The organism is Bartonella sp. DGB1 (assembly GCF_041345015.1).
In the GTDB taxonomy this organism is placed as follows: Bacteria; Pseudomonadota; Alphaproteobacteria; order Rhizobiales; family Rhizobiaceae; genus DGB1.
Genome location: NZ_CP166769.1, coordinates 115,344 through 230,686, shown reverse-complemented (window position 1 = coordinate 230,686; position 115,343 = coordinate 115,344). Strand labels below are relative to the sequence as shown.

General features: G+C 31.1%; 101 protein-coding genes, 4 tRNA genes, 3 rRNA genes and 2 pseudogenes (1 of these 110 only partly in view). 54 read left to right on the top strand and 56 right to left on the bottom strand.

Annotated elements, in window-relative coordinates; all coding sequences use genetic code 11:
- Positions 1-29: 29 nt before the first annotated feature.
- Entirely contained in the window at positions 30-401 is a 372-nt protein-coding gene (gene rpoZ, locus AB6T46_RS01090) for a DNA-directed RNA polymerase subunit omega (RefSeq protein ID WP_370931608.1), read from the top strand.
- Between the two features lie 47 nt (positions 402-448).
- Here the strand turns inward: rpoZ and smpB are convergent, their stop codons facing one another.
- The 3 genes from smpB to AB6T46_RS01075 form a co-directional block, all read right to left on the bottom strand.
- The gene (gene smpB / locus AB6T46_RS01085; protein ID WP_370931607.1) at positions 449-919 is read right to left on the bottom strand and encodes an SsrA-binding protein SmpB; all 471 of its coding nucleotides are present in this window, start codon (positions 917-919) and stop codon (positions 449-451) included.
- A gap of 11 nt (positions 920-930) precedes the next feature.
- On the bottom strand, positions 931-1,809 hold the full coding sequence (dapA, locus tag AB6T46_RS01080) for a 4-hydroxy-tetrahydrodipicolinate synthase (RefSeq protein ID WP_370931606.1): 879 nt from the start codon (positions 1,807-1,809) through the stop codon (positions 931-933).
- A gap of 484 nt (positions 1,810-2,293) precedes the next feature.
- A complete protein-coding gene (locus AB6T46_RS01075; RefSeq protein ID WP_370931605.1) occupies positions 2,294-2,689 on the bottom strand; it encodes a MauE/DoxX family redox-associated membrane protein in 396 nt (131 codons plus the stop codon).
- Positions 2,690-3,340: 651 nt separating this feature from the next.
- Here AB6T46_RS01075 and AB6T46_RS01070 point away from each other — a divergent pair.
- Together AB6T46_RS01070 and AB6T46_RS01065 are read left to right on the top strand one after the other, a co-directional pair.
- Positions 3,341-4,255: an MFS transporter gene (locus AB6T46_RS01070; protein ID WP_370932031.1), complete on the top strand. Its 915-nt coding sequence runs from the start codon at positions 3,341-3,343 to the stop codon at positions 4,253-4,255.
- A gap of 47 nt (positions 4,256-4,302) precedes the next feature.
- Positions 4,303-4,521, top strand: coding sequence for a hypothetical protein (locus AB6T46_RS01065; protein WP_370931604.1), 219 nt, complete (start codon positions 4,303-4,305; stop codon positions 4,519-4,521).
- 86 nt (positions 4,522-4,607) lie between these two features.
- Here AB6T46_RS01065 and AB6T46_RS01060 read toward each other — a convergent pair.
- The 4 genes and pseudogenes from AB6T46_RS01060 to AB6T46_RS01045 all read right to left on the bottom strand — a co-directional run.
- Positions 4,608-5,777, bottom strand: a pseudogene (locus AB6T46_RS01060) (MFS transporter); the annotation flags it as partial.
- Positions 5,778-6,614: 837 nt separating this feature from the next.
- The gene (locus AB6T46_RS01055) at positions 6,615-6,749 is read right to left on the bottom strand and encodes a hypothetical protein (protein ID WP_370931603.1); all 135 of its coding nucleotides are present in this window, start codon (positions 6,747-6,749) and stop codon (positions 6,615-6,617) included.
- 339 nt (positions 6,750-7,088) lie between these two features.
- Positions 7,089-7,304, bottom strand: coding sequence for an AlkA N-terminal domain-containing protein (locus AB6T46_RS01050; RefSeq protein ID WP_370932030.1), 216 nt, complete (start codon positions 7,302-7,304; stop codon positions 7,089-7,091).
- On the bottom strand, positions 7,297-7,449 hold the full coding sequence (locus tag AB6T46_RS01045) for a hypothetical protein (protein WP_370931602.1): 153 nt from the start codon (positions 7,447-7,449) through the stop codon (positions 7,297-7,299). Before AB6T46_RS01045 ends, AB6T46_RS01050 begins: the two co-directional genes overlap by 8 nt.
- A 537-nt stretch (positions 7,450-7,986) precedes the next feature.
- Between AB6T46_RS01045 and AB6T46_RS01040 the strand changes: the two genes are divergently transcribed.
- Positions 7,987-8,151 (top strand): hypothetical protein, encoded by a 165-nt coding sequence (locus tag AB6T46_RS01040; RefSeq protein ID WP_370931601.1) that lies wholly within the window; start codon positions 7,987-7,989, stop codon positions 8,149-8,151.
- 981 nt (positions 8,152-9,132) lie between these two features.
- Here the strand turns inward: AB6T46_RS01040 and AB6T46_RS01035 are convergent.
- Complete coding sequence (locus AB6T46_RS01035; protein WP_370931600.1) at positions 9,133-9,384, bottom strand: hypothetical protein; 252 nt, start codon at positions 9,382-9,384, stop codon at positions 9,133-9,135.
- A gap of 269 nt (positions 9,385-9,653) precedes the next feature.
- Here AB6T46_RS01035 and AB6T46_RS01030 point away from each other — a divergent pair, with 269 nt between their 5' ends.
- Both AB6T46_RS01030 and AB6T46_RS01025 read left to right on the top strand, forming a co-directional pair.
- Positions 9,654-9,758, top strand: coding sequence for a type II toxin-antitoxin system HicA family toxin (locus tag AB6T46_RS01030; RefSeq protein ID WP_370932029.1), 105 nt, complete (start codon positions 9,654-9,656; stop codon positions 9,756-9,758).
- Between the two features lie 104 nt (positions 9,759-9,862).
- A complete protein-coding gene (locus tag AB6T46_RS01025) occupies positions 9,863-10,087 on the top strand; it encodes a type II toxin-antitoxin system HicB family antitoxin (RefSeq protein ID WP_370931599.1) in 225 nt (74 codons plus the stop codon).
- Between the two features lie 181 nt (positions 10,088-10,268).
- Here the strand turns inward: AB6T46_RS01025 and AB6T46_RS01020 are convergent.
- From AB6T46_RS01020 to AB6T46_RS00980, 9 genes are all read right to left on the bottom strand, one after another.
- Positions 10,269-10,345: transfer RNA gene (locus AB6T46_RS01020), tRNA-Met, on the bottom strand.
- Between the two features lie 184 nt (positions 10,346-10,529).
- Entirely contained in the window at positions 10,530-10,793 is a 264-nt protein-coding gene (locus AB6T46_RS01015) for an outer membrane protein (RefSeq protein ID WP_370931598.1), read from the bottom strand.
- Positions 10,777-11,322 (bottom strand): hypothetical protein, encoded by a 546-nt coding sequence (locus AB6T46_RS01010; protein WP_370931597.1) that lies wholly within the window; start codon positions 11,320-11,322, stop codon positions 10,777-10,779. The genes AB6T46_RS01015 and AB6T46_RS01010 overlap by 17 nt, the downstream gene beginning before the upstream one ends.
- Positions 11,323-12,410: 1,088 nt before the next feature.
- A 5S ribosomal RNA gene (gene rrf, locus AB6T46_RS01005) occupies positions 12,411-12,525 on the bottom strand.
- A 52-nt stretch (positions 12,526-12,577) separates the two neighbouring features.
- Positions 12,578-15,383 (bottom strand): 23S ribosomal RNA (locus tag AB6T46_RS01000).
- Positions 15,384-15,708: 325 nt separating this feature from the next.
- Positions 15,709-15,784 (bottom strand) — tRNA-Ala (locus AB6T46_RS00995).
- 210 nt (positions 15,785-15,994) lie between these two features.
- Positions 15,995-16,071, bottom strand: a tRNA-Ile gene (locus AB6T46_RS00990).
- A 156-nt stretch (positions 16,072-16,227) separates the two neighbouring features.
- A 16S ribosomal RNA gene (locus AB6T46_RS00985) occupies positions 16,228-17,710 on the bottom strand.
- Together the 16S, 23S and 5S rRNA genes with 2 tRNA genes alongside form the textbook arrangement of a ribosomal RNA operon.
- Positions 17,711-18,118: 408 nt before the next feature.
- Positions 18,119-19,531, bottom strand: a complete 1,413-nt coding sequence (locus AB6T46_RS00980; RefSeq protein ID WP_370931596.1) for a metal ABC transporter solute-binding protein, Zn/Mn family — start codon at positions 19,529-19,531, stop codon at positions 18,119-18,121.
- A gap of 125 nt (positions 19,532-19,656) precedes the next feature.
- Here AB6T46_RS00980 and AB6T46_RS00975 point away from each other — a divergent pair, with 125 nt between their 5' ends.
- Both AB6T46_RS00975 and AB6T46_RS00970 read left to right on the top strand, forming a co-directional pair.
- Positions 19,657-20,361, top strand: coding sequence for a metal ABC transporter ATP-binding protein (locus AB6T46_RS00975; RefSeq protein WP_370931595.1), 705 nt, complete (start codon positions 19,657-19,659; stop codon positions 20,359-20,361).
- Between the two features lie 5 nt (positions 20,362-20,366).
- Positions 20,367-21,167, top strand: a complete 801-nt coding sequence (locus AB6T46_RS00970) for a metal ABC transporter permease (RefSeq protein ID WP_370931594.1) — start codon at positions 20,367-20,369, stop codon at positions 21,165-21,167.
- Here the strand turns inward: AB6T46_RS00970 and AB6T46_RS00965 are convergent.
- The 4 genes from AB6T46_RS00965 to AB6T46_RS00950 all read right to left on the bottom strand — a co-directional run bounded on the left by AB6T46_RS00965 (position 21,160) and on the right by AB6T46_RS00950 (position 24,699).
- A complete protein-coding gene (locus tag AB6T46_RS00965) occupies positions 21,160-21,699 on the bottom strand; it encodes a GNAT family N-acetyltransferase (RefSeq protein WP_370931593.1) in 540 nt (179 codons plus the stop codon). The genes AB6T46_RS00970 and AB6T46_RS00965 overlap by 8 nt on opposite strands.
- Positions 21,699-22,856 carry a type III PLP-dependent enzyme gene (locus AB6T46_RS00960; protein ID WP_370931592.1) on the bottom strand — a complete coding sequence of 386 codons (1,158 nt, stop codon included), beginning with the start codon at positions 22,854-22,856 and terminating at the stop codon, positions 21,699-21,701. The genes AB6T46_RS00965 and AB6T46_RS00960 overlap by 1 nt, the downstream gene beginning before the upstream one ends.
- Positions 22,857-22,907: 51 nt before the next feature.
- Positions 22,908-23,825 carry a rhodanese-related sulfurtransferase gene (locus tag AB6T46_RS00955; protein WP_370931591.1) on the bottom strand — a complete coding sequence of 306 codons (918 nt, stop codon included), beginning with the start codon at positions 23,823-23,825 and terminating at the stop codon, positions 22,908-22,910.
- Positions 23,826-23,913: 88 nt separating this feature from the next.
- Positions 23,914-24,699, bottom strand: a complete 786-nt coding sequence (locus tag AB6T46_RS00950) for a ferredoxin--NADP reductase (protein WP_370931590.1) — start codon at positions 24,697-24,699, stop codon at positions 23,914-23,916.
- Positions 24,700-24,828: 129 nt separating this feature from the next.
- Between AB6T46_RS00950 and AB6T46_RS00945 the strand changes: the two genes are divergently transcribed.
- From AB6T46_RS00945 to AB6T46_RS00935, 3 genes are all read left to right on the top strand, one after another.
- Positions 24,829-25,977 (top strand): L-lactate dehydrogenase, encoded by a 1,149-nt coding sequence (locus AB6T46_RS00945; RefSeq protein WP_370931589.1) that lies wholly within the window; start codon positions 24,829-24,831, stop codon positions 25,975-25,977.
- Between the two features lie 85 nt (positions 25,978-26,062).
- Positions 26,063-27,175 carry an alanine racemase gene (gene alr, locus AB6T46_RS00940; protein ID WP_370931588.1) on the top strand — a complete coding sequence of 371 codons (1,113 nt, stop codon included), beginning with the start codon at positions 26,063-26,065 and terminating at the stop codon, positions 27,173-27,175.
- A 642-nt stretch (positions 27,176-27,817) separates the two neighbouring features.
- The gene (locus tag AB6T46_RS00935; protein ID WP_370931587.1) at positions 27,818-28,354 is read left to right on the top strand and encodes a DUF4167 domain-containing protein; all 537 of its coding nucleotides are present in this window, start codon (positions 27,818-27,820) and stop codon (positions 28,352-28,354) included.
- Between the two features lie 29 nt (positions 28,355-28,383).
- Here the strand turns inward: AB6T46_RS00935 and AB6T46_RS00930 are convergent, their stop codons facing one another.
- Positions 28,384-28,764 (bottom strand): hypothetical protein, encoded by a 381-nt coding sequence (locus AB6T46_RS00930; protein WP_370931586.1) that lies wholly within the window; start codon positions 28,762-28,764, stop codon positions 28,384-28,386.
- A 35-nt stretch (positions 28,765-28,799) separates the two neighbouring features.
- Here AB6T46_RS00930 and AB6T46_RS00925 point away from each other — a divergent pair, with 35 nt between their 5' ends.
- Together AB6T46_RS00925 and murA are read left to right on the top strand one after the other, a co-directional pair.
- Complete coding sequence (locus AB6T46_RS00925) at positions 28,800-29,795, top strand: RluA family pseudouridine synthase (protein ID WP_370931585.1); 996 nt, start codon at positions 28,800-28,802, stop codon at positions 29,793-29,795.
- Positions 29,796-29,953: 158 nt separating this feature from the next.
- Positions 29,954-31,240, top strand: a complete 1,287-nt coding sequence (murA, locus tag AB6T46_RS00920) for a UDP-N-acetylglucosamine 1-carboxyvinyltransferase (RefSeq protein WP_370931584.1) — start codon at positions 29,954-29,956, stop codon at positions 31,238-31,240.
- A 1-nt stretch (position 31,241) separates the two neighbouring features.
- Here murA and AB6T46_RS00915 read toward each other — a convergent pair whose 3' ends face one another.
- The 3 genes from AB6T46_RS00915 to AB6T46_RS00905 are packed head-to-tail and all read right to left on the bottom strand — an operon-like array spanning position 31,242 to position 34,185.
- Entirely contained in the window at positions 31,242-32,234 is a 993-nt protein-coding gene (locus AB6T46_RS00915; RefSeq protein ID WP_370931583.1) for an iron chelate uptake ABC transporter family permease subunit, read from the bottom strand.
- Position 32,235: 1 nt separating this feature from the next.
- Positions 32,236-33,216: an ABC transporter permease gene (locus tag AB6T46_RS00910; protein WP_370931582.1), complete on the bottom strand. Its 981-nt coding sequence runs from the start codon at positions 33,214-33,216 to the stop codon at positions 32,236-32,238.
- A gap of 39 nt (positions 33,217-33,255) precedes the next feature.
- Positions 33,256-34,185: a siderophore ABC transporter substrate-binding protein gene (locus tag AB6T46_RS00905; protein WP_370931581.1), complete on the bottom strand. Its 930-nt coding sequence runs from the start codon at positions 34,183-34,185 to the stop codon at positions 33,256-33,258.
- Between the two features lie 193 nt (positions 34,186-34,378).
- Between AB6T46_RS00905 and gcvT the strand changes: the two genes are divergently transcribed.
- From gcvT to gcvP, 3 genes are read left to right on the top strand one after another with little or no spacing between them, the layout of a single operon-like run.
- Positions 34,379-35,482, top strand: a complete 1,104-nt coding sequence (gene gcvT / locus AB6T46_RS00900; RefSeq protein WP_370931580.1) for a glycine cleavage system aminomethyltransferase GcvT — start codon at positions 34,379-34,381, stop codon at positions 35,480-35,482.
- 9 nt (positions 35,483-35,491) lie between these two features.
- A complete protein-coding gene (gcvH, locus tag AB6T46_RS00895) occupies positions 35,492-35,857 on the top strand; it encodes a glycine cleavage system protein GcvH (protein WP_370931579.1) in 366 nt (121 codons plus the stop codon).
- Between the two features lie 18 nt (positions 35,858-35,875).
- Positions 35,876-38,710 carry an aminomethyl-transferring glycine dehydrogenase gene (gene gcvP / locus AB6T46_RS00890; RefSeq protein WP_370931578.1) on the top strand — a complete coding sequence of 945 codons (2,835 nt, stop codon included), beginning with the start codon at positions 35,876-35,878 and terminating at the stop codon, positions 38,708-38,710.
- A 1,039-nt stretch (positions 38,711-39,749) separates the two neighbouring features.
- Here the strand turns inward: gcvP and AB6T46_RS00885 are convergent.
- A complete protein-coding gene (locus AB6T46_RS00885) occupies positions 39,750-41,015 on the bottom strand; it encodes an MFS transporter (RefSeq protein WP_370931577.1) in 1,266 nt (421 codons plus the stop codon).
- Between the two features lie 1,232 nt (positions 41,016-42,247).
- On the opposite strand from AB6T46_RS00885, the gene AB6T46_RS00880 reads away from it, so the two are divergent.
- Complete coding sequence (locus AB6T46_RS00880) at positions 42,248-43,135, top strand: outer membrane protein (RefSeq protein WP_370931576.1); 888 nt, start codon at positions 42,248-42,250, stop codon at positions 43,133-43,135.
- A 589-nt stretch (positions 43,136-43,724) separates the two neighbouring features.
- Here AB6T46_RS00880 and AB6T46_RS00875 read toward each other — a convergent pair.
- Positions 43,725-43,809: transfer RNA gene (locus tag AB6T46_RS00875), tRNA-Leu, on the bottom strand.
- Positions 43,810-43,933: 124 nt separating this feature from the next.
- Between AB6T46_RS00875 and AB6T46_RS00870 the strand changes: the two genes are divergently transcribed.
- From AB6T46_RS00870 to AB6T46_RS00845, 6 genes are all read left to right on the top strand, one after another.
- On the top strand, positions 43,934-44,533 hold the full coding sequence (locus tag AB6T46_RS00870; RefSeq protein ID WP_370931575.1) for a YqaA family protein: 600 nt from the start codon (positions 43,934-43,936) through the stop codon (positions 44,531-44,533).
- 3 nt (positions 44,534-44,536) lie between these two features.
- Complete coding sequence (locus AB6T46_RS00865) at positions 44,537-45,046, top strand: disulfide bond formation protein B (protein ID WP_370931574.1); 510 nt, start codon at positions 44,537-44,539, stop codon at positions 45,044-45,046.
- 30 nt (positions 45,047-45,076) lie between these two features.
- Positions 45,077-46,063, top strand: coding sequence for a ferritin family protein (locus tag AB6T46_RS00860; protein WP_370931573.1), 987 nt, complete (start codon positions 45,077-45,079; stop codon positions 46,061-46,063).
- A gap of 30 nt (positions 46,064-46,093) precedes the next feature.
- The gene (gene dut / locus AB6T46_RS00855; RefSeq protein WP_370931572.1) at positions 46,094-46,564 is read left to right on the top strand and encodes a dUTP diphosphatase; all 471 of its coding nucleotides are present in this window, start codon (positions 46,094-46,096) and stop codon (positions 46,562-46,564) included.
- A gap of 97 nt (positions 46,565-46,661) precedes the next feature.
- Complete coding sequence (locus AB6T46_RS00850) at positions 46,662-47,069, top strand: hypothetical protein (protein ID WP_370931571.1); 408 nt, start codon at positions 46,662-46,664, stop codon at positions 47,067-47,069.
- A 39-nt stretch (positions 47,070-47,108) separates the two neighbouring features.
- Entirely contained in the window at positions 47,109-47,318 is a 210-nt protein-coding gene (locus tag AB6T46_RS00845) for a hypothetical protein (RefSeq protein ID WP_370931570.1), read from the top strand.
- A gap of 167 nt (positions 47,319-47,485) precedes the next feature.
- On the opposite strand, the gene AB6T46_RS00840 is transcribed toward AB6T46_RS00845, so the two are convergent.
- The 3 genes from AB6T46_RS00840 to AB6T46_RS00830 form a co-directional block, all read right to left on the bottom strand.
- The gene (locus tag AB6T46_RS00840; RefSeq protein ID WP_370931569.1) at positions 47,486-48,493 is read right to left on the bottom strand and encodes a sensor histidine kinase; all 1,008 of its coding nucleotides are present in this window, start codon (positions 48,491-48,493) and stop codon (positions 47,486-47,488) included.
- Positions 48,494-48,638: 145 nt separating this feature from the next.
- Positions 48,639-49,184, bottom strand: coding sequence for a sigma-70 family RNA polymerase sigma factor (locus AB6T46_RS00835; protein WP_370931568.1), 546 nt, complete (start codon positions 49,182-49,184; stop codon positions 48,639-48,641).
- Entirely contained in the window at positions 49,174-49,410 is a 237-nt protein-coding gene (locus AB6T46_RS00830) for a NepR family anti-sigma factor (RefSeq protein WP_370931567.1), read from the bottom strand. Before AB6T46_RS00830 ends, AB6T46_RS00835 begins: the two co-directional genes overlap by 11 nt.
- Positions 49,411-49,595: 185 nt before the next feature.
- Here AB6T46_RS00830 and AB6T46_RS00825 point away from each other — a divergent pair, with 185 nt between their 5' ends.
- Positions 49,596-50,390 carry a response regulator gene (locus tag AB6T46_RS00825; protein WP_370931566.1) on the top strand — a complete coding sequence of 265 codons (795 nt, stop codon included), beginning with the start codon at positions 49,596-49,598 and terminating at the stop codon, positions 50,388-50,390.
- A gap of 14 nt (positions 50,391-50,404) precedes the next feature.
- Complete coding sequence (locus tag AB6T46_RS00820; RefSeq protein ID WP_370931565.1) at positions 50,405-51,448, top strand: sensor histidine kinase; 1,044 nt, start codon at positions 50,405-50,407, stop codon at positions 51,446-51,448.
- A gap of 20 nt (positions 51,449-51,468) precedes the next feature.
- On the opposite strand, the gene secA is transcribed toward AB6T46_RS00820, so the two are convergent.
- On the bottom strand, positions 51,469-54,132 hold the full coding sequence (gene secA / locus AB6T46_RS00815) for a preprotein translocase subunit SecA (protein ID WP_370931564.1): 2,664 nt from the start codon (positions 54,130-54,132) through the stop codon (positions 51,469-51,471).
- A 308-nt stretch (positions 54,133-54,440) separates the two neighbouring features.
- Between secA and AB6T46_RS00810 the strand changes: the two genes are divergently transcribed.
- The 3 genes from AB6T46_RS00810 to mutT all read left to right on the top strand — a co-directional run bounded on the left by AB6T46_RS00810 (position 54,441) and on the right by mutT (position 57,147).
- Entirely contained in the window at positions 54,441-55,340 is a 900-nt protein-coding gene (locus tag AB6T46_RS00810; RefSeq protein WP_370931563.1) for a peptidylprolyl isomerase, read from the top strand.
- Positions 55,341-55,515: 175 nt separating this feature from the next.
- Positions 55,516-56,733, top strand: a complete 1,218-nt coding sequence (gene argJ, locus AB6T46_RS00805) for a bifunctional glutamate N-acetyltransferase/amino-acid acetyltransferase ArgJ (protein ID WP_370931562.1) — start codon at positions 55,516-55,518, stop codon at positions 56,731-56,733.
- Positions 56,734-56,736: 3 nt separating this feature from the next.
- Positions 56,737-57,147, top strand: coding sequence for an 8-oxo-dGTP diphosphatase MutT (mutT, locus tag AB6T46_RS00800; protein ID WP_370931561.1), 411 nt, complete (start codon positions 56,737-56,739; stop codon positions 57,145-57,147).
- Here the strand turns inward: mutT and AB6T46_RS00795 are convergent.
- Positions 57,142-58,008, bottom strand: a complete 867-nt coding sequence (locus AB6T46_RS00795; protein ID WP_370931560.1) for a methyltransferase — start codon at positions 58,006-58,008, stop codon at positions 57,142-57,144. The two genes, mutT and AB6T46_RS00795, sit on opposite strands and share 6 nt — an antisense overlap.
- Before the next feature lie 28 nt (positions 58,009-58,036).
- On the opposite strand from AB6T46_RS00795, the gene AB6T46_RS00790 reads away from it, so the two are divergent.
- On the top strand, positions 58,037-58,825 hold the full coding sequence (locus AB6T46_RS00790) for a ComF family protein (RefSeq protein ID WP_370931559.1): 789 nt from the start codon (positions 58,037-58,039) through the stop codon (positions 58,823-58,825).
- 59 nt (positions 58,826-58,884) lie between these two features.
- The gene (grxC, locus tag AB6T46_RS00785) at positions 58,885-59,142 is read left to right on the top strand and encodes a glutaredoxin 3 (protein WP_370931558.1); all 258 of its coding nucleotides are present in this window, start codon (positions 58,885-58,887) and stop codon (positions 59,140-59,142) included.
- Between the two features lie 30 nt (positions 59,143-59,172).
- On the opposite strand, the gene AB6T46_RS00780 is transcribed toward grxC, so the two are convergent.
- The 4 genes from AB6T46_RS00780 to AB6T46_RS00765 all read right to left on the bottom strand — a co-directional run bounded on the left by AB6T46_RS00780 (position 59,173) and on the right by AB6T46_RS00765 (position 61,085).
- Complete coding sequence (locus AB6T46_RS00780) at positions 59,173-59,445, bottom strand: HPr family phosphocarrier protein (protein WP_370931557.1); 273 nt, start codon at positions 59,443-59,445, stop codon at positions 59,173-59,175.
- A gap of 4 nt (positions 59,446-59,449) precedes the next feature.
- Positions 59,450-59,845 (bottom strand): PTS sugar transporter subunit IIA, encoded by a 396-nt coding sequence (locus tag AB6T46_RS00775; RefSeq protein ID WP_370931556.1) that lies wholly within the window; start codon positions 59,843-59,845, stop codon positions 59,450-59,452.
- Between the two features lie 75 nt (positions 59,846-59,920).
- Positions 59,921-60,355 (bottom strand): HPr kinase/phosphorylase, encoded by a 435-nt coding sequence (locus AB6T46_RS00770; protein ID WP_370931555.1) that lies wholly within the window; start codon positions 60,353-60,355, stop codon positions 59,921-59,923.
- 7 nt (positions 60,356-60,362) lie between these two features.
- Positions 60,363-61,085 carry a winged helix-turn-helix domain-containing protein gene (locus tag AB6T46_RS00765; protein WP_370931554.1) on the bottom strand — a complete coding sequence of 241 codons (723 nt, stop codon included), beginning with the start codon at positions 61,083-61,085 and terminating at the stop codon, positions 60,363-60,365.
- A 205-nt stretch (positions 61,086-61,290) separates the two neighbouring features.
- Here AB6T46_RS00765 and AB6T46_RS00760 point away from each other — a divergent pair, with 205 nt between their 5' ends.
- Together AB6T46_RS00760 and dapE are read left to right on the top strand one after the other, a co-directional pair.
- A complete protein-coding gene (locus AB6T46_RS00760; protein ID WP_370931553.1) occupies positions 61,291-61,689 on the top strand; it encodes a DUF930 domain-containing protein in 399 nt (132 codons plus the stop codon).
- A gap of 3 nt (positions 61,690-61,692) precedes the next feature.
- Positions 61,693-62,877: a succinyl-diaminopimelate desuccinylase gene (dapE, locus tag AB6T46_RS00755; RefSeq protein WP_370931552.1), complete on the top strand. Its 1,185-nt coding sequence runs from the start codon at positions 61,693-61,695 to the stop codon at positions 62,875-62,877.
- Positions 62,878-63,012: 135 nt separating this feature from the next.
- On the opposite strand, the gene dnaJ is transcribed toward dapE, so the two are convergent.
- The 3 genes from dnaJ to AB6T46_RS00740 form a co-directional block, all read right to left on the bottom strand.
- Entirely contained in the window at positions 63,013-64,137 is a 1,125-nt protein-coding gene (gene dnaJ / locus AB6T46_RS00750) for a molecular chaperone DnaJ (protein ID WP_370931551.1), read from the bottom strand.
- An 84-nt stretch (positions 64,138-64,221) separates the two neighbouring features.
- Positions 64,222-66,129, bottom strand: a complete 1,908-nt coding sequence (dnaK, locus tag AB6T46_RS00745; protein WP_370931550.1) for a molecular chaperone DnaK — start codon at positions 66,127-66,129, stop codon at positions 64,222-64,224.
- A gap of 144 nt (positions 66,130-66,273) precedes the next feature.
- Entirely contained in the window at positions 66,274-67,809 is a 1,536-nt protein-coding gene (locus tag AB6T46_RS00740; protein ID WP_370931549.1) for a YifB family Mg chelatase-like AAA ATPase, read from the bottom strand.
- Between the two features lie 284 nt (positions 67,810-68,093).
- Here AB6T46_RS00740 and AB6T46_RS00735 point away from each other — a divergent pair, with 284 nt between their 5' ends.
- The gene (locus AB6T46_RS00735) at positions 68,094-70,061 is read left to right on the top strand and encodes an autotransporter assembly complex family protein (protein WP_370931548.1); all 1,968 of its coding nucleotides are present in this window, start codon (positions 68,094-68,096) and stop codon (positions 70,059-70,061) included.
- 1 nt (position 70,062) lies between these two features.
- Positions 70,063-74,670, top strand: coding sequence for a translocation/assembly module TamB domain-containing protein (locus AB6T46_RS00730; protein ID WP_370931547.1), 4,608 nt, complete (start codon positions 70,063-70,065; stop codon positions 74,668-74,670).
- Positions 74,671-74,719: 49 nt separating this feature from the next.
- On the opposite strand, the gene dapD is transcribed toward AB6T46_RS00730, so the two are convergent.
- From dapD to rph, 5 genes are all read right to left on the bottom strand, one after another.
- Positions 74,720-75,562 (bottom strand): 2,3,4,5-tetrahydropyridine-2,6-dicarboxylate N-succinyltransferase, encoded by an 843-nt coding sequence (gene dapD, locus AB6T46_RS00725; RefSeq protein WP_370931546.1) that lies wholly within the window; start codon positions 75,560-75,562, stop codon positions 74,720-74,722.
- A gap of 334 nt (positions 75,563-75,896) precedes the next feature.
- Entirely contained in the window at positions 75,897-76,802 is a 906-nt protein-coding gene (gene argB, locus AB6T46_RS00720; RefSeq protein ID WP_370931545.1) for an acetylglutamate kinase, read from the bottom strand.
- A gap of 65 nt (positions 76,803-76,867) precedes the next feature.
- Positions 76,868-78,016 (bottom strand): radical SAM family heme chaperone HemW, encoded by a 1,149-nt coding sequence (gene hemW / locus AB6T46_RS00715; protein WP_370931544.1) that lies wholly within the window; start codon positions 78,014-78,016, stop codon positions 76,868-76,870.
- Between the two features lie 11 nt (positions 78,017-78,027).
- The gene (gene rdgB / locus AB6T46_RS00710; RefSeq protein WP_370931543.1) at positions 78,028-78,669 is read right to left on the bottom strand and encodes an RdgB/HAM1 family non-canonical purine NTP pyrophosphatase; all 642 of its coding nucleotides are present in this window, start codon (positions 78,667-78,669) and stop codon (positions 78,028-78,030) included.
- Between the two features lie 8 nt (positions 78,670-78,677).
- The gene (gene rph, locus AB6T46_RS00705) at positions 78,678-79,400 is read right to left on the bottom strand and encodes a ribonuclease PH (RefSeq protein WP_370931542.1); all 723 of its coding nucleotides are present in this window, start codon (positions 79,398-79,400) and stop codon (positions 78,678-78,680) included.
- Positions 79,401-79,593: 193 nt separating this feature from the next.
- Here rph and grpE point away from each other — a divergent pair, with 193 nt between their 5' ends.
- Positions 79,594-80,148 (top strand): nucleotide exchange factor GrpE, encoded by a 555-nt coding sequence (grpE, locus tag AB6T46_RS00700; protein ID WP_370931541.1) that lies wholly within the window; start codon positions 79,594-79,596, stop codon positions 80,146-80,148.
- A gap of 676 nt (positions 80,149-80,824) precedes the next feature.
- On the opposite strand, the gene AB6T46_RS00695 is transcribed toward grpE, so the two are convergent.
- The 6 genes from AB6T46_RS00695 to def form a co-directional block, all read right to left on the bottom strand.
- On the bottom strand, positions 80,825-82,408 hold the full coding sequence (locus tag AB6T46_RS00695; RefSeq protein WP_370931540.1) for a peptide chain release factor 3: 1,584 nt from the start codon (positions 82,406-82,408) through the stop codon (positions 80,825-80,827).
- A 161-nt stretch (positions 82,409-82,569) separates the two neighbouring features.
- Positions 82,570-84,216: a lysine--tRNA ligase gene (locus tag AB6T46_RS00690; protein ID WP_370931539.1), complete on the bottom strand. Its 1,647-nt coding sequence runs from the start codon at positions 84,214-84,216 to the stop codon at positions 82,570-82,572.
- A gap of 72 nt (positions 84,217-84,288) precedes the next feature.
- On the bottom strand, positions 84,289-85,137 hold the full coding sequence (locus tag AB6T46_RS00685; RefSeq protein ID WP_370931538.1) for a transporter substrate-binding domain-containing protein: 849 nt from the start codon (positions 85,135-85,137) through the stop codon (positions 84,289-84,291).
- Between the two features lie 109 nt (positions 85,138-85,246).
- Positions 85,247-85,987, bottom strand: coding sequence for a tRNA pseudouridine(38-40) synthase TruA (truA, locus tag AB6T46_RS00680; protein ID WP_370931537.1), 741 nt, complete (start codon positions 85,985-85,987; stop codon positions 85,247-85,249).
- A 1-nt stretch (position 85,988) separates the two neighbouring features.
- Entirely contained in the window at positions 85,989-86,936 is a 948-nt protein-coding gene (gene fmt / locus AB6T46_RS00675) for a methionyl-tRNA formyltransferase (protein WP_370931536.1), read from the bottom strand.
- Positions 86,937-86,938: 2 nt separating this feature from the next.
- Positions 86,939-87,457, bottom strand: coding sequence for a peptide deformylase (def, locus tag AB6T46_RS00670; protein ID WP_370931535.1), 519 nt, complete (start codon positions 87,455-87,457; stop codon positions 86,939-86,941).
- 93 nt (positions 87,458-87,550) lie between these two features.
- On the opposite strand from def, the gene AB6T46_RS00665 reads away from it, so the two are divergent.
- From AB6T46_RS00665 to AB6T46_RS00610, 12 genes are all read left to right on the top strand, one after another.
- Positions 87,551-88,798 (top strand): aromatic amino acid transport family protein, encoded by a 1,248-nt coding sequence (locus AB6T46_RS00665; RefSeq protein ID WP_370931534.1) that lies wholly within the window; start codon positions 87,551-87,553, stop codon positions 88,796-88,798.
- An 84-nt stretch (positions 88,799-88,882) separates the two neighbouring features.
- Complete coding sequence (locus tag AB6T46_RS00660) at positions 88,883-90,160, top strand: amino acid permease (protein ID WP_370931533.1); 1,278 nt, start codon at positions 88,883-88,885, stop codon at positions 90,158-90,160.
- Between the two features lie 296 nt (positions 90,161-90,456).
- Positions 90,457-91,734: an amino acid permease gene (locus AB6T46_RS00655; RefSeq protein WP_370931532.1), complete on the top strand. Its 1,278-nt coding sequence runs from the start codon at positions 90,457-90,459 to the stop codon at positions 91,732-91,734.
- Positions 91,735-92,028: 294 nt separating this feature from the next.
- Positions 92,029-93,306, top strand: coding sequence for an amino acid permease (locus AB6T46_RS00650; RefSeq protein WP_370931531.1), 1,278 nt, complete (start codon positions 92,029-92,031; stop codon positions 93,304-93,306).
- A 319-nt stretch (positions 93,307-93,625) separates the two neighbouring features.
- Positions 93,626-94,903 (top strand): aromatic amino acid transport family protein, encoded by a 1,278-nt coding sequence (locus tag AB6T46_RS00645; protein ID WP_370931530.1) that lies wholly within the window; start codon positions 93,626-93,628, stop codon positions 94,901-94,903.
- 321 nt (positions 94,904-95,224) lie between these two features.
- Complete coding sequence (locus AB6T46_RS00640) at positions 95,225-96,502, top strand: amino acid permease (RefSeq protein WP_370931529.1); 1,278 nt, start codon at positions 95,225-95,227, stop codon at positions 96,500-96,502.
- Positions 96,503-96,819: 317 nt separating this feature from the next.
- Entirely contained in the window at positions 96,820-98,097 is a 1,278-nt protein-coding gene (locus tag AB6T46_RS00635) for an amino acid permease (protein WP_370931528.1), read from the top strand.
- 241 nt (positions 98,098-98,338) lie between these two features.
- Positions 98,339-99,616, top strand: a complete 1,278-nt coding sequence (locus AB6T46_RS00630; protein WP_370931527.1) for an amino acid permease — start codon at positions 98,339-98,341, stop codon at positions 99,614-99,616.
- Positions 99,617-99,667: 51 nt separating this feature from the next.
- Positions 99,668-101,032: an L-serine ammonia-lyase gene (locus tag AB6T46_RS00625; protein WP_370931526.1), complete on the top strand. Its 1,365-nt coding sequence runs from the start codon at positions 99,668-99,670 to the stop codon at positions 101,030-101,032.
- A 13-nt stretch (positions 101,033-101,045) separates the two neighbouring features.
- Entirely contained in the window at positions 101,046-102,167 is a 1,122-nt protein-coding gene (locus AB6T46_RS00620; RefSeq protein ID WP_370931525.1) for a DNA recombination protein RmuC, read from the top strand.
- Between the two features lie 52 nt (positions 102,168-102,219).
- Entirely contained in the window at positions 102,220-102,816 is a 597-nt protein-coding gene (locus AB6T46_RS00615) for a hypothetical protein (protein WP_370931524.1), read from the top strand.
- Between the two features lie 6 nt (positions 102,817-102,822).
- A complete protein-coding gene (locus AB6T46_RS00610; RefSeq protein WP_370931523.1) occupies positions 102,823-103,731 on the top strand; it encodes a DMT family transporter in 909 nt (302 codons plus the stop codon).
- On the opposite strand, the pseudogene rlmN reads toward AB6T46_RS00610, so the two are convergent.
- Positions 103,726-104,871: pseudogene (gene rlmN, locus AB6T46_RS00605) on the bottom strand (23S rRNA (adenine(2503)-C(2))-methyltransferase RlmN); the annotation flags it as partial. The gene AB6T46_RS00610 and the pseudogene rlmN overlap by 6 nt on opposite strands.
- Positions 104,872-105,082: 211 nt before the next feature.
- Here rlmN and AB6T46_RS00600 point away from each other — a divergent pair.
- Both AB6T46_RS00600 and AB6T46_RS00595 read left to right on the top strand, forming a co-directional pair.
- Positions 105,083-105,856, top strand: coding sequence for an electron transfer flavoprotein subunit beta/FixA family protein (locus AB6T46_RS00600; protein WP_370931522.1), 774 nt, complete (start codon positions 105,083-105,085; stop codon positions 105,854-105,856).
- A gap of 9 nt (positions 105,857-105,865) precedes the next feature.
- Positions 105,866-106,810 (top strand): electron transfer flavoprotein subunit alpha/FixB family protein, encoded by a 945-nt coding sequence (locus tag AB6T46_RS00595; protein ID WP_370931521.1) that lies wholly within the window; start codon positions 105,866-105,868, stop codon positions 106,808-106,810.
- Between the two features lie 49 nt (positions 106,811-106,859).
- Here the strand turns inward: AB6T46_RS00595 and AB6T46_RS00590 are convergent, their stop codons facing one another.
- The gene (locus AB6T46_RS00590; RefSeq protein ID WP_370931520.1) at positions 106,860-107,420 is read right to left on the bottom strand and encodes an acetate uptake transporter; all 561 of its coding nucleotides are present in this window, start codon (positions 107,418-107,420) and stop codon (positions 106,860-106,862) included.
- A 182-nt stretch (positions 107,421-107,602) separates the two neighbouring features.
- On the opposite strand from AB6T46_RS00590, the gene AB6T46_RS00585 reads away from it, so the two are divergent.
- Positions 107,603-108,313 (top strand): methyltransferase domain-containing protein, encoded by a 711-nt coding sequence (locus tag AB6T46_RS00585; RefSeq protein WP_370931519.1) that lies wholly within the window; start codon positions 107,603-107,605, stop codon positions 108,311-108,313.
- A gap of 23 nt (positions 108,314-108,336) precedes the next feature.
- Here AB6T46_RS00585 and AB6T46_RS00580 read toward each other — a convergent pair whose 3' ends face one another.
- From AB6T46_RS00580 to tsaD, 4 genes are read right to left on the bottom strand one after another with little or no spacing between them, the layout of a single operon-like run.
- The gene (locus AB6T46_RS00580; protein WP_370931518.1) at positions 108,337-108,765 is read right to left on the bottom strand and encodes an EVE domain-containing protein; all 429 of its coding nucleotides are present in this window, start codon (positions 108,763-108,765) and stop codon (positions 108,337-108,339) included.
- A 1-nt stretch (position 108,766) separates the two neighbouring features.
- Positions 108,767-109,051 carry a YciI family protein gene (locus tag AB6T46_RS00575; protein WP_370931517.1) on the bottom strand — a complete coding sequence of 95 codons (285 nt, stop codon included), beginning with the start codon at positions 109,049-109,051 and terminating at the stop codon, positions 108,767-108,769.
- Positions 109,051-110,031: an NAD(P)H-dependent glycerol-3-phosphate dehydrogenase gene (locus tag AB6T46_RS00570; protein ID WP_370932067.1), complete on the bottom strand. Its 981-nt coding sequence runs from the start codon at positions 110,029-110,031 to the stop codon at positions 109,051-109,053. The genes AB6T46_RS00575 and AB6T46_RS00570 overlap by 1 nt, the downstream gene beginning before the upstream one ends.
- Before the next feature lie 2 nt (positions 110,032-110,033).
- Positions 110,034-111,113 carry a tRNA (adenosine(37)-N6)-threonylcarbamoyltransferase complex transferase subunit TsaD gene (gene tsaD, locus AB6T46_RS00565; protein WP_370931516.1) on the bottom strand — a complete coding sequence of 360 codons (1,080 nt, stop codon included), beginning with the start codon at positions 111,111-111,113 and terminating at the stop codon, positions 110,034-110,036.
- Between the two features lie 104 nt (positions 111,114-111,217).
- Between tsaD and hemC the strand changes: the two genes are divergently transcribed.
- The 4 genes in view from hemC to AB6T46_RS00545 are tightly spaced (at most 52 nt apart) and all read left to right on the top strand, a layout consistent with a single transcriptional unit that may run on beyond the window.
- Entirely contained in the window at positions 111,218-112,153 is a 936-nt protein-coding gene (hemC, locus tag AB6T46_RS00560) for a hydroxymethylbilane synthase (protein WP_370931515.1), read from the top strand.
- Positions 112,131-112,823 (top strand): uroporphyrinogen-III synthase, encoded by a 693-nt coding sequence (locus tag AB6T46_RS00555; protein WP_370931514.1) that lies wholly within the window; start codon positions 112,131-112,133, stop codon positions 112,821-112,823. The genes hemC and AB6T46_RS00555 overlap by 23 nt, the downstream gene beginning before the upstream one ends.
- A 52-nt stretch (positions 112,824-112,875) precedes the next feature.
- The gene (locus AB6T46_RS00550) at positions 112,876-113,961 is read left to right on the top strand and encodes a hypothetical protein (RefSeq protein ID WP_370931513.1); all 1,086 of its coding nucleotides are present in this window, start codon (positions 112,876-112,878) and stop codon (positions 113,959-113,961) included.
- Positions 113,962-113,977: 16 nt separating this feature from the next.
- Positions 113,978-115,343: the 5' portion of a heme biosynthesis protein HemY gene (locus tag AB6T46_RS00545; protein WP_370931512.1), read on the top strand. The gene runs 104 nt beyond the window's last position; the window shows 1,366 of its 1,470 coding nt (coding positions 1-1,366); its start codon is at positions 113,978-113,980; its stop codon lies beyond the right edge, outside the window.

Below are 115,343 nucleotides of genomic sequence, written 5' to 3'. Positions count from 1 at the left end.
GTAAATAAATTTTTTTGGAGATCACTAATATGGCTCGTGTAACGGTTGAAGATTGTATTGATAAAGTAGCTAACCGATTCGAACTTGTATTGTTAGCTGCTCACAGAGCAAGACAAATATCGCAAGGGAATGCTATCACTGTTGAACGTGATAATGATAAAAATACTGTTGTAGCATTAAGAGAAATGGCAGAACACACTCTATCACCAGAGGATTTAAAAGAAGATCTTATCCACTCTATGCAGCGACATGTAGAAATTGATGAACCTGATTGCGCTGAAACTTATAATATGTTTGCTGAAACTGATAAGAATAACAAAGACTTTGATCAGTTAAGTGAAGAAGAATTGTTAAAACAACTGGAACAGTTAGAACAACCTATACAGAATGACAATTTCTAAAACGAAATACTCACTAATATAAATATTACAGGTAAATATTATTTATATTAGTGAGTATGACGCAATAATCTAGCTTTCTCTCTATCCCAATCTCTTTTTCTATCAGTCTCCCGTTTATCGTATATTTTCTTACCTTTAGCAGTAGCTAATTCTAATTTTACTCTACCCTTACTATTAAAATATAACTTTAGTGGTATTATAGTCATACCATCACGAGATACGGCATGAAAAAGCCTAAATGCCTCTTTTTTAGTTACTAATAATTTTCTCAATCGCCTTGGTTCATGATTAAATCTGTTTGCTTCTGTATATTCAGCAATATAAGAATTTATTAACCAAAATTCACCATTTTCAAAGCTAGCATAACTCTCTGCTATATTAGATTGTCCTACGCGCAAAGATTTTACTTCAGTTCCAGTCAAAACAAGACCAGCCTCAAATACATCTAAAATCTCAAAATTAAAACGCGCTTTTCTATTTTCGGCTAATAACTTCCTTACTTCTTTTAATTTTTTCATATAACCCCCCCTTAAAGCAACCCTGCTTTAATTAATGCTGCATCGATTGTAACTTTCAGGGCGTCTTCTATTTCATATAAAGGTGATCTAACAAAGGGTTTAATTCTACCTAATTTGGATAAAGCATATTTTACCCCGGTAGGATTAGGTTCGATGAATAAAATTCTATCTAATTCTGCTAACTTATCATGTATTTCACGTGCTTTATGATAATCACCATCAAGACATGCTTGTTGTAAAGTAGCGCATAATTTTGGAGCAATATTTGAAGTTACAGATATACAACCACAGCCTCCATGCGCATTAAATCCTAAAGAAGTAGAATCATCCCCTGAAAACTGTAAAAAATCTTTACCACACATCTCTCTGTGTCTTGTTACCCTAGCAACCTCGCAAGTAGCATCTTTAACTCCTATAATATTATTACATTCATTTCGCAGTGCGGCGATAGTCTCAGGAACAACATCTATTACTGATCTACCTGGAATATTATAAATAATTAAGGGAACTTGTACAGATTTTGCTATTTTTTTATAATGTTCAAATAGTCCTTTTTGACTAGGTTTATTATAATAAGGACTAACTACTAATATAGCATCAGCGCCGGCTTTTTGTGCATGTTCTGCTAATTCTATCGCTTCACAAGTACTATTTGATCCAGCACCAGCTATGACGGGCACTCTTCCTTTTGTTTGTTTTACGCATAGTTCTATCACCCTTTTATGCTCGTCATGAGACAAAGTTGGTGACTCTCCAGTAGTACCGCAGGGAACCAGCCCATGTATCGACTCACTAATTTGCCATTCTACTAAATTTCTAAAAGCCTCTTCATCTATTTTATTATCACTGGTGAAAGGCGTTACTAAAGCCGTTATTGCACCTTTAAACATTATAAACTCCATAATAGTAGTAAGAAAATAATTATTACATTACTTCATATAGTTTAACAAGAGATCTTATAAAGGTGTAATTAAACTGTTAATATTTTATTCTATTCACATTTTAACTAAATACGTTGAATATAGATCACCCTGATACCGCATAACAGCAACTACATAAATAAAATTAATTATAAGTTATCCTCTAATATTAATAACTTATAAGCTCAAATATAACAACAACCCCCACTTAATATATTAATCAATTACACGACAAACATTAATGAACACTAATGTATAGATAAATGGACTATTTACTAAAATATAACGAAATACTAACCAATTGTTATATCTATCAGTGCAAGTTAATTATAATATAAAACCAACTTGCACTGATAGCTATCTTAAACGAAAAACAACATAAATACCGACATTATAATCATAGTAACATTTTCAAAAACAGTAATTTTAGACATAGGTAGATTAAACGTTAACCCTAAACAAACAAGGTTAATTTTTCTCCTTTAACAAGCGCCTTAATAACACCAACACATCCTATAGACATAATTACAAGCACTAGAAAAAGTGCAACAGTTATTAAAAAACGATATAAAAATGCTAATCCTAAAATCAACTCAATAAAAGGATAAAAATAACCATACAATGGATATTTTTCAGCTACAATATCATATTTAGAAAAAGCGTTTTGAAAGGCATTCAAATCAAAAAGTTTAAAAGTAGCAAAAATAATAAAAAAACCAGCCATAAAATTTAGCATATAACCATGTATATCATCAGCCCCTCTAAACGAAACTAGACATAAAATCATACCTATTACAGCTAAGGGTTTATAAACACCTAAATCCGGTAATTTAAACTTGATATTATACATAATAACCTCTTAATCTGATGTTAACAATACAAATTGTAACATATTCAAGTTATAAATAATATATTATAACGCTAACGATAATAAAGTGAATAATTAAACATAACTAATTTTCAAAATCAAGAAAGAATTGGATAATAAAAGTTAAATAACTAGAACACAAAATAATAAGAAAATAATAGACCTTGCTTTAATTTTTAAAAAATCTTTAGCTAATTCTGCTATCATCCCTTTTTACTTATAACTAAACAGCAATAAACTTTACCGCCTTTACTTTAAATGTTATTAGTGATTTCTGTCGTAATATTTTACTATACTCGTAATAATAGCATTTCTTGTTATAGCCTCTTCCAATAGCTTATCGGGTTGATCTAGCAAAGGAGATAAACTTTATATTTAGTACATATCTTCCAAAAGACCGTAACTTACAATAAAATTCTAATTACTATATTTATAATAACTATCTTTACATTAATACATAAACTATTCTTAGTTATATAATTAAAACATACAAAAAACTGACACTTTACATAATTAAAATTATTTGTTAATGTCTCTTGATAGTGAATAACTTGTCTTAATTATAGTTTGAAATATAAAGAACAAGTAAAAAAAAAGGGATTAGTTAATATGTTTTCAATATTATGAAAGTCTATATATAAATATTCTTGGTTAAGAACTCTTATATTAGCATTTATTTTCAGCTCCATAGGCGCCGGTCTAACCTCTGTTATGGTTTTTGGCGAACTTATTAAGTTAAATGCAAACCCCTCCTCTTTTACTTTAGCATTTATGCTATCAATAACACCTGGTTTCATTGGAAGCATACTTGGCAAACATATGCTATCTTACATGGAAGTAAAATATTGTTTGATTATTGCTGAAGTAATTGGCGCGATTGGCTTATTAATTCCCTGGTATGGTATATTTTATAGCTCAGCAACTATTCTGCAATTTTCTGGCATTACAGCATCATTTGCTGCTGGTATATTAATACCTAGCATTAATCATTACACAAAAGCTCTACTTGAAGAAGAAGATATTGGTGCAGCTGTAGTTATAGATACCATAATATTTGCTTGTCATATTGTATTTGGTATGAGTATTGGCGTGTTTCTATATGATATTATATCTAATACTAGTTACTTAATAGCAAATCTTATCGGTTATAGTTTATCTATTATATTTATATTATTCCTTCCACGCTTAGCTACTCTTACCAAGAAGGAGATATATGCAAAAAATTTAGATAAAAATTTATCTTCTAAACAAATAGCTAGCCTTTATTTAATGTCTGCATTAACTATAGTTGGCACTCCAGCTATATCGCTTTTACCTACATTAGTACAAAGCACTAAAAAAGATATTATACTTTATTTATTATTAGCACGAAGTTTAGGACAACTACTTGGACCCTTCGTAGTTAAAGAAGAACGTTATAAAAATCAAACCTCGTTATTTATTATAACGTGTATGGCAGCTTTTATTATATGTTATTTATTTATTCCACTAACCACTTCTTTAATAATATTATTATTATTATTTTTTTTTTGCTCATATTTTTTCTAACATCATTGCTAGCATGAGTTGTTACAGTTTGTTAACAAATTTCTCTAATGATCAAGTCAGTAGCAGAGGCTTTTGCTAAAAGTTACAGAAAACAAATTGTAATTGGGGCAATAGTCCCTATTTTAGCAGGAATTCTAGCTGATAAAATAGGAACACCATTGGCATTTTTAATATGTTCAATTGTAGGATTTTTATTAGCTTCTTTACTAATTTTATATTTAAAGCGTCCAAACTTTACTAATAGTAAGAAATCAAGTGCTATGTAAAATCTATATTAAACCCGCTTATAGATCTTACATAGCATTATAATTCTTCTTCTCAATAAAGTTATCATTTAATATCTTTTGCTATCTTAAACCGCATTTAATGTATTTTGTCTCTTTCTCTCCCAAATAATTATACCTAAAGTAATTATTGCACTCATAAACATAAACATACTAGATAAACCAATTACATAAGCCATAGAGAAATAAGTATTTAAAACACCATAGAAAAGATAGAAAAAACTAACCACAACAGCTGAAAAACAACTTTCGACACCTAATAAAGTTACCCTAATGGCGGGCTCTAACCTATCATGAGTATAAGTAGCAGTATGCACACTAATAAGATCTGGCGCTGTAAAAGCAATAAAGAAAAGAATAAAAGACAACCAGGGTATAACTAATAAATTAAGCGATGTTATAATTCCTGTGACCAACATTGTAAAAAAAGCATAACGCAAAAAATTATCTTGTATTTTAAATTTTCCAGAAATAAAAAACATAACACAGCTTAATATTTCCAAAACCGAATACATTAGCCCAATTTGCGTCCCCCTAAAGTTCAAATCAGCAAACATTTGTTGCGCATAAATATAATAAGGTGTTAAACTGGCAATAAATATACTATCCCCCATAAGAAATATTATAAACGGACGTAGTTCTTTATTTGTTAAAAACTGATATACTGAAACTTTCTCAACAGCTGGCTCAGAAGCATTAACAACACTATCCTCCTGTATTTTACTTGGAAGATGTTCTTTTATAAAATATAAAAAAGGCAAGCTTATGATTAAACAAATAGCATAAACTCCATAAACATACCAACCAGATAATTCATATAAATAACCGCCTACTAAAAATGACATACTCAATGAAAAAGTTGATGACATCCTAATACAAGATAGATAATATTCAAACAAATGATTACATTTTTCTGTCTTTAAATAATCATAAAGCAAAGATGCGCTTGACCCAGATTCAAAACAAATTGCTAACCCATAAATACAAAAAAGAATAAAAAGTAAAAAGAAATTTTGCGTTACTATCATACCAACCGTATTGATAAGTAACAATATTATAAAAATAAAAATACTTTTTTTTTTGCGGCCAAATTTATCAGCAAACATTCCCACGGGGATTTGAAAGAAAAAAGCCATTAAAAACAATGCTACTTGTAAAATGGAGATTTCACCACTAGATAAACCTGCATCTAACAAATATAAAATAAAAATACCTTTCCAAACAGTAAAAGACGTAAAAACAGAGGTTGCAGCTAATAAAAAAACATTTCATTTTTACTGAATAATTTGGAGATATCAAAGACATTGGAATTCCACCTCTCGACAATTATTAGATATAGCAACAAAAGAGGATTTATAGCGCAGTTCCTTAAACACATAGAAGGGCAAAAAAATAAGGGAATTTTATTCCACTCTTTTCCTCTGATCAATAATCTATATCTATTTTTTTTACTTTCTTTTATCTACGTTAGAATCCTACAACATAACATCGCTTTTTCAACAACGACTTCGCCAAAGCTAAATTAGCACATGATTGTAGGAGCTTAAAGTATAGTTCTAGCGTCAAGCTTCTTCGTTAAGAGGCGTGGTGCTAACTATCTGAATATGTGCGAGAGCGGTATTAACTACAGATCTTTTATAAACAACATATTCTAACAATCTATATACCCCCTAAGAACATCTATAATCTAATAGCCCTAGCAACTACTGATTAACAATTCTTATAAACCAACCTTAACTTAACCTTTCATGAAGAAACTTACATTCCATATCTATACCTTTCGCAATACCTTAACCAGATAAGCTAATATAGAATTATACAAATTACAAGTATTTAATAACTATATTATTTGACAATATTAATAATATTATAAATTCAAGCGCCTATTCTCTAGTATTAACCATAATTTACTATTATAATATTCTTACTAATAAATATACTTCTTTTAACGACTTGATCATTAGTTTAGTAAGACAAACAAAGAAATATAGATAACCTATTTATAAATATTTAAAGTGCTAGAAAAATACCCCCTTAAAGGCTGTTCTGATTTTCACTAAGTCAATCTTGATATATTATAAATTATTCCATAAATGGAGGGTTAAATAACTCCTCCAAGGAGAGGCAGCGTTAATATCTAAAGATCCATGTTTTTTTATAAGATTTTTTATTGCTAAATCTGTTCCCATCCATATATCTGGATCATTCATTGCTCTTAATTTAATATAATCAAGCGTCCATTTTCCAATACCTTTTACTTAATCAGAGATCATTAATATGTAAATTTATATCATTTAAAATACACCACTGAGAAAATAAAAATAATGTGTTTTTCTTCGACTGCATCGTTTTCATCTGATCCAATCCTTGTATGGTTACATCATGTGGTTCAGGGAAAAACCGATTACCATTTTCATCCGTTGTAGAAAATAATAAAACGAATTGATTTAATAATTTATTTGCTGCGGAAATAGAAATTTGTTGTTCACATATTGCTCGAACACCGGCTTCATAGGCAGAAAATACTCCTGGTATATGTATTCCAGATTTTACTTGTATGAATGGATATAAATTTTTTTTAGTTGCTTTTCAATATAACTAGTGTCATCCATCAAACCAAATATTAAAGAAATTTTTTTTAATACAATAGTCAATATAGGTAAAAATGATTTTGATAAATTTATATTAAACATATTTTCGCTTGGCTGAATCTCAAAAACACCTTTGATATTATCTATTTTAATTGTGCGTTTATAGCTAGCTATTACCTTTTATATTTTCTATCTCATCAATCAATCTTTTCTCTTGAAAATTTAAAAAATAGTCCCAGTCATAATGACCTACGTAAGGTATTTTTACAGAAATAGTTTCAATATTATCTTCAAAGTTTGGAATAATTAATTCTCTCATTTTACTATACACCTGTTATTACAGACTATATCCAGATTAATTGTCCTTGCAAAATTTATAACTAATAATAACTTAGTAAATCTTTATTACTAAACTCATTAATTATGATTCTCAGCTAGTCTATCTCAAACAATTGTTTTGCTCAGCAAAATTATAACCATAGATCAAAACATTAACTTAGCAAGATACAATTTTATATTTAAAAGGCTAATTATTTATATAGCAAGATATTTCTATATGGCTCTCATACCAAATGTATTTTTTAATCAATATTTTAAAATATCCAATAATTAAATATCTTAAAATGCATATAAACATATATAATATAAAAACTTTTAAAATTAGATACGTACAAAAAGCAACTAAACGGTAGCTTACTTAAGAAACAATATAATTATAAGGGTTTACCATAAAGTTTAAATATCTTTATTATACGATCCTTTGTTCAGTTTTCTCAATAGGTCAAACATTTGCAGCTAACTTGTTACCTTTATCCCATACACCTAATAATAAAATTTTAAATCTATAGAATTACCTTTGAATCACTATTTAGATAGAATTTTACGGACTCAATTGAGATGGAATTTAGGAAATTTTCTACCTTATCTTGCAGGTGGAATAAATATAATATATAATCTACTTATAAATGATAAAAAATATGCTAATCTTTTCGCCATAAATGAAAAAATTCTAGATAATTAGCTAAAAGTAAAAATTGATGATAATAAATTATATCTTGGCTAGCTATTAAAAGCAGGTGTTGAATATAAAACGAAATCTATTCGTGCGAGCAGACTATCGCTATAGCAAAATATCTCTATAATAGTATAACTTCTAATCAAAAGAAAAAATCGTCCATACTTGAATTTAATAGAGAACTATCTTCATCAATAAGCACAATTTATAATTAAAGAGCATTAATCAACATAGCACTCGTCTTAGCATAGGTTATTATTTCTAATATTTTTTGGAAACCTATAAACTTATAGTTTTTTTCGTTATCTTTTTTATGGCTAGATTTTTTATTAATCCAAGATTGTAAAATTCTATGCTTTGTTAATTACAAAGTTATATATCTATCTATTTATTAAAAAAATTTTAAAAGAACTTAACAAAATTATAAACATAAAAATAACTTAAAAATAGATATTCTAATGGATAAAATTCATATAATTAGATTCTTAAAATCCTAGGAAGCTGCTTAATAAACTAAGCAGCCAACCGTCTAGAGAAAAGTTTTCATCTAAATAAGGCTTTATGACATATTTAAATAAAATACCAGCTATATTATAACTAATATAAATTACTATACCATATAATCCATTCTCCAATTTTAACGCAGACTTCCAACTAAGCATTAACCAAACTTCTCTTAAAAAAACTAAATTAAATAGAATAAAAATTTAATTAGTAATGTTACTATCAAAACCAAAGTGAATAGCATGAATGTTTTTACTAATATTTTTAAACCTTGCATTTTTCAAACCTTACACGCTAACCAACCACATTTTAAGTTAAATTTTCTTTACCTCATATATAAATATATTTAACTTACGTCCCTATCTATTAATTATACTACTACAGCATCAGTCTTTGCTAAATTTTCTTTATATTGTAATCTTACCGGCCCATTAATACCCAGCAAAAACCCATAATTTAAGTTTTATTTTTTGTATATAGATATTATTGTTTTCTTTCATGATAATCTCCTAACTCTACTATAGTTTCATTTGGACCATTAGTAACAATGATTTTTTTACCATCTGGATATTCCATTACAAATTGATTTTTAGGTAGATCATCTACAGAATAAATAATACGATGTCCTCTTTCTAATAAATCTTCAGCTATTATTTCAGGATTATTATCTATAAGCTCAAAGACTTCTTCTTCGGTTTTACATTCATCTAATAATTTATCAAGTTTAGTCCTCATAATATAAAAGCCTTAACATATTAACCTAAATTAACTATAACAAAAATACTTAATTAAATAAATTATTTTTAGTGAAAATCTTTTCTTTAGTGTATATAATTATTAAAATTTAAACAGCCTTTTTACATATTTTCAGTAAACTTTTATCTAAAAAAATATTTTAATATTATTTACTAATAAAATACCGCAACCTATTTTTTTTTAAATATAAAAATATGCATAGCATATGTATAAAATTTTTAGAAAAGTCTGGGTGAAGATTAAAAAAAATTGTTAGAAGTCATCATCAATTTAAACACACAAATTTTAGTAAGGTTGTTACTGTTCCACATCCTAAAAAAGATATTGCTAAAGGTACTTTAAATAAAATTTAAAAAGATGCTAGTTTAAAATAAGGGTTAGGAGTAATTATATTATATTTTGCCTATATACATAAATCAAATAGTGGATATAGTGGTTTTTTTTTTGCCGTAGAAGGATGTTATTTTGCAGGGAGAGTACTTTTGAAGATACCGTAGTAGAAGCTTATAGTGCTTTAAAAGCACATTTTCAACTATTAGTAGATGAGAATTTAGATATTCCTTTACATAAATCTATATCAAATTACTTAAATGATAAAGATTGCAATGGTGGAATTTGGGCGTCTGTTAATATTGATGTAAGTAAATTTGATAAACACGCAAAGAGAATTCCAATAACATGACCAGCTAAATTATAAAAAGAGCTTGATATAGTTGTAAATTATTTGGCTTATATATAATATTCAGATAATCTTCTATTTGCTTTGGTCAGGATACTTTTATATTAAACCTAGCTACGGAATATAACAAAATATATAAGATGGAAGATGGAAGATGGAAGATGGAAGATGGAAGATGGAAGATTGGTTGCGGGGGCAGGATTTGAACCTGCGGCCTTCAGGTTATGAGCCTGACGAGCTACCGGGCTGCTCCACCCCGCGACAATTTACTATGCGAATTATAGAGTAATTTTAATATCATGTCAAATAATTACTTACTTATCTGACTATATCCCCAACTTTAAGTCTCCTAAAAAGTTATCTGATAACTTTTGTGGTTAATGTGGTTAAGAAGATTTATTGATTAGTTAAATATATTTTTCAATCAAATGCTCAAAAATACCTGCTAAAATTTATAAATTAAAGATAATTTAATATTATTAGAAGATATGCTATCAAAGATAATATTATCTGTTGTGACCATATTATCTTTCCTAAAATTCACAAATGGCGAAAAAGAATAATTTTTAATATATAGCGGAAAATTAAATAAATATTCTAATCTTAAAAAGATATGTTCAGAAAAACCATATTCAACACCTAAACTTACTAAACCTGAAATAGTAAAATTATCAATTTTACTGCCATCTTTATTATAAGATAACATCAAAAAAATTACCTCCTATCATAATAAAATTATTAAATTTTTTATAATGATAACTTAACCCACCTAATAAATTACCTGATATAATTTGATTAAAATATCCTAAACAAGCAAGATTAGATTGTTCCTCAGCTTTATCAGCAGATTTTTCTGTAAAAATTACCTTATAATCTATGTTATAAATATTAGGGACAAGCATATAATTTAATGAAACTTCTTTTTTAAATAAAATATTTTCCTTTAACGATAAATTACGGCCATATAAAAAATTTATATTGAAATTATTTTGTGATGCTCGTGGAAAAAAGTAACTACTTTCATAAGAACTATAATTATCTGTACGAGCAGATTGCAATATATGCAAACCTTTAAATGATATATTAGAAAAATTAAACCCAACCGCTATATATTTGCCACTCCAGTCAAAATTAGGCTTTTTATTAACTGCTACAACAAAATTAGCACTGAACAAAAAAAGATTAATTATAATTAAAAAAAAAAGGAATTTAATATTAACTGATAATAATTTTATCAAAAAACTACCTTTATTAAATCTATAAGCTATATATGCTATATTAGCTAAATAAAGAAATATATAAATATCAGGATCTATTAATCTATATTAAGCATAACTATATCAATATATATTAGCAAACCGTAAGGTTAGTATTTACCATAAAATTAACAGATAATAGAAGAACAACAAGGAGATACAACCCGTTGGTATAATTATATTCAATATGCTATTAACCCAACGTAACAAATTTAAATAATAATTGCGATGAAAAAACTCAGCACGAATATCATAAAATACGGCAATTAATATTTTAAAACTCTCATTGTTATTCTTATAAGTTGAAGTTCACTATTAAGATTCTAACTTAGAATGTTAATCTTTTTATAAATCTATAATACTAAGGTTTTTGTTTAGTCAATTCATAAATATCTTTAGCTATTTCTACTGCTACAGATATAGCCTCAACTTTGCTATTTTTTTCAACAACTTTACCCCTACCAGAACACAGCTAATTGTATGTTATTAAATATTCTCTGCTAGCACGCCATCTTAAGTTACAGAATAAATACTTATAAAAAGTATAGGTATAATTAATAAAGCAAATAACTTTACTTAACTTATTAACTAACTTTTATCTAATTAAAATCAATTTTATATATTACCAATAATAGCTAACAGTTAATATAATAATGCTGTAGCAACAACCTCCTAGAAAGGATTATCTCTTAGAGGTTGTCATAAATAACCATCTATAACTTATATATCCGCGGTAGTTATCGTAACAACATTAGCTTATTGCAGATAAAATAATAATCATTCATCAGTTTTTATTACTATCTCGATGCAGAATATATTTAATTATTAAGTGATAATGATATCAAAATAATATTAATTTTAGGTAGTTTTTGTTAAAAAATTTAATCTTAAAACAGCTTAATAAGCTAACTTAAAATTTAATATTAAGTTGCTTATCTCCAAGCTAAATAAATTTTAAACCGTCTAAAGCAAATATTTTAGATAACAAAAAAGCTATTAAAGTTAACTTTAATAGCTTAATCTGTAACTAATTATCTAAATATCTATAAAAATTGATATGATATTATTAGACCTGGCAGCGACCTACTCTCCCGTGCCTTAAGACAAAGTACCATTGGCGCTGAAGCGTTTCACGACCGAGTTCGGAAAGGGATCGGGTGCAGTCACTTCGCAATAACCACCAAGTCTAAAAATATCATATAGAAGCTGATCTTAATAAAAAGATATAAGAAATGAGATGATCAAGCCTATCGAACAATTAGTACTAGTAAGCTTCATGTGTTACCACACTTCCACACCTAGCCTATCAACGTGGTAGTCTTCCACGGTTCTCAAGGGAATACTAGTTTTTAGGTGGGTTTCCCGCTTAGATGCCTTCAGCGGTTATCCCTTCCGTATATAGCTACCCTGCTATGCGGCTGGCGCCACAACAGGTCCACCAGAGATATACGTCCATCCCGGTCCTCTCGTACTAGGGACAGATCCTATCAATATTCCTACACCCACGGCAGATAGGGACCGAACTGTCTCACGACGTTCTGAACCCAACTCACGTACCGCTTTAAATGGCGAACAGCCATACCCTTGGGACCTGCTCCAGCCCCAGGATGCGATGAGTCGACATCGAGGTGCCAAACAACCCCGTCGATATGGACTCTTGGGGGTCATCAGCCTGTTATCCCCGGCGTACCTTTTATCCGTTGAGCGATGGCCCTTCCACTCGGGACCACCGGATCACTATGACCGACTTTCGTCTCTGTTCGACTTGTATGTCTCACAGTCAGGCAGGCTTATGCCATTGCACTCGACGAACGATTTCCGACCGTTCTGAGCCCACCATCGCACGCCTCCGTTACTCTTTAGGAGGCGACCGCCCCAGTCAAACTACCCACCATACACTGTCCTGGTTCCGGATAACGGAACGCAGTTAGATACACATGTTAACAAGGGTGGTATTTCAAGGATGGCTCCACCTAAGCTGGCGCTTAGGTTTCAAAGCCTACCACCTATCCTACACATGCCAACACGTATACCAGTGTAAAGCTATAGTAAAGGTGCACGGGGTCTTTCCGTCTAACCGCAGGAACCCCGCATCTTCACGGGGAATTCAATTTCACTGAGTCTACGTTGGAGACAGCGGGGAAGTCGTTACGCCATTCGTGCAGGTCGGAACTTACCCGACAAGGAATTTCGCTACCTTAGGACCGTTATAGTTACGGCCGCCGTTTACTGGGGCTTCAATTCAAGGCTTGCACCTCTCCTTTTAACCTTCCAGCACCGGGCAGGCGTCAGACCCTATACGTCGTCTTGCGACTTCGCAGAGCCCTGTGTTTTTGGTAAACAGTCGCTACCCCCTGGTCTGTGCCACCTCCTTATGGTTGCCCATAAAAAGGTCACGCTTCTTCCGAAGTTACGCGTGCAATTTGCCGAGTTCCTTCAACGTAGTTCTCTCCAAGCGCCTTAGTATACTCTACTTGTCCACCTGTGGCGGTTTAGGGTACGGTCAATAATGTGGGAGCTATTTCCTGGGACATCTTCACTGCAAAATCAATCCAATAAGATTTTACAATTTACGATATCCGTCACTACCCACTGGCCCACGAATATTAACGTGGTTCCCATCGACTACGCCTTTCGGCCTTGCCTTAGGGACCGGCTAACCCTGCTCAGATTAACTTTAAGCAGGAACCCTTGGACTTTCGGCGAGGGAGTCTCTCACTCCCTTTATCGTTACTCATGTCAGCATTCTCACTTCTGATACCTCCAGAACGTCTCACGACTATTCCTTCGCAGGCTTACAGAACGCTCCGCTACCATATGCTATGCATATCCACATCTTCGGTGTATGGCTTTAGCCCCGTTACATTTTCGGCGCAAAGACCCTTATTTAGACCAGTGAGCTGTTACGCTTTCTTTAAATGATGGCTGCTTCTAAGCCAACATCCTGGTTGTTTTGGGATCTTCACATCCTTTCCCACTTAGCCATAACTTGGGGACCTTAGATGGTGGTCAGGGTTGTTTCCCTCTCCACGATGGACGTTAGCACCCACCGTGTGTCTGCTAATCAGTACTTCCAGGTATTCGGAGTTTGGTTAGGTTTGGTAATCCGGTGAGGACCCCTAGCCCATCCAGTGCTCTACCCCCTGGAGTATTCAATTAACGCTCTACCTAAATAGATTTCGCGGAGAACCAGCTATTTCCGAGTTTGATTGGCCTTTCACCCCTAGCCACAAGTCATCCCAATCTATTGCAACAGATACGGGTTCGGCCCTCCAGTAAGTGTTACCTTACCTTCAGCCTGCTCATGGCTAGATCACTCGGTTTCGGGTCTAATCTAACGAACTGAACGCCCTATTCAGACTCGCTTTCGCTACGCCTACACCTATCGGCTTAAGCTTGCTCGCTAGACTAAGTCGCTGACCCATTATACAAAAGGTACGCCGTCACCCAGAACGAATCTTGGGCTCCGACTGTTTGTAGGCATCCGGTTTCAGGTACTATTTCACTCCCCTTGTCGGGGTACTTTTCACCTTTCCCTCACGGTACTATGCGCTATCGATCATGCACGAGTACTTAGGCTTGGATCGTGGTCGACCCATGTTCAGACAGGATTTCACGTGTCCCGCCCTACTCTAGGAACATATAAATTATTACGCGTACGAGACTATCACTCTCTTTGGTTAAACTTTCCAGATTATTCCACTTTAATTTATATATCCACTGGCCTGATCCGCGTTCGCTCGCCACTACTAACGGAGTCTCTATTGATGTCCTTTCCTACAGGTACTTAGATGTTTCAGTTCCCTGCGTTCGCTTCTTACACCCTATATATTCAGGTGTAGATACCTTATACTAACTGCTAAAAATCTAAATAGGAGAAATCCCCTACTTAGATCTTTTAGCAATTAAAGGTGGGTTGCCCCATTCGGAAATCTACGGATCAAAGGTTATTCGCACCTACCCGTAGCTTATCGCAGCGTATCACGTCCTTCTTCGCCTGTGCATGTCTAGGCATCCACCAAATGCCCTTTTGACACTTGATCATTCTCATTTCTAATATCTTAATATTAACAAAAAGACCAGCTTCTTGAGATATATTCGGTTCTGACAGTTATACAGAAATCATGGTGCATTCCTTGAGCTCGGAATGCGACATTACTTAATTATTAAGTAATCCAAATATATCTTCTATTCAATTTTCATAGAGCTTCTACTCATAGATATGAAGTAGCCAATAATCAAATAATAACTATAGTAATCTAATTATTATTTAATAATATAACAAAACTTAAAGAATCGGTATATAACATAAATAACATATTCAAAGAAAAACTACAATAGTTATACCTAGATAATAATTTATAATTATGGTGGAGCCGGACGGGATCGAACCGACGACCCCCTGCTTGCAAAGCAGGTGCTCTCCCAGCTGAGCTACGGCCCCCCTAATCTTTATTTTATAATTTTCATTATAAAATTAATAAACTAAATAGCTTTAGAATAAGTAACAATATCTAATAAATAGATAAAGCTAGCTAAAATGCAACTAATATAAAATAATCAGGAAAGATAATAATTATATAAAGCATAAAGCTAGCTTACTAAATACAAGAATATTTTAAATTAGTGAGCACTATTGTTAGAACTACACTTATGGTGGGCCTGGAAGGACTTGAACCTTCGACCTCACGCTTATCAAGCGCGCGCTCTAACCAACTGAGCTACAAGCCCAAAAGCAATAAAATACAAGGCATAACATTCTTTTGATTACAGGATACTTCATCGGAAAGAGAAACGAAGACGGCATAACAGCTTTATTTGTCAGATCTTACGATCTTTGTCTAAATTAAGAAAATAATATCTAATGAAAATTATTTTCTTCCTTAGAAAGGAGGTGATCCAGCCGCAGGTTCTCCTACGGCTACCTTGTTACGACTTAACCCCAGTCCTGACCCTACCGTGGTTGCCTGCCTCCTTGCGGTTAGCTCAGCACCTTCAGGTAAAACCAACTCCCATGGTTTGACGGGCGGTGTGTACAAGGCCCGGGAACGTATTCACCGTGGCATGCTGATCCACGATTACTAGCGATTCCAACTTCATGCACTCGAGTTGCAGAGTGCAATCCGAACTGAGATGGTTTTTGGAGATTAGCTTAGCCTCGCGACTTCGCTGCCCATTGTCACCACCATTGTAGCACGTGTGTAGCCCAGCCCGTAAGGGCCATGAGGACTTGACGTCATCCCCACCTTCCTCCGGCTTATCACCGACAGTCCCCTTAGAGTGCCCAACTTAATGATGGCAACTAAGGGCGAGGGTTGCGCTCGTTGCGGGACTTAACCCAACATCTCACGACACGAGCTGACGACAGCCATGCAGCACCTGTCTCCGACCCAGCCTAGCTGAAGAAATTCATCTCTGAAAATCATAGTCGGGATGTCAAGGGCTGGAAGGTTCTGCGCGTTGCTTCGAATTAAACCACATGCTCCACCGCTTGTGCGGGCCCCCGTCAATTCCTTTAAGTTTTAATCTTGCGACCGTACTCCCCAGGCGGGAAGCTTAATGCGTTAGCTGCACCACCGAAAGTTAAACTTCCAACGGCTAGCTTCCATCGTTTACGGCGTGGACTACCAGGGTATCTAATCCTGTTTGCTCCCCACGCTTTCGCGCCTCAGCGTCAGTGACAGACCAGTGAGCCGCCTTCGCCACTGGTGTTCCTCCGAATATCTACGAATTCCACCTCTACACTCGGAATTCCACTCACCTCTTCTGTACTCTAGACACCCAGTATCAAAGGCAGTTCCGAGGTTGAGCCTCGGGATTTCACCCCTGACTTAAGTGTCCGCCTACGCGCCCTTTACGCCCAGTAAATCCGAACAACGCTAGCCCCCTTCGTATTACCGCGGCTGCTGGCACGAAGTTAGCCGGGGCTTCTTCTCCGGTTACCGTCATTATCTTCACCGGTGAAAGAGCTTTACAACCCTAAGGCCTTCTTCACTCACGCGGCATGGCTGGATCAGGCTTGCGCCCATTGTCCAATATTCCCCACTGCTGCCTCCCGTAGGAGTCTGGGCCGTGTCTCAGTCCCAGTGTGGCTGATCATCCTCTCAGACCAGCTATGGATCGTCGCCTTGGTAGGCCTTTACCCTACCAACTAGCTAATCCAACGCGGGCTCATCCAAATCCGATAAATCTTTCCCCCGAAGGGCACATACGGTATTAGCATAAATTTCTCTATGTTATTCCGTAGATTTGGGTAGATTCCCACGCGTTACTCACCCGTCTGCCGCTCACAGTAAACTGTGCGCTCGACTTGCATGTGTTAAGCCTGCCGCCAGCGTTCGTTCTGAGCCAGGATCAAACTCTCATGTTTAAAAGTTTAATTTGGCTATAATCTGGTCACGCTTATTAAATTGACGAGAACATTATTTACACCATATATATATATCAATAACTTAATCAATGATAAATCAATGATCAAATATCAACAAATATACGTCAATACTCTCTTAAACGTGGCAGACATAAATGTCTTTGCTCTAAAAATAGAGCAGCTGCTTATGCCGCCTACGTTTCTCTTTCCATATTCACTTTTCATAGAGCAATCCACCTAAATAACATTCGGTGGAAAAAAAGCCGAGCAATAAAGCTCGGTAATTCCAATCAGTCATTAAACAAATTATAAATTAATCAATCAACGACATACACACTTATAGCTAATTCAATAACAATTTGTCAATAAAATTATATAACTTTTTTATAAGTTTTCCACACAAGATGTTTAATTAATATTTAAACACTCCAACAAAGAACCACTTAAACCAAACAATAAAGACGAATATAAAGACGAATTTAAAGGTAAATTGGCTCCTAATGGATCTAAGATAGCTACCTTAATACCTAAATCTTTAGCTATAGAATCAATCATTTTAGGAGAAAACTGCGGTTCAGCAAAAATACATTTTGCGTCTAACCTCTTAATTTTTCTACGTATTTCATCTAAATGTTTAGCTCCAACACCGTGAGAAGGATCAAGCATAACTGCTCCTACTATATTTAAATTAAAACGATTACTAAAATACTGGTAAGCATCATGTTCTACCACAAATGGCTTATCTTTTATTGACGATAATTTTTCTGCAATATTTTTTTCTAAAGTTTCCAACTTTTTTATGTAGATGCCAGCATTCTTCTTGTATGTAGCCGCATTCTTGGGATCCTGAGCACTTAAAACCTTAGCTATATGCAATACAGAAATCCTTGCATTCACAGGATCTAACCAAAAATGTGAATCTATAGAGCTATGTTTGTGTCCATGACCATCTTCTTCCTCACAAAGACATTCATGCTCTTCAGATTCGCCATGTTTGTGTTTGTGTCCATGTCCATCTTCCTCATCACAAAGACATTCATGCTCTTCAGATTCGCCATGTTTATGTTTGTGTCCATGTCCATCTTCCTCATCACAAAGACATTCATGCTCTTCAGATTCGCCATGTTTATGTTTGTGTCCATGACCATCTTCTTCCTCACAAAGACATTCATGCTCTTCAGATTCGCCATGTTTGTGTTTGTGTCCATGTCCATCTTCCTCATCACAAAGACATTCATGCTCTTCAGATTCGCCATATTTATGCTTGTGTCCATGACCGTCTTCCTCATCACAAAGACATTCATGCTCTTCAGATTCGCCATGTTTGTGTTTGTGTCCATGACCGTCTTCTTCATCACAAGTGCATTCATGCTCTTCTGAGTTTCCATGTTTATGCCCATGCTCATGATGATGGTGATGTTCAAAATCTCCTGTAGATCTAGGGCTCAATAATAATAAATTAGGTGTATTTATTAAGGATACAACCTTAGTAGATTTCCCTAAATTTGCTAAAGGCTTTATAAGAAAATGCTCTAACTCTTCGCCTACCCAAAATATAACATCTGCTTTTGATAATAAGTTCATATCAGAAGGACGCAAATTATATCCATGAGGTGAATTATTTCCTGTAACTAATAATTTAGGAGTTCCAAGATCACCCATTACAGCGGAGACCCACGAATATAATGGTGCAATGGATACTACAACATTAGGTACTTTATTAGTTGATTTAATGTTATTATGTGCATTTACAGCTGTTAAAGACACCCATAAACCAAATAATAATATTATCATTTTTATAATTAAAGAATTTTGTTTCATTTATTTCCTCAAAAATTAAGATATGAACTATTGTATAAAATAAAAAATAACCTTAATATAAGTAAACTTAATATTAGAAATTACCCTCAAGATAAACCATACCCCTAAGCGAATCAATAACAATTATGATTATCAATACAAAAGATCATTATCTAGTAAACTTTGAACATATATACTTTGGGCAAAAAAAGAATCAAATTTTATCTAATATTAATTTCAGAATAAACACAAACGAATTTATTACACTGATCGGTCACAATGGAGCGGGCAAAAGCACTATTGCAAAACTTTTGTTAGGTTTACGTGAACCATCAGCTGGAAAAATATCTTTTTCTAACCAACTTAACATTTCTTACCTTCCTCAATATTTACAATTCGATGAAATTTTACCACTAACCGTGAATGATTTTCTGAATCTACCATTCGCTCTAGATAAGGAATTACTTTCTAGTTTATCAGAAAAGACTAAAATTACATCATTAAAAAATCAACAAATGCATACTTTATCCGGCGGAGAAAAACAGAGGGTTCTTCTGACACGTGCAATTGCTAGACGCCCAGATTTATTGATTCTAGATGAACCAATTCAAAATATTGATAGTGAAGGTCAAACTGAACTTTATCAATTACTTTCTTGGGTAAAAAATAATATAAAAATTTCTATCTTTTTAATTTCTCACGATTTAATGATAATATCAAATATCAGTGATAAAATTATTCACTTAAAAGAAGGTAAAATTATATTCAATGGCGATTCTAAAGAATTCTCTCAACAATTTTTACTTTGCCCGGCTCCTTCTATGCATAAAATTCGTGATTCGCAGGTATAATTTTAATGTATGAAACTTTTTTTATTTATTCCCTTTTATCTGCTAGTGGACTAGCTTTGATTGCCGGACCTTTTGGCTGTTTATTAATTTGGCGTAGAATGGCTTATTTAGGTGATACTATGGCTCATTCTGCTATTCTTGGTATTGTCTTTGCTTTTTTATTAAAAATAAATCTAAATCTAGCTATTTTTATTATAGCTATTATAAGCGCTTTATTGCTACTATTTTTTCAACGATTACATAATTTTAGCAATGATACTATCTTAAGTATAATTTCACATTTTACTCTAGCGCTAGGTTTAGTGATTTTCAGCTTTATGACGTGGGTAAGAATTGACATAATGTCTTATTTATTTGGTGATATACTAGCCACCTCTATAGAAGATATAATTCTTGTTTGGGGAGGGGGGGTATTATTATTATTATGGCTAGCAAAAATTTGGAGAATCTTAATATTAGAAACCATCTCACCATCATTAGCGCAAGCTGAAAAAATATCATCTTCTATGCTACGGATAACATTTACTTTTATGTTAGCTATTTTAATTGCTATAGCTATGAAAATTATCGGAATATTATTATTTACCGCCTTATTAATAATACCCGCATCCACAGCAAGATATTTTTCTACTAGCCCTACGCAAATGGCTATTTTATCATCTATCTTTGCTATTTTATCATCTATTATCGGATTATTTGTGTCATTATATTGGGATCCTCCAGCTGCCCCAACGATAGTAGTAGCAGCTAGTTGCCTATTCTTTATTACAACTTTCTATCATATTATAAAGAAGAAATTTAATTAGAAAAAATTGTTATTTTAGCTGGCAATAAACAACCAGAAATATTTTTTAGATAATCTTGCTTAAGTTCCATTGCAAGGAATCTATTAGGATCATAACTGCCAAACGTCTGCGGTATATAAAAATTTTTAGTTAATTGATGAGAAAAACCAAATTTTTCATAATAAGCACGATCCCCTATTAAAAATAAAGCACCAATATTTTCTGCTTTAGCTTGTTCAATAACTAAGTTAGTCAAATATTTTCCAAGTCCTAATCCACGAAATTTTGGATCTACAACCAACGGTCCCATTAAAGCGGCCGGCACATCTCCCGCCGTTATCGACCAAATTTGAATGTTAGCAATTATTTCATCTTTGTCAGAAAAAACCAAATAAGATAAAGATAAAATTTGCGAAGATTCTAATCTAATAGCATGACATGGACCGCTGCGCCTTGAAAAAAAACACTCATCTAAAAAAGCATCTTTTTTCTCAACAAGCGACGCATTTTCTGTCTTAAGGTAAAAACCTTCCGGTAAATTATCTATCTTCATTATGAAATAACATAAGTTTTTATTGGTTCAAAACCATTAAAAGCTACAGAAGCGTAACTACTCGTGTAAGCCCCTGCTCCTAATACTACTAATTTATCACCTATTTGCAAATTATCTGGTAATGGATAAGGATTTTTTTCATATAAAATATCTGCAGAATCACAAGTTGGCCCAGCAATTATAGCAGCTTCTCCTTTATCATTAGGCTTATCCTGTAAGAAATTATCTAATAATCTAATATCATATCTGATTGATTCATCTAACGTTTCTATTAAGCCATTAAATTTGCCACTATCTAAAAAGATCCATCTTTTTTCTTGATTACTCAAATTTTTGCGCGATATTAAAACTACCTCGGTTAACAATACCCCAACGTCTCCTACCATTCCTCTACCTGGTTCAATTATAATATCAATGTTTTTATCAGCAAAATATTTATTAAAGGATTCCATAATTGCCGTGCCATAACATGATATTTCTGGAACATCTGTTAAATAAGATATAGGGAATCCTCCGCCCATATTAATAAGGTTTAAATTAATATTTTTCTTCTCCATAACATCAAAAATATATTTGACTTTTTTAAGAGCTTTATCCCAAGCATCTAAACAAACCTGTTGAGAACCAACGTGAAAAGACACACCTACGGGTGATAAACCTAACGTTACAGCTTTTTGTAAAATATGTATAGCATAGTCAGATTCACAACCAAATTTACGAGTTAAAGGCCATTGAGCGCCTTCTCCTTCTACTAATATTCTACAAAATATTTTACTATTTGGTGCAACTCTTGCAATTTTCTCTAACTCTTCGAGAGAATCAACAGCGAATAATCTTATACCTAATTGATAAGCTTTTAATATATCGCTTTCTTTTTTAATCGTATTTCCAAATGAAATATTTTCTGCTTTTGCACCCAGCTTTACTACCATCTCAATCTCAGGAATTGAAGCTGCATCAAAACAACTACCCATAGAATGTAATAATTGCAACACCTCTAACTCTGGGTTAGCTTTTATAGCATAAAAAATTTTTGCCTTTGGTATTGAATTCCTAAAAGCATTAAAATTTTTCTCAACCTGACTTAAATCCAACAATATGCAAGGTGTGTTAGGTTGGTTATTTTCTAAATATTTTGCAATCTTATCAAGATACATCTGCAATTCCTTATGGTGGAACATATGTTTAATACAACAAAATCGAGGTTATTATGCTTGCCCTAAATGAGCACCATTTCCTCGAATTTTTGCTAATTCAATCTGTCTTTGTCTTTCTTTAAACCTACTTCTATCACTTTCTGTCCTAACAGAGTAACAATCAGCACAAGATACACCTTCTTCAAAATGTTCATGTAATTTATCGCTAGGTGATAAAGGTCTCTGACAAGCTCTGCACAAGCTATAATCCCCCTCTTTTAATCCATGTCCTACTGATACTCTATCGTCAAATACAAAACATTGACCTTCCCATAAACTATCTTGTGGAGGAATAGTTTCTAAATATTTGAGGATACCCCCCTTTAAATGATATACATTATTGTAGCCTATAGTTTTCAGATAAGAAGTCGCCTTTTCACAACGAATACCCCCGGTACAAAACATAGCAATTTTTTTACCTTCTAACTTAGCCTTATTTAACTCTACCCAAGCTGGAAATTCTTTAAAAGTATTCGTAGCAGGATCAATAGCACCTTTAAAAGTGCCAATATCATATTCATAACCATTTCTTGTATCAATGATTACTGTATCTTCCTTAGCTAACAAATCATTCCACTCTTGTGGCTCTAAATAAGTTCCTACCGCAGCTAAAGGATTTACTCCTTCTACGCCCAAAGTAACTATTTCTTTTTTTATTTTTACTTTCATACGTAAGAAAGGCATCTTATCACTATAAGAAAATTTAAGTTCCATATTATCAAATATTTTATATGACTTAATAAATTCTATTAGTTGATCTATAGCCGTATGCTTACCTGCCACAGTTCCATTAATACCTTCTTTTGCTATTAATAAAGTTCCTTTTAGGTTGTTATTTTTACAGAAATCCAATAAAGCTGATCTAGCTTTTTCAAAATCCTTCCAATCAGCGAAACAATATAATGCTGCAATTTTATATTTTTTTTCCATTTTAAGTTCCACACATATGTCAAATAACCAACGATCATAGATAATTAACATATTTTTCGGTTTAATTACAAGTGCGATAAAGAATAGCTTATTCTACGAAAGCTTTTTCTACTACAAAGCTCGCAGGTGAATTATTTGCTCCTTCTTTAAATCCTAGTTCAGTAACTATTTCTTTTAACTCTTTTAGCATATTTACCGATCCACAAATCATTATCCTATCTTCTTCTGGATTAAGAGGAGGTAATCCTGTCCAACTACATAACGTACCCGCCTTAATATGACTAGTTATTCTGCCCATATATTCTGACTGCTGTCTAGTTGTCATTGGATAAAATTTAATTTTATCCACCCATTCTGCAATAATTGGATGTTGATTTAATGCTTCAACCACTTGTTTAGCATAATTTAATTCATTTACCTCTCTAGTAGTTTGTATAACTACAATCTGCTCAAATTTTTCATATATCTCAACATCTCTTAATAAACTAGCAAAAGGAGCAAAACCCGTACCTGTTGATAATAGATATAACCTTTTTCCAGGTAATAATGCATCTACGACTAAGGTGCCGGTAGATTTTTTACGCATTATAATTTCATCATCTATGGTTATTTTTTGTAACTGTTCTGTTAACGGTCCATCTGGCACTTTAATAGAAAAAAACTCTAACGTTTCGTCCCAAGCAGAGCTAGCTATTGAATAAGCCCTGAAAATTAATTTTTCTAATTTTGGTAATGAGATCATTACAAATTCACCAGAACGAAAACGAAAGTCAGCCGGTCTTTCGGTAACAAATCTAAATAGCCTATCTGTGTAATGTTCCACTTCTAGAACCTTAAGCTTATAACAATTAGCTGGTATTTTATCTTCGCTCATCCATTTATCCTTATTTATAATAATTTTATATTTTATAGGAAAATCAATTGTTTATAAATATTATTCGTATTATATACAAAAGATATTCTAATTCGTACAGAGATGGATTAAAAAATAATTGAGGAATAAATGTCTTTAAAACAACTTTTAACTATAGCAGATCTTAAAAAACAAGCAAAAGATAAAGTCCCTAGAATGTTTTTTGACTATGTTGATTCTGGGTCGTGGAGTGAATCCACTTATAATAACAATGAAGAAGCTTATAAAAATATTCTCTTTTCACAAAAAGTTTTAACCGATATAAGTCAGCGCTCTACCGCGACCACTATGATAGGTCAAAAAGTTACTATGCCTGTTGCTTTAGCTCCTTCAGGTTTTGCAGGCATGCAATATGCTGATGGGGAGATGCTAGCAGTCCAAGCAGCTAATGAATTTGGCGTACCTTTTTGCTTATCTACTATGAGCATTTGTTCATTAGAAGATGTAGCGTCAGTAACTAATTCACCTTTTTGGTTTCAACTTTATATGATGAAAGATCGAAATTTTATGCAAAATTTGATCGAGAGAGCTAAACAGGTTAAATGTAGTGCATTAATTTTAACAGTAGATTTACAAGTTTTAGGTCAACGTCATAAAGATATAAAGAATGGCCTTTCTGCGCCCCCTAAAATTAATTTTGACAGTTTTTTACAATTTGCGACTAGACCAAGATGGTGTTGGCAAATGCTCAAAACACGCAGACATTCATTTGGAAATATCGTAGGATACGCAAAAGATGTTAGCGACTTAAGCTCTCTTTCTTCCTGGATAGGAGAACAATTTGATCCAGCTCTTAGTTGGAATGATGTTGAATGGGTAAAAAAATTATGGAACGGCCCACTAATAATAAAAGGTATCATGCGTAAAGATGATGCTATAGCAGCTGTAAATTCTGGTGCTGATGCTCTAACAGTGTCCAACCATGGAGGACGACAATTAGACGGCGCTCCTGCTTCTATTGATTTATTACCAGAGATTGTGGAAACAGTTGGTAATGATATAGAAGTTCATATAGATGGTGGTATTAGATCAGGGCAAGATGTATTAAGAGCCTTAGCACTAGGCGCCAAAGGAACTTATATAGGACGTCCTTGGTTATATGGTCTCGGAGCAGCAGGAAAAGCAGGTGTTACACGCGCCTTAGAAATTATCCATACAGAACTTGATATTACTATGGGTTTAACTGGTAAAACAAATATTAAGGAAATAAATTCAGATATAATATATTTCAAAAAGTAAAATTATATTGTTATATTAAAGAGTAGACTCATATTATTATATGAATTATTGTATAAACAATGATAATTATTTATAGGAGTTTCTCTTGAGTACAACAACTTTTAATAATTACAAACCTAGAATTATTGTTTCACATAAAAATTTATCTCACAATTATCATGTGCTTAAACAACAAGCACATGATGTTCCCATAGCCGCCGTTATCAAAGCTAATGGTTATGGTCTAGGTGATATTGAAATAGCAAAAACTCTTTATCAACAAGGTTGTCGAGAATATTTTGTTGCCCATTTTACTGAAGCTCTTAAAATAAATACTATATTACCGCCGGATAGATCCATTTATGTACTTAACGGCCCAGAAAATGGTAATATAGAATGTTATTTAAAATATAATATAACACCAATTATCAACAATCTTGAACAATTAAATGAATGGTATAATTTTGCTAAAAATAATCATATAAAACCCACTATTTTACTACAAATAGATACAGGAATGGCACGATTAGGATTAGATATAGACTGTTTAACTTCTATGGTCAATATTACAGAAATAATAAAAATGCTGGATATAAAATATATCATTAGTCATTTATCTCAATCAGAAATTCCTTTAGCTTCCAGTAATGAAAAGCAGTTAAACTTATTCACACAAACAGTTAATAATTTTTTCCCTAAAATTAAATCATCTTTATCTAATTCACACGGGATGTTTTTAGAAAAAAAATTTCATAAAGACCTTATTCGTTGCGGAATAAGTATTTACGGTTTAACTAATAACTCAACTATACAAGAAAAATTAAAACCAATAGCACAAGTACAAGCATGTGTTATACAAATAAGAAACGTAAAAGCTGGAACCGCTATAGGATATAATGAAACATATATAACCACTGAAGATACTCAAATTGCAACTTTAGCTATAGGTTATGGTAATGGATTATCTAGACAATTAAGCAATAAAGGTTGTTTCTATTATAAAAATAAAGAGCTTCCAATAGTAGGAACTATATCTATGGATGTAACAACCGTAGATATAAGCGCATTAAAGGAACAAGACCTCCAGTTATATAGTTGGGTAGATCTAATAAGTTCACAACAAACTTGGTCTGACTTAGCCAATAAAGCCAATAGTATTCCATATGAATGTTTAACAAATTTAGGTAAGGGCTGTGAAAAAATACATCAATTAATTTAATTAAAAAATTATTAGATTCCAAAAAAGCAAGCTAACAACCAAACATAAATCACAACAAGATTAATTTTCTTTCGTAAGATATAGGAATATTGACTAACCTAAGTATAATTAGCTAAAATATATAAGTTAATTTACAATTTAAAGAAAATATTACCTATTATAGCAAATAGAGAATAATACTGGAGGCTGTTATGTTATTTTTAGTTAGCTTGATCATATTCTTAGCGCTTATATATTCTGGTAGTTATCTATCTTTATTTGCAATTATAACAGCATTTACTATCCTAACAGGAGGGATAATTTTCTTTAGTTTAATATTTTTCTTATTTGTATTTTCACCAATAATTATATATCTAGTTAGCTTTTTGCTACTAATAGCCGTAATTATGAAGAAATTTACCAAAAAATCCGATATTTATATAAAATTTAATAAAAATTAATTATACTCTTGTAATTAATCATAAAAAAGGCTAGTATAATGTGGCAAAGGCAATTTAAAACCTTGAATATTTATAAGCTATCTATAAATTAATTAGATAATTATATCTAATATGTAATATATCACATAGACCTTGAATAAACCAATACTTACTACATAAAGTAACGTATAATATATATTTGATAACAAAAGTGCTGAGTATAATGAGAACTGGACAACAAAATAAATATAATCACCGTGTGCGTAATAATAACCAAAATCGTAAAGGACAAAATCCTCTTTCTCGCACCTATGAAAGTAATGGTCCAGATGTTAAAGTCCGTGGCAACGCTCAACAAGTAGCGGAAAAATATATAGCTCTTGCTAGGGATGCTCTTTCATCTGGAGATAGGATCATGGCAGAAAATTATCTGCAACACGCTGAGCATTATAACCGCCTTATTTTTGCTGCACAACAAGCTAATCTGGTAGCAAATAATAATGCTGAAGCTAATCAACCAGCCCCTACTCCAGTTGCGACAGAAATCACCACTGAAACTACTGAGGAAAATTGCGAAGAAAAGCAAGTTAAAGTAGAAGAAGATGTAGAGTCAACTAAAAAACCAATTAAAAAAGTAAAAAGATTAAGAAGAACTACTACAAAAACAGCTAAAAAAAATGTAGAAGAAACTGAAAATGTTGAAAATAGTTCTAATGATTCTTTAGATGACAATCCTCCTGCGGCTAGTGAAGCATGTTAATTTATTAATATAACTAATGGATTATTTTATTAATCTATGTTGTTAAACAAAAGATTAACATTTAATATTGGCTTTTTAGTGATGATATCCAAAATAGCAAAATGTGTTTTGCCTGTATTATCTTTAAACTCCATTAATAAATGATTGTTATTTAATTGTGTTGAGATTAATTGCGTATTTTTAGGTAAAGTTAAATTAAATTGGCTCATATTATTTAACTGTAATTCAGTAATACTATTGTTATTTTTAGAGTTCATTTTCATTATGATAGCAATTATAACTGCTCCTATACTAACAACCATAATAGTTACAGAAATAAACATTAAGCGCATTAATTTTCGTTTTACTTTTTCAAAAGATGGATCTATTCTGTTATTTTCATCTTGTTGGTTTAATTGTTCTTCGTTCATCTAAAAAATTCCTTTAAATTTAAGTGAGGCTTTTCTTGAGTAATATATTTATCTATACAGATGCTAAAACACAAAGATTAGATAGTTATTTATCAAATATTTTCTCCAATCAATTATCACGCAATCGTTTACAATTACTTATTAAAGATGGTTGTGTCTGTGTCAATAATAAAGTTATTTTTGAAAAAAAATTTTTACTAAAAACGAATGATACTATTAGTGTAAAGATACCTGACGCTGTGGATGATACCCCTACAGCAGAAAATATTACTCTGAATATTTTATTTGAAGATAACGATATTTTAATTATTGATAAACCAGCTGGTTTAGTTGTCCATCCTGCACATGGTAATTGGAGTGGCACATTAGTTAATGCTCTATTATATCACTGCTCAGATAGCCTATCGGGCATAGGGGGCATAAAACGTCCTGGAATTGTTCATAGGCTTGATAAAAATACTTCTGGTATTATGGTAGTCGCTAAAAATGATTTAGCACACCAACAATTAAGTATTCTATTTGCTGATCACGGTAAGAATCTTTTCTTAGTGAGAAAATATTATGCTTTAGTATGGGGCGATATTGAGAAACAACAAGGAACTATCTCTAGTTATATCTGTAAAGATGAAAAAGATAGAAAAAAACAAAAAGCTATAACAAACTCAAGACCTAATGCGCGCTGGGCCGTTACTCATTATGAACTCTGTAAAAAATTTATTAATTCAGATGGCAATATAATAGCTAGTTTAATTTGTTGTAGCTTAGAAACCGGCAGAACTCATCAAATAAGAGTCCATATGCAACATATAGGGCATCCGGTAGTAGGAGATCCCGAATATAGTAAATCTTTTAAATCTAAAATAAATTTATTAACTACAGAAGCTGCAGAATATTTAACTAAATTCAATCGGCAAGCTTTACATGCTTATAGCTTAGGTTTTAACCATCCCCGCACTAAAGAAAAATTAATTTTTAATAGTCCTCTACCAAATGACTTTAAATTATTAATAAATTTTTTTGAAAATTTATAATAGATGGTTATAATCTATAATAAAATATTGCTAATAACTATTTCTTAAGATAAGAACTAAGCTATATTAATTATTATTTTTAGTAGGAACTAATCACTTATCCACAAATGAGATGACTATAGTTACTTTTGTAATTAAACTTAGAGATTGGTTATAATATGGATGTTATAAAAATTATTGGCGGCAACCAACTGAATGGTTATTTACCTATTTCAGGAGCAAAAAACGCTGCGCTTCCCTTAATGATTTCCTCATTATTAACTGAGGAAACTCTTTCATTAAAAAATATTCCATATTTAGCTGATGTTGAACAATTAATCAAAATTTTAATTAATCACGGGGTTCATATCTCCATTGAAGATCATGAAAATGAATACCAAAACTATTCTAGAACTATCCATTTTACTGCAAATAAAATTACTAATACAACTGCACCCTACGAATTAGTTTCTAAAATGCGTGCAAGTTTTTGGGTTATAGCCCCATTATTAGCTCGCACTGGAGAAGCTTGCGTTTCTTTACCCGGAGGTTGCTCTATAGGAGCTCGCCCATTAGACTTTATCTTTAAAGGTCTAGAAGCTTTAGGCGTAGAAATTGAAATAAAAAATGGTTATGCAATGGCAAAAGCTTCGAATGGTTTAACCGGTGCCGCTTATAAATTTCCTAAAGTTACCGTTGGCGGTACACATATTATGATAATGGCTGCTAGTTTAGCTAATGGAGAAACCATTTTACACAATGCAGCCAAAGAACCCGAGATCGTAAATTTAGCACAATGTATAAATGCTATGGGCGGTAATATAAAAGGCGCAGGAACTGATACAGTTACCATTCAAGGTGTCACTAAATTACATAAAGCAAATATTAAAGTCATAAGTGACCGTATTGAAGCTGGTACCTATGCTATGGCTGTTGCTATGACAGGCGGTGATGTAATGCTAGTAAATGGTGAGGAAAAATTACTACCTACAGTTATAGATGTCCTACGTAAAACTGGTGCAGAAATTACTCAATATGATGAAGGTTTAAGAGTAAAACGTACCGGAAATATAATTTACCCCGTAGATATAATTACCGGCGTTTATCCTGAATTTCCTACAGACTTACAAGCACAATTTATGGGTTTAATGACCAAATCATGTGGTACTTCACGGATAAAAGAAACTGTATTTGAAAATCGCTTCATGCATGTACCAGAACTAAGAAGATTAGGAGCTAACATTACTTTAGATGAACAAGAAGCAACAGTAACAGGAGTTAAGTCTTTAACCGGTGCCGATGTAAAAGCTACTGATCTACGAGCCTCTGCTTCTTTAGTTATTGCAGCACTAGCCGCTGATGGTGAAACCATTATAAAAAACATTCATCATTTAGATAGAGGTTTTGAATTTTTAGAAAAAAAATTATCTCGCTGTGGGGCTAATATCTGCCGGATCACTAAATAATTTAATGTTTAATTTTAGACTCTTTAAATAATAAAAATAAAAATAATAGACCCCCAATAAATTCTACAATTATAGATAAAGCAGTATTAAAATTAAAAATTCTTTCTAAGATTATTTGTCCAATTACCAACGTCATAATAGCAATTAAACAAGCAGCTGGAAGTAAATATTTATGTTTAGAAGTCTTAATAATAATTCTAGCTAAATGTACTACTATAAGACCAAAAAATGTAACAGGTCCTACTAATGCGGTAGAAAAAACTACTAAAATATTAACTATAATTAAAAATTGAAACATAGTTAATGAATAATCCATCCCTAAATTTATAGCATTATTTCTCCCTAATGAAAGCACATCTAATTCGGGTAATTTATACCATAATAAAATCGCCATAAGTATTACTGCTAAGGCAGCTAAATATACTAAAGACATTTTATAGTTATTAAAATTTGCAAAACTATTATCTTGTAACACAGCAAATAAGTCAGGCTCCAAAATACGCTGCATAAAAACATTCAAACTTGAAAAAAAACTACCTAAAATAATTCCAACTAATAACACAACATGCAAGCTACGTTTTTGTGATAAAAATAACCAGTGAAACAATAAGCTACTTAAAGTTGTCATCACTATAACATTTATAAAAAAAACCCAATTAGAATTAGCTAAACTTATATAAGATTTACTAAAGAAAAAAGCTATTAATGTTTGTATTAAAATATATAATTTATCAAAACCAATAATAGATGGTGTTAAAATATTATTATGAGTTAAACTTTGAAAAACCACGGTAGACATTGCAATAGCACATGATACTACAGTTAGCACTAATAATTTACCAGCTCTGAATGGAATAATAAAACTCCAATCACCTACTACCCCTATAGTCATAAATAAAACCATAGAAATTATAGTTATTATAGCTAATCTAAATATAATAGTTAACGCTTTTACATGTTCTTGCTGATGTTGTTTATCAGTGTTTCTTAACATATTAACCCACATGTTTCTTTTGTGATAAAATTATTATTAAAAATAACCCACTGCCTATTACACCCATCATCGTGCCAATTGGTATTTCATATGGATAATCGATTATTCTTCCTAAAATATCGCAAATTAATAATAAAATTGCTCCTGACAAAGCGACAATAGGCAAAGACTTTTTTAAATTATCTCCTAATAACAATGAAACAAAATTAGGAATTACTAAACCTACAAAGGGAATAGAGCCAACAATAGTCATAGTTAAAGCCGAAATAATAGAAACCATAATAATACCTAAGGTTACCGTTACACGATAATTAACCCCTAAACCTTCAGTTATATTTCTTCCTAAACCAGCAATAGTAAATTTGTGAGCGAATAAATAAGCAAATATACAAACTATAGCCGTTAACCAAATTAATTCATATCTGCCCGCTAATATTAATGCAAAATCACCTGTTTTCCATGCTAATAATGATTGCAACAAATTAAATTTATAACCGATAAAAGTAGCTATAGAATTTAAAATAGAAGTAAAAATTATACCTACCAAAGGTACAACTAATGCATTTTTTAACGGTAAATTTTGCAAAATGATTAAAAAAGAAAAAGCACCAATTAAAGCACATATAGTGGTAACTAATATTCGGCCTAAAATAGTTATATCAGGAAAAAATATCAAAGTAATCAGTAAACCCAAAGCAGCAGCAGCTGTGGTACCTGATGTATTTGGTTCAACAAATTTATTTTGTGTTAAACTCTGAAAAATAACCCCTGCAATTGCAAGAGAACTACCTGATAATATTAATGCTACGGTGCGTGGTATTCTAGTAGCCAATAAAATATCCCAAGCAAATCCATCCAATAGTAACAAATCTATCAAAGTTATGGAAGAAATACCGATAAATAAACTGGCAAAAAACAAAGAAATGAATAAACTAAATACTAAAATTATCCACCAAATAGAATTATTTTTAATGTTTATCATAATATTTAGCTTATTCTGATTATTCTGATTATTCTATAGTTATTTTTTAGCTTGCTGTTGATAAGCTTCTAAGATTATATCTATATTAGTCTGCAGGGACTGAAAACCACCAGTAGCTAAATAAAATCCATGTGGATCTAAATAAACTATTTGCTTTTTATTCCAAGCTTTAGTTTTACGAATAATAGAATTATCTAACAATTTTGTTGCTGGTGTTCCACCATTGTTAATTGCTTTATCACGATCTAATACAAACAACCAATCAGGATTTTCATTTAAAATAAATTCATATGATATTGTTTGTCCATGTGCAGAATCAGTGCCTAATTTTTTATGAGCATTTTCTATACCAAAATTAGAAAACAACAGACCAAATCTAGATTGAGGACTAAGTAGATTTATTTTACCACCAGTAGTTATTAAAGCTAAAGCATCACCTCTTTTGTTAGTTACACTTTTCACATAACTAATGTCTCTTTCCAGAGCTTTAATAGCTCTTTCAGCATTTTTTGTTTTGTTAAATATTTTTCCTAACAAACGCATATTAGCAATAGAATCTTCTACTGTATGTTCATTACGTAAACTCAAATCAATAGTTGGAAACATTTTAGATAATTGTTCATAATTTCTAGAAGAACGCCCTGCAATAATAATTAAATCAGGCTTTAAAGCTGCAATTTTTTCATAATCTGGACTAAATAAAGACCCAGCTTTTTCTATATTTTCTAGATCTTTCAAATATTTAGGAAATTCAATTTCAGGCAAAGCAACAATATTATCAGTTGCATTAATTAAATCCATATTATCTAATATACCTAAATCATATACTATAACCCGTTTAGGATTAACAGTTACATTTGTCACACCTTGCGCATGTTTCACCTGTATTTGTTCAGCGAAACAAAAAGAAGACGTCAGTAAGCCAACTGCCATGCAAACTGCAACGCTAATTTTTTTAAAAATTTTCATAATATGCCTCTATTATAATTAATTATGAGTTTAATAGTCATATTTAATTTATAGTTTAATTTTCTAGATGTCAATTAACTTTATTCAAAAATCACTAATGTTTTTAATGTGAATGAGTAAAAATATAAGATGACTTAAACATAAATATAAGTTAAATAATACTATATTATTGTAATTATTAGGGTGGATATCAGTGACTAATCAACCTTTAAAAAAACTTCCTCTTGAATCTTTTCATCAACAAGCTGAGGCAAAATTTTGTTCTTTTGCAGGTTGGTCAATGCCAATATCATATCCCTTAGGAATATTGAAAGAACATTTACATGTTCGTCAACATGCTGGATTATTTGATATCTCTCACATGAAATTAATCCTAGTAGAAGGTAATAATGTAACTAATTTTTTAGATTATTCTCTACCACTCAATTCCGAACAATTATCTATTAATCATTCACAATATAATTTCTTATTGAATGAGCAAGCCGGCATAATAGATGATCTGATTATTACTAGATTAGCCGAACAAAAATATATAATAGCTGTTAATGCTGGTAATGCTTATAAAGATCTGGAAATATTAAAACTACGTAATAGCAATTATAATTGTAATATTACTATGTTAGATTATGTATTTTTAGCCCTACAAGGGCCTGAATCTGCAGCTGTCTGTAATGATTTAGGTTTAACTTTTGTTAATGATCTATTATTCATGCAAGCATGTGAAACCAACAATGGGTGGTTCGTATCAAGATCTGGTTATACTGGTGAAGATGGGTTTGAATTTGCCCTCCCCTTAACAGAAGCAGAAAAATTAGTAAATGATTTATTAAAAGATACGAGAGTACAATGGATTGGTCTAGGAGCTAGAGATAGTCTAAGATTAGAAGCCGGACTTTGCTTACATGGTAATGATATAACTGAAAATATTACACCTCTAGAAGCTAATCTAATGTGGGCTATTCCACCAATCGTTAGAGAAAAAGCGGCTTTTATTGGAGCATCTGCTTTAAATGAACAACTAAAAACCGGTTCAGAATATAAAAGAGTAGGATTAAAAGTCTTAGGCAAACAACCCTTAAGATCAGGTGTAAAATTATTCAGTACAGATGGTAATGAAGTAGGATATATCACTTCTGGTAGTTTTGGTCCCTCAGTAAATTATCCTATTGCTATGGGTTACGTAAAAAATGAATATAAAACCATAGATACTGAATTAACTGCATCTGTACGAGGAAAAAATTATAATTTAATTATAAAAAAACTACCTTTTTCACCCCAACGTTATCACAAAGGCTAAGGAGAAATAATGACAAAAACTTATTATACAGAAGATCATGAATGGGTAACTATTGATGGTGATATAGCAACTGTTGGCATTACAGATTATGCTCAAAATCAGTTAGGCGATTTAGTCTTCGTTGAATTACCTGAAGTGGCACAAAAAATAAAAAAAGGAGAAACAACAGTAGTTGTAGAATCAGTAAAAGCAGCGTCTGATGTATATAGTCCTTTAAGTGGTGAAATAATTCAAATAAACGACAATCTTGAAAATGATGCTTCTTTGGTTAATCAATCGGCAGAAAATGAAGGATGGTTGTGGAAAATGCGTTTTTCTTCAAAAGATGAGTTAGATAATTTACTAAGTTTAGAAGATTACAAAAAACTTATATAGCTTAGGAAAGGGCAAAAAATGACATTAGATAATGAGGTAACCTTTACTAGTAGGCATATAGGTGCATCTGAATCAGATATAAAGGAAATGCTCACCACGGTTAATGCAACTTCTCTTGAAGATCTATCGGATCAAGCAGTTCCTTCCTCTATTAGATTTAAAGCAGATCTCAATTTACCGCCAGCGGCTAGCGAATCAGAAGCTTTACAAGAATTACAAAATATTTTTAATAAAAATATTTTGTTGAAAAGCTTTTACGGTCAAGGCTATCATGGTACTTTTGTCCCTCCTGTTATACAACGTAATTTTTTTGAAAATCCAGCGTGGTACACCTCCTATACTCCTTATCAAGCAGAAATCAGTCAAGGTCGTTTAGAAATGTCGTTTCATTTTCAAACGTTAGTTACTGAACTTACTGGCTTACCAATTGCCCCTGCATCATTATTAGATGAAGCTACTGCAGCTGCTGAAGCAGTATTTGTAGCTATCAGACATCATAAAAATAAACGCAATAAAATATTGATTTTAAATGATCTCCACCCGCAAACATTAGATGTTATTTTAACTAGATGTGAAGGTCAGAATATAGTCACTGAAAAGATTTTAGATGAAACTAAATTAACTGATTCATTAACAGATGATATAGCTGCTGTTGTAATTGCTTATCCAGATACTTTAGGACACTATAAAAATTTTAAAGAGATTGTAAAAACTATAAAAAATTCTGGTGCTTTAGTTATCAGTATATGTGATCCGTTAGCTCTTACTTTATTGGAATCTCCTGCTGCTTGGGGCTGTGATATAGCAGTTGGTTCAATGCAGCGTTTTGGTGTTCCAATGGGCTTTGGTGGACCACATGCAGGATTTATGGCCGCTACTGAAAATTTAACCCGTTTGTTACCAGGTAGAATTGTTGGTAAATCCTATGATACTAAAAATCGTCCTGCTTATCGTTTAGCATTACAAACCAGAGAGCAACATATTCGACGTGATAAAGCAACATCAAATATTTGCACAGCTCAAGCCTTGCTAGCGAATATAGCAGCTGCTTTTGCTATTTGGCATGGACCAGATGGTTTAAAAGCAATAGCGCAAAAAATTTATAATTTTGCTGCAAATTTTGCATTAGAATTACAAAAAAATAACATTGAACTATTAACTGGTAGTTTTTTTGATAACGTTAGTATAAATACCCGCTCACAAGCTAAAGCAATAGCACAAAAAGCTGCCGAGCTAGGATATTTAATCAGAATAGTGAATAAAGATATTATCTGTGTTAATTTTGACGAAATGACAACAGAAGAAGATGTAAGTAACTTATTATCTATTTTAATCTCATCCAATATAGATGATACCAATAGTAAAAAACATGAAATAAAATTACCTCTTCCTCGTCAAGATAAAATTTTACAACAAGAAATTTTTAATTCAATTAAAAGTGAAACGCAAATGATGCGTTTTTTACGCAAATTAAGTGATAAAGATCTTAGTTTAGATCGCGCCATGATTCCATTAGGCTCTTGCACAATGAAACTAAATGCGGCTGCAGAAATGATGCCTCTCAGTTGGGCTAATGTCAGTATGGTTCACCCCTTTACACCAGAGAAATATGTTACTGGTTATCATAAAATGTTAAATGATCTTGCTGAATGGTTACAAGAAATTACTGGTTTTAGCGCAGTAAGTTTACAACCTAACTCTGGAGCGCAAGGTGAATATGCTGGACTCTTAGCAATCAAAAGATATCATAATTCACAAGGAGAAGGCGAACGCCACATTTGTTTAATTCCTAGCTCTGCACATGGTACTAATCCAGCTTCTGCACATATGGTTGGTATGGATGTAATAGTAGTAAAATGTTTAGAAAATGGTAACATAGATGTAAATGACCTAAAAGATAAATGTGACAAATATAATAATAAAATATCTGCTTTAATGATTACTTATCCTTCAACTTTCGGTGTTTTTGAAGAAACAGTTAAAGAAATCTGTCAGATCGTCCATAATGTTGGAGGGCAAGTATATTTTGACGGCGCTAATTTAAATGCTTTAGTTGGTTTAGCTCGTCCAGCTGATATTGGTGCTGATGTTTGTCATATGAATTTACATAAAACTTTTGCTATCCCTCACGGCGGTGGTGGTCCAGGAATGGGCCCCATTGGAGTAGCGAAACATTTAGAACCGTTTCTACCAGGTCATTGTATAAACTCTTCTAATTATGCTGTTTCTGCAGCCCCGTTTGGCAGCGCATCAATTTTGGTGATTAGCTGGATGTATATTCGTATGATGGGCGCTAAGGGCTTAAAAAAAGCTACTCAGGTAGCGATTTTAAATGCTAATTATATAGCTAAAAAATTACAAGCCGCTTATCCTATTTTATTTACCGGTAAAAATGGCTGGGTAGCACATGAATGTATTATTGATACTAGACCATTAAAAGAAAAATTTAATATATCAGTCGATGATGTAGCAAAAAGACTTATTGATTATGGTTTTCATGCGCCAACTATGTCTTTTCCTGTTGCCGGTACATTAATGATAGAACCTACAGAATCTGAACCTAAAGCAGAAATAGATAGGCTATGTAATGCGTTATTAAATATAGCCAAAGAGACCAAAAAAATAGAAGACGGTTCTTGGAGTGCTACTGATAATCCACTGATTAATGCACCTCATACTTTGGAAGAAATAATGAGCAGTAACTGGCAGCATAGTTATAGCCGCGAAGAAGCCGCTATGCCGCAAGAACAAGATTATAGTACAAAATATTGGTCACCTGTATCTCGCATAGACAATGTTAATGGAGATAGAAATTTAATCTGCAGCTGTCCGCCTCCGGTATCTGATTTATGATAAATATCTCACTATAATAAACCATATTATAATGATAAAATTTATAATATGGTTTATTAATTAGTTACCTTTAGCCTATTATTGATAACAAACATATCAGATCTTATTAAAACTATTATTAATAAGATCTTAATTAATAATATTTTAACCCCGCCCTAAAAGACGAAAATTCCTACTGTGGTCAAAGAGCCATAGCTTAACTCATTTCGACAGATTCCTGGGCTTCATTGAGCTCCTATTGGTAGTCTCTTAACAGGCTAACACGCATACCCGGCCGCTAAATTTAATGTATGAAATATTAAAAAATTATTAGGCAAAAAACGCCGACTAATAATACTAGCAAAACAAACACCTTATATCCACCCCCTAAAGCACGGGGTTTTACGGCGAGGTGAATAAAAACTGATAAATAGTCTGAATTAGCTTACAATTATATGAGATTCTAAAATCTCATGTATGATATATTAAAAAAAACTAAAACTAACGCCCATATATTTACCAATTCAGTCAAAATTAGTCTTTCTACTAGTCACAGCAACGAAATTAAAACTAAATAAAGAGGACTAACTATAAATAAAATAAATAATTTAATATTAGCTAATAATATTTTATCGAAAAATTACCTTTTTTAACTTATAGCTACAATATTATACTAACTAAATAAAATAAAATAAAATAAAATTGCTAAATAGTGTAAATAGCAGACCACTACCATATATTTATACACCTTATATCCAATATATACATATATTAGCAATCAACAAGATTAGTGTAATTATTCTTAAACATTTGATATAGTAATTATTATATAAGTTGCTACACATCTTAATGATATAATATCCATTTATTGAATTACTAAATTATAATCAGTATCAAAATAATATTACTTGTAAAACCTACTGTTAGACATTTATTAACTAAAAATCAAATAATTAATAATTTGATCTAAATTGCTACCTTTTAATAAACTACTTAAATAATTTACTAAATAACAGCTAACAAAAGCTATTATTAAAATTTTTCTAACAAGCCAATTAATTTAAACTTTAATCTCGTTAGTCTTATTAATAATAGATACTTTATTTTTACGCCAGGCCAACATTGTAACAAGCAACATTACAATCAAAATTGAGTAAAGCGCATAAGCACCGATAGCATCAAATGCCCATCCAGCTAATAAAATTCCAATAAGACCTACAAAGCGAAGAATAAAATCTATAGCACCATACCAGCTGCCTATCACTTCTTTAGGGATAGTTGTTTGTAATACACTTTCTGTTGTACGAAAATATAATGTTCCACCAAGCCGAAAGAGGAACATACCAATAGCAACACTATATAAATTACCACGTACAAAAAGAGCTAAACAAATACCTATTGCCATAATAACATGAGCTAACCGTAAAATAGTCACTAGTCCACCACCTTGACCATAACGTAATAATAGAAATCCGCCTAATATGCCTCCAATAGTTGCTATAGTAGCAAGATAACCAGTCATCTCTAATGAAAAACCATGGAAACCACGTATTAGAGGGATCCACAATAAAGTAAGAATACCTATAACTAAAACACAACTTGAATAAGAAAGCAAAAAAGTACGCCAATGTTGATCTTTAACCAACTTATAAGCAGCTTTAGAGGCTCCTAAAATACTTTTTTGAACAAGATCCTTAAAGCTTGCTTTCGTTGCATTAGCTATATTAAATTTCTCATTTTTTAACGGAACCATAACCGCTAATGAAATTGTAAGAATGAGAGCTATAATCATAAAAACAACTGAAACTAACAATGACGTACTCAAGCCTAGATAAATAATAGCCATTGTTCCAAGTGTTGGCCCTATCACTGCAGCCATACCATGAAACATTGCTTTTGAGCCATTAATAGCAGGAATTTGCTCTCTAGTAAAAAGAAATGGCATTAACGAAAAGACTACAAGATCAGCATAATGATGAATTAAATCAACCCAAAAAGCAAAGAACCAAACAGCATAAATTGATACATTATCACCGCTAAGAAATATCATAGCGATAGAAAAAACCACAATATTAACTGCCTGTGTTACAATGAATAATCGCCATTTATTGAATTGATCTATAAAACCAGCGCCCAGCACAGTCACAAGAATCTCTGCACCATAACCAATAGCATAGGTTGTTGTAATAGAAGTTGTTTTACCAGTAATATTATAAGCAATATTGGCGAATACTAAATCATAAATAGCTGAAGATAAAATAAAGAAAACTCCGAGTGAAATAAAAATCGGAGTTTTTCTCTGGATATATAGAACTAAGGTCTGCATTATAATCTCTATAATCTCTCTAACATTAAACTGCTAGCTTCTACATCATCTCGCAATTCAGCCTTTAATTGTTGTAAGTTTTGAAAATTACTTCTAACTAATGTAAAGACAATTTACATTAAAGTCTTATAATTACTAATATTCACAAGCAGCTTTTGCAAAAGTTTAGATAAAAATAAGTCCTTTGTAAAAAATAGATAAATATTTACTTTCACCATAAAAAATAAATTTAGCTCTGCTTTTCATCCCGTAACACAATCTCATTATCAACACACCAAGCTAGCTTATTAAAGTCATAATATAAGACAGATTCAGCGTGAGTTATAATATACCCATTATCAAACTTATGCATTATTCTTATTAAACTTATGCATTACTCCTCCTAAGAAGAATAAAACGACAATATATACTAAAACTCCAGTATGATGATGTAAACTAGGATTATCCTCTCTACCATCACTAAAATGCTCGTGTATGTATTTTATACTATCACAAGTAAAAACCAATCAATTAGCTTGATCAATATGAATCATAGATTACATAACTAAAATAAAATTCACGCGTCACAAGATCCACTATAAACATAGCTTTTCATAAGATAAGCCGCTGATTAAACCATCCATATAAGGTTCTATATCAGGAACAAACTTAGCCTAAAACTGTAAACTACCTATTTTAAACTTATGTTCATGTACAGAACCAAGCAAAACGAGCTTTTTTAGCTCCTCCCAAAACACCTCATATATAGTTATATTAATTACATATAAGATAAGACAAATATAGCTTCTCAAAATATTTATCTTTAATATCAAGCTATCAAGCTTATATTCATTTCGCAACAATATTATTTAATAATTAACTATAATTTTTAAAAATATATTAGTTAAATGAATGGTTATAGTTAATATAATTTAAGATCAATCTGCAAGGTTGGCATAATACAAGTTCAATATGATGGTTAAAGCACGGAATAATATATTATAGCCGAAATTCCAGTGTTATCAATTAATAAGGTGATTTATTAATTAATATATTCATACAACCAATAAAATAACAACTTTATAATAATAGAACGCAATTTACTCCTGCTATAACAAAGTAACAGAATCTGTAAAATGTATTTTTAAATAAAATACTGTTTACAACTATAGTATCTAAATTTATTCTTATATAAAAAGATATGTTACAATGATAATAAAGTTACATGTAGTTTAATTGTTTATGAGTTTATTATGAAAATTAAATATTTATTTTATCTTTTACTTGGCTCTATTTTCTCAATTGGTCAAACATCTGCTGATAACACAAGTAAAACAACGGACATACAAAAAACATCTAATAGCAAAATTTTAAATAACCATTGGTCTGGTACTTATATGGGTTTGCAATATTCTTTCGGTATAGATAGATATGATAATCCTTCGCTGAAATCAACACCATCTAAAAAACATAGTTTAAATTACCAGACCACAAATAATGGAGATGAAACAAATGAATCCGTTAAGAATTTTCCTAGTTCAGTCGGGTTATTATTAGGTTATAATCAAGCAATTACCCAATGGGTACTTTTCGGCGCAGAATTAGATGTATCTTTTAAGTTAAATGCTAATGAGCTTTATTATACAGAAACCATCGTGCCAAAACATGGATTTCCTATAAGGGTTAACCGTCTAGAATTACCTTTTACTAGCTATTTAGATAGCACTTTACGTGCTCGCGTTGGACTAAATTTAAGTGATTTTTCACCTTATCTTGCTGGTGGGATTAATGTAGCATACGATTTATCAAGCCCAAATATGGAACAATACGCAAAAAATATGTTACAGGATATGTTAACAGAGAGTAAATTTAAAAAAGAAGAACTAGATAATATAATAACAAAGATTGAAGGTAGTAATGACCTGTATATTGGCTGGTCATTAGGAACAGGTTTTGAATATAAAATAAATCGAAATCTAACTCTTCGAACAGAATATCGTTATAGTAATAGTTTTTCTAATCACAATAAGAAAATAACTTATACCAACACAAAAGCCGAAAAAGAAAATACTACTTTAACTTATTGTTTAGACAATCTTAGTAGACACGATGTACGTCTTGGTGTAAGCTATTATTTCTAAGACAATTTATATAGTATCTAAACCCTATAATTTTTATAGGGTTTTTTTATTGTTTTTACTCAATTCCAATATATTACAATTTATGCTCTCTTTGCGTAAGTTGGTGCGCAGTAATGACGCGACCAGCTAATTGTATTTTCTTTACTCCTATTTAAAATATAAAAATTTGAATGTATTAGCCCACAGTTTAGCTAGACAATTATTAAAACATAACGAAACTGACGCTAAAGTTTGTAAGTGATGATAGGGTTATAAAAGAATAAATAAAAAGAAAGAACACGATTAACAACACAAGAAAAACAGACGCTAAGAGAATTAGCTACTGATTACGCTAGATTTAAAACTTTGTCACGTTAGTTAAAATGACTTATCTTCGCAATCTTTGTTATGCTTACAGAAGATCAGAGATTTTTAACAGCTATAAATAACATCTTTGAATAGCTAAAAAAATTATTTAGCAAAGAATAAGATTTACAAATTCTTTCGTATGCTTTCAAGTACACTGAGCTTAAAATGGTATGTAAAAGGGTAAGATTACAATATTAAATCTTCTGTAAATCGTTGATTGTTCTAGGTTTTATGGAAAATATGGTGCGGGTGGTCGGACTCGAACCGACACTCCGTGAGGAACCGGATTTTGAGTCCGGCGCGTCTACCAATTCCACCACACCCGCATTTTATTTCTTTTTACATATTTTTATAAAACCGTCAACTAGATAAATTAATTAAAATAAATTTCTTGTTTAATATTAAACTAAATATCATTATAAACGTTACAATAAACAGTGAGGAGAATCAATGCTGAAAAAGTCAATAAAAAACATAAAAGATTGGTTTATTAGAACTATAGATAAAAAAAGTGCTGAATATTGGGTTATCTTTCTAGCTATAGTGGAAACTTCAGTGTTTTTTATACCATCTGATGCATTAGTCATTCCTATGACCTTAAGAAACCCAAGTAAAGCTTGGCGATATGCTACCATCTCACTAATAGCATCTATTATCGGTGCAATAATAGGATGGTTTCTTGGATATTATTCGTTTGAAGTAATTGTAAAGCCTATATTAGAATTTTATGGAAAATTCGATAGCTTTTTATATTTTAAAGATACTCTACCTTTTAGTTTATTACTATTATTTATCTTCACCTCTGGCTTAATGCATTTACCCCCTATGAAGGTTATGACTTTATTAGCTGGTGTCATACATTTAAATTTATTTTTATTTATTATTTTATCAATAGTAAGTAGAGGGTTAAGATCATATATCACGGCGTGGATAATCTTGAAATATGGAGAAAAAATGCTAAATTTCATATTAACAAGACTAAAATTACTAACTTATGTTACTTTCATTGCTATGATAATAGCTCTCTTATATTTTAACTTTATCAAGTAAAAAATGAAAAAAAAGAATCTTTTACACAAACATAATTTAACTCTATTATTAGGATTGCTATTATTATTTATAATAGCAGTAGCTCTTATAATAGAATATATTGGTTATAAACCATGTAACTTATGTGAAAAAGAAAGAATCGCTTATTATATTGCTATTCCACTAGCACTAATAAGTAGTATATTATATTATAAATATCCGCAGCATCATAAAAAAATAGATATTTTAATAATTATAATTGCTATTACTCTTTTTATTAATTTATTACTAAGTATTTATCATTTAGCGATAGAATTTCACTGGATAGATTTACCTAATTCATGTGTCAATAAAGTTAATAATATAAATTTAAATAATAACTCATTATTAGTTGCACTATATAATTCGTCTCCACCAGCATCTTGTGATACAGTAAACTTATATATTTTAGGTCTTTCCCTCGTAAGTTGGAATGCTATAATAACTATAGGAGCACTTATTGGTAGTATTTTTATTATAAATTTAAAAAAATAATTACTATATTCCATAATTAAAGGGGTTATTATGTGGTATAAATTATCATTCTTTAGAAAAAAACCTTTTTCTGCTTTAACAGAAAAAGAAATTTTATCATTAGCTATCACTATAGAAGCAAAAAATAAAAAAAAATTTTTATTTTATGCAGCTATCTTTCAAAATGATTATCCCCAAACTAGCATATTTTTTGAACAATTAGCCTCTATAAAACAGCAACACGCTTCTAAATTATTAGAATTATATAAACAGCGTTTCGGTGATAATATAATTTGCATAAAAAAAGAAGATATATATAATTTTCCTATATCTCACTCTTACGTAATAGACGATACTACGACGCCTATGACAGCCAGACAAGACGCATTAACTATCACTAAGCAACTTAGTAGTTTTTATCAACAAGCTACTCAACTTGTTAATGATATTGAAATTAAAGAATTTTTAAATCAGTTATTTTTCGAAGAGTATGTAAATAACAACAGCCTAATTAAAGAGGCCGATGTTGATGATATTCAATCTGAATATGCCTATGATATTATCAATCAAGAAGAAAAACAAACCTTATTAACTTGGATACAACCAGGTTTAGCCGGATTAATGGATGGTTCTATTTCTACTTTAGCTCCAATTTTTGCAGCTGCTTTTGCTACTCAAAACAGTTACCAAACCTTATTAGTAGGTTTATCTGCTTCGATTGGCGCAGGCATATCTATGGGCTTTACTGAAGCTATCCACGATGATGGAAAGCTTTCTGGACGTGGATCACCCTTGAAAAGAGGTATAGCAAATGGTACAATGACTACTGTGGGCGGATTAGGTCATACTTTACCTTATTTATTATCTAATTTTATTTTAGCTACTATATTAGCTGTTATTATAGTAATAATTGAATTATTTACTATTGCTTGGATCCAAAAAAGATATATGAAAATATCTTTTTCAAAAGCTTCACTCCAAGTTATTCTAGGTGGCTTTTTAGTCTTGGCAACAGGAATATTAATTGGTAACTTATAAATATCAACGAATCAATAAATCGGAGATCTCATGTCAAATTTAACCACAACCCCAGTAGTAAAAATGATGTTTTTGTCACATGGAGAGGATATGGATCCACCATCATACGAAACAGCTGGAGCATCTGGTATGGATTTACGCGCAGCTATAGATGAAAAAACTCCATTAATTCTACATCCAATGCAGAGGGTACTAATCCCTACAGGCATAGTAATTGAACTACCTAACAATTATGAAGCACAAATAAGACCTAGGTCTGGTTTAGCATTAAATCATGGTATAACTTGTTTAAACACCCCTGGCACGATAGATTCAGATTACCGCGGTGAAATACAAGTTATATTAATTAACCTAGGTCAAGAAGCTTTTGAAATTACTAGACACATGCGTATCGCACAATTAGTTATTGCTCCAGTAAAACAAGCTTACGTTGAACGTCAAGAATTTACAGTAGACACAATCAGAGGTAGAGGTGGTTTTGGGTCTACAGGATTGACGTAATATTTAATGACGCAGTTGGGAACTATTAAATTATTAAGACGTTATTAGCACATAATAAATAACTATTTTTCGTCTTAATAATTTATAGGAGACTTTTATGAGCGTCAAACATAAATCAGGTGAAGATAAAAAATCTTCTACTAAAAATAAAACTTCTACTCGCCGCAAAAAGGAAACAAACGATAGCTCAATAGCAGCTACTTCTAAAAAAGTTGCGAGAAAAACTAAAAATGTAGCTAAAAAAGCAGTACGTAAAACTGCAAACACAGCTAAAAAAGCTGCTAATAGCGTAAGCCGTACCAGCAAAAAAATTGCCGCACAAGCTACTAGCAGTCCTAGTAAGAAATCTAAGAAAAATAACAATTCTTTAGACTGGCAAAAACTTAATAAACAAGTCAAAGAAACCTATAACGATACTTTGAAAAACACTAGTATGCATCCAGCCGTAGGACTTGCCGTAGCAGCTCTAGTAGGTTTCATCATTGGTTTATTATTAGGCTTGTAATATAATTGCTAGAAAACCATAAAAATCAAGAGGAATAAAATGTCAGATCTTCATCAAGAATGTAAGGATATATTACAAAATAATAAATTATCAAAACAACAAAAAATTGAAAAATTAAAAAATTTAGCCTACACTGCAGAAAGTCATCAAAGAGCAGCATCAGAAAGTAATATGGAACCAAGTGATGGTTGGCAAGCAAACTTACGTCTGATAGAATTAGCTATTGAGGAATTAGAAGGAAAAATTTAACTCTCAGCAGGCTGTAAACTATAGATATATTTAATGCTGAACACACCGCTATAATCGTAAAAATAAATCTCTATTACCAAGTGATGGTTGGTAAGCAGGCTTGCTTAAATATAATAAATCAGCCATCTAAATATTAAGAGAAAATTTAATATTCAGCATTTTATAGACTATAAACACATATTAGAGGCTAATGTATTTTTTGCGGCTATTTTTGATAAAGAGACACACACTCTTGTACCATAGGGTTCATGAGATTGTAAATTAGAAAAATTAACTGGGTCACCTAATTGTAAACATAGTGGCTCAATTATCATTTTTCCTAATCCGTCTTTATTTTTACTATTCATCATCTCGCCCCTACCTTTACCATTATCCTCTACAATTAACTGTAATTTTCCTTGTTGGTAACCAAATATTACTCTAACATAACCACAAGTAGGCGGAGGAAAAGCATGTTTAAAGGAATTGGTTACCAACTCCCCCAAAATAATAGCTATAGTAGTAACATCTTTTCCAGGTAATTCTAATGGCTGTATATCAAATTGTAAGGTTATACGCTTAGCTATGAAATCTGGTAGGGTTTTATAAGCATCTTTAACAACTGAACATAGAATATCATAAACAGGAGCTTTGTCATAAGTTTCAGCTAATCTAAGTCTTCTATGTGCAATAGAAATAGTTTGTATTCTATCTCTTGCTGACATCAAAGCATTTTTTACTTCTTCATTAACATTATTTTTTATTTGTAAAGTAAGTAAAGCTGAAACATTCGCTAATGCATTGCCTACCCTATGACTAGTATCTTGGAGTAGAGATTCTGCTCGTTGTTTCTCCTCTTCGACCGTGATTATTTTTAACTCTACTTGCTTTTTTTCTACCTCTAAAAATTCTGTCCGCTTTTTTTCTAATATTTTACTCTCTAAAAAACATAAATTTTGATAATTATGCATTTTTTTAATAGAATTATACAGTCCAATAACAGTAAAATAAGAAAATAATAAAGAAAATAATAAAAAAATAAACACTACTCTTATTAAAAAAACATCCAGCGTTTCAGGTATAATTAAATAATAATAGATACCAATCATTAAACAAATAATAGATGATATCAAAGTTATTCCACCCTTACGAATAGCTTTTATTTTTTTATCTATTGTAAAATCTAGCGAATACATATCCCATCTTTATCTAGTTTTAACATAAATTATATTAAATGTTTATCTTGGTTTTATTTACTCTATACAACCTAGGATTGCATGAAAAGTTTTTTTAAATAATGTTAACATTATGTATGTTTACTAAATAATAATATAATTATGTTCACTTTTTCACCAACGGAGCGATAGTATCATCTGGTCCATAATCAATTTCACCATTCACTTGTAGTAAATCTTGCAATCTCACTCTTGCTCTGCTAACTCTACTTTTAATAGTTCCTACTGCACAATCGCATATTTTTGCTGTTTCTTCATAAGAAAATCCTGATGCCCCTACTAAAATTATTGCCTCCCGCTGGTCAAATGGTAATTTATTAAGTGCCTGCTGAAAATCATGTAAATCTAACACGCCGTATTGACTAGGCAAAACAGCAAAATTAGTGGTTATATATCCATCTTCATCTGAAACTTCTCGCCCATCTTTACGCTTTTGGCTATAAAATTCATTACGTAAAATAGTGAATAACCAAGCTTTCATATTAGTACCCATGGAATAGCTTTCCTGCTTAGCCCAAGCTTTCATTATAGTATCTTGCACTAAATCATCTGCTTTATCATATTTCCCGGTTAAGGAAATAGCAAAAGCACGCAACGCAGGGATTAATGTTAATAATTCATCCTTAAAGCTTGTTGGCTGACTATTGCTCATTATTTTCACTCTCTTTTACTGGGCTGACATCTTGATCTTGTTTATTTTTTCCTTCCTTTAATTCAGCTTGCTCTAATCTTTCTAATAGGTGCAAAAATTTTTCTGGAACTTCCTCTTTCTGTAGGTCGTCATAATAGTTACGTAATTTCGCAATTATATTTCCATAATACTCTAGAGGATCTTGTGTATTTTCTACATTCTCCTCTTGTTTTTGATTTTGAGTCATTTTTGCTATTCCTGATGTGTTTTTATTTGGTCTATTTTTACAATTCATCCGTTATCTCCATTAATTTCGTGTTTTATCAAAATTATAACATAAGCAACAAATAAATCTTGTCCTTTAAAGATAACGCACTAATTCATTTAATAGCTTTATATATAGTGTAATATAAAAAATAAGGAACTTTTGTTATGACATTATCTCGTCGCATATCGCCATATTTGCCTTATCTTCGTCGTTTTGCTCGAGCTGTAACTGGCTCACAAACATCTGGCGATGCTTATATAGCTTTTATGCTAGAAGCATTAATTATGGATTTATCAGTTTTTCCTGAAACTTCTAGCGACAAAATCGGTTTATATCGTTTATTCAATCACTTATATCAACAAACTAGTATAAAAGTTCCCTCTCCAACAGTTGAATATGCATGGGAGCAACAAGCCTCAGCTAATTTAGCTTGTTTAACTCCACAAGCAAGACAGGCTTTTTTACTTATTTCTGTTGAGGATTTTACTACTGAGGAAGCTGCAGAAATTTTAAATGTATCTAAAGAAGAATTCCAAAATTTATTAATGGAAGCCACAGCAGAAATATCCGCACAAGTTTCTACGAGAATTTTAATTATTGAAGATGAACCTTTAATAGCAATGGATATAGAACAATTAGTAGAAACTTTAGGACATAGAGTAGTAGGTATAGCTAGAACTCATACTGAAGCATTAAAATTATATAAAGAGACCAACCCAGGCATGATATTAGCTGATATTCAGTTAGCAGATGATAGTTCTGGTATTGATGCAGTGAATGATATTTTAAAAGAAACTTCTGTTCCCGTAATTTTCATTACCGCTTTTCCAGAAAGATTATTAACAGGTCAAAAACCAGAGCCAACTTTTTTAGTAACTAAACCATTCAAGCCAGACATGGTTAAAGCACTTATTAGCCAAGCTTTATTTTTTAAAGAAAATGCTAAAGTTAACATTTAAATTATTCTAATAACATGTCAGAATCTTTTACGTTATTAACTGAAACTAATCCAAATATTGCATTAGAACATCCTGATGTATTATTACAAGCTTTAGTAAATTCTGGTATTTGTTTATTGTATCAAACTCCTGATCTTATATATCAGTGGGCAGAAAATCTGCCTGCTATATTACAAGAAAAATATTGTCATAATTACAGAGATTCCAATATTTTCCCTACTGAGATTAGTGAAAGATTAGAAACAATAAAATTAGATATTTTATCTACTGGTAAAAGTGAATCAATAGAATTAAATTTTAACGATATTTTTAATAACAAAAAAACACCTAAAAATATTATAACTGAAGAAATATGGTATAAATTAACCATAGCTTGCCATAAAGATGATCAACAAAGAATATTAGGTCTTATCACTACTATTATAAATATATCTCATCTAAAACACCGAGAAAAAATTTTAAAAATTTTGCTCAGAGAAGTTAGTCATAGATCTAAGAATTTACTAGCTATAGTAGAAAGTTTAGCAAGACAAACAGCTCGTTATAGCTCCTCCCCTAATCAATTTATGCAAGAATTTGAAGGAAGAATACAAAGTTTATCATTAACGCAAGATCTAGTAACAGATGCTAATTGGCTAGGAGTAAAATTTAAGCAATTAGTTAACATACAATTACAAGATAAATTATGTCATAAAGCAGAATTGATAGAAATAAGTGGAGACAATCCTAACTTATTTCCTAACTCTACCTTATATATTGGTTTAGCGTTACACGAACTTGCTAGAAATAGCAAAAAAAATGGTGCTATCAAAAAAGGGCAAGGAAAATTAAAAATATCTTGTCAAAGACAATTAAACGAAAATAAAGAGCCTGTAATAAAGATTAGATGGCAAGAATTTTATCCAGCCATTCAAATGAACAATATCCAAACAACATCTTTTTCTAATATAATATTAACCAAAATAGTACCAACCGCGGTAAATGGATATATATGTTATGAGTTTGGTAAAGAAAATTTAACTTATGAATTATCTATTCCACATACACAATTTGAATAATTGCTAATTATTCAAATTAGTTAAAATTTACCATGACAATGTTTATATTTTTTACCTGAACCACAACTACACTTACTATTTCTAGCCGTTTCCTCTGTAAGCTTCTCATCTACCATCTCAATAGAAGGTGCGAGAACGGATTCAGGTAAAGCAACTGATCGACTAGTAAAAGGTGTCTGTATAGAATTTATCTTGTTAGGGGTAGCCATCTGCAAATTAGATAATTTTGTCATAGCATTTTTACGTAACTGAGAAAACATAGAATTAAATAATTCAAATGCTTCCATTTTATATTCTATTAATGGATCCCTTTGACCGTATCCTCTAAATCCTATAACTGAACGTAAATGATCTAAATCAGTTAAATGTGCACGCCACACTTCATCTATTGCCTCTAATAATATTGCTCGTTGAATATATAAAGACATTTTTTCACCTAATTGTTCGCGTTGGATATTCTGATTAGCTAAAACAATGGTTTCTATTCTATTGGTTATTTCCTCTTCTGTTAAACCTTCTTCCTCATTCCATTTTTCAATTGGTAAAACAACTTTGAAGATTTTTAAAGCTTCATCTTTTAATTGTTCTAGGTTCCATTTTTCTTTATATGAACCTGCTGGTATAGCTTTAGCAACTATGTCATCAATTACCTCTAAACTTAACTCTTCTATATGCTCATTTAAATTATTAGCATTCATTACCTCAAGTCTTTGTTCAAAGATCACTTTTCGTTGATCATTAGAGACATCGTCATATTTTAAAAGATTTTTACGAGCATCAAAATAATGTGCTTCAACTTTAGTTTGTGCTTTTTCTAAGGCTTTACTGATCCAAGGATGAATAATCGCTTCTCCCTCTTTAAGCCCTAATTTATTCAATATAGCTTGCATACGGTTAGAACCAAAGATCCTCATTAAATCATCTTCTAATGATAAATAAAATTTTGATCTCCCTGGATCACCTTGTCTGCCTGAACGCCCTCTTAATTGGTTATCAATACGACGACTTTCATGTCGCTCTGTTCCTATGACATATAAGCCACCTGCCTGCAATGCTTCTTTTTTTAATTGCTCTACCTCTTGTTTAATATGTTCTATTTTTAGATTTTTTGCTGGTCCATCTTGCATATTAGCAGTTTCTTTGCTAATGCGCATACTTAAATTACCACCCAACTGTATGTCGGTTCCTCGTCCGGCCATATTTGTAGCAATAGTTATCGATCCTGGTACACCAGCTTGCGCAATGATTTCTGCTTCTTGCTCATGATATCTAGCATTTAATACTTGGAATTTTTTTATTCCAATATTTTTCAACATTTTTGCCATTCTTTCAGATTTTTCAATTGAATTCGTTCCTATCAGAATGGGTTGTTTTTTAGCATGTGCTGATTGTATTTCTTTCACTATAGCATTATATTTTTCTACTTCTGTACGATATATTTCATCTTCATCATCTATTCTACAAATTGGTAAATTAGTAGGAATTTCCACTACTTCTAAATCATAAATATTAGCAAATTCTTCTGCTTCAGTTAATGCAGTTCCCGTCATACCCGCTAATTTTTTATACATACGGAAATAATTTTGAAAGGTAATTTGTGATAAAGTATGAGTTTCAGGCTGAATGGTTACATGTTCTTTAGCTTCAATAGCTTGATGTAGTCCATCGCCATACCTACGACCGGTCATCATCCTTCCGGTAAATTCATCAATAATTATCACTTTATTATCACGAACGATATAATCTTTATCACGTTGAAAAAGATTGTGAGCTTTTAAACTATTATTAAGATGATGTACAATAGAAACATTCTCGATATCATAAAGATTTTCAGATTTTAAATGACCTTCCTGGGCTAATAATTTTTCTATTTTTTCTACACCAACCTCAGTAAAGACTACATTTTTATTTTTTTCATCTATCTCATAATCTTCAGCAGATAATTTTAAAACAAATTTATCTATTAAATCATAAAATTCCGTTTTATCTTCTAAAGGTCCTGAAATAATTAAAGGAGTTCTTGCTTCATCAATTAAGATAGAATCCACTTCATCAATGATGGCATAATTATGTTCTCTTTGCACCATTTGTTCACGATCAAAGGCCATATTATCGCGTAGAAAGTCAAAGCCTAACTCATTGTTAGTAGCATAAGTTATATCGCAATTATAGGCTCTCTTTCTCTCTTCCTGATTCATATCATTTAAGATGACTCCTGTTGTCATACCTAAAAAATCAAACAAAGGTCTTAAAGTTTCCGAATCTCTTTGTGCTAAATAATCATTAACAGTTACTATATGTACCCCTTTACCCTCTAAAGCATTTAAATAGATAGGCAGAGTTGCCATTAAAGTTTTACCTTCACCGGTACGCATTTCCGCTATACCACGACGATGTAAAACTAAACCACCAAGCAATTGCACATCAAAATGTCGTAACCCAAGCACCCGTTTAGATGTCTCTCTTACGCAAGCAAATACTTCTGGTATTAAACTATCTAATTTCTCGCCCTTAGAGAGCCTATCTTTAAATTCTCTAGTTTTATCTTGTAATTCTTTATCTGATAAAGCAACAAATTCAGGCTCTAAAGCATTAATTTTATCTACTATAGGATACAAAACATTTAATTTACGTTTATTATTAGATCCAAATATTTTTCTAATAAAATTTAACACTTTCACCATTAGAGCAATTTCCTTATTTTAATTATCTTTACTAATATAATTTCTGCTCTGCATAATTACAACATTTTTAAAAAAATACTTGTATATAATAAAAAACATTATTAATATACGGACAGTATTTTTATATATTAAATATATAAACAAAAAGGTCTGTATATTCTTTAAAGCTATAATATTATTTTCTTAATATTTTCTACATACATCTGTTTATATTTAAAAAAAATACTATCTTTTGTTTATAAACAATGTGAACATTCATGAACCATAAACGTTATATAATGTCTAAACTATTTATTTGGAGTAAAAAAATGAATAAAATTTCTATAACCGCATTAATTACTGCTGGACTATTAGCAACAGCTAATCCAAGCATAACTTTTGCAGAAGAAAAAAATAAAACAACACAACAACAAAAAAATGCCCTAAGCGATTTGCGTGCTAACGATGTAGTAGCAACTGTCGGTAAGCAACGTATAACCGTAGCTGATTTAGATGCATTTATTAATAAAAATGCTCCAAATTTGAATTCTCTTGAACAAGGGCTACGTCGTGCAGTAGCATTACGCTCTTTAATTACTACACGTTCATTACTACTAGAAGCTGAGAAATCACCATATGCTAGATCAAATGAATATAAAAATGATCTAAAAGATGTTGTTAATGATTTTCTAGTACGTGAATATGTGGCTAAAGAAGTGAATAAATTAGTTACACCAGCACGTCTACAAGAACTATATAAAACACAAGTTGTGAACTCACCTGAAGTTGTATTATATCGCGCTCATCATATTCTAGCTAAAAATGAAGAAGATGCAAAAAAAGCTTTAGAACAACTTAAAGCTGGTAAAAAATTTGAAGAGGTAGCAGAAATCTATTCAATTGAAAAAGATAACGTAAAAGGTGGTGACTTAGGCCTTTTCTCTAAAGATAAATTACTTGCTGACCTTCATAAGACTCTAGATGAGCTAAGTCCTGGTAAATATAATACTACTCCTATAAAAACTAGCCACGGTTGGCATATCATTCGTTTAGACGAAACTCGCAAACCAACTTTTGAAGAAGTAAAACCACAATTAGAATCACTTATTCTACGTGAGGAATATCCAAAAGTTCTAGAAAATTTAGTTAAAAAAGCTGAATCAGCTATTTCAGTAAAATACACTAACAACCAAGTTGAAAAAGCTGTTAAAGATTTAAATAATTTATAATTTTTTAACCTTTAATGCTTATAATTAAAGCCGTTCATACTAAAGGCTGTGTGTTCCTACGCACAGCCTTTTTTACACAATAATTATAAAAAATTCTGTTTAAAGGAAATAGAAAATTATAAGGAATAGCATAAGATTTACAACTATTCCTAATGTTAGTGGGAGTAATATAATCATGGACAATAAGCCAAACTTTCCAGATATGCCCTATATTAATGGACTTAAAATAGCTACAGCTAAGGCCAATATTAAATATTCTAATCGAACAGATCTTTTATGTATTTTTTTTACCAGCCCTACCCAAGTATCCGGCGTTTTTACTCAATCGTTATGTCCATCTGCTCCCGTAGACCATTGTCGTCTCTCATTACCACAAGGTAAAGCAAAAGCGCTGATAGTAAATTCCGGTAACGCTAATGCTTTTACAGGAAAAAAAGGATATGAAAGCTGTCAAAAAATAGCAGAAACAACAGCCAATTTATTAAATTGTAAAAAAGAAGAAATATTCCTAGCCTCTACCGGAGTAATAGGAGAGCCCTTAGATCATAATAAAATAACCTCTCAACTAGCATCTTTATATCAACAGAGTTGTGAACAAACTAGTGATTGGCATGATGCCGCTAAAGCAATAATGACGACGGACCTTTTTGCAAAAGGTGTTAGCAAAATAATTAAAACTCCGCAAGGTAATATTATTATTAATGCAATTGCTAAAGGAGCTGGAATGATAGCTCCTAATATGGCAACTATGTTATGTTTTATTTTCACTGATGCAGTAATTCCTAATAACATCTCACAGAAACTATTAAAAGAATTATGTGATGTAACTTTCAACGCCATTACAGTGGACAGTGATACTTCTACCTCTGATAGTGTATTATTTTTCTCAGTTGGAGAAAATGGAGTAAAAATTACTAATGAAAATGATGATATTTACAGTGAATTTTCTCTAGCCCTGAAAGAAGTTATGCTAGATTTAGCTTTAAAAATAGTACAAGATGGAGAAGGAGCTGAAAAGCTAATTAAAATTGAAGTAAATGGAGCTAAAACCACAGAAGAAGCTAAAAAAGTAGCTTTTTCAATAGCTAACTCACCCTTAGTAAAAACAGCAATAGCTGGAGAAGATGCTAATTGGGGTAGAGTAGTAATGGCAGTAGGTAAATCTGGACAAACAGCTGACAGAGACAAATTAGCAATATATTTTGGTGATCATTGTGTTGCAGAAAATGGTGAAAGATCTATAAATTATTGCGAAAACACTTTATCAAGCTATATGAAAAACAAAGAAATAACGATAAAAGTTAATTTAAATATAGGAAACAGTGATTTTACTGTATGGACTTGTGATTTAACAGAAGAATATATTAAAATTAACGCGGATTATCGTAGCTAAAATATGAAGAAAATAATTTTAGTCAGTAGCTGTGCTTTAATTAATCCTCAGCGACAAATATTATTAACAAAACGCCCTGAAGGAAAGCCGATGGCGGGCTACTGGGAGTTTCCTGGCGGGAAGTTAGAAGCACAAGAAATGCCCGAACAAGCCATTATAAGAGAAATAAAAGAAGAAATAAATATTAATATTACTGCTGATAATCTAATTCCTCTAACATTCGCCAGTCATGCTTATAAAGAATTTAATTTAATATTATTTCTATATTTATGTCATAATTATACCGGTACTTTAAAGAATAACGAAGGACAAGAAATAGCATGGGTTACTATGGATAATTTATCTAATTATCCTATGCCCGCAGCAGATATTAACATATTACCTATATTAAAAAATTATCTAGAAAAATTATAATTTTTTTGTAATATCTCTTAATGCTTGCTGTAGAGAAATATTTGCGCTACCTTTTTTAGGTAATTCAGGTGGATTATCCGGCACTCTCCATCCTGATAAGAAAATTAGCGAAAAAGTTGCAATTATTTTTCCTTGCTCATTACTAAAATTTTTAGCATAAATTTCATTAGCTAACTTAAATAACTTAGGATGTGATATTTTTTTTAATTTATTAGTTAGTATATTTTGCATACCCATGGCTTTAAGATCACTCATTAAAGCGAAAATATCACTATAAGATAATGTTACTGTTTCCAAATCTACCACCGGCAAATAAAAACCCACTTGAGATAAAATTGAGCCCATATTCACTAAAGAAGGAAATGTTGCAACACGTGGTGTAGCTCCATTAGTTAATTGCATTTCTGCTTGTAATAAAGAATGTTTCAATTCATATAAGCTACCCTCACCTAGAGCAACGGACAAAAATAAACCATCTTTTTTTAATGCATTATATATTTTACTTAAAAAACCAACTATATCCTCGCGAGGGTATAACATAAAAGGTGCTAGAATAAGATCATACTTATCATTTTCAAGCTTAGCTGCTAACCAAAATTCAGTAAAATTTTTTAAATTTAAATATATATTTTTATTATAAGCGCAGGTTAAATTAGCTATTTTTGCTTGTTGTAATAACAAATTTTTATTATTATCCTCTAGCGGAGGATAATATAATGTTTGCTCAAATGTTCTATCAACAAACAACAATCTTTCAGTTAATTCTCTAGTAACCCAATTAAGTAAAAATAACTCTCTGTCCGTATTTTTACCGTATAAACGTTGTTGAAAATTATAAAAATTGTTAAGATCAAAAATCATATTATCACATTATTTGAGGGGGAATTATATGCGAAAATTAACTAAACATAAAGCAACACATCTATCTTTAGCTAATTCCTTATCTAATAGTTGGTACAAAACACTGAATTTAATATTTCCTATTTCTTGTAGATTTTGCAATAAAATAATAACTGACAATAACTACATTTGCAAGGAATGTTATAAAAATATTTCTTTTTTACCAAATGCGTTAAATGTTTATTTTTCAAAATATAATAACAACCTCCCAGAGCTTAACTATCATATTCATGATAGTTATTTTTTATTACCGGAAAATCCTTCTATTATCTACATAAAAATATATTCAGCCGTCTTATATGATGAAATTACCAGGAAAATAGTCACACAATTTAAATATAATGGTCATATTTTTTTATCAAAGTTAATAGAATCTCTTATTTCTAAAGTACACTCTAATTTATTCAAAAAATATGATTTATTAATAGCTGTTCCACTACATCCATTAAAATTTTTAAACAGAGGTTTTAATCAATCAGCAGAAATAGCAAGATTATTAAGCAAACAACATGAGATAAATTTTAGAGCAGATCTAATAAAGCGAATAAAATACACCAAACCAGCAACCGAATTATCTAGGTCGGATAGATTTATTAATCTATCTCAAGCATTTGAAGTAGTAGCAAAATATAGATCCTTTATACAAAATAAGAAAATTTTATTATTTGATGATGTCTATACTACTGGAGCCACAACTAAATCAATCGTTTTAGAGCTTTTAAAATATCACCCTAATGTGGTAGATGTTTTAACTTTTGCTCGAACACCCTTGACATAATCTATATTGTGTTAATATATTATATTGTCATGTAACCTAACCATAAGAAAGTTATACTTATGAACGAAATTATCATTTATATTAAAGCCTCATGCCCTTATTGCCAAACCGCCAAACAATTATTAACCAGTAAAAATTTAGTTTTAGAAGAAATTGACATAACTGATAACGATACTTTAAAACAAGAAATGATACAAAAAGCCAATGGTAGACACACAGTGCCGCAAATTTTCATTAACGGCCAGCATATTGGTGGTTGTGATGATCTTCAAGCATTAGAAAAAGCAAATAAATTAGATGACTTATTAAAAAAATAATTTTGCTTGAATTGATTTATTCATAATAATTTATTCTGGTTCGCCAAATTTATTAGTTATTAACTCAGTTAAACTATTTAAAACTTCTGCTGCATCGTCTCCAGTAGCGGATATATTTATTTGGGAACCACGACCTGCAGCTAACATCATTAATCCTAATAATGACCGTCCTACTACTATTTGACCATCCTTCTCTACGGTAACTTCAGCAGAGAATTTTTCGCATACACGCACGAATTTTGCAGAAGCTCTAGCATGTAAACCTAATTTATTAGTAATAGTTAAAATTTTTGTTTGTCGCATATTATTATATTACTATCCTACTAGGTATGGTAGTATATTTTTTAGCTGCTTCCAAAGACAGAGTTAAACATTCATCTAACGAATGTGTTTGACGAACATTAGCTAATTTTATTAACATGGGCAAATTAACACCTACAATTATCTCAGTTTTACTATCATCTATAGCAGAAATAGCTATATTAGATGGAGTTCCACCGAACATATCTGTTAGTATAATCACTCCTTTACCATCTTGTACTTGTTCTATTGCGTTTAAAACTTCTAACCTTTTTTCCTCTATATTATCTTTTGGTGCAATACATACAGCTACACAAGCTTTCTGTGGTCCCGTCACATGTTCCAATGCTAGGCGAAATTCTTCAGCCAATTGTCCATGTGTTACTAACACAATACCAATCATTATAATTCCTCCTATTAATCATTATCCTATGATTTTACGATTTTTCACCATCAAGTCAATAGTTTAGCGACCATATTACCACACCGGATTAAATAAAGTAAATTCAATTGCATAACATAAGTTAACTATTGAAGTTTTAGAAATCTCTGGCAAATTAAGTTGCCTAATTTTATTATTTTCTAATAAAAAATTATAATTTGCTTTATCACAATCACCTAAGAACACACAGAGTTGTATCTTGCCTTCATTCATATATGGTATAGAAAATATACCTACGCCTCTTAATTCTACTGCGCCTGCTATATTTTCAGGTACTTTTGCCCAATAGCTATCATTAATTTTTACTATTTTAGTATAATCATCGGCTATTATAGAGGCATATCTAGCTTGTAATTTTGCTCTTTCTATTAAAGATAAAGTTAAAGTTGTTTTACCACTTGCTGGTTTACCAACAATCAATATTGCTGCATCTTCTAAAATCAATGAATTGGCATGTAATATTTTTTCCATAATGCCTCTAATTTTTTTGCTCTTTAAATAGATAACCAACACCGTATAAAGTTTCAATAGCGTTAAAATCAGGATCTATACTTTTAAACTTTTTCCTCAGCCTTTTTAAATGACCATCTATAGTTCTATCATCTACATATACCTGATCTCCATAAGCTTCATCCATTAAAGTATCACGACTTTTAACTACTCCAGGTCGTTGTGCTAATGATTGCAAAATTAAAAATTCTGTTACAGTCAATCTTATATTTACACCTTTCCAACTACAAATATGACGCTCCTTATTAAGTATCAAACTACCTCTTTCCATAATTTGCTCATCTTGATTATAGCTTTTATTATTTTTTAGATTTAACTTATCCATCCTTCTTAATAAGGCTTTAACTTTTTCTACAAATAATCGTGCTGACATAGGTTTATAAAAATAATCATCGGCCCCTAGTTTTAAAGCAAGTATTTCATCAAATTCATCATTTTTATCACTCAAACAAATAATAGGTACCATTGTTTTTTGACGCAATTGTCGTACAAGTTCTAAATTATCTAAGGGTGGTTGTTGTGCATCTAAAATAACTAAATGAGGAGTATTTTTAATTATATAATCTATTGTGGTATCACTTTTATCACATATATTTACTATATATCCTTCATTACTTAACAAAGTAGCTAAAGTAGACACCAAAGTTTTATCTTCAAAAACAAATATAATATTACTCTCTGGATTACTCATAAATAATCACTTTCAAACATCTATTAAACAAAAGACAACCTAAATTTTTCCCTTTTATAAAAACTTTATAAAATACTTTACAGTAAATTAGTAATATAACCAAAACTTTTTAGCATCAAAATTGTTCAACTATTTAAATTTATTTTGCAAAAAAAAGATAAATACCATAATAATATGTTAGTATTCATTATTATGTGTGGTTAATATGCGTCATTTTTTATATATATGTATATTTGCTGTGATATTTAGTTCTAATAGTTTAGCCTTAAGTAGCAGAGAAATATCGCAACTAAAATCCTTAGACCCGCAAACAAGAATCGAGCAAGCTTGTAATATAGCAGCTATGGAAAAAATTAAACAAAGCCTTAATGTATCACCAGAAAAAATGATCGCCTATGCTTTTGGAGATACTTTCTTATCTAATCATAACTTTAAAGCACCACATGCAGCTATAAGAATTAATCATAAATGGTATTATTTATCTTATGATTGTACTGCCAAATCCGACCATATCCATATAGAACAAATTAAAGTAGAGCTAGGAACATTAGTTCCTAGAAATTTGTGGGATCCACATTACTTAGTACCAGCTGCTGGAGTATAATTAATGTTTACAGCAACAGATATAAAAAATCCTATTTTCCTTACACAAGAATTATTAAAAATTAATTCTGTTACTCCTAATTCTAATAGTGTAATTGAGTTATTTTCTTGCTTATGTAAAAACATTGGTATTAACGGAGAAACGGTTATTTTTAGCGATAATGCTAGTTACGATGTAGCTAATTTTTACGGCTCTATTGGTAGCGGCGGCCCACATTTAATGTATAGTGGTCATTTAGATGTCGTTCCTCCAGGCAATATTAATGAATGGAAATATGATCCTTTCGGCGCCATAATTGACGATAATTTATTATATGGCAGAGGAGCTGTAGATATGAAAGGAGGTCTAGCATCTATGCTAGCAAGTGTTGCAAGATTCTTGCATAACTATCCTAACTTCCCTGGCAAGATATCATTTTTAGTAACTGGAGATGAAGAATCACTAGCAATCAACGGTACAAAAAAATTGTTAGCTTGGGCAGCTGAGAAAAATGAAAAATGGGATGCCGCAATTAATGGTGAACCAACTTCCGTAAATAAGCTTGGTGATACAATAAAGATTGGACGTCGTGGATCTCTCTCCGCTATTTTAAAAATAAAAGGCAAACAAGGTCATGTAGCATATCCACAGTTAGCTAATAATCCACTACCTACATTACTAGATATATTACAAATTTTTATCGCTCAAAAATTAGATAATGGAAATGAGAATTTCGACCCAAGTAATTTAGAATTAACTTCTATAGACACAGGTAATGATGCTACTAATGTTATACCAATGCAAGCTAGTGCTTCATTTAATATCCGTTTTAATGATAATTGGACATCAGTCCAATTAATAGAAAAGATTGAAACTATATTAGCAGAATATTTTACTGATAAAGATTTCAAATATAAAATAAACTGGATAAAAAATCCCTCTGAAAGCTTCATAGCTAACTCGCCTAAACTTGTAAATAATTTATCTCAAGCGATTGAAGAAATTACTAATATAAAAACAAGAAAATCCACTAGCGGCGGTACTTCAGATGCAAGATTCATAAAAAACTACTGCCCAGTAATAGATTTTGGTTTAACAAATAAAACTATGCATGCAGTGAATGAAGCTGTAGACATAACAGACTTAGAAGAATTAACAAAAATCTATTATAGATTTTTAGAAATCTTTTTCCAGGTAAATAATAAATAAAATGCAACATACTCCAATAAGCTAATATTCACTAATTGGAAGAATAAATATAACTCATTAATAATATTCTTATAGCTAAAACTTACCAATATATTGCAAGCAATAATCAACCCCTTAATGGGGTTAGATTATTCTTTATGAGCTAAAAAAATCATGCATTTTAGCTAAAAAACCACTAGTTTTTGGACTAGTTTCACCAGAGGAAATATCATTAAATTCTTGCAAAAGCTCTTTTTGCCTTTTAGTTAAATTTTGTGGTGTCTCTACAATTATTTGTATATATAAATCACCATTACCACTAGACTGCAATCTGGGCATACCTTTACCCTTCAAACGAAATTGCGTAGAAGTTTGTGTACCAGCAGGTATTTTGACCTTAGCTTTTATACCACTAATTGTAGTTATTTCAAATTCTCCACCTAAGGTGGCCGTTACTATAGAAATAGGTACAGCAGCATGTAAATCTAACCCGTCTCTTTGAAAGAAATCATGATTCTTAACGGATAAAAAGATATATAAATCTCCAGTAGCTCCGCCTCTTAGTCCAACATTTCCCTCACCTGTTAACTTAATACGTAACCCGTCATCAACTCCAGCAGGAATATTAACTTCTAAATTTCTTGGTTTATTTACCCTTGCTTTTCCGTGACATTTTTTACAAGGATTTTCAATGATCTGCCCGGTGCCGTGACAATTAGAACAACTTCTCTCTACCGAAAAAAAGCCTTGTACACTACGGATCTTACCATTACCATTACAAGCAGGACATGTTATTGGTTTACTATCTTTTTCTGCTCCAGAACCATTACATTCATCACAAATTACTAAAGATTCAATATTTATATTAGCCTTTTTACCTGAAAAAGCTTCCTCTAGAGTCAGTTCAAGCTGGTAACTAATGTCTTCCCCTCTTGCACTACCATCCCACCGGCGTTGCTGTGAAGCTCCAAAACCACCAAAAAAATCTTCAAAAATATCAGCAAAAGCATCAACTCCAGAAAAACCACTAAAACCAGATGCGTTACCTCCCATACCGGAAGCAAAAGCACTATGACCATATCTATCATATGCGGCTCTTTTTTGAGGATCTTTTAACACGTCATAAGCTTCAGCCAATTCTTTAAATTTTTGCTCAGACTTAGGATCATCAGGATTTTTATCTGGATGATATTTCATGGCTAATTTACGAAAAGCAGCTTTAAGACCTTTTTCATCTACGCTACGATCCACACCTAAAAGTTCGTAATAATCAGCTTTCATTTTATACTCTATTTAACCTTTAGTTTTAACAACAAAATAGGTCGCTTGCTTATTTGAAAGCGACCTATACATATTATCTAATAATTATTTTTTCTTTTTCTCTTCATCGTCAACTTCTTCAAAATCAACATCAACAACGTCTTTATCTTCAGTATTATCTGGCTGATCAGAATTTTCTTCTGTATTAGCTTGCGCTTCATACATAGCCTGACCTAATTTCATTGAAGCCTGAGCTAATACCTCTGTTTTACCTTTAATTACATCAGCATCAGTATCTTCTAATGAGCTCCGTAAATCTTGTAAAGCGGCTTCTATTTCTTTCTTATCAGCTTCAGATAATTTATCACCGTAATCAGCCAATGATTTTTCTGTAGTATGTACTAATGCTTCAGCTTGATTTTTGACTTCCACCATATTACGACGCTTTTTATCTTCTTCCGCATTAGCTTCAGCATCTTTTACCATTTTTTCAATTTCTTCATCTGATAAACCACCAGAAGCTTGAATACGAATTTGATGCTCTTTACCAGTACCTTTGTCTTTAGCAGATACATTGACTATACCATTCGCATCAATATCAAAGGTAACTTCTATTTGTGGCATCCCACGAGGAGCTGGTGGAATACCAACTAGATCAAATTGCCCTAATAGTTTATTATCGGCGACCATTTCACGTTCACCTTGCGCCACACGAATAGTAACAGCACTTTGATTATCATCTGCAGTTGAGAAGATTTGTGACTTTTTTGTAGGAATAGTAGTGTTACGCTCAATAAGTCTTGTAAAGACCCCTCCTAAGGTTTCTATCCCTAAAGAAAGAGGTGTAACATCTAATAACAATACATCTTTAACATCACCTTGTAACACACCTGCCTGAATAGCAGCACCCATAGCTACAACCTCATCAGGATTCACACCTTTATGTGGTTCTTTACCAAAGAAATTTTTCACGATTTCTTGAATTTTAGGCATACGAGTCATACCACCAACTAGCACAACTTCATCTACTTCACCCGCTTTTAAACCAGCATCTTTTAAAGCTGCTTTACAAGGTTCAATCGTACGTTTAACAAGATCATCTACTAAAGATTCAAACTTTGCTCTAGTTAACTTCATAGTTAAATGTTTTGGACCAGAGGCATCTGCAGTAATGAACGGTAAGTTAATTTCTGTTTGTTGTGCAGAAGATAATTCTACCTTTGCTTTTTCAGCTGCTTCTTTTAAACGTTGTAAAGCTAATTTATCATTACGTAAATCTATACCATTTTCTGCTTTAAATTCATCAGCAAAATAACTTACTAGACGCATATCAAAATCTTCACCACCAAGGAAAGTATCACCATTAGTAGATTTAACTTCAAATACCCCGTCACCAATTTCTAAGATAGAAACGTCAAAAGTACCGCCACCTAAGTCATATACAGCGATAGTCTTACCATCTTTTTTATCTAATCCATAAGCTAGCGCGGCAGCTGTTGGTTCATTAATAATACGTAATACATCTAATCCTGCTATTTTACCTGCATCTTTAGTAGCTTGACGTTGTGCATCATTAAAATAAGCTGGAACAGTTATAACTGCTTGCTCAATTTTTTCTCCTAAATTAGCTTCTGCAGTTTCTTTCATTTTTTGTAATATCATAGCAGAAATTTGTGATGGAGAATATTTTTTACCATCTACTTCTACCCATGCATCACCATTATCACCTTTTACAATTTTATAAGGCACCAATTTACTATCTTTTTCTACAGTAGGATCATCAAAACGTCTACCTATAAGACGTTTCACAGCAAATATAGTACCATCTGGATTAGTAACAGCTTGACGCTTAGCTGGTTGTCCTACTAAACGCTCTCCATCAGACAACAAGGCAACTATAGATGGCGTTGTACGTGCACCCTCTGCATTCTCGATAACACGAGCATTTTTGCCATCCATCACAGAAACACAGGAATTAGTTGTTCCTAGATCAATACCAATAACTTTAGCCATTTATAATTCTCCTTAGGCAAATTTAATTTTATTATTCATTATTAAAATTTCAATTATTAAATATATAAGAATCCTTTATTGATCCTACAAGATATTTTAATATTATCTAACGTATTTTTTTACGCATTGTTTCATTTTTTTTAATTATTCACTAACGTTAAGCATTTCCATACGATATCCTGCTGATTCGGCAATATGTTTAGCATCACATTTCTCCTCAGCACTTAGATCTGCAATTGTGCGGGCTACTCTCATTATACGATGAAAAGATCTAGCAGATATTTTTAATTTATTACTTAATAAATTAATCATTTTATTACCATCAGGAGTTAGATTTAATATCTGCTCTAAATATTTACTTGGACAATATGCGTTGCAATTTATTGGCAAAGCTAATTTTTTATATCGTTGTTGCTGAATATTTCTAGCTTGTTGTACTCTCGCTGCAATCTCTACACTAGTTTCACATTCTTCTTTTATTAATAATTCTTTAATAGTAACACTAGGAAGCTCAACTTTTAAATCTATTCTATCAAGCAATGGAGCTGATAAACGCGATTGATATTCTAAACGGCATTTTTCACCTCTAACACAATGATAACCTTCTTCTCCTGCCCTACCACAACGACAAGGATTCATAGCCGCAATTAATTGTATTCGTGCAGGATAAGATAAATGATAATTTGCTCTAGCTATAGAAACTTCTCCTGTTTCTAATAATTGCCGTAAAGAATCTAATACTTTTGGTGCAAATTCAGGTAATTCATCTAAAAATAATACCCCGTTATGCGCTAAAGATACCTCTCCTGGACGAATTTTGAGTCCGCCCCCTACCATTGCGGCCATTGAAGCAGAATGATGCGGCGCCCGAAATGGACGCTGTCCGCTATAAATATTATCAAGGTCTACAGATCCAGCTAATGAAGAAATAACTAAAGTTTCTAATAATTCTTTGCGGGTTAGAGGTGGTAAAATAGAGGGTAATCTAGAAGCTAACATTGATTTACCTGCTCCTGGAGGTCCAATAAATAATAAATTATGGCTCCCAGCCGCAGCTATTTCTAAAGCTCTTTTAGCTTGTCTCTGCCCTTTGACATCAGCTATATCTAAACCAGCATTATTTATATTTATTTTTTCATCTTTTCTTAATATTAACTCAGGTAATTTCTGATTACCTGATAAATGCTCTATTAACAACAATAAATTAGGAGCTGCAATTATATCCATTGGCGCATTCAACCACGTTAACTCATTTTTACATAATTCTGGACAAATTAAACCACATTTTTCTGCATTCGCTTTAGATGCAGCTAATAAAGCACCATTAATCTTTTTTATAGAAGCATCTAAAGCTAATTCTCCTAATATATAATATTTATCTAAAGGAAAATTAGCTAATTTTTCCATAGCTCGTAAAATACCTAAAGCTATAGGTAAATCATAATGAGATCCTTCCTTAGGTAAATCTGCTGGAGATAAATTTACTATAATTTTTTTAGCTGGTAATTTAATACCAATAGAAAAGAAAGCCGCCGTTATCCTTTCTTTACTCTCAGCAACAACCTTATCTGGTAAACCCACTACAGATATACCCATTTTACCGTTAGCTATTAGCGTTTGTACCTCTATAGGAATAGCCTCCACCCCTCTAAAAGCAAATGTTTTTATATAAGACATCATTGCTATAACTCTGTAATATACCTAATAGATATTCTAGCTCTATTATTTATTAGTTCTCAATAGGACATAGTCTGATATTAATAACATGAGCTTTATAATTCTGTAAATTATTATTACAAAAGCTTTTGATTTTTTTAATAAAAGTTATATAAATAATATATTTTTGCTCTTATAAATTATAATAAAATAACTATTTTTAAAATAAGTTATCAATTATTAATTTTTATAATATAATATAAAGATTAACTTACAGCATCATTACCAAATTTAGGATACCATATTACATGCTACGGCGGTTAAATATTTTTCTTGCTAAAGCCGAAAATAGGAAAATTATATATAGTGTAATAATTTTATTTTATACTATAATTTATCCTAACTATGCGCATGCTTCTATTTTTTCTTGGTTTGCATCAAAAGAAAAAGAAAAAACTACAGATATAGTTAAGCATATTTATACCGTTTCTTTTACTATAAACGGGGATAAGGAATATGAAGATTTTATTAAATCTTATTCAACCTTACTCAATAATACTGAAAAAAACACTGATAGCAGTGTTAATTTAATCTTAGCGGCAAGGTCAGATTATAAAAATCTATTAACTGCGCTTTATAACAAAGCATATTATGGTGGTTATATTAGCATAAAGCTCAATGACACAGAGGTCAGCGATTTAGATATTACTACCGAGTTACCTTATAATAATCATATTAAAATATATGTTGACCCCCATAAGCAATTTACTTTTGAACAAACTAAAATATCTCCTCTTCCTTCTCCAATGAAAAAAAATGACCCATATAATTTTAATAAAATTGGATATATAGACGGAAATATTGCTCTATCTCCTATCATTATAAATGCAGGGCAACATATTGTAGAATTATGGAAAAAACGTGGATATCCAACAGCCCATATTAAAGAAACTAATATAGTAGCTTATCATCCAAATAACACGATATCTTCTGCTATCGTAATTGAACCTGGCGATGTCGGATATTATGGAGATATAAATCTTAATTGGCTTAAAGGAGATGCAAATATAGACAACGACTATCTTCTTTGGATGTTAAATTTACCTAAAGGAAAAATTTACAATCCAGATGAAATAAGACAAGCTCAAGAAAGATTATCTAGACTAGAATATATACAAGGGGTGAAAATTGTACCTGCTGATAAAATATCACCTAACGGCTATCTACCATTAGAGGTATATTTACAGAATCATAGCAAATATAATCTAACATTAGGTGCCATATATTCCAATATAGACGGCGCTAACCTAGAAGTTAATTTACTTAACAGAAATCTTATGGGCAGATCTGAAAGTCTAAAATTATCTGCTAGAATAGGAGGATTAATAGCGACGACAGCTGTTATTGATCTACCTCCAAATATGAAACATACCTTCAACCATAGTTTTTCTGCAAGCTTTTTGCGCCCTGGTACGATAACACCTAATAGCGATTTCGGAATATTTTTAACTAAAAATAGATCTGTCCTTAATAATTATTTACAAAATATTTGGATGCTAAAACTATTTTTCAGTCATCAATTCTCAAAAAAATTATCAGCTACAGTAACTTCATATAATACCAAAGCTAAAACATATGATAATTATTTTCGTGAAAGAAATTTTCTCTGGACCGGAATTCAAACTCAACTAACTTTCGATAATAGAGACATACCCACAGATGCTAGTCATGGCTTTTATTTAGCAGCTAATATATTTCCTTTCTATAATATCTCTAATTCAAGCTTAGCGATTAAAGCAACTCTAGAAACACGTGGATATTTATCTTTAAATAAAACTAATAGTATTATAATAGCTGGAAAAGCTATGTTAGGATCCATATTGAATGCTAAAGTGAAAGACATCCCACCAGATATGATCTTTTATACAGGAGGAGGAGATACCATCCGCGGCTACGCTTACCGTTCCATAGGTATTGATGTAAAAGACCGCGAAGGCAAGCCTGTCACTATTGGAGGACGTTCATTAATTTTAGGCTCATTGGAATTAAGAGCTAATTTTAATTCATCATTTGGCGGAGTTATATTTAGCGATATAGGCTATGTAGGTGAAAATGCGTGGTTTGCCTCTGGAGAAAAATTTAAAATGTCTTTAGGATTAGGCTTAAGATATAATACCGCAGTAGGTCCATTGCGTTTAGATATAGCGACACCTTTACGTAGAACTAAAAACGATCCATATTTTGGGGTATATATTGGTATAGGACAGGCATTCTAAAATGAAATTAATAAAAGAAATCTCTTGGTGGATAATAATTTGCTTTTCCCTTCTTTTTATAACATTTACTTATAATTTTTTTCAAAAAAAACCTATCAATCAACATTTAGGTGATTTTGTTAGTTATCTAGCTTCCTCAAAAGAACAAAGAATAGAAATACCAGAAATCAACAATATTTTCTCCAAAGAAACAAATATACCTGAAATTAGAATTAAAGATAAAAGGGGCACCTGGTTAGAACTAAATGATGTAACTATTGACTATAATTTTCTACCGTTATTTATATCTAAATTAGATATAAATAATCTTAACATAGGACACGCAAAATTTATCCGCACACCACAAGCCACGTCACAAAAAAGCAACAACGATCAAATAAAATTACCTCTAAATATAAATTTCAAAAATATAGATATTGAAGAATTAACTATCTGTAAAGAGATATTAACCAAGGAAGCTAATTTACAAATTAATTCTAGTATGAAATTGGATAAAAAAAATTACCTCTTAAAGCTTAAGGGGCATAATTTAAAAAATAAAAAAGAAAAAATAAATTTATCTTTAAATTATGATTTACTCCAACAAACTGTAGAGCTAAACACTAAATTAAATTCCCCTAGCACAGGAATATTTGCACATTGGTTAAACCCCTCTTCACCTCAAGAATTTAACTTAAATATTAACGGAAAAGGATATTTAAATAATTTAATATTAAATGTTAATGGCACTAGTAAACATAAAAAAATACTTGATGCTAACTTAACAGCTAACTTATTAAATAAAGACTATCTAATTAATTTTACTGTTAATAATTACGACCCTTTATTTTTACCAACTAATTATAAAAATATTATTTCTAGCCCGAGTCATATTAAAGGACAGGTCATTTATGATAAAAAGAAGAATATCCATTTAAATAATTTTTCTCTTAAATCTAATAATGCAGACATAGAAGCATCTGCCCTTTTATTAGCTGATGGATTTCTGCGTAACTTGAAACTTAATTTACTTATTGAAGCAAACAATTCCTCAATTATTTTGCCGCTAATTAAAGAAACTTTTACTGCAAAAAAAATAAAAATGCTAATTGATTATGGCAATAATACAAATTGGAAAGCAAATCTTGATATTGAAGATCTTGATAATAAGCTAAATCAAAAAGTTAATTTGAACGCTAAATTATGGGGCGAAAGTCACAATTTAGACGATAATGAACACAGAGAAATAACATTACAGGGTAATGTTGACGCTAATCTTAATAAAGATAATAAATTATTACCATTACATGCAAATTTTCAAGGTAAAATCTCTCCTCAATATGGATATAATATAAATAACTTAACTATAAATAGTGTAAATAATAAAATAATAACTAAAATTGCTTTAAATAAAGATAACTTAATAAAAGCAGAAACAAAAATTAAAGCAGACGATTTAAATTGGCTAAGTTTTTTTACCAAAAAACACATAACTGGTAATTTACAATTATATGGAAATTTAACTGGTAAGTTATACGATAATTTTGATATTATTATACAAGGTAAGTTGAATGATCTAAATACGCCTTATACAATTATAAATGAGTTATTAGCAAATCAAGTAACCCTAGATACTAATATTTCATATAAAGATAATCTCTTAAAAATTAATAATTTTGCTTTTAATAATAAGAAAAATTCATTAAATATAAGTGGCACTTACTCACCTAACAATGTTAATTTAAACTATTATGGTAACTTCAATAATATAAAGTTATTTTTACCACATATTTCTGCACCAATTAATTTTGCAGGTAAAGCTACAGGTAATCCAAAAACAATAAATATTAATACAAATCTTAATACTAAAGAAGGTACTATTTCTGATCGTGCTTTAGCAGAAACTCAGATTAAGTTATCTCATGAAATAGATAGGGAAAAATCTACTTTATTTACACCTTATATACAAAATAAAATTAATTTAAATAGTAAACTAGGTAATGATGAATTAAAATTAAATGCAACGGTTAATCTTTTAGGTGACTGGCGCCCGCAAGAAATTCATGACTTAGATTTTAAATTAGGTGCATCTATTATCTCTGCTAATATTGATACTGACTATAAAAAATCTACTATCGGTCGTATACATATTAACTCACCTGATATTAAAGAAATAGGTAAATTATTTAATATATCAGCTTCTGGCAAGCTACAAGCTGATGTGTTATTTTCAAAAGATCGCTCACAGCAAAATGTAAAAATTAAGAGTAAGATAGATAATCTAGTATGGAATAAAAATAAAATAGAACATGCAGATACTAATGCAATAATTAACAATATCTTTAATTTTCCAACTATTGAAGGTTACGCCAAACTAACCAATCTAACTTATAATAATTTTAATTTAGATAATGCTAATCTAACCGCAACTACAAAAAACAAACTGACAAACTTTCAACTAACAGCGTCTTTAAATAAAGCCGAAAATCTAATTGCTACAGGTAGTTTTAAGCATATTAATAACAATGACTGGTCTTTAGATCTAAGTAAATTATATTCTAGTTTAAATATTTTACCTTTAAATTTAAGACAAGAAACTAAGATAACTTTTTCAAATAATGAAGTAACCATTAATAATTTACTTTTAGATATCATGAATGGCTCTATAAAAGCTAATGGTTCACTTGGTAAGCAACTAAATCTTGCTGTAAACATAAATAAATTTAATATCTCAATAATCAATTATTTAGACTCATATATCAATCACCCGTGGTTGCATAACTTACAACTAGAAGGCCTATTAAGCGGACAGTTATTATTATCTGGTAGTCCTAAAGCACCGGTAATAACTTTAAATAGCGATATCAAAAATTTTACTAATAGAATTCTAAAAAAAGCAAAGATAATGCCAATTGATATCTATGTAGAAAGTAAAAATAACGACGATAATATTGATGTTAATGCGAAAATAAAAAATAAAAATCTATTACTTACCGTTAATGGTTCAGTAGATAGTAATTATCAAAATCTTTCTTTAAAAGTCACTAGTAAAAATATTCCTATTGATATTATTAATCAATTTACAACACAAAATATACCGCCTGTAAGAGGTTTATTGACTGGAGACGCTATAGTAACAGGCAAGTTAACTAATCCAAAAGTGGATTTTAAAATACAAAGCAATAACTTAGAAGTAAAATTAACTGATAATTTATCTATTAATTCTACTCAACTAACTAGTATAGGTAAATATTTTGATAATTCACTTATTCTACATGAGTTAAAAGTTAAAAACCAACAAGGTGTTGATTTTACTACCAATGGTGAAATAGATATTCATAATCTTAATTTAAATTTAAACACTAAAGGAAGTTTACCTCTTAATTTACTACACTTATTATTATCTACAGAATCGCAAGTTACCGGTTTAGCTATTGTAGATAGTAAAATTCAAGGTAACTTATTAGATCCTAATATGACAGGTGTATTTACTATTGATAATGGTACAATATTTATTCCTGAAATTAGTTTATCTCTTAAAAATATTAATGGTTTTGGAAAATTAGATAAAAATAAAATTATCTTTGAACAATTAATTGGCACCCCTCCACAACAAAAAGGTACAGTAAAAGGCAAAGGAGAAATTATTTTAGATTTCGCTAATAATATACCACTGGATGTTTTATTTCATTTTGATGACGCATATTACCATTATAGTGATAATTTCCAAACTAACATAACCGGCATTTTACAGATACAAGGAAACTTAGAATGTGAACCATTTTTTTCTGGTGAAATTATTTTAAATAAAGCTGTTATTACCTTACCAGACACTTTTGATACAGCTCCCTTTTTAGATGTAGAACATATTAAAGCACCTTATTATGTAATAAAAACATTAAAAAGAGCCGGGGTTTTAAAAGATGACACACAGATAAGTAATGATTATAACATGAAATTTGACCTTTTAATTAAGTCTCCTACTAAAATCTTAGTTAAGGGACAAAATCTAACAGTAGAACTTAACGGGCAAATACATTTATTAACAGATGCTACTGTAGGTAATTTTAAAATGATACAAGGACGTTACGAGCTATTAGGTAAATCTATTATATTTACAGAAGGAAAAATATTCTTATTAGGCGATTTAACACCACAATTATACTTTGTTTCTCAAACCCCTAAAGAAGATTATCTATTAACTTTAACTGTATCTGGAACACCTTCGAATATTTCTATTATTTTTTCTTCTTCTCCAGAATTACCACAAGAAGAAATTATTGCACGTCTTGTATTTAATAAATCTATTAATGAATTAAATATCTTTCAAATAGGGTTAATTATGTTACAAATATCGAAAAATCAAAATAATATGTTTCTAGCGATAGAAACTTTACGTAACTTTTTGAAACTTGATCGTTTAGATATAATAACAAATGAAAAAGATTATCCTGGCATAAGTTTAGGTAGATCTATCAGAGAAAATATCTATTTGGAAGTAGAAACCAGTGCTGAAGGATACGCAAAAGGGGCGTTAAGTATAGATCTAAATAACGATATAAAAACTAAAGCTATACTAGGAACCAATGGAAAATCAAGTCTAGGTATTTTCTATAATACAGACTTTTAAAATTGTATAAAACTGTTTTTATACATAACAGTTTTATACATAATCGCTATTAACAGCGAAGTAAATCATTAACGGATGTCTTTGAGCGTGTTTTTTCATCAACTTGTTTAACAATTACAGCACAATATAAATGAGGATCGCCTTCATTAGCATTTTTACTTGGCATACTTCCAGCAACCACTACTGAATAGGGTGGTATCTCACCATAAGTAACTTGTCCTGTCATGCGATTAAATATTCTAGTAGATTGTCCTAAATATACCCCCATCCCTAAAACACTTCCTTCCCTTACAATACAGCCCTCAACTACCTCAGACCTAGCTCCGATAAAACAATTATCTTCTATTATTGTAGGTCTAGCTTGCAAAGGTTCCAACACACCCCCTATACCTACTCCACCCGACAAATGTACATTTTTACCAATCTGAGCACAAGAACCAACAGTAGCCCAAGTATCTACCATTGTACCCTCACCTACACTAGCACCCAAATTTACAAAACAAGGCATTAATATAGCTTTAGGAGCTATGTAAGCAGAAAGACGCACAATTGCACCTGGTACCGCTCTAAAAGCTGCTTGTTTAAAAGAATTTTCATCCCAGCCTTCAAATTTTGAAGGCACTTTATCCCACCAAAAACTATTTTCTACACCACCATTCATAAGCTTCATATCATTCAAACGCATAAATAATAAAACCGCTTTTTTTAACCAATCATTTACTATCCAATTACCTTGATCATCTCTCTGTGCTACTGCTACTTTACCAATATCTAATAAATTTATACTTGTGGTAACAGCATCTTTTATTATTTTATTCTCAGTAATTTCAATATTATTAAGTTCATCAAAAGCATTTTCAATTATGCTACGCACTTCTTCTAATTCTGACATTTTAAACCTTCTATAATTATGGAACAAAAATCTTAAACCTTATTTAATAAATAATGCTAATTAAATAAACTTGCAATATATCTATCTATAACCAAGAACCTGAAACACTAACAAAAAAATAAGAATATTTTAGTGAGAGATAATCATTATAATCCTCACATTTTACACATGTTAATATTATAAGATACAAAATCTCAAGCCTTACTCAATAAGTCACTCTAATTCAAATAAACTTGCAATATATCTATAACCAGTCACCGCGATACTGCTGGAATAAAATATTTTCATTTATGAGAGCAGAGCCTATAGCTAGCACATTATAAATATTCTATGCTTATGGTACAATAAGTGTCCCCGCGCCTTGCTCACTAAATAATTCTAACAAAATAACATGCGGTGAACGTCCATCTAAAATTACCACTCCTTCCGCACCTCTTTTAATAGCAGCAATACAAGTCTCTATTTTAGGGATCATACCGCCAGTTATAGTTCCATCTGCCATTAATGCTTCAGCCTCAGATACAGTCAAAGCTGGTATTAACTTTCCTTGCTTATCTAATACACCAGGAACATTGGTTAAGAATAATAATCTTTTAGCAAACATTGCACCTGCGATCGCACCTGCAAAAATATCAGCGTTAATATTATATGTAAAGCCATCACGACTTGGAGCTACAGGAGCAATAACTGGAATAACAGCAGAGTTAGCTAAAATATCTAATAATTGCCGATCAACATCTACTGGTTCTCCTACGAAGCCCCAGTTAATTTGTTTTTCCTCACCGGTTTCCGGATCAACAACAGTTTTTACTAACTGTTCCGCAAAAACCATCTGCCCATCTTTACCTGAAAGACCTATTGCCCACTCACCTTCATTATTAATAAGAGAAACTATTTGCTTATTAATAGGTCCAGATAAAACCATCTCAACTACTTCAATAGCTTTTTCATCTGTAACTCTTAACCCTCTTTCAAAATAGCTCTCAATAGACATTTTTTTCAAAATAGCATCTATCTGCGGTCCTCCGCCATGTACAACGACTGGATTAATGCCTGATTGCTTCAATAACGCAATATCTCGCGCAAAAGCTTTATCCAGTTCTTTGTGCCCCATGGCATTACCGCCATATTTTATCACTATAGTCTGCTTTTCATACTTTTGCATATATGGTAAAGCCGAGGATAAAAAACGCGCTTTTTCTTCCATAGATATATGATTAAAATTCTTAGTATTAGGCATAATAATCTCCAGCCATTAGTTAACTCAGCTTTATAAATACAATCATCATTTTTAGCTATATTTTACTAATACACAAGACATTTTAAAATATAATCAACAAGCAAACGACCCTTTGGAGTTACTTGCAGCCAGTTTTTATTGTATAAGTTAACTAATCCTTGTTTTTGTAAAGAATTAGTTAACTTATCTAGCTTTTTACCAGTAAGTTTTTCATAAATAGATAAATCAACTCCCTGACGCAAACGCAACCCCATTAACAATAATTCATCACCCTGTTGCTGAGGCGTTAATGTTTCTTCTTCTACTATGCCATGTCCATTTGCTAAGACTAAATTTAACCATCTTTCTGGTAATTTTTCTGTTATAGTCACATATTTATTAGGAGTATCCTTGATAAATCGGCCATGTGCTCCTGCTCCAACTCCAATATAATCACCATATTGCCAATAAAGTAGATTATGTATCGATTCGGCTCCTGGCTTAGCATAATTAGATATTTCATATCCTATTAAACCTCTAGCCTGGGTTATTTTTTGTGTTTCTTCATATAGGGTTGCAAATTCTTCTTCGTTTAACATTTTTAATTTATCAGCTTTATAGAGATAATAAAAATGTGTGTTGGGTTCAATTGTTAATTGATATAAAGACAAATGGTCAGCTGCTAAATCTATAGCATAATTTAATTCTTCCTGCCATTGTTCAAGAGTTTGCTCAGGACGAGCATATATTAAATCAAACGATAATCTATTAAATATATCTCTAGCAGTTTCGATAGCATATAATGCTTGCTTGACACTATGCTTCCTACCTAATTTAATTAAGTCGTTATCATTTAATGCCTGCACTCCTAAAGATAATCTATTGACCCCTAATTTATTAAATTGATAAAATTTATTTGCTTCTACTGAAGTAGGATTCGCTTCTAAAGTAATTTCAACTTTATCACTCACTGACCAATATTTATATATATTATCTAATATTATTTCTAAAGTCGCAGGCTCCATCAATGAGGGAGTACCACCTCCTATAAAAATACTGGTTACTTTCCTGCTTCCAGTATGCATAGCCATAAATTGTAACTCTTTAGCATAAGCTTGAGCATATATTTTTTGATCTATCTCTCGTCTGCGCACATGACTATTAAAATCACAATAAGGACACTTAAAAGCACAAAAAGGCCAATGAATATATATACCAAAAGATTTATCTAACATTGATAATTCTGCTAACTAAAAAATAATTTTTCAGTGAATTGCTTAAAAGCCTTAGCTCTATGAGATAAAGCACTAACTGCTCCCGGTCTCCAGGAATGTTTTTCAATAGAACTCATTTCACCGAAAGTTCTTTTTTCTCCTTCAGGTAAAAATATAGGATCTAACCCAAAGCCTAATTCACCTCGTGGTGGCCAAATAATTTCCCCCTTTACTTCTCCTTTAAAAAATAATTTTTTTCCGTCAGGCCAAGCTAAACATAGCACAGATATAAAAGAAGCCTGTCTATCTTTAGGTGATATTGCAGAAACTTCTCTTAACTTATGCTCAATTTTTTCCATAGCCATCGTAAAATCTCTTTGACCAGATTCACTTTCTGCCCAATTAGAAGTATAAATACCAGGAGCACCATTTAAAGCTTCGATACATAATCCGGAATCATCTGATAAAGCTACTTTACCTGTTTTTTCTGCTACATATAATGCTTTAATAGCAGCATTTTCTTCAAAGCTCATTCCAGTTTCCTCTGGTTCTTCTAAATAATATTCTGCCGCAGATGAAATTTCTAAATCAGTAAAAGATAATAATTGTTTAAATTCACTAATTTTACCTTCATTGTGAGTGGCAAGTATTAACTTGTTATTTATAAAAGTCATATCATCTCCTAAATTTGTTGCACCGCTAAATTTTGCAACTTAATCAATTTATTAATTGCATCTTTTGCTAAATTAGATAATTTATTAAATTGATCTTCTGTGAATGGTTCTTTTTCCGCTGTTCCTTGGATTTCTACAATACCACCATTACCCGTCATAACAAAATTTATATCAGCCTGAGCGTTACAATCCTCAGTATAATCCAAATCTACCAATAATTCTCCGTTATATATACCACAAGAAACAGCCGCAATATTGTCTGTTATTATTTTGTTATTATTAACTAATTTATTTTCTTTTAGCCAATTAACTGCGTCATATAAAGCTACCCAAGCACCTGTAATAGCAGCAGTTCTAGTACCACCATCTGCTTGTATAACATCACAATCTATAATAATTTGTATTTCACCTAAAGCATTTAAATCCATAATAGCTCTTAATGATCTTCCTATTAATCTTTGTATTTCTAAAGTTCTACCTGACTGCTTTCCTGTTACTGCCTCACGTTTTACTCTACTATTAGTTGCTCGTGGTAACATATTATATTCTGCTGTAACCCACCCCTTACCGGATTTTTTTAAAAAATGTGGTACATTTTTTTCAACAGTAGCCGTACATATTACCTGAGTATCGCCAAATTTTACTAAGCAAGATCCTTCAGCATATTTTATTATATTTCTTTCAAATGAGATATTTCTCATTTCACTGCAAGCACGATTTAACAAACGCATAAAAACCTCAAAATAAATTAGTAAAATTATAAAAAATATGGTATTTTATTATATATCAATTTTAAAGCAAAAACCCTATAAATAAATAAACTTATGCTAAGCTAATGAAAACAGTCAATTAATGTCTTTTATATCTTGATTTTTATAAAAAAATTCTCAATATCATTTTATAATTTAATGTAACAGGTAAAATATGTCTAACGAAGAAAATATTCCGCAACAAAAAGATACAGAAACAGAAAATATAATTAATAACGAAGCTGAGCTTACAGAAGACAACGAGAAATCTGCTGATAAAATAGCTTTAGAAGAATTACAAGATAAATATATAAGACTCGCCGCTGAAATGGAAAATTTGCGTCGACGTACACAAAAAGAGGTACAAGATGCTCATAGTTACAGCATAAGTAAATTTGCTAGAGATATATTATCCGTGGCAGATAATCTAAATCGCACCCTAAAAGCATTACCAAAAGAAGACGAAATAAAAGAAAATAATATTTTCCAAACTTTCGTACAAGGCGTGGAAATGACTGAAAGAGAAATGTTAACCACCCTAGAAAAACATGGGGTTAAAAGCATTAATCCTCAAGGGGAAAAATTCGACCCTAATTTCCATCAAGCTATTTGTGAATCACCTAATGATCAATTACCAGATAATACTGTCCAAGAAGTTATTCAGACAGGCTTTATAATTGGTGATCGTATTTTACGACCAGCATTAGTAATGGTAGTAAAAAATAAATAAGATTAACTTAAGAATATATTTAGTTAATCACAGATACAATAAACAGAATTTCCTTTAAGAATAAAATCTACCCTCCTATTTATTAAAATGTTTTTTAAAGGAAATTCTGTTAAAAATACCCCGATAAAAATCACCTAAATATATCACTAAATCAAAAAATATTATCAATGGATATAATAACCCATATCTATAGATTATTACATCGAACTCACATCTAATTAACTTTTAAAATACCAGGTTAAAGAGCCAATAAAGATATTTCTAAGTAAATAAAAAATTCAAAAAACAAAAATCTTTATAATTAAATAACTCCAGTAAACAAATGTTATTCTTTGGTTTTATTAACACAGCTTCTAACCTAAAAAAATAAAAACACAAAAAGATAACTTTATAAGCAATTTAATATTAAGCAGTTAAAGTTAATTTATTAGTGTTTATTTAACCTACAATACAATTCTAGGCTAAATAAAAATTTTACTCATCAATTAACTTAATAAGATTATTATTAAAATAACTTTTATTAAACAGCTAAATTTTAATTGTAATTTACCGCTTTGATAAAAGTTAAATATTTAATATCTAAATAAGCCATTATAGTATAATGGCTTATTGATCAGACTGCATAAGATAATATAACCATGATTAACTAAATCTATGCTTGAGTTAAGCTAAATTATTAAGCTATCACAACCTGATAATCTTTAACATCAGTTACCTGAATATTTTCCCACCGCTCTAATTCATAATTTAAAGAAAATAAATTTGCAGCTAAAAACACTGGATCTCCATCTAGATCATAAGCTATATCCATCCTATGACTATCAATAAAATCAGCTAAAACTTTATCCGTAGAAGCCTTTATCCATCTACATATTTGATAACGAGACATTTCAACATTAGCACATATATTATATTCTAACTCTAATCTTTGTAATAAAACATCTAACTGCAAGGCGCCAATGACTCCAACTATTGGAGCACTACCATCATCAGGCACAAAAATCTGCACAACACCTTCCTGTGCTAGTTGATGTAAAGCCTCTTTTAATTTTTTAGCTTTCATTTTATCACTTAAATTAATACGTCTTAATATTTCAGGAGCGAAATTAGGAACACCCTTAAATAACAATTTTTCACCTTCGGTTAAAGTATCACCAATCCGCAATGTACCATGATTAGGTATACCAACAATATCTCCAGCTACAGCTACATCTAAAGTTTGCCTAGTTCTAGCAAAGAAAAATTGCGGCGCAGATAAAGTGATAGGTTTGGAGGTTCTAACTAAATTAACCTTCATTCCTCTTTTTAACTCTCCTGAACATACCCGCATAAAAGCTATACGATCTCGATGCTGCGGATCCATATTAGCTTGTATTTTGAAAATAAAACCTGACATTTTATCTTCTACTGGGTCAACTGTACGAATATTAGTAGATTGTGACCTAGGTGACTCACCATACTCGCTTATAGCTTCTATAAGATCTAATACCCCTAAATTTTTTAAAGCAGATCCAAAATAAACTGGTGTTAAATGACCTTCTTTAAAAGATTTTAAACAAAAAGCATCACAAGCCTCTTTAACAAAAGAAACGGATTCAACCCATGTATCCCTTTGTGATTCAGGTAATAAATTTAATAAGCGTATATCACTTACATTATCAATATTTATTTCCTCATTCGCATCCTTATTTAACCGTAGTTTATTTTCATGTAAATGATAAGTAGCAACTAACTCCTTACCAATACCAACAGGCCATGTCATAGGAACGGTAGTTAAAGCTAATTTATTTTCTATTTCATCTAATAAGATAAATGGATCTTGCGCTTCTCTATCCATTTTATTAATAAAAGTGATAATAGGTATATTACGTAAACGACATACTTCAAATAATTTTAAGGTTCGCGGCTCTATTCCTTTAGCTCCATCTAAAACCATTATCGCACCATCAACCGCCGTTAAAGTGCGATAGGTATCATCTGCGAAATCCTCATGTCCGGGGGTATCAAGTAAATTAAAAATAATATCATTATATTCAAAAGTCATAACTGAAGTAACAACTGAAATACCGCGCTCACGTTCAATTTTCATCCAATCTGAACGTGATTGAATACGATTTTTTTTTGCCTTTACTTCGCCCGCTAAATGAATAGCTCCTCCGAACAATAATAACTTTTCAGTTAAGGTAGTTTTACCTGCATCTGGGTGTGCAATTATAGCAAAACTTCTTCTTCTTTTAACTTCTTTAGCTCTATTAAACATATTTTACACTCTATTTAATTAATCTTATCTCTCTAAAGTCTTTTGGAATTAATTTTACATTTTCCTCAATGACATAAAGAGCTATAAAAAAACTAAATCAAAGCTTCCTCTTTTAACGTCTTGAACCTTATTAAACATAGTATATTCTACCTAATGGAATATTATCTCTCTAAAGTATTTTGAATTAATTTGACTGTTTCCTCGATACCATAAAGAGCTATGAAAGAACCAAATCTTGGCCCTTTTTCTTGACCTAATAAAGTTTGGTAGAGCATTTGAAAAAAATTTCCGGCTACAGCTACCCCTCCATCGGGGCTTTTTTTAACTGGATCATGATAACGCTCAAATCGACGGGCTACCATTAATAAATTATTTTGTATAACATTGCTATCACTGTTCACCGGCAAAGTCTGCAGAACATCTATAATCTGTTGTAAAACTTCAATTTCTTCGTTATCTGGCTTACGATATTTTTTCTGCGGTAAAATAAAATCATTAAAATAACGTAAAGCATAATTCACTAATTTATCTAATTCTGGAGCAGTAGCTGGAGTCACTCCCTCAGCATAACTAGAAATAAAGCCCCATAACACATTAGCATTTTCTGCATTAGATGCACTTACTAAGTTTAATAATAAAGCAAATGATACGGGCATTTCCACTTCAGGAGGACAACCGTTATGAATATGAAACAAAGGATTTTCTATTATTTGTACTGGAGTTTGCTTTTTCCATGCGGCCAAATAACTATAATATTCATCCACGGCTTTAGGTATCACATCAAAATATAATCTTTTAGCCGTTTTAGGTTTTTGATACATATACAACGATAAACTTTCAGTTGGTGCATATCTTAACCATTCTTCAATAGATAGACCATTTCCTTTAGATTTAGAAATTTTACCACCTTTTTCATCAAGAAAAAGTTCATAACTAAATCCTTCTGGTGGATTACCGCCTAATAATTTACAAATTTTTGTTGCTAATTGCACAGATGGAATAAGATCTTTACCAGACATTTCATAATCAATTTTTAATGCATACCAGCGCAATGCCCAATCTGCTTTCCATTGACATTTTACATTACCACCAGTGATTACTGTTTCTATAGTTTGATTATTATCTGGATCTATATAAGAAATTATTCCTTTTTCTACATCAATAATATTAATAGGAACTTGCAAAACTTTACCGGTGTTAGGGCTAACAGGTAAAAAAGGAGAATAACTAGCTTGTCTCTCTTCTCCTAAAGTAGGTAACATAACCTGCATAACTTTATCATATACAGCAATTAACTGTAATAAAGCTTGGTCAAATCTACCATCTAAATAATAATCTGTAGCGCTAGCAAATTCATATTCAAAGCCAAATTGATCTAAAAAAGCACGTAAACGCGCATTATTAGCATGACCGAAAGAAGTATATTCAGAGTCGAAAGGATCAGGTACCATTGTTAATGGTTTACCTAGAGATTCTGCTAACTTATCCCTATTAGGTACATTTTCTGGCACCTTACGTAGTGCATCACGGTCATCAGAAAAGCAAATCAATTTAGTTTTAACTGTATCATTAGTTAAAACTCTAAAAGCAAATCTGACCATGTTAGTCCGTGCAACTTCTCCAAAAGTTCCAATATGGGGTAAACCAGAAGGACCATATCCTGTTTCAAATAATACTACTTCTGGGAATCCAGTTTTTTCATATCTTTTAATTATTTTTTTTGCTTCTTCAAATGGCCAAGCTTTAGAATTGCTTGCGGCTTCTAACATTTCGTTAGATAAGGCTAAATTATTGCTAGATATAGTCATTTATAATCTCTTTAAATATAATTTAATGTCTGACTATAACTTGCTTTTGCTTTTTTTACAAGCAACTACTTATTATTCAATAAAAGCAATAGGAAAATATTGTAAATATAATTCCTCTAATTTTCCTTTTTGTTCTAAAGAAAATAACGCGAAATTAATAGCATATAACAATTTTTTATCACCTTTTTTGATTCCTATTGATAATCCAGGATTTAAAATTTGCGGAGCCCAATAATTGCCGCCAATGAACTTACAACATTTGTTAATATGCGTTAATTTTAACCACTGAGAAAATTTAAATCCATCTCCTAAAGCTAAAGATATTCTACCAGCATATAAAGCAGCCAGCAAAGAATTATCATTTGGATATAAGTTAATATCACTAGTAGCAAAATAACTTTTTGCTAACTTAGCCTGTTTACTATTTGCTACCACTCCTATAGTTAGCTGCTGTAAACTTTCATTAGTTACCCTAAAATTGCTATCTATCATTTCTTTATTCGCTAAAAATCTAGCCGGAAATCTTAAATATTCTTCACTAAAATCTATAATTTTACGAGTCTCGCCATTATTAACTACACCAGCTACAACAGCTTTAGCTTTACCCTTTGATATTTCCGATAATAAATTATTCCAAGGCACGGCTTTAATAACACATCTATCAATTACATCTAATTCTTTACAGATTAATCTGACTAATTCTAAATGATAACCGACTAAATCACCATTATCGTTAATATAATTAAATGGAGGGAAATCATTGCTAGTAATGAATAATAATTCTTTATGTTCTGAAAGATCTGGTCTTAAAATATAATCAAAATTATCTATAAATTTTACAAAGCCATAAGATATGCAAATAGCCGATATAAAAATAACCTTTGCAAATAACAAATTTATTATTTTTTGCACTTTGTTCATTATAAACCCCTTAATTGTTATATCCAATTAAATAGAGTGCATAAAATAATAAAAAATATTCTGCGCTATTTTAATAAGTTATTATAACAAAATAACCCCGATAATTTAATTAATAATCTACCGCAACAAAATATAAACCATAAGGCGGAGCGACACGACCACATTTAGTTCTATCACAAGCTTTTAAAGCTTGCTCTAAATCATCAACTGACCATCTTCCTATACCGACCTCTATTAAACTACCAACTATAGAGCGCACCTGATTATGCAAAAATCCCTTAGCTGATAAATAAAATTCTATAAAATAACCATTAACTATAATATCACATTGGTCTAAATGACGTACAGGATTTTTAGCCTGACAATTAACAGATCTAAAAGTGGTAAAATCATGTAAACCAACTAATTTTTTACTAGCGGCTACCATAGATTGAATATCCAATTTATTCGGTACCCACCAACATCGATTTTTATCTAAAACAGCTGGAATATTTCTATTATAGACTTTGTACATATAATGTCTTTTTACAGCAGAAAATCTAGCATTAAAGTCATCGGCACATAATTGCGCATCAGTTACGATTATATTTTCCCTATTTAATTTTAAATAACCATTAATAGCTGACATTAATTTATATTCAGTTATCTTTTTATTCAAATCAAAATGCGCAACTTGTGACAAAGCATGTACACCAGCATCGGTGCGCCCCGCCCCCACAATAGTTACATTTTCTCCGCTAAAAGCAAAAATAGCCGTTTCAATAGCTTCTTGCACTGAGTGGTGATCTTTTTGTCGTTGCCAACCAACATAGTTAGACCCCTCATATTCTATTAGTATTTTATAACGCATCTTATCCTAATTTTAATAATCTCACTGATTTAAAAAATTCAGTAAAAGGTAGAATCTTTCCTCCAGCTTTTTGTAATAATGACACACTTATAGCACCACCCCCATCGCAAACGATAATAACGCCATTATCACTTATATGACCAGTGTGCTGAAAATTTAGCGCAACATCAGCTTTTAATAGTTTCACTCTTTCTGTTTTGATAACTCCAGTATTTAAATATTCTAATTGCATCTCACACCAGGCTCCTGGCATAAGTGATAGACCATTAATCTGTTGAGCTATCATCTCAGCGGACTGCTCCCAGTTTATTTTTGTCTCATCTTTAGATATTTTATTAGCATAAGTAATTCCCTTATCTGACTGAGGAACCAATAATAAATTACCTCTCTCAAGTAAATTTAACGCTTCTATGACCAATATAGATGCTTTTTGCACTAAAAGTTCTGATAATTCAGTCGCTGTAGTATTAGTTGTAATTTTTTGCTTAGCAGTTAAAGCTATATCTCCTGTATCTAAGCCTTGATCCATTTTCATAATCATAACGCCTGTTTCCTTATCACCTGCCATTATAGCGCGCTGTATAGGAGCAGCCCCCCGCCATCTAGGTAATAAAGATGCATGTATGTTATAACAACCTAAAGTTGGATTATCTAAAAAAAACCTTGGTAGCAATAGACCATAGGCAACTACTATAGCTACATCTATTTTTAAATCTGCAAATTGTTTTTTTATTTGGTCATCTTTAAGGCTAATAGGGGTAAAGATGGGTAGATTAAGTGTTTTAGCATATTGTACTACTGGTGACTCAATTAATTGTAAGCCCCTACGTCCAGCTGGTCGAGCCGGTTGTGAAAAAACAGCGCAAATATTATAGTTAGCCTGTACAATTGTTTTAAGTATCTCAGCGGCGAATACTGGAGTTCCCATAAAAGCAACACGTAAAGCCATTACTATAGCACCTTACCATTTTGCCGTTGTAATTTGTTAAATCTTTTAATAACCATATTTTTTTTCATTTTCGATAGGTGATCAACGAATAACAGTCCATCTAAGTGATCAATTTCATGTTGTATGCATGTAGCTAATAGTCCATCTACATCACATTCTACTTTTTGTCCTTTTGTATTAATATAAGACAATTTTATTTGAGCCGGTCTTTCTACTTCGGCCGTTACATTTGGTATTGATAAACAGCCCTCATTATAAATAGATCTTGTATCAGAAGAGTGAATTACAGTAGGATTTATAAAAATCCTTGGATCAGGATTTTGGTTATCCCCAATATCCACAACAATAACTCTTTGCAAAACTCCTATCTGCACAGCTGCTAAACCAATCCCCTGAGCACTATACATTGTATGCAACATATCATCAGCTAATGTTAGTATTTGCTGATCTACTTTTTCTACTGGCGTAGATATTCTTTTCAATATTGGGTCAGGTAAAACAATAATAGGTTTAATAGCCATTGCAATTTATATCCTTGATAAATATAATGTTTTTAACATAGTTAGTAAAATTATGGCAATTTATTTTTAATTGGTAGCGTAAAGTTTTAAAAGATGCAAGATGATTCCCTGGGACTTAAGAAGTTAAACAAATATGACATACATTGGATTCTAAGTATTTATGGTAGCGCGATAGGTGCAGGCATATTATTTTTACCAATTGAAAGTGGCATCGGCGGTTTATTAACATTTGTAATGCTTTTGGGCTTAGCATTTCCTACGACTTACTTATCACATAAATATCTTTCTTATCTTATTTTAAACAGCAAAAATAAAAATTACGATATTGTTTATGGCTTAACCCATTCTTTTGGCAAATATTTAGGCGGTTTTTTATTATTTTTATATTTTTTAGATGTATTTCCATTATTAATTATTTACGCTGTCTCACTCATCAATAACATTGATCATATATCCACTAATTTATTAAATATTACCACTCCTCCTGTTTGGATTTCTTTATTATTTATTACAAGCCTGTTATTACTGTTAGTTAATATAGGTAAAGATTTTATTGCTAAATTAATTAGCTTTTTAGTCGTTCCGTTAATTGTCTTTTTAGCAATCTTTTCTCTAGCTATTATCCCTTTTTGGAATGGAGCGATTTTTACAGATTTTTCTATCAGTAATATTAATATTCTAGAAAATAACAACCTTGTTAAATCTAGCTGGTTAACTATTTCCCTAATGATTTTTTCTTTTAGTTACTCTTTTATAGTATCACCTTTTGTCAGCTCTACCAAAAGTAGATATGGAGAGTTTGCAGATAAAAAAATAAATGACATTTTATTTTATGCAAGCCTATTAATCATAGCTACAGCTTTATTATTTGTCTTTAGTTGCGCTATGATTCTAACATCTACGGATTTTGCGTTAGTTAAAGAACAAAACATCAATATATTAGATTATTTTTCTCAAAAATTAGATAACCCTATTTTAAAATATACTTCTTCTATATTCGCATTTATAGCCATCTTTACATCTTTTGTAGGTTTATTATTAAGTGCTAAAGAATCTTTAGCAAACTTATTTTTAAAAATCTCCTCTAAAAAATATAATAATCCATTATCTACAATATTTCTCCTTTTGTTTATTTGCATAATATCCACTACCAATCCAAACATATTAAATATTATAGAATTCATAGAAGGACCTATAGTAGCAATTTTATTTTTTATCATGCCAACTTATGCATTATATAGAATTCCTCAATTAAAAAAATACCGTTCAGCTCCAACAGATATTTTCTTAATTATCATAGGTTTGCTAGCAATATCTACCTCATTTTCCTTCTTTACGTAAAGATTACTAACATATATTAAAAAATATTTGACCCTGACATTTTTTATAACTATCATAAAAGTTAGTTATAAAAGAGGAGAAAATATGAAAAAAGAAACTATAATTAAACCTTTACAGAAATGGAATAAGGTTGATACCGCTTGGGCTCTGAGCCTATACGGTACCGCTGTTGGGGCTGGTATATTATTTCTGCCAATTCAATTAGGGCTCGGAGGATTACTGCCCGTATTAATTATGGCAATCATTGCTTTCCCTATGGCGTTTTTATCTCACCGCAATGTTGCTAGAGTGGTACTAGCTGGTAAAAATGCTAATGATGATATTATTGATGTTACTAAACAAAATTTTAACAGTAGCTTTACTAATTTTTTTGCTATCTTATACTTTTTATCCGCATTTCCTATATTAATGATCTATGGGGTAGCTTTAACCAATAATGTCATAAATGTTATGGTAGAATTATTAGGCTGGTCTACACCTTCACGTTGGTGGATAGCTTTAGTAATTATTACTTTATTAACATTAGCGGTTAATTTTGGGAGAATAATCGTTATTAAAATTATGAGCTTTCTAGTTTTTCCACTAATAGCCTGTTTGTTTTTATTTTCCTTAGCTATGATTCCTCATTGGAATTCTGCCATTCTAGAAACATTATCTTTTAGTTATGTTGCACCAGTAGAAACTCATAATAGTTTAATTAAAGCATTATTATTATCATTTCCTGTTATGGCTTTTGCCTTTTATCATATGGTAGTGATTTCTGCATTTGCTTCCTCTAATAAAGAAATATACGGTGAAAATGCTGAAAGAAAAATATCAAAAACCTTAACACTAGCTGTTTCATTAATGGTATTCACAACGATCTTCTTTGTGGTTAGTTGTGTTATGGTTCTTAGCCCTGAACAATTGAACGAAGCTAAAATGGATAATATCAGTGTATTAGATTTTTTAGCTATAGTTTTACAAAATCCAGCAATTAAATATGTAGCTTCAGCCATTGCATTTGTTGCAGTTGCTACCTCTTTTTTAGGACATTATTTAGGAGCACAAGAAGCATTTAGATATTTTTTCAGTCACATATATAGACCTAAACAAGCAACTATTTCTAATGAAAAAATACAAATAGTAACTGCTATTATTATATTTATTTCTGTATGGTTAGCAGCAACTTATAACCCAAGCGTTGTTGCAACTATAGTGAATGTTTTAGGTCCAATATTGGCTTTTATCTTGTTTTTATTTCCTTTAATAGCAATCTACACCATACCTCAATTATATAAATATAAATCTTTAATACCAGATTTATTCATTGCATTAATAGGTCTAGGTTGTATGTATATTGCAGCAGTCTCGTTACTATAAAATACCAATTATAATGAGTATACTACTGGCTTACCTTTAGTATACTCATTATAAATTTGATAACTCTATCTAACAAATTTTATAGCAATCACTGTAAGTCACACACCACCTCAAATTAACTTCATATATTTACAATATTAGGAGATGTTATATTCACCAATATTATCACATACTTTTATTTTTAACTGACACTAAATAGGTATATTAAACTATAAAAAATTTAGCCTTAATATCCCTGTTTTTACTTAACCCTATTCTTATGAATAACCATATTAACAAATATAAGAAGATCAAATATGAAAAATACTCTAATAAATAAAAATTCTCAAAAATGGAATAAGATAGATACCGCTTGGACTTTAAGTCTATATGGTACCGCTATTGGTGCAGGAATATTATTTCTTCCAATCCAACTAGGATTAGGAGGATTATTACCAGTTGTAATTATGACTATTCTTGCTTTTCCTATAGCATTTTTTCCAGCTCGCAATGTAGCTAGAGTAGTACTAGCCGGTAAAAACATTAACGATGATATTATTGATGTCACTAAACAAAATTTTAGTAATGGATTTACCAGCTTTTTTGCTTTCTCATATTTTTTATGCGTATTTCCTATATTAATGATATACGGTATAGCAATAACTAATAATATTATAAATGTTATAGTAGAATTATTAGGCTGGTCTACACCTTCACGTTGGTGGATAGCCTTAGTAATTATTACTTTATTAACATTAGCGGTTAATTTTGGGCGAATAATCGTTATTAAAATTATGAGCTTTTTAGTTTTTCCACTAATAGCCTGTTTGTTTTTATTTTCCTTAGCTATGATTCCTCATTGGAATTCTACCATTCTAGAAACATTATCTTTTAGTTATGTTGCACCGATAGAAACTCATAATAGTTTATTTAAATCATTATTGGTAACATTCCCTGTTATAGCTTTTGCTTTTAATCATATCTTTGCAATTTCTGCATTTGCTTCATCTAATAGAGAAATGTACGGCAAAAATGCTGAAAGAAAAGCCTCAAAAACACTGGCGTTAGCAGTTGCATTAATGGTCTTCACAAGTATGTTCTTTGTGGTTAGCTGTGTTATGGTTCTTACTCCTGAACAATTGAACGAAGCTAAAATGGATAATATCAGTGTATTAGATTTTCTAGCTATAGTTTTACAAAATCCTATTATTAAATATATAGCTTCGGCCATTGCCTTTGTTGCAGTAGCAACCTCTTTTTTAGGGCATTATTTAGGAGCACAAGAAGCATTTAAATATTTTTTCACTCATATATATAGGCCTAAAACAATCCCTGTATCAGATAAAACAATAAAAATAGTAACTGCTATTGTTATATTTATGTCTGTATGGTTAGCAGCAACTTATAACCCAAGTGTTGTTGCCACTCTAGTTAATGTTGTAGGTCCAATATTAGCTTTTATATTATTTTTATTTCCTTTAATAGCAATCTACACCATACCTCAGTTATATAAATATAAATCTTTAATACCAGATTTATTCATCGCACTAATAGGTCTAGGTTGTTTATATATTGCAGCAGTATCGTTACTATAAAATACTAATTATAATGAGTATGCTACTGGCTTACCTTTAATATACTCATTATACATTCCATAACACTATCTAACAAATTCTATAGCAATCACGGTAATTCACACCAAACGCATGTCAACTTCATATAGTTGCAATATTAGGAAGGGTTATATTCACCAATACCTCGATATACTTTTATTTTTAATTAGCACTAAATAATTATATTAAACTATAAAATGCTTAGTCTTAATATACCGGTCTTTGTATATCCTTGTTCTTATCAAGAGCTATACTACCAAATAAAGGAGAGCACACATGAAAAATACTCCAATAAATAAAACTTCACAAAAATGGAACAAGATGAATACCGCTTGGACTTTAAGTCTATATGGTACCGCTATTGGTGCAGGCATATTATTCCTACCTATCCAATTAGGATTAGGGGGATTATTACCAGTTGTAATTATGACAATCATTGCTTTCCCTATGGCATTTTTATGTCATCGCAATGTAGCTAGAGTAGTACTAGCTGGTAAAAATGCTAACGATAATATTATTGATGTTACCAAACAAAATTTTAGCAATATCTTTACGAATTTTTTTGCTATATTATATTTTTTATACGCATTTCCTACACTAATAGTCTATAGTGTCGCAATAACTAACAATATTATAAATGTTATGGTCGAATTATTAGGCTGGTCTACACCTTCACGTTGGTGGATCTCGTTGTTAATTATTACGTCGTTAATATTATCCGTTAATTTTGGTAGAACACTCGTTATTAAAATTATGAGCTTTCTAGTTTTTCCACTAATAGCATGTCTATTTTTACTGTCACTAGCTATGATTCCATATTGGAATCAGCCAATCCTAGACACATTATCTTTTAGTTATGTCTCACCTATAGAAACTCATAATAGTTTATTAAAATCATTATTATTATCATTTCCGGTTATAGCTTTTGCCTTCAATCATATCGTTGTAATCTCTTCATTTGCTGCGGCTAATAAAGAAATGTACGGTAAAAATGCTGAAAGAAAAATATCAAAAACGCTGGCAATAGCAGTTGCCTTAATGGTATTCACAAGTATGTTCTTTGTATTAAGCTGTATTATAGTTCTTAGCCCTCAACAATTGGAAATGGCTAAAGTTGATAATATCAGTGTATTAGATTTTTTAGCTATAGTTTTACAAAATCCTATTATTAAATATATAGCTTCTGGTATCGCCTTTGTTGCAGTAGCAACCTCTTTTTTAGGACATTATTTAGGAGCACAAGAAGCATTTAAATATTTTTTCACTCATATATATAGGCCTAAAACAATCCCTGTATCAGATAAAACAATAAAAATAGTAACTGCTATTGTTATATTTATGTCTGTATGGTTAGCAGCAACTTATAACCCAAGTATTGTTGCTACTCTAGTTAATGTTGTAGGTCCAATATTGGCTTTTATATTATTTTTATTTCCTCTAATAGCAATCTATACAATACCGCAATTATATAAATATAAATCTTTAATACCAGATTTATTCATTGCACTAATAGGTCTAGGTTGTTTATATATTGCAGCAACATCATTATTATAACAATTAATTATAATGAATATACTATTGGATCGCCATTCGTATATTCATTATAATCTATGACAACTACTTACTATCTAACAAATGTCTACTAATTACTATAATTACATATCAAAGCCAAAAATAAGTGCTTGTTATTTTTAATAATAGAAGGTCTTTTCTACTATTATTCTGTTCACCTCACTCCATATAATTTTATTTTTTAACTAACATTAAAATTAATTATAGTAATTTATAAAAAAATGTTTTAAGCTTAATCTCCCGGTCTTTGTATATACTTACTCTTATCAAGACCTATACTACCAAGTAAAGGAGAACTACCATGCCAAATACTCCAATAAATAAACCTTTACAAAAATGGAATAAAGTTGATACTGATTGGACTTTAAGTATATATGGTACCGCTATCGGTGCAGGCATATTATTCTTACCTATTCAATTAGGATTAGGAGGATTATTACCAGTTTTAATTATGACAATCATTGCTTTCCCTATTGCATTTCTTCCAGCTCGCAATGTAGCTAGAGTAATACTAGCTGCTAAAAATGATAATGATGATATTATTGACGTTACTAAACAAAATTTTAGCAAAGGATTTACTAATTTTTTTGCTTTCGCATACTTTTTATGCGTCTTCCCTATATTAATGATATATGGTGTAGCTTTAACAAATAATATTATCAATGTTATGGTAGAGTTATTAGGATGGTCTAGCCCATCACGTTGGTGGCTAGCTTTATTAATTGTTTCATCATTAATATTATCTGTTAGCTGTAGCCGAATAATAGTCCTTAAAATTATGAGCTTTTTAGTTTTTCCACTAATAGCAGCTCTATTTTTATTTTCACTAGCAATAATACCATATTGGAATTATGATATACTAAACACGTTATCTTTTAGTTATGTTTCACCTATAGAAACTCATAATAATTTATTTAAAGCATTATTGGTATCATTACCTATTATAGCTGTTGCTTTTAATCATATCTTTGCAATTTCTTCATTTGTTTCCTCTAATAGAGAAATGTACGGTAAAAATGCTGAGAGAAAAATCTTAAAAACCCAAAAGTTAGCTATTTCCTTAATGGTATTCACAAGTATGTTCTTTGTATTCAGTTGTATTATGGCACTTAGCCCTAAACAATTGGAAATGGCTAAAATTGATAATATCAGTGTATTAGATTCTTTAGCTATAGTTTTACACAATCCTATTATTAAATATATAGCTTCTGGTATTGCCTTTGTTGCAGTAGCTAGCTCTTTTTTAGGGCATTATTTAGGGGCACAAGAATCATTTAAATATTTTTTCACCCACATTTATAAACCTAAAACAATGAGAATATCCGACAAAACAATACAATTATTAACTGCTATTACAATGTTTATTGCCATATGGCTAGCAGCTACTTACAATCCAAGCATTATTGCAACTATAGCTAATATTATAGGTCCAATGATAGCATTTATACTATTTTTATTTCCTCTAATAGCAATATATACCATACCTCAATTATATAAATATAAATCTTTAATACCAGATTTATTCATTGCTTTAATAGGGGTAGCTTGTATGTATATTGCAATAGTATCATTACTATAAATACCAATTATAATGAGTATACTACTGACTTACATTTAGTATACTCATTATAAATTTAATAGTTACTATCTAACAAATATCTACTAATAACTGTAATGACATATCACAAACCAAGATAATTGATTATTATCTTTAAGAGCAGAAATAGCAGAACGTATTTTCTACTATCATTCTATTCACCTAACTCCATATAATTATTTTTTAGCTAACACTAAAAATAATTATAGTAATTTATAAAAAAATGCTTTAGGCTTAATATCCCTGTTTTTACTGTCCCTGTTCTTACCAAGAACTATAATAACAGGTATAAGGAGACTATACATGGAAAATACTCCAATAAATAAACCTTCACAAAAGTGGAATAATGTTGATACTGCCTGGACACTAAGTCTGTATGGTACAGCTATTGGTGCCGGCATATTATTTCTTCCTATCCAAATAGGATTGGGAGGATTGTTACCTGTTTTAATTATGACACTCATTGCTTTCCCTATGACATTTTTGTCTCACCGCAATGTTGCTAGAGTGGTATTAGCTGGTAAAAATGATAATGATGATATTATTGATGTTACTAAACAAAATTTTAGTAAAGGATTTACTCATTTTTTTGCTAGCATCTATTTTTTTGCTATTGTGCCCGTAATAATGATTTATGGTATCTCGCTGACTAATAATATTTTAAATGTTTTAGTAGAATTATTAGGCTGGTCTACACCATCACGTTGGTGGATCGCTTTATTAATTGTTTGCTTACTATTATTATTAGTTAATTTTGGTAAAGAGTTGACTATTAAAATCATGAGCTTTTTAGTTTTTCCACTAATAACATTTTTGTTTTTCTTTTCATTGGCTATGATTCCTCGCTGGGATTTAGCAATGTTAGACACATTATCTTTTAGTTATGTTTCATCAGTGGAAACTCACAATAGTTTATTTAAAGCATTATTAGCATCATTTCCGGTTATGGTTTTTGCCTTTTATCATATGGTAGTCATTTCTGCATGTACTATCAATTATAAAGAGGCATACGGCAAAAAGGCTGAAAAAAAAATCTCAAAAACGCTAGCGTTAGCTGTTGCATTAATGGTACTTACGGCTAGTTTTTTTGTCTTTAGCTGTGCGATGGTACTTGAACCTAAGGAATTATTAATAGCAAAAAATAATAATGTAAGTGTGTTAGATTATTTAGCTGTATTTTTACACAATCCAGCTATTAAATATATGGCGTCCGCTATTGCATTTGTTGCCGTTGTAACTTCTTTTATAGGTAATTATTTAGGTTTACAAGAAGCATTTAAATATTTTTTCACTAACATCTATAAACCTAAGACAATGACTGTTTCAGATAAAACAATACAAATATTAACTGCATTGACTGTTTTTGTTTTAGTATGGACATCAGCTACTTATAATTTAAGTATTGTTGCTACTATGATGAATCTTGTAAGTCCAATGTTAGCTTTTATGCTATTTTTATTTCCTTTAATAGCAATCTACACTATGCCTAATTTACACAAATATAAATCTTTAATACCGGATTTATTCCTTGCAATAATAGGCGTCGGTTGTATGTATATTGCAATAGTATCATTACTATAAAATAATAATTATAATGAGTATATTAAGTGTAAATCAATAATATACTCATTATAAATTCAATAACCTAATTTAATAAATTTCTATCTCTGTAATCACATTCACAACACAAATAATTACCTATTGTTTGCCGTGTTAAAAAGGCTTTTCTATAATCTTTATATTTACTAATATTTCCTTACTATTATGAAGATATTTATATTATTTTAGTTTATAAAATTAAAACTAAAATAATTATAGTAATTTATAAAAAAATATTTTAGTATTACTGTCCCTGTTCTTGTAGAGAACAATAATAACAAGTATAAGGAAAATAATACATGGAAAAGACTACAGTAAATAAATCTTTTAAAAAATGGAATAATCTTGATACCGCTTGGGCCTTAAGTTTGTATGGCACAGGTATTGGCGCGGGCATATTATTTCTACCTATTCAAGCAGGATTAGGAGGATTACTACCCGTTTTGATTATGACCATTATTGCTTTTCCATTGACTTTTTTAACACACCGCAATGTAGCTAGATTTGTATTAGCCGGTAAAAATGCTAGCGATGATATTATTGAAGTTACTAAACAAAATTTCAACCGGGGCTTTACTAATTTTTTTGCTAGTATTTACTTTTTCTCTATTTTTCCAATAATAATGATTTTTGGTATCTCTTTAACTAACAATGTTATAAATGTTTTGGTAGAATTGTTAGGCTGGTCTAGCCCATCACGTTGGTGGATCGCTTTATTAATTGTTTCAGCGCTAATATTATTAGTTAATTTCGGTAAAGATATAACTATTAGAATCATGAGCTTTTTAGTTTTTCCTTTAGTAGGATTTTTGTTTTTATTCTCGTTAGCAATGATTACTCACTGGGATTCTAACATCCTAAACACATTATCCTTTAGTTATGCCTCACCGATAGAATCGCATAATAGTTTATTTAAAGCGTTATTGCTATCATTCCCGGTTATAATTTTTGCCTTTTATCATATGGTAGTGATTTCTGCATTTACTGTAAGTTATAAAGAAAACTACGGTCAACATGCTGAAAGAAAACTCTCAAAAACATTATCGTTAGCAGTAGTATTAATGATAATTACCGCTAGTTTTTTTCTTTTCAGTTGTGTGATGGTACTTGAGCCTAGAGAATTATTAGTAGCAAAAACTAATAATGTAAGTGTATTAGATTATTTAGCTGTATATCTAAAAAATCCAGCTATTAAATATATGGCTTCAGCGGTTGCATTTGTTGCAATTATAACTTCTTTCATAGGCACCTATTTCGGAGCACAAGAAGCGCTTAAATATTTCTTTTCTAATATCTATAGACCTAAAACAATGACTGTGTCAGATAAAACAATAAAAATTATAACAGCATTAACTGTTTTTATTTTAGCGTGGACAGCAGCCACTTATAATTTAAGCATTGTTGCTACTATGGTAAATATTTTAGTTCCAATATTCGCTTTTATGCTATTTATATTTCCTCTAATAGCAATCTACACTATACCTACATTATATAAATATAAATCTTTTATCCCGGATTTATTCATTGCAATAACCGGTATCACTTGTATATATATTGCAATAATATCCTTATTGTAAAAATATCGATTATAACGAATATTACTACTAAATCTTTCTTAGTATATTCGTTATAAACTCTTTTCTGCTGACCTTTTATTCACTATCTTTGCTTACTTATTATAAAGATATAGGTAATATATACATTATTTTGTTTTTTAAAAAATTAAAACTAAAATAATTATAGTAATTTATAAAAAAATATTTTAAGCTTAATATCATTAGTCTAGCAAGAACAATAAGAAAAGCACCGAAAATGACCATGGAAAATACTCCAATAGAGCAACCCTTTCAAAAGTGGAATAATTTTGATACTGCTTGGACTTTAAGTCTATATGGTACAGCTATTGGGGCAGGTATATTATTTCTTCCAATCCAATTAGGGTTAGGAGGATTGTTACCGGTTTTAATTATGAGTATTATTACTTTTCCTTTGATCTTTTTTGCGCACCGCAATGTAGCAAGATTTGTATTAGCTGGTATAAAAGCTAGTGATGATATTATTGAAGTTACTAAACAAAATTTTAGTAGTAGATTTACTAATTTTTTTGCTACTATCTATTTTTTATCTATTTTTCCAATAATAATGATTTATGGAATAGCTTTAACTAATAATATTTTAAATGTTCTAGTAAAATTATTAGGCTGGTCTACACCATCACGTTGGTGGATAGCTTTATTAATTATTTCGTCACTAATCTTATTAGTTAATTTCGGAAAAGAAATCACTATTAAAATCATGAGTTTGTTAGTTTTCCCACTAATAGCATTTTTATTTTTATTTTCAGTAGCTATGATTCCTAATTGGAATTTTGCAATTTTAGAAACACTCTCTTTTAGTTATGTCTCACCGATAGAATCGCATAATAGTTTATTTAAAGCGTTATTGCTATCATTTCCTATTATGGTGTTCGCCTTTAATCATATGGCTGTAATTTCTTCATTTACTGTAAGTTATAAAGAAAAATATGGTAAAATTGTTGAAAGAAAAATATCAAAAACTCAAATATTAGCAGTTGCATTAATGGTATTTACGGCCGCTTTTTTTGTTTTCAGCTGTGTGATGGTGCTTGGACCTAAAGAATTATTCATAGCAAAAACTAACAATGTAAGTGTATTAGATTATTTAGCCATATATTTACACAATCCAGCTATTAAATATATAGCTTCAGCTGTTGCATTTGTTGCGGTTGTAACTTCTTTCATAGGTGTATATTTTGGAACACAAGAAGCCCTTAAATATTTTTTTACTTGCATCTATAAGACTAAAACAATAACTGTTGCAAATAAAACAATAAAAATCTCAACTGCGGTAACTGTTTTTATTTTGGTGTGGGCATCAGCTACTTATAACCTAAGTATTATTGCTACATTATTAAATATTTTAGGTCCAGTGCTAGCTTTTATGCTATTTATATTTCCTCTAATAGCAATCTACACTATACCTACATTATATAAATATAAATCTTTTATCCCGGATTCATTCATTCTTATAATAGGATTATGTTCTATGTATATTGCAGTAGTATCGTTATTTTAATAAAGCCATTGCTGGATTTTCCAGTAGTACATAATCACATGAGGTGGTAATATGATAAGTGTTTTAGATATTTTTAAAATTGGTATAGGTCCTTCTAGTTCACACACCGTAGGTCCTATGAAAGCAGCCTATGAATTTATTAATCTTTTAGCACAAGAGAATAAATTAACTAACACCACTGAAATATATGTAAAATTACATGGTTCTTTATCTCTCACCGGCAAAGGGCATGCTAGTGATAAAGCTGTGATTTTAGGGTTAGCAGGTAACTTACCAGATAATGTTGATGTAGAAAATATTGATAATTTTCTAACTAAAGTTAATAATGAAAAAATTCTACCGTTATTAAACAACCAAAAAACTATATGTTTCTCCCCTGAGAAACATATAGAATTTTGTAATGATAATTTACCCTTGCATGAAAATGGTCTAATTTTTTATGCTTTTTGTGATAATAAAAAATTATTGCAAAAAACTTATTATTCTATTGGAGGAGGATTTATTACTACTGAGGAAGATTTTAATAAAGAACAAAGTATCTCTTTTAATTTTCCTTATCCTTTTCAATCTGCATCTGATTTAACAAAACATTGCTTATCTGAAAATATATCATTAAGCGAATTGGTCATGAGAAATGAATTATCTCTCCGAAGCCAAGAAGAAATTGAATTATATTTTCAAAAAATATGGCTCACTATGCAAGAAGCAATCCAAAGAGGGCTATCTACTCCTGGTTATTTACCTGGTTGCCTTAAATTACCACGGCGTGCTAATAGTTTGTTGCAACAATTACAAACAGAACAAAAATCATCAGACCCAATGCAACTGCTTGACTGGCTTAACTTATTTGCTTTTGCTGTTAGTGAAGAAAATGCTGCAGGAGGACGTATAGTTACCTCACCTACTAATGGCGCTTGTGGAATTATCCCTGCCGTTTTAAATTATTACAACCAATTTATTGAACCTTTAAATACATTTAAACTTACAGAGTTTTTCTTAGTATCTGGTGTAATAGGAGTATTATACAAAATGAATGCCTCTATTTCAGGTGCTGAAGTAGGCTGTCAAGGAGAAGTTGGTGTTGCCTGTTCCATGGCCGCAGCTGGATTAACTCACTTATTAGGTGGCAATATTTATCAAATAGAGATAGCTGCTGAAATAGCGATGGAACATCACTTAGGAATGACATGTGATCCTGTTGCGGGATTGGTTCAAATTCCTTGTATTGAACGTAATGCTATTGCAGCAGTAAAAGCTTATAATGCGACACGTATGGCTTTACGCAGAACTAGTGATCCTAGAGTGAATTTAGATCAGGTCATAATTACTATGTATGAAACTGGTAAAGATATGCATACTAAATACAGAGAAACTTCAATAGGCGGTTTAGCAAAAACCATAAATCAATGCGGTTAAATAGAGAAAATTTATGCTAGGATATCCTGATATTTCTTTAAATATTATTCACTTGATCATTTTACTGATGATTTCTTTTATCATAGGCTTAGCATTATCTTGGCTTGTGAATTATTTACGAAATAATAGTAAAAAAGAAATAGATAAATTATTGACCTCTCATCAAGAATTAGAATATCAACTAAAAGCTATTAATAATAACTTTCAATCTAGCCAACATTTTTTTGATAAAAAAATACAAGATAATTTTTCTGGAATCACTCAACAGTTACATGAAAATTTTCATAAACAAGCAAAATTCCAATACCAGCATATGAGTAATCTACAAGAAAAACTAGGTATAATAGATAACGCCCAAAAAAATATCCAATCTTTAGCTAGTGAAGTAGTACAATTACAACATATTCTCTCTAATAAACATACGCGAGGTACGTTTGGACAAGGTAGAATGGAAGCATTAATTTGTGACGCTTTACCTAACAATCTCTATAAATTTCAACATACTTTATCAAATGGAAGTCGTCCAGATTGTATAATCAAATTACCTAACGGCCCTTGTTTAATTATTGATGCTAAATTTCCTTTAGAGTCATGGCACAAATTTCGCTCTCTTACTGACGAAAAAGAAATACAATTAGCCTATAAACAATTTTCTCGTGATATGATAAAACATATAACAGATATATCTGACAAATATCTAATAACTGGAGAAACATATGACTCAGCTTTTATGTTTATACCATCTGAATCCATTTTTGCTGATATCCAAGAATATTACCAAGATATAGTTCAACGAGCTTATAAAAACCGGGTAATTATTGTTTCTCCTTCTTTATTATTATTATCAATACAAGTTATTCAATCAATGTTTAAAGACGCTCGTATGAATGAGCAAGCGTTGCTGATACAAATAGAAGTAGAAAAAATGGCAAAAGATATCTCACGGTTAGACGAAAGAGTACAAAAATTAGCGTCACATTTTCACCTTACAACCAAAGATATTGATGAGATTCTAATATCCACCAAGAAGATAACTAAAGCTAGCGATAAAATAATGACTAAAGATCTAACTTTAGAAACCTCAGATACATCAACAAATAAATTACTTTTACAAACTGAATCTATTGACAAATAATAAAAAAATTTACTAATGATATATTAATAATAAACCATGGATATGCATATATATGTTTAAAAGCAAAGGCTTTAGATTAAAATATTTACTATTATATATGCTATTATCCGCTTGTGCGAGTGTGCCTGCTGATAAAAATGATATTTGCTCTGTATTAATACAAAAAAATGGATTGCTAGTTAATTGGGAAAAAGCAAGCAAATCAGCAGCTATGACGCATAAAATTGATTTAGAACTTATTTTAGCAACTATATTTATAGAATCTAGTTTTAATTCCTATGCAAAACCACAAAGAACCAAAGTCTTAGGCTTTATTCCTTGGAAACGGCTTTCTTCAGCATATGGTTATGCACAAGCATTAGATAGTAGTTGGAAAGATTATATAAAGGACACTGGTCGTATTTATGCAGATAGGCACAATTTTTATGATGCAACAGATTTTATAGCTTGGTATTATAGGAAATCAATTGACCGTCATAATATTAAGCCTAAAGATTATAAATCACTATATATTACCTATCATCTAGGCAATAATAGCCCTACTCATTTACGGAAAAATATACCTGAACACATAATGAAAACCGCACAACGTTTAGACAATTTAACCAAAAATTACTCATCTCAATTATATAAATGTGGCATATTGTAACTTATTATGAATATTAACTCCCTCAATCACAAAAGCACTTTAATTGGTGTTATACTTATTTTAATTGGTTATTTTTTATTTTCCTTAAACGATGCTTTAAGCAAAGTTCTTTTACAAACTTTTACCCTAGGGCAATTATTATTTTTTCGATCAATTGGCTCTGCAATTATCTTAGCACCTATAATAGCTTACGAAGGTAAAACAGGATTTTTTAGCCTAAAACCAATGTGGGCACACGTTAGTAGATTATTTTGCGCCACTCTTGATACTATCTGTTTTTACATAGCCGTGATGTTTTTACCACTTACAGATGTTCTCACATTTTATATGGCCGGACCAATCTATGTAACAATTATTTCACATTTTTTTCTAAATGAATTAATGGGGTGGCGGAGATGGGTAGCTATCTTAATAGGTTTTATTGGTGTTATCATTACCTTAAATCCTACAGGAGCTAATTTCTCTTATTATTCTATATTCGCTTTAATTAGCGGTCTTTCCTTTGCATTATTAATAGTTTTAAATCGAATTCTCCAAACCTCCAGAGATAGCGTCATGGTTTCTTGGCAAAATATTGTTGCTTTAGTTATAGGTGCTATATTATGTCTCTTTTCATGGACCCCCCTTAATACCACAGGTGTGATATATATTTTAATATTTGGTACCATAGCATGTAGTGGACATATTCTAATTTCTAAATCATTAAAATATATCCCTGCTACACTAGCGGCCCCTATGCAATATACAATATTAATATGGGCTATTCTATTTGATTATTTATTTTTCCATCATCAAGTGGAAGCCCATGTAATATTAGGCGCGGCTATTATTATTTCATCAAATTTATTTTTAATATATCGCCGTAAAAAAGTTACAAATAAAATTGATAAAAGTATATCTCAACCTGGATTATAAGTTATTATTTTCTAGTTTTTCTCTGTCTAATTTACGCATTCTTTCAGTAGCAGATTTTAATTGACCACAAGCAGCCATTATATCTCTGCCTCGAGGAGTTCTAATTGGACAAGCATATCCAGCATTGTTAACTATGTCAGCAAATAGCTCTATTTGCTGCCAGTCTGAACATTGATAATCTGTACCAGGCCATGGATTAAAAGGTATTAAATTAATTTTTGCGGGCACACCTTTTAATAATTTAACTAAAGCTTTAGCATCCTCTATCGAATCATTAACATTTTTAATCATTACATATTCAAATGTGATTTTTCTGGCATTACTAACGCCGGGGTAATTTTTGCAAGCCTCGATTAACTGCTTTAAAGGATATTTTTTATTTATAGGAACTAAAATATCACGTAATTCATCTTTTACAGCATGTAATGAAATAGCTAACATTACACCTATTTCCTCACCCGTACGAATAATATTAGGAACCACTCCTGAAGTAGATAAAGTAATACGTCTTTTTGATAAAGACAACCCGTCTCCATTGGCCGCTATTAATAAAGCTTTTTTAACATTATCAAAATTATATAAGGGCTCTCCCATACCCATCATAACTATATTTGTTATTTTACGTTTTTCTTGCGGAACGAATGAACCAACTGACGCTTGAATATCAGGAAAATCTCCTAAAAAATCTTTTGCGACCATAATTTGCATTAATATTTCTTCTGCATTTAAATTACGCACCATACGTTGCGTTCCTGTATGACAAAAAGAGCAAGTCAAACTACAGCCAACCTGACTAGAGATACATAATGTTCCTCTATCTTCTTCTGGTATAAATACAGTTTCTACTTCTACTGGTTTACCAGCTCCTCTAGCAGGAAATTGTAACAACCATTTTACTGTACCATCTTTAGATATTTGTTGACTAACAATATCCGGTCTAGTTAAAGAAAATTTTTCATTTAATAATAGACGTAGCTCTTTAGATAAATTAGACATATTGAGAAAATCTTTCATTCCTCTCACATATATCCAATACCATAATTGAGTTACGCGCATATTAAAATGTTTATCCTCTATGCCAATCTCGGATAAAAGATATTTAATTTCTTCTTTTGTTAAGCCGATCAAAGACGGTTTTTCTAGTATATTCTGGGTATTAGTTTGCATAATTAGCGACATCTTACTTAGTAAGTTAATTTAAAATCAGTTATTATACACATATTTTTTTAAATTTCTATGTGTTTCTAAAGTAATTTAGTAGCAAACATACTATAATAAAATAAATTAATCTCGAAACTTTTACCAAATTATAGCAGTTTAAATATAAAATATCTTTTCTGAAAGGTAAAAAATGTCTGTTGCACAATCTTTAAAAGTTATTGTTCCTATTAAAAGAGTAGTAGACCCAAATATAAAAGTTCTAATTAAAGATGATGGACAAAGCTTAGATATAGAACATGTTAAAATGTCTATCAATCCTTTTGATGAAATAGCCTTAGAAGAAGCAATTCGCCTAAAGGAACAAGGCTTAACTAGAGAGCTTATAGCTGTATCTATCGGAGGAGAAAAAAATACAGATATACTACGTAATGCTTTAGCAATGGGCGCTGATAGAGCTATCCATATATTGACCGAACAACAAACTGAACCCCTATTAATAGCAAAGATACTTAAAAAAATAGTAGAAGAAGAGCAAGCTGATCTAATATTAATGGGAAAACAAGCTATTGATGATGACGCTAATCAAACAGGACAAATGTTAGCCGCTCTACTGGATATTGCACAAGCCTGCCAAGCTAGTGACATAAAAATAGATGGCTCTCAAGTAAATGTTAAAATGGAAGTGGATAATGGACAGCAAGAAATAGCTATAAATTTGCCGTGCGTTATCACAGTTGATTTACGTCTAAATCAACCTAGATTTATCTCTCTAATGCAAATAATGAAAGCAAAAAAACAACCTATAACAACTATTAACCTAGATGATATGCAAATTAAGCACACTCCAAATTATCACATAATTGCTGTTAATGCCCCCCCTAAAAGAGGAGCTGCTACCATGGTTAATGATATTGATGAATTATTAGATTTTATAAAGCAACGTGATATAACATTAGGTATTTAAGGTTTTTTTATGTCTCTTTTACTCTTAGCTCACCACCAAAATAACAAATTATCTAACCAAACATTAGCTTCACTTACAGCAGCTACAAAATTATCTAATAAAATTGACTTATTAATAGTTGGTCATCAAATTCTAGATATAGTTGCAGAAGCACGTCTATACCCGCATATCAATCAAATATTAACGGTAGACAATGAATCATTTGCTAATATAATGGCAGAAGATTTATCTGATTTATTAGTGACTTTAATACAAGAAAATAACTATAAATATTTAATATCTCCTACGGTAAGTTATGCAAAATTTGCTTTTCCCCGTGTAGCAGCAAAATTTGATGTAGCACAAATCTCTGACGTAATAGCTATTTTAGATAAAGATACCTTTCAACGACCAAGTTATGCCGGAAATATAATAGAAACAATAAAATCACTAAATAACCTTAAAATTTTAACAATACGTGCTACAACCTTTGACAAAATGCAACAAATTGCTAACCATACGACACCAATTAAAGAAATAAAATTTGAGACTAATAATTATCTATCTAAATTCATAGCTAATGAAACTTCTCATAATAAAGATATAGATTTACAAAGTGCTGATATTATTATCTCTGGCGGTAGAGGTTTAGAAAGTAAAGAAAATTTCACCAAGTTACTACAACCATTAGCAGTAAAGCTCAACGCCGCAATTGGCGCCTCTAGAGCCGCAGTAGACCTTGGATATGCTCCAAATGAATGGCAAATAGGTCAAACTGGTAAAATAGTTGCACCAACTTTATATATAGCGGTTGGTATTTCTGGTGCTATCCAGCATATTGCCGGTATCTGTGATGCTCAAATAATTGTAGCCATTAATAAAGATAAAGATGCTCCTATATTTGAATATGCTGATTGTGGATTAGTAGGAGATCTATTCGAGATATTGCCAAAATTACAAAATAAATTAGCTTAATAATAATTAAGCTAATTTATAGTTATAATATAATTATTGGTTTAAAGTCTTAGTCTCCTATTGGTAAAACCACTCTACCCAATTTTTCATTAAGTAGCTCAGCCATAGCCAAATAAATAGCACTAGCTCCACAAACAAGACCCTCATATCCAGCAATCTTGCCTATAAATGGACTATGTAAATAATCACCTAAAGCTAATAAGAAGAATAATATAGTTAAAGTTGCAAATATAAAACGTAATACAAAATTTGCACCTCTAGTACCTATGAATAAAAATAAGGTAAATAAACCCCATATAAATAAATAAGCTGACATAGCAGATAAACTAGCAGCTCCTACTTTTTCATTAGCGGGGAAATACCAAATTATAACTAGAGTTAACCAAAAAAAGCCATAAGAAGTAAAAGCAGTAGCAGGAAACACTTCATTACGTTTGTAAGAGATAATTCCCGCAACTATTTGCGCTAATCCTCCATAACAAAGCCCCATTGCTAACACCGTCATCGTCAAAGGCAAAAAACCTGCATTATGCAGGTTAAGTAACACTGTTGTCATACCAAAAGCTGCTAGACCTAGCGGGCCTGGGTTTGCTAAGGAATTCTCTTTCATCTTATTCTCCCAAATAAATTTACAGATACCTACATTATATAATTATTCCATATATTATACAAGAGATAAAATATAGTAACTATTATCACTCTTTTTTAAAAAACAGATGACAATCATTAATTATATAACTATATTAAATATATAATTTTATATTAGGTCGTATAATAAAGTAAAGATTAATTATGTATTATGATATTCGTTCCCTACGACAATTTTATCAATCAGCGTTAGGCCAAAAAACTATTAAAATATTACAAAAAGTTATTAAAGATAGTTATCCACCTCACAAAAATGATGTTATCATAGGATTAGGTTATACTCCTCCTTATTTAAATGATTTAACTAAATTAGGAAAAATTATTATCCCCCTAATGCCTGCTTATCAAGGCGCTGAGACTTGGCCAACGGCTTATAAAAATTGCACTATGTTAGTTGACGAAACAAAATTACCTTTAAATGATGAAACTGTTGATTATGTGCTATTAATACATATGCTCGAAACGGCTAATGATGAAAATAAACTATTACAAGAAATTTGGCGCATCTTAAAACCTTCTGCAAGAGTAATTATTATTGTCCCGCATCGACTAAGTTACTGGATTAATAGAGAAGAAACACCATTTGGAAATGGTCGACCTTATAGTTTTAATCAAATAAAAAAATTATTATATGATAATAATTTTTCTTCTATAAAAATTAAAGAATCTTTATATAAAATGTTTAATTATCCGTGGTTACCAGAAAGTTGGCTAACTAAGATAAAATATTTTCTACCTATTTTTGGCGGCGTATTAATAATAGAAGCAGAAAAAAGCTTATTACAGCCTATAACAGAAAAAAGTAAATTTATTAGGAAAACCTCTCCTAAATATTTATTTCCTATCCAAGGGTAAATTATTAGCTAACCGATATAATCTTAAATTATAATATCAGTTAATCCTGCTAAATTACATATATCTCGCCATTCTTGCTCAGTTACCGGTTGTACAGATAAACGTGTATGTTTAACCAGAGCCATATTAGCAAAACGCCCATCTGATTTAATTTCTTTTAGGGTAACAGCTCTAGGTAAATCCATATAGGCTATTAACTCCACACACTCCCACCTTTTATCATCTGTAGTTGGATCTTGTTTAGCAATAGCAGAAACTTCAGCTATACCAACTATTTCTTTACCAATATTAGAATGATAAAAAAATACTTTTTCACCCAATTGCATTAACCGCATATAATTACGAGCCGTGTAGTTACGTACTCCACTCCAAGCTTCGCCAGTTTTACCTTTTGCTTTTTGTTGTTGCCAAGACCAGACATCCGGTTCAGATTTTACTAACCAATAAGCCATATTAATTTAAATTATTCTTAGTTAAACGCCATGGATTTATAATTATTTTTTCAAATAAATTAGCTTCAGTATAAGGATCCATTTTTATTAATTGTTCTAATTCTGCTCTATTTTCAACTTCATAAATTAATAAGGAGCCAATGGGTTGACCTTCATCATCTAAAAATGGTCCGGCTAATTTTAACTTTTCTCCACAAGACTCTAAAAATTCTAAATGTTTTGATCTTAATTCGTTACGTTTCTCTAAATGATTGATTTTATCATAAGCAATAACCGTGAATAACATTAATCTTCCCTTTTCAATGGACGGTCAAGCAATAATGCTACCGCTTGTTTAATATTTATTTCATTTTCTAATAATTTTGCAACCGTTTTTGTGATTGGAGCATCTATATTTTTTTCCTCACAGATTGTAGCAGCAATTTTAGCAGTCGCTACACCTTCTGCTAATTTTAGCTGTTTTAAATCACAATCTCTAGCTAAAGCAACACCATATAAATAATTTCTTGATTGAGCAGATGAGCAAGTTAAAATTAAATCCCCTAATCCAGATAAACCCATAAATGTCTCCTTACGTCCTCCTAAACAGACACCTATTCTACGTAACTCAATAAAGCCTCTAGTAATCAAAGCTGCTTGAGCACTTAATCCTAAATTATACCCCATTATCATACCCGTAGCTATTGCTAAAATATTTTTTAATGCCCCCCCTAATTCTACACCGCGAACATCATCACTAGAATATACTCTAAAATAAGCCCCTGATAATATTTTTGCTAAATTTTCGGCTAATGTTAGCGAATCAGCAGCTATAGTTACAGCTACTGGAACATTTTGCACCACATCACACGCAAATGAAGGACCTGACAAAATCGCAAAAACTTGATTCGGTAAAATATCTTTAACGATTTGTGACATACTTCGACCGCTCTCTTGATCAATACCTTTAGAGCAAATTACTAATGGTGTATTACAAGGTATAAAGGTCTTTATTTTAGTTAGAAAATTTACCATTTCTTGAGCAGGTATCACTAATAATAAACAATCCTTATTTTGTACAATTTGCTCCAAATCATCACCGGCTTTCAAACTAGAAGGTAGAATACAATCCGGTAAATAAACAGAATTTTTATGTTGTTGATTAATTTCTGTTAGAATTTTTTTATTTCTGGCATATAAAGTTACCTCATGTCCAATGATAGACTGTCTAGCAGCGATAGCTGTTCCCCAAGCTCCGCCACCTAATACGGCAATTTTTTTAACTATTCTCATGCTTTTGCACCTTTTCTCCCGAATCCAATTATAGGTCTTGATTTTTGATCTAAAGGCCATCGTGATTTTGGCGCAAAATCTAGAGAGTGAGTAATATTATTTGCAAAATATTGTGCCGCCGTCCAAGCTATCATGACAGCATTATCTGTACATAACTTTGGTTCAGGTACAATAAAATTAAAATTATATTTATTAGCTAATATTTTTAAGGAATCTCTAATAACTTGATTGGAAGCTACACCACCAGATATTACAAAATTATATGATGCAAGATTAGGGTATTGGTGTTGAAACTCTTTAAATGACAATAAACAACGTTCATTTAAAATTTCTACTATTACCTGTTGGAAAGAAGCACAAATATCGGCAATATCTTTTTGACTTAAAGGTTGCAATTGCTCTATCTGTCGTCTTACAGCGGTTTTTAAGCCTGAAAAAGAAAAATCTAATCTTTTCTCGCCCCATAATGGTTTAGGAAAATCAAAACGGGTAGGATCTCCATTTTTAGCCATTTGTTCAATAGCTACACCACCAGGATATTCTAATCCCAATAATTTAGCAGTTTTGTCGAAAGCTTCACCTAAAGCATCGTCAATAGTTGTACCTAATCTTTGATAATCACCTAAAGAATTAATAATCAAAGATTGCGTATGTCCACCTGATACTAACAATAACAAATAAGGAAAATCTACTTTATTTGTTAAAGTTGCAGTTAAGGCGTGTCCTTCCAGATGATTAACCGCAATGAATGGTTTATTACAAGCTAAACTTAAAGATTTCGCGGTCATAAGTCCTACAATTAGTCCACCAACGAGACCGGGGCCCGCTGTAGCAGCAAAAGCGTCAATTTGTTCTAACTGTAAATTAGCTTCAGATAAAGCATCTTTAATCATATTATCTAACACAGGTAAATGAGCCCTAGCAGCAATTTCAGGAACAACTCCTCCATAGGGCGCATGAATCTTAATTTGACTATAAATTATATTTGCTAATATTTTTCCTGAAGTTTTATCATTATATTCTATAATTGCTACAGCTGTTTCATCGCAACTAGTTTCAATTCCCAAAATATGCATAAAATAACCTCAATTTTTCTTATTATCTATTGTAACTTAATTGAGTTAAGAGTAATTTAATTTTCTTATCTTATAATCGATTATTATATTATAGAGCAATCTTTATGAACAAAAAAAAATTAAAAATTGGAACCAGAGCAAGTCCATTAGCTTTGATCCAAGCAGAAATAGTAAAACAAAAAATCTGCAAGATACATAATTTACCTAATGATATGGTAGAAATAATAGCTATGTCTACTAAAGGAGATCGTTTAACTGACCAACCTTTAACAGAAATAGGTGGTAAGGGTTTATTCACAGAAGAGATAGAGCAAGCATTAAGAGATCAACAAATAGATATGGCTGTGCACTCATGTAAAGATCTTCCTCCTTTTGATCCTATTGATTTAAGTTGTAAAATATTCCTTAAAAGAGAAAATAGATCCGATGCTTTTATTAGTAATAAAACTAACAAATTTACTAATTTGCCGTATGGTGCTATTGTTGGTACTTCTTCAGCAAGAAGACGTGCTTTAATTAAACATTACCGACCTGATTTAAATGTTGTCACCTTAAGAGGTAATGTACACACTCGTTTGCAAAAATTAAATAATCAACAAATAGATGCGACTTTCTTAGCATATGCAGGTTTAATACGGCTAAATATAGCTAACCTAGCTACAGAAATAATGGACGATCATTATTTTCCTCCAGCTCCAGCACAAGGAGTTATTGCCGTACAGACAAGAATTAATGATAAAGAGACATTAACCCTATTAGAAGCGATAGCTGATATAACTACAACATATGAAATTATGGCTGAAAGAGCTTTCACCAAACATTTAGGTGGCTCTTGCCGCACAGCAATTGCAGCTTTATCTACTATCTATAACAATGAATTATCCTTCATGGGCATACTTTTATCACCTGATGGTAATTATAAATATTCCACTTATGTCACAGGAAATGTCAACGATGCAATACTCATTGGTAAAAGTGCTGCTAATAATTTAAGAAATCAAGTAGGAGAAAATTTCTTTGAGACTTGGCAAAACAACTAAAAATGTCTTAATCACTCGCCCTGAAATAATGTGTCATTCAACTATGACAATATTAACGGAGTTAGGATATAATGTATTTTGTCATCCTTTAACTAAATTAATCCCTATCGACTATCAGCTACCCTCTTTAATTAATGATTTTATTATAATAGCAACTAGTCCTTTTGCTCTAAAAAGCTTAAAAAAAGCAGATATTAAATTATTACAAAAAAAAAGAATATTTGTTGTTGGCGATAAAACTGCAGAACAAGCTGAAACACTAGGATTTGACAAAATTTCTACTTCTTTAACTAGCTTAGAGATGGTAAATAAAATTAATAAAATAATTGATAAAAAAAACCAGGTTTTATATTTAGCTGGTAAGATAAGATTTGATAAATTCTTGTCAAAATTAAATAAAACACATATTATCTTAATAGAAACATATGACTCCATTGCTAATAAAGTTAAAAATTGCAATTTACCTATTATGGATGCAATATTATTTTATTCTCTAATGGCTACTGAAGGATATTTACAATTAACCCCATATATTAATAATAAAACTAAATTCTTTTGCTTATCAGAACGTATTTATAATAATTTACCTAAGAAGCTACAAAAAAATAGTTTTTTTCCTACAATACCAACACAAGAGCAACTTTTTTTATGTTTACAATATAATCTATAATATAATAAGCTTTTATATATATGAATGCTTGAACTGCTAAGAAGAGGCGAAAATGGCAACCGGGAAACGAATGAAATATTCTAAAAAAAACCAAGAACCTAAAACTATAACCCAAAAAGCGATTGAAAAAGATGCAGATTCAAATGAAGAAATCAACTCTTCTATCGAAGGAATCTTAATAAATAAACCAGATGTAGAAGAAATATTGTCAGAGGATAACTTAAAAGAAAAGCTTAACACAGAGAAACCCGGACGAAAATTCTCTAAAAAAATATTTTATCCTATAATCATCTTACTCATAGCCCTCCTTATACTAGCCTCCTTTAAAATATATTTCAGCCAAAATTCTAAGACGGTTAATAATAATATCTTAGAAGAAGTAACTTTATTAAAAACAGAATTACTTACCAATCAACAAAAAATAGAGCAACTTACTAACAGCTACTACAATATTTTAGCTGAAGGAAAAGAATTAACATCTAAACTTTTAACCTTACAAGATGAAGTAAATTTCATTAAACAAAATTCTCTCCCTGAAGCTATAGTAACTCAACTTAAGTCAGAAAATGCAAATCTACATCAAGAAATTTCTACCTTAAAGGAACAATTCGACAATTATTTAATTAAAGTGAATGAAAATCTTTCTAATGATAATCCAACTAACCATTCAACAGATATAATTGAATCTAATCAAAGTAAATTTAAGGAACGTCTAAAAACATCTAGACCTTTTACAGAATTATTCTCTGATTCTTTAAATATTGATCAGGACTTATACAACTCATTACTACCTTATGCTAAAGTAGGGCTACCGACTTTACCACAAATATCACAAAAGTTTATTGAGTTAGCTAATGAAATAAGTCAACCACAAATAGTAACTGAAGATATAAGTACTTCAAACAATAAAGTGATTTCAGTTTTAAAAAACTTAGTTACTATTAAAGCTAAACCAACAGAACAACAATTCTCTGATGCAAAAATTTTATCACAGCTATCACACTTAGTGTTTCAACAAAATTACGATACTTTAGTAACACTATGGAAACAATTGTCAGAAAAAACCCAACAACTTAGTAAAGATAATTTACAAGCTTTTAAAATTCGTATTCTAGCTAATCAATTTTTACTAAATTAGTCTGAGGAGTTAATATATGTTTCGCCTAATAATGTATTTTATATTACTAATTATTTTAGGTTATTTTTTTACATGGTTACCACATCATGTTAGCGATATTATCTTAACTTACCAAAATTTAGAAATTACTATTTCCAGTCAAAAATTCTTCGGTGGAATTTTACTTATAGCTGCTCTGCTCAGTTTTGTTGGTTTTTTCTTTTATCAATTAATATCTATACCACATTATATTTCAAAATATTGGAAAAGAAAACGTACGGCTAAAGCACAACAAGCTTTAGAACAAGGTTTTTTAGCTATATTTTCTGGTGATCTTAATAGTTATAATAAGTTACAAAAAAATATAAAAAAATTACCCGATTACCACAATAATATGTTTGTAAATATACTAGCAATACAACATGCATTGCTAACTAACCAAAATATTGAAATTATCTCTCTCTATGAAAAATTACTAAAAAATCCTCATAGCAGATTATTTGCGTTACATGGTTTATACACTCAAGCAAAAAAAAATAATTCTAATGAATTAGCCTTAACCTATGCCACGCAAGCTCTGAAAGTATCCCCTCAAAGCGATTGGGCACAACAAGAAGTAATCACCAATCTAGCACAAAATAATGAATGGGATAGCGCCATTAACCAATTAAACCAAAAATCTAACCGAACCGATAAAAATTCTCAAAATAAAAGAAAACGTCTAAAATTAGTATTATTAACCGGTTCAGCTTTATATTATCAAGATAGCAACCCGTTAAAAGCTATGGATAATATCAAAAAAGCCGTAAAAATATCTCCTCAATTTGTTCCTGCTATAACTACCCAGGCTAATTTATTATTTAATCAAGGTAAAGGTAAAAAAGCAGTACAAATCCTTGAAAAAGCATGGTTATCTACTGCACATCCTAATATTGCCTTATTATATGTAGAACGTTCCGGATATGCTACTGCCTTAGAAAAACTGAAAAGAGTTGAACGACTATTAACTTTAAGTAGCACTACACCATTTTTAACTCTGTTACATGCGCGTAGTTTATTAGAAACTGGAGATATTTACCAAGCACGGCAAATTCTTGAAGAATTAATAGATTCTAGACCTACTGAAAATGCTTACTTACTCCTAGCAGATATAGAGGAATTACAAACTGGTAATAAAGCTTTAATAAAACAATGGCTCACAAAAGCTAGAATAGCTCCTAAAGATGCAACATGGATAGGTGAAGGTAAAAGCTCCACACAATGGCTTCCTTATTCTCCTATTTCTGGTAAGTTAGACGTTTTTGAATGGAAAACCCCCAAAAATGATGCAACTCCTCAAAAAACTTTAGAAAAAGATGATATTTTATATTATCATACCATTGAAAGCAAAAATAATGCTCATG

Bases quoted from the DNA above. Each gene is read 5' to 3' on its own strand.
- rpoZ (WP_370931608.1), top strand. From the start codon at position 30: ATGGCTCGTGTAACGGTTGAAGATTGTATTGATAAAGTAGCTAACCGA.
- smpB (WP_370931607.1), bottom strand. From the start codon at position 919: ATGAAAAAATTAAAAGAAGTAAGGAAGTTATTAGCCGAAAATAGAAAA.
- dapA (WP_370931606.1), bottom strand. From the start codon at position 1,809: ATGTTTAAAGGTGCAATAACGGCTTTAGTAACGCCTTTCACCAGTGAT.
- AB6T46_RS01075 (WP_370931605.1), bottom strand. From the start codon at position 2,689: ATGTATAATATCAAGTTTAAATTACCGGATTTAGGTGTTTATAAACCC.
- AB6T46_RS01065 (WP_370931604.1), top strand. From the start codon at position 4,303: ATGATCAAGTCAGTAGCAGAGGCTTTTGCTAAAAGTTACAGAAAACAA.
- AB6T46_RS01055 (WP_370931603.1), bottom strand. From the start codon at position 6,749: ATGAATGATCCAGATATATGGATGGGAACAGATTTAGCAATAAAAAAT.
- AB6T46_RS01045 (WP_370931602.1), bottom strand. From the start codon at position 7,449: ATGAGAGAATTAATTATTCCAAACTTTGAAGATAATATTGAAACTATT.
- AB6T46_RS01035 (WP_370931600.1), bottom strand. From the start codon at position 9,384: ATGAGGACTAAACTTGATAAATTATTAGATGAATGTAAAACCGAAGAA.
- AB6T46_RS01025 (WP_370931599.1), top strand. From the start codon at position 9,863: ATGTTATTTTGCAGGGAGAGTACTTTTGAAGATACCGTAGTAGAAGCT.
- AB6T46_RS00980 (WP_370931596.1), bottom strand. From the start codon at position 19,531: ATGAAACAAAATTCTTTAATTATAAAAATGATAATATTATTATTTGGT.
- AB6T46_RS00975 (WP_370931595.1), top strand. From the start codon at position 19,657: ATGATTATCAATACAAAAGATCATTATCTAGTAAACTTTGAACATATA.
- AB6T46_RS00970 (WP_370931594.1), top strand. From the start codon at position 20,367: ATGTATGAAACTTTTTTTATTTATTCCCTTTTATCTGCTAGTGGACTA.
- AB6T46_RS00965 (WP_370931593.1), bottom strand. From the start codon at position 21,699: ATGAAGATAGATAATTTACCGGAAGGTTTTTACCTTAAGACAGAAAAT.
- AB6T46_RS00960 (WP_370931592.1), bottom strand. From the start codon at position 22,856: ATGTATCTTGATAAGATTGCAAAATATTTAGAAAATAACCAACCTAAC.
- AB6T46_RS00955 (WP_370931591.1), bottom strand. From the start codon at position 23,825: ATGGAAAAAAAATATAAAATTGCAGCATTATATTGTTTCGCTGATTGG.
- AB6T46_RS00950 (WP_370931590.1), bottom strand. From the start codon at position 24,699: ATGAGCGAAGATAAAATACCAGCTAATTGTTATAAGCTTAAGGTTCTA.
- AB6T46_RS00945 (WP_370931589.1), top strand. From the start codon at position 24,829: ATGTCTTTAAAACAACTTTTAACTATAGCAGATCTTAAAAAACAAGCA.
- AB6T46_RS00935 (WP_370931587.1), top strand. From the start codon at position 27,818: ATGAGAACTGGACAACAAAATAAATATAATCACCGTGTGCGTAATAAT.
- AB6T46_RS00930 (WP_370931586.1), bottom strand. From the start codon at position 28,764: ATGAACGAAGAACAATTAAACCAACAAGATGAAAATAACAGAATAGAT.
- murA (WP_370931584.1), top strand. From the start codon at position 29,954: ATGGATGTTATAAAAATTATTGGCGGCAACCAACTGAATGGTTATTTA.
- AB6T46_RS00915 (WP_370931583.1), bottom strand. From the start codon at position 32,234: ATGTTAAGAAACACTGATAAACAACATCAGCAAGAACATGTAAAAGCG.
- AB6T46_RS00910 (WP_370931582.1), bottom strand. From the start codon at position 33,216: ATGATAAACATTAAAAATAATTCTATTTGGTGGATAATTTTAGTATTT.
- AB6T46_RS00905 (WP_370931581.1), bottom strand. From the start codon at position 34,185: ATGAAAATTTTTAAAAAAATTAGCGTTGCAGTTTGCATGGCAGTTGGC.
- gcvH (WP_370931579.1), top strand. From the start codon at position 35,492: ATGACAAAAACTTATTATACAGAAGATCATGAATGGGTAACTATTGAT.
- gcvP (WP_370931578.1), top strand. From the start codon at position 35,876: ATGACATTAGATAATGAGGTAACCTTTACTAGTAGGCATATAGGTGCA.
- AB6T46_RS00885 (WP_370931577.1), bottom strand. From the start codon at position 41,015: ATGCAGACCTTAGTTCTATATATCCAGAGAAAAACTCCGATTTTTATT.
- AB6T46_RS00880 (WP_370931576.1), top strand. From the start codon at position 42,248: ATGAAAATTAAATATTTATTTTATCTTTTACTTGGCTCTATTTTCTCA.
- AB6T46_RS00870 (WP_370931575.1), top strand. From the start codon at position 43,934: ATGCTGAAAAAGTCAATAAAAAACATAAAAGATTGGTTTATTAGAACT.
- AB6T46_RS00865 (WP_370931574.1), top strand. From the start codon at position 44,537: ATGAAAAAAAAGAATCTTTTACACAAACATAATTTAACTCTATTATTA.
- AB6T46_RS00860 (WP_370931573.1), top strand. From the start codon at position 45,077: ATGTGGTATAAATTATCATTCTTTAGAAAAAAACCTTTTTCTGCTTTA.
- dut (WP_370931572.1), top strand. From the start codon at position 46,094: ATGTCAAATTTAACCACAACCCCAGTAGTAAAAATGATGTTTTTGTCA.
- AB6T46_RS00850 (WP_370931571.1), top strand. From the start codon at position 46,662: ATGAGCGTCAAACATAAATCAGGTGAAGATAAAAAATCTTCTACTAAA.
- AB6T46_RS00845 (WP_370931570.1), top strand. From the start codon at position 47,109: ATGTCAGATCTTCATCAAGAATGTAAGGATATATTACAAAATAATAAA.
- AB6T46_RS00840 (WP_370931569.1), bottom strand. From the start codon at position 48,493: ATGTATTCGCTAGATTTTACAATAGATAAAAAAATAAAAGCTATTCGT.
- AB6T46_RS00835 (WP_370931568.1), bottom strand. From the start codon at position 49,184: ATGAGCAATAGTCAGCCAACAAGCTTTAAGGATGAATTATTAACATTA.
- AB6T46_RS00830 (WP_370931567.1), bottom strand. From the start codon at position 49,410: ATGACTCAAAATCAAAAACAAGAGGAGAATGTAGAAAATACACAAGAT.
- AB6T46_RS00825 (WP_370931566.1), top strand. From the start codon at position 49,596: ATGACATTATCTCGTCGCATATCGCCATATTTGCCTTATCTTCGTCGT.
- AB6T46_RS00820 (WP_370931565.1), top strand. From the start codon at position 50,405: ATGTCAGAATCTTTTACGTTATTAACTGAAACTAATCCAAATATTGCA.
- secA (WP_370931564.1), bottom strand. From the start codon at position 54,132: ATGGTGAAAGTGTTAAATTTTATTAGAAAAATATTTGGATCTAATAAT.
- AB6T46_RS00810 (WP_370931563.1), top strand. From the start codon at position 54,441: ATGAATAAAATTTCTATAACCGCATTAATTACTGCTGGACTATTAGCA.
- argJ (WP_370931562.1), top strand. From the start codon at position 55,516: ATGGACAATAAGCCAAACTTTCCAGATATGCCCTATATTAATGGACTT.
- mutT (WP_370931561.1), top strand. From the start codon at position 56,737: ATGAAGAAAATAATTTTAGTCAGTAGCTGTGCTTTAATTAATCCTCAG.
- AB6T46_RS00795 (WP_370931560.1), bottom strand. From the start codon at position 58,008: ATGATTTTTGATCTTAACAATTTTTATAATTTTCAACAACGTTTATAC.
- AB6T46_RS00790 (WP_370931559.1), top strand. From the start codon at position 58,037: ATGCGAAAATTAACTAAACATAAAGCAACACATCTATCTTTAGCTAAT.
- grxC (WP_370931558.1), top strand. From the start codon at position 58,885: ATGAACGAAATTATCATTTATATTAAAGCCTCATGCCCTTATTGCCAA.
- AB6T46_RS00780 (WP_370931557.1), bottom strand. From the start codon at position 59,445: ATGCGACAAACAAAAATTTTAACTATTACTAATAAATTAGGTTTACAT.
- AB6T46_RS00775 (WP_370931556.1), bottom strand. From the start codon at position 59,845: ATGATTGGTATTGTGTTAGTAACACATGGACAATTGGCTGAAGAATTT.
- AB6T46_RS00770 (WP_370931555.1), bottom strand. From the start codon at position 60,355: ATGGAAAAAATATTACATGCCAATTCATTGATTTTAGAAGATGCAGCA.
- AB6T46_RS00765 (WP_370931554.1), bottom strand. From the start codon at position 61,085: ATGAGTAATCCAGAGAGTAATATTATATTTGTTTTTGAAGATAAAACT.
- AB6T46_RS00760 (WP_370931553.1), top strand. From the start codon at position 61,291: ATGCGTCATTTTTTATATATATGTATATTTGCTGTGATATTTAGTTCT.
- dapE (WP_370931552.1), top strand. From the start codon at position 61,693: ATGTTTACAGCAACAGATATAAAAAATCCTATTTTCCTTACACAAGAA.
- dnaJ (WP_370931551.1), bottom strand. From the start codon at position 64,137: ATGAAAGCTGATTATTACGAACTTTTAGGTGTGGATCGTAGCGTAGAT.
- dnaK (WP_370931550.1), bottom strand. From the start codon at position 66,129: ATGGCTAAAGTTATTGGTATTGATCTAGGAACAACTAATTCCTGTGTT.
- AB6T46_RS00740 (WP_370931549.1), bottom strand. From the start codon at position 67,809: ATGATGTCTTATATAAAAACATTTGCTTTTAGAGGGGTGGAGGCTATT.
- AB6T46_RS00735 (WP_370931548.1), top strand. From the start codon at position 68,094: ATGCTACGGCGGTTAAATATTTTTCTTGCTAAAGCCGAAAATAGGAAA.
- AB6T46_RS00730 (WP_370931547.1), top strand. From the start codon at position 70,063: ATGAAATTAATAAAAGAAATCTCTTGGTGGATAATAATTTGCTTTTCC.
- dapD (WP_370931546.1), bottom strand. From the start codon at position 75,562: ATGTCAGAATTAGAAGAAGTGCGTAGCATAATTGAAAATGCTTTTGAT.
- argB (WP_370931545.1), bottom strand. From the start codon at position 76,802: ATGCCTAATACTAAGAATTTTAATCATATATCTATGGAAGAAAAAGCG.
- hemW (WP_370931544.1), bottom strand. From the start codon at position 78,016: ATGTTAGATAAATCTTTTGGTATATATATTCATTGGCCTTTTTGTGCT.
- rdgB (WP_370931543.1), bottom strand. From the start codon at position 78,669: ATGACTTTTATAAATAACAAGTTAATACTTGCCACTCACAATGAAGGT.
- rph (WP_370931542.1), bottom strand. From the start codon at position 79,400: ATGCGTTTGTTAAATCGTGCTTGCAGTGAAATGAGAAATATCTCATTT.
- grpE (WP_370931541.1), top strand. From the start codon at position 79,594: ATGTCTAACGAAGAAAATATTCCGCAACAAAAAGATACAGAAACAGAA.
- AB6T46_RS00695 (WP_370931540.1), bottom strand. From the start codon at position 82,408: ATGTTTAATAGAGCTAAAGAAGTTAAAAGAAGAAGAAGTTTTGCTATA.
- AB6T46_RS00690 (WP_370931539.1), bottom strand. From the start codon at position 84,216: ATGACTATATCTAGCAATAATTTAGCCTTATCTAACGAAATGTTAGAA.
- AB6T46_RS00685 (WP_370931538.1), bottom strand. From the start codon at position 85,137: ATGAACAAAGTGCAAAAAATAATAAATTTGTTATTTGCAAAGGTTATT.
- truA (WP_370931537.1), bottom strand. From the start codon at position 85,987: ATGCGTTATAAAATACTAATAGAATATGAGGGGTCTAACTATGTTGGT.
- fmt (WP_370931536.1), bottom strand. From the start codon at position 86,936: ATGGCTTTACGTGTTGCTTTTATGGGAACTCCAGTATTCGCCGCTGAG.
- def (WP_370931535.1), bottom strand. From the start codon at position 87,457: ATGGCTATTAAACCTATTATTGTTTTACCTGACCCAATATTGAAAAGA.
- AB6T46_RS00665 (WP_370931534.1), top strand. From the start codon at position 87,551: ATGCAAGATGATTCCCTGGGACTTAAGAAGTTAAACAAATATGACATA.
- AB6T46_RS00660 (WP_370931533.1), top strand. From the start codon at position 88,883: ATGAAAAAAGAAACTATAATTAAACCTTTACAGAAATGGAATAAGGTT.
- AB6T46_RS00655 (WP_370931532.1), top strand. From the start codon at position 90,457: ATGAAAAATACTCTAATAAATAAAAATTCTCAAAAATGGAATAAGATA.
- AB6T46_RS00650 (WP_370931531.1), top strand. From the start codon at position 92,029: ATGAAAAATACTCCAATAAATAAAACTTCACAAAAATGGAACAAGATG.
- AB6T46_RS00645 (WP_370931530.1), top strand. From the start codon at position 93,626: ATGCCAAATACTCCAATAAATAAACCTTTACAAAAATGGAATAAAGTT.
- AB6T46_RS00640 (WP_370931529.1), top strand. From the start codon at position 95,225: ATGGAAAATACTCCAATAAATAAACCTTCACAAAAGTGGAATAATGTT.
- AB6T46_RS00635 (WP_370931528.1), top strand. From the start codon at position 96,820: ATGGAAAAGACTACAGTAAATAAATCTTTTAAAAAATGGAATAATCTT.
- AB6T46_RS00630 (WP_370931527.1), top strand. From the start codon at position 98,339: ATGGAAAATACTCCAATAGAGCAACCCTTTCAAAAGTGGAATAATTTT.
- AB6T46_RS00625 (WP_370931526.1), top strand. From the start codon at position 99,668: ATGATAAGTGTTTTAGATATTTTTAAAATTGGTATAGGTCCTTCTAGT.
- AB6T46_RS00620 (WP_370931525.1), top strand. From the start codon at position 101,046: ATGCTAGGATATCCTGATATTTCTTTAAATATTATTCACTTGATCATT.
- AB6T46_RS00615 (WP_370931524.1), top strand. From the start codon at position 102,220: ATGTTTAAAAGCAAAGGCTTTAGATTAAAATATTTACTATTATATATG.
- AB6T46_RS00610 (WP_370931523.1), top strand. From the start codon at position 102,823: ATGAATATTAACTCCCTCAATCACAAAAGCACTTTAATTGGTGTTATA.
- AB6T46_RS00600 (WP_370931522.1), top strand. From the start codon at position 105,083: ATGTCTGTTGCACAATCTTTAAAAGTTATTGTTCCTATTAAAAGAGTA.
- AB6T46_RS00595 (WP_370931521.1), top strand. From the start codon at position 105,866: ATGTCTCTTTTACTCTTAGCTCACCACCAAAATAACAAATTATCTAAC.
- AB6T46_RS00590 (WP_370931520.1), bottom strand. From the start codon at position 107,420: ATGAAAGAGAATTCCTTAGCAAACCCAGGCCCGCTAGGTCTAGCAGCT.
- AB6T46_RS00585 (WP_370931519.1), top strand. From the start codon at position 107,603: ATGTATTATGATATTCGTTCCCTACGACAATTTTATCAATCAGCGTTA.
- AB6T46_RS00580 (WP_370931518.1), bottom strand. From the start codon at position 108,765: ATGGCTTATTGGTTAGTAAAATCTGAACCGGATGTCTGGTCTTGGCAA.
- AB6T46_RS00575 (WP_370931517.1), bottom strand. From the start codon at position 109,051: ATGTTATTCACGGTTATTGCTTATGATAAAATCAATCATTTAGAGAAA.
- tsaD (WP_370931516.1), bottom strand. From the start codon at position 111,113: ATGCATATTTTGGGAATTGAAACTAGTTGCGATGAAACAGCTGTAGCA.
- hemC (WP_370931515.1), top strand. From the start codon at position 111,218: ATGAACAAAAAAAAATTAAAAATTGGAACCAGAGCAAGTCCATTAGCT.
- AB6T46_RS00550 (WP_370931513.1), top strand. From the start codon at position 112,876: ATGGCAACCGGGAAACGAATGAAATATTCTAAAAAAAACCAAGAACCT.